Here is a 110,578-nt window from a genome sequence, read left to right as displayed (position 1 = left end):
TGGCGCCGAGGGGGTCGTCCGCGTAGCGGGTGGACCGCGAACGGTTTCCGGTCCGGTCCGGTCCGGTCCGGTCCAGTGCCGTGCCGGACCGACGGAGCGGGCGTCGGGGCGGCCGGGCTCCAGGCGCCCGCCCGCCGCCGCTCGCGACCCCGCCCGCCGGGGTCCCTCAGAAGTCCAGGTAGCGGTAGTGCCGCAGGCGCGATCCGGCGGCCTCCTCCGTCATCCCCAGCGCCTCGGCGACCCGCGTCATCCCGCCGCTCCCTTCGCCGCTCCCCGTGACGAGCCGGGCGGCCATGGGGCCGTACACGCCGACGATCGCCTCCAGCCGGTCGACGGCACGGAGCACCCTCAGGGGCTCGTCGTCGACGAGCTCGTCGAGGCGCTCGTACAGGCGTTTCAGCAGCCCGGCCACGTCCTCGGGCAGCGGCACCGCGCGGGCCGCGACGTCGTCCATGTGGGCCTCCCAGTCCTGGAGGGGCCCGGAGACGTCGTACGCGGTGAGGTCGCCCGGGTCGACCCGCTGCCAGTCGATCGGAAAGGCGCGCGGGGCCCGCCAGCCGCAGGCGCACCTGCCCCGCATCCACGTGGCCGTGGGTCGGCGTAACTCGCCCGTGTACACCCACCAGTCGGTCGACTCGTGGACGTACGTGCCGCTGCCGATGTCGAAGTAGACCGGCCCGGGTTCGCTGCCGTCGGCGAGCAGCACCCCGACCTCGCCCTCGTGCGACTCGAACCGTTCACGCCTCCAGCCCATCCGGCATCCCTCCTCACCCCACGCGTGCGCGGGCGGCCCGAGCGGGCCGCCCCGTCCACGACCACGATGAGGCAGCGGACGGCCGGAGCGCAGCCAAGAGGGCATATTCCATGGGCATTTGGTTGCGCGCGCCGGTTCCCGTGCGCCCCCTCGCGCCCTGCTCAGGACCGGGACGACGGGCGTCGGGGCGGCGGCACGGCCCGCAGGATCTCCCACAACGGCCTCGACCCGGCGGCCCATTCACCGAGGACGGTCCGGTCCACGATGTGCAGCCGCTGGTCGCGGGCGAACGCGACGGCGCGCCCGGTGAACCTGCCGTTGGTGACCAGCACGACCACGTCACCCTTGTGCACGGGACGACCGGTGCCGTTCAGTACGTGGAGGTCCGGGGTGCCCACGGGTGAGCCCTGGAGCCCCGCGCGGCGGTGCTTGCACTGGATGACCCAGAGGCGTCCGAACGGGTCCGTCGCCTTCACGTCGGCGCCGTTGTCCCCCGCGCCGCCGACCTGCACGGCGTCCGTACAGCCGTCGCGCCGCATGAGGTCCCGGACCGCGTGCTCGAACTGCCGGTGATGGAGGGCGTCCAGTTGCGTGAGCGCGTAACGCAGCCCCCGCGCCCGTACCTCCTCCCATCGCGCGGCCCGCTGCCGCCGCACCAGCCACCAGGCCAGGGCGCCGCCGGCCGCCGCCACGAGCAGGACCGGAAGCCACGGATGGGCCGCGAGGAAGCGGGCGACCGCCACGACCACCGCCCACGCGGCCAGCAGGCCCCCGCCCACCACCACGTACGGCAGCCCGGCCCCGGCACCCTTCCGCCCGCGCCGCCGGACCCTCAGGGCGCCCCGGCCCCGGCGCGGCGTCACGACCGGCCCCCTGCCCGTACGCCGCGTACCCGGTCCAACGGCACGGTCGCCCTCCCCAGATCACGACACGAGGTTTCCTCGCGGTGACCCAATGTAGCGGCGGGTGCTCATCCGCCGCTCGGGTTCGCCGCCTCCAAGTCGGCGACGGAGCCCGACATGACGGTGCGGAGGTGGCGGGTGAGGTGGTCGGTCGGCCAGTCCCACCAGGCGATCGCCAGGAGCCGGGCGATGTCGGCGGCGGGGTGGCGGGTGCGGATGAGCGTGGCGGGGTTGCCGCCGACGATGCCGTAGTCCGGGACGTCCTCGACGACGACCGAGCCCGAGGCGACGATGGCGCCGTGGCCGATGCGGACGCCGGGCATCACGGTCGCGCCGTTGCCGATCCAGACGTCGTTGCCGACCACCGTGTCCCCGCGCCCGGGGAGGCCGGTGATGAGGTCGACGTGCTCGGCCCAGTCGCCGCCCATGATGGGGAACGGGAAGGTGGAGGGCCCGTCCATGCGGTGGTTGGCGCCGTTCATCAGGAACCGCACGCCGGTGCCCAGCGCGCAGAACTTCCCGATGACGAGCCGCTCGGGGCCGTAGTGGTACAGCACGTTCCGCGTCTCGAACGACGTGGCGTCGTCCGGGTCGTCGTAGTACGAGTAGTCGCCGACCTCGATCAGCGGCGAGGTCACGAGCGGCTTCAGGAGGACCACGCGGGGCTGGCCCGGGATCGGGTGGAGAACGGACGGGTCCGGCGGGACGGGACTCACGGCAGGGGTGCTCCGGATCGTGGAAGCGGCGCGGACGGGGTGGTCGTGCGTGCTCCATGATCGCAGTGCGTGCGTCCCGTTCCCACGGGACCGGTCCGTCCTCCTGGGCGACCTGATGCCTGAGGGCCGGGACCTGGTGTCTGATGGCCCGGGTACCAGGGATCAGCAGTCAGGTCTCACGCCCGCACGGTCACGACCACAGGGTCCAGCGCTGGTTGACCGCGCCGTTGCACGGGTACTGGCGCACCTGCTCGCCCCAGGTGCCGTTCCAGGCGGCCTCCAGGCACTTGCCGCTGTGCACCGCCCGCAGCTGGTAGCCGCCGCCCGGCGCGGTCTCCAGGCGCCAGCGCTGGTTGCCGTCGCCGTTGCACGTCCACTGGATGAGGCCGGCCCCGTCGGCCTGGCTCGCGTCGTACACGTCCAGGCACTTGCCGCTGTGCCGGGCGACGATCGCGTACGAGCCGTCCGACGCGCGGGTGAAGTCGAAGCGCTGGTTGGGCAGGCTGTCGTCGCTGCCCCACTGGTTCACGTGGGCTCCGTTGGCGAAGGACGCGTCGTACACGTCCATCCACAGCATCCGGTACTCGCTGCGGATCTTCGTGCCGCCGGTCACCGACGGGCCGGGCGCGGCGGCCTGGGCCGTCGCGCTCGTCGCGCTCGTCGCGCCGGTCGCGGCCGCCGTGCCCGTCGCGGCCGTCGCGGCGATCAGCAGGCCGCCGGCCACGGTGGCGGCGGCCCTTTGGATGGTGACGCGGATGTCCATGGTGTCCCCCTCTGCTTCGGCCCCGCGCACCCGGACGGGCAGGCGGGGTGTACGCCGAAGAGACTCCTCGTTCCGGTGTCCCGGGCGCATGAGGTGGATGTCCCGATGCGCCGGGACCGCGCCGACGGCCCTCGCCCGCGTCCCGGACTCCGGCGCCGCGTCCCTCGACGGCGCCCGCCGTCAGCGGCCCAGACGGCGCTGTCTGTCGAAGCGCACCAGGACGCGGACCACGCGCCACACCCCCGCCGCCCCGCCGAGCACAGCGCCCGTCTTGAGGGTGAGCTCCCGTGCCCGGCCGGAGAGGTCGAAGGGCAGGGAGAGGGCCGCGACGGCGGCGAAGACCGCCGCCGCGAGCACGGCGGCGGTCACCAGCGCGAAGCCGATCTCCACCGTCATCGCGTCCTTCTCTCCGCGCGACTCATGTCCCATGTCCATCCCGCGAGTCTCCCACCTTCTGGCCGGGCGGCCCGGTGTCGGGCACCATGGGGCCCGTCGGGCGCGGGGGACGGCGGAGTGCGCGGAGCGGGGGAGTGCGCGTGGGCGGGTTCAGGCGGAGGCGGGCGGCGGTCGAGACGGACGGTCAACGGCGGGTTCGGCGGAGCCCGTTGCTGTTCACCGTGCCCATCATGCTGCTCATCGTCCTCACCGCCGTGCTCGGCTGGGAGGTCGTGCGCGAGAACATGTCACCCGAGACGCGCGCCGCATGGCCCTGGCGCCTGCGGCTCCTCGACATGGAGCCGCTCAGCAGCCTGCTCGCCGTCGCCGCCGGAGCCGTCCTGGCGCGGGCGCAGTACGCGCGTACCGTACGTCCGCTGCTCGGCTGGCGGGCCGACTGGACCACCGGGCACCTGCGGGGCGGCGCGCCCGAGTGGCGGGTCGGGCTGCTCAACGGCGGCTCGCACACGGCGGTCGTCGAGGAGTACGCGTGCCGGCTCGTCCTCCGGGACGCGGAGGGGCGGACCGTCGCCTCGCCGTGGACGGACGTCGGCGGTGTGGCGGCGGAGCTGTCCGGTGCCGGGTTCGTCGTCGGCGAGGACTTCCAGCTCGTCGCCGTCGGCCACTCGCCGGTCGTGGGCACCGCCTCGTACGAGACCACCATGCTCGGGGCCTTCTCCCAGCGCTTCGTCGACGAGGTCGAGGCGCTGCACCTCAGGGTCCGGGTGCTGGACGTCGTCGGGGACAGCCACGAGCGGATCATGGACGCGCTCAAGGGCGCCCGCTCGACCGCGTATCAGCGCCCTCGGCCCTGACCTCCGGCCAGCCAGCGCAGCACGTCCGGCAGCGCGTACTGGGCGGCGAAGTGGCCCGCATCAGGTACGAGCCGGAGCTCGGCGCCCGGGATCCGGCCGGCCAGCCAGCGGGTGTGCGACACCGGGGAGAAGGCGTCGTCCAGCCCGTGCCACAGCAGCACCGGCGCGGTGACGGACGCGACGTCGAAGCCCCAGGGGCGGACGAAGGCCAGGCAGTCGTCGAGCCAGCCGTCGTGCGAGACCCGCAGCGCCTCCCGGTAGGACCGCAGCAGCACGCTCCGGACCCGGGGATCGGTCACGATCGGCCGGTCGTGCGGCGACAGCTCGGCGTCCAGCCCGTCCAGCAGGCGCACCGGATCCCGCCGGATGCCGGCGGCGCGGGCGGCCAGGTCCCGCTCCAGCGCACCGGGGTCCCGCCCGTCCAGATGGGCGCGGGCCAGCCCGTACTCGCGCACGTTGAACGGGGTCATGTCCCCCTGCCAGTCCAGCCCCGGCGCGTCCGGCGGCGCCAGCCCGACCAGGACGCCCGCCGCCAGGACCCGCTCCGGCAGCAGCGCCGCGCAGGCCAGCGCGTGCGGGCCCCCGCCGGACCGGCCGACCACCGCGAACCGCTCGACGCCGAACGCGTCGGCGACCGAGGCGGCGTCCCCCGCCGCGTCCGCGACCAGGCGGCCCGCGGCCCGCTCGGAGTCCCCGTAGCCGGGACGGTCGTAGGCGAGGAAGCGATGGCCGGGATGCTCCTCGGCCAGCCCGGGGAGCAGGGTGCCCAGGCGGGTGCCGGGCGTGCCGTGGAAGAGGAGCACCGGGATCCCCTCGGGGTCCCCCCATTCCTCGGCGATGAGCAGGCGTCCACCGGCGGTGCGCACAGGGTGTCCCATGAGACGAGCGTAGGGGCTCCCGGGCCGTCCGAGCCCTTGTCGGCGGCTGCTGTTACGGTCAGGGGAGTTGAGGCAGGTGGGGGTATGGACCGGGGGGTCCCCGCGCGGTGCGCGTCCTCCGCCTCGGCTCACTTTCGTTCGGGGAGGAATTCTTCTTTTGCTGCGATTCAGGCAGACCAGACAGATATGTACACGTCGTTCCGGGCGCGCCGCGGCGGTCGCCGTCGCCCTGGCCGCGGCGCTCGCCACGGTGGCACCGCTCGGCGCGGGCACCGCGTCCGCGGCGCCGGCCGCGCCGCCCGCGGAGCTGGTGATCCCCGCCGAGCGCACCCCGGCGCCGGACGCCGGACGGATCCCGGCGACCGGGACCACCGGCTTCCTGCGGGGCGGCCCGGAGTCGGGCCTCCAGTGGGTCCCGTACGACGGCGGCGCGCCCGTCGCGTACGCCAACCCCGGGGAAAGGCGGCTCTTCGGCACCGGCGGCGATCTGATCGCCCGGTTCGACCCGGACCGGAACCAGGTCGACTTCACCGACACGCGCGGCACCACCGTGAGCAGCGTCCCCATCCCGGCGGGCCAGCGCTTCGCGGCCGTGATGGGCACCGAGGTCGTCACCCAGGAGTACGTGGACGGCGCCGTCGTCGCCGTACACGCCCTGTCGGTCAGCGGCGGGACGGCCAAGGACCGCACGGTCTGGGGCTTCCGGCCCGGCACCACCGACATCTCCGCGGAGGAGGGGGACAACCCCAAGGGCTTCTTCCTCTCCTACCGGCTCGACGGCCAGAAGCGGCGGGCCTGGGTCAACTCCGTCACCCTCGGCCTGCGCCCCGTCGAGAACGCGCGCGCCTTGCGCGCGGCCGGCGACTACGTCTTCGTCGTCACGATGGACCAGCGCCTGCAGATCTGGGACGCCGGGGTCCTCGGCGGTCCGGAGCCGCTGTACGAGCGGGAGTGGACCGACACGGACGCGCCGGTCGGCGTCGTCGGCAACCAGGCCATCTCCGGCACGGTGCCCGACCCCAACGCGGAGGACACCACGCTGTCGGCGTTCCCCGTGAGCGGCGGCCCGGGGCGCGAGGTCCTCGACCAGGTCCGGGGCGACCTGCGGATGACCCCGGACGGACGCCTGCTGGCCGTCCGCTTCGGCGGCGAGGGCGCCCGGACGGTGCACGCCCTTCGCGTCGACATCAACGGGGGCGCCTTCCGCGTCGACACGGTCCTGCGGATCCCGCTCGTCGCCCCCCTTCGCCACCGCGTGGCCGTCGCCCAGGGCGAGCTGACCAGCGTGGACCAGGTCCCGTGGAAGTCGCCGACCGTGCGAAGCACCCGGCTCTCCGTCACCGACACGGTCACGGCCGAGCCCGCCCGCGAGCGCGGCGGCGATCTCTTCTACGCCTGCCGGCGCGACGAGGGCTGCCCCGTGTTCACACCCACCGGTGACGGGCGGTTCGTCTATCAGGACGAGCGGGAGGCCCTGTTCGCGCTCGGCCGTGACGGGGAGATGCCCGGCGCGCCCGTCGCTGCCGAGGGTGTGGTCGGCGATGTCGAGGCGTCGGGGCGGTATGTGTCCTTCCGCTCCCTGAACGCCTTCCAGAAGGTCATCGACCTCGACACCCGTAAGACCGTCTACGAAGGGTCCCGCTTCACCGGACGCGCCACCTCGCTCGACGGCTCGACCTTCTGGTGGGACAGCGACACCCACGGCACCGTCGAGGCCGTCGACGTCCGCACCGGCGCCGCTCTGCCCCCGGTGCGGCTCGCCGACTGCAACCTGACGGATCTTCAGGTGCGGGGCGGCTCCGCATACTGGAAGTGCGACGGCACCTCCGGCGTCACCGACCTCACCACGAAGGGCACCGTCACCCTGCCCGCGCACGACACCGCGGTCCTCGGCGACGGCTACGTGGCCCACGCGCGGGACGGTGCCCTGTCGCTGACCCCGCTCCGCGGCCCGGACACCGCGACCCGCGCCATCGGCCGCCCGGCCGACGCCAGGCCCGGGAACGGCTGGGCCGTGGACCGCTTCGGCGGCCACCTGGTGTGGGTGGACGAGCAGCAGCGCACCCACGTGGTGCCGAGCGGCGTCTTCACACCGACCCTCTCCGCCGTCGACACCGCCCAGCCCACGACGGTGCTCGACCGCAAGGCCCCCGTGCCGCCGACCTGGTCCGGGAAGTGGTGGTTCTCCCAGCCGGTGAGCCGCTGGAGCGTCACCTTCGTGAGCGACTCGGGCGCGCACCAGCGCACGCTCCAGAGCTGGGACGACATCCGGGGCGCGCTGGCCGTGACGTGGGACGGCACGGACTCGGCCGGGCAGCCGATGCCCGACGGCGTCTACCGCTGGACACTGACCGCCGAGCCCGTGTCCGGCAAGGTCGCCCAGCCCCTGTACCTGTACGGGGAGGTGGCGCTCACCCGCTTCAGCTCGATGGCCTCCGGCCGCTACCAGCCGGTGCCGCCGGCCCGGGTCATGGACACGCGCGACGGCACCGGCGTCACGAAGCGCAAGGTCGGCCCGGGCGGCGAGGTCACCCTCCGGGTCACCGGCCGCGGCGGGGTCCCGGACTCCACCAGCATCTCGGCCGTGGTGCTGAACGTGACGGCGACGAACCCGACGGCGTCGACGTTCGTGTCGGTGTACCCGTACGGGACGGCGAGGTCGAGCGCGTCGAACCTGAACGTGGTGGCGGGTCAGACCGTGCCGAACCTGGTCGTGGTCCCCGTCCAGGACGGCAAGGTCACGTTCTACAACCGCAACGGGAGCGTCGACCTGCTCGCCGACGTCGCCGGGTACTTCACCAGCGGCACCTCCGGTTCCCTCTACGAGGCGGTGGCGCCGGCGCGCGTGATGGACACGCGCTCCGGCACCGGCGTGGCGAAGGCCAAGGTCGGCGCGGACGGGACGGTCACCCTGACGGTGGCGGGTCGTGCCGGTGTCCCGGCGACGGGCGTGACGGCCGTGGTGCTGAACGTGACGGCGACGAACCCGACGGCGTCGACGTTCGTGTCGGTGTACCCGTACGGGACGGCCCGGACCAGCGCGTCGAACCTGAACGTGGTGGCCGGTCAGACCGTGCCGAACCTGGTCGTGGTGCCGGTGAAGGACGGCAAGGTCACGTTCTACAACCGCAACGGGAGCGTCGACCTGCTCGCCGACGTGGCCGGGTACTTCGGACCCTGACGGGATGGCACGACACTCCGCTGTCAGGTAGGTGGAACGAACGAGTGGGAGGGCCGGGTGTGCGCCGAGGGGCGCGCGCCCGGCCCTCCCGCGCTGAGCGGGCCGGCCGCCGGGTACGTTGACGTCCATGACAGAGCCCGCAGAGGCCAGGATCGAGGACGCGAGCAACGTCCTCGTCGCGCCGCCACCGCTCCAGGACGCCGACACCGTACGCGACTTCTTCGGCTCCGTGCTCACTCCAGAGCAACTGGCCTCCGGCGCGCACGACATGACGGGGCGGACCGTCTACCTGTGCGGCGACCTCGCGGCGCTGGACGCCCGCCGACTGCGCGCGGCGGATCGGGTGTTCGTGGTCGGGGACCTCGCGCACGGTGAGCCGGTCAGCCCGGTCAGCCCGGTCAGCCCGGTCGGCCCGGTCGGTCCGGACGGCCCGGTCGGTCCGGACGGCGGGCCCCTCGGTCCCGCCTGGGTCCGCGTGGACCGAGGCAGGGTCCCGGTCCGCGCGCACGGCGTCGGCGTGTACTACCCCCGCTTCTTCCCCACCGACGCCGGGCACTTCGGCCGGATCCGCGCCGAGCACGCCTTCCAGGCGCTCACGGAGTCCACCAAGCCGGGCACCGCCCACCGCAGCGGCGTCTATCTCACGCCCGTCACGCGCGACGGCGACGCGCTGCGCTTCCGCCTGCTGCGCTGCTCCACGAACCTGTCGGGGCCGACCGAGGGCTTCGGCCCGACCGACACCGCCGTCGTGGCGGAGCTGAACCGCGAGGCGGCCGTCGTCTTCCGCGGCCACGCGCCCCTGAACCACGTGCTCGCGCAGCTTTACCGCAACACCGCCGCCACCTCCGAGCGCAAGCAGTCCAAGGCCAGGATCTCCTCCCACGCCGACAAGACGAAGGACATGCCCCGCAACGGCGTGATGGCCTTCTGCACCTTCTACGACGGGCTCGACGGGCTGCGCCCCCTGCCCGGCGACCCCTTCGACCTCGGCGTGAAGACCGCCAGCGGGCTGACCCGGCTCCGCTTCCGGCTGAAGGAGGAAGCCGCCGCGCAGGACGGGGCCTCGCTGCCGGCGGAGTTCACGCTCACCCTCCACCCCGGGTCCGTCTTCCTCATGCCGCTGTCCACCAACCGTCTCTACGCGCACGAGATCCGCCCCTCCACCCTCGACGCGGAGCTGCTGCCCACCCGGCTGGGATACGTGGTGCGCTGCTCGAAGACGGAGGCCGTGCACAAGGACGGGCGGACCTTCCTCACGACGGCCGGGGGCCCGGTCCCGCTCGAACCGCCCACACCGGCAGGCATGGACGAACTGCGCGGGCTGTACGCCGAGGAGAACCGGACCTCGTCACCCGTCGACTACGGAACCGGCTTCCGCTTCAGCATGAACACGGGGGACTACCTTGCCCCCCGCGTCTGAGGCCGCCAAGCCGGCCGAGACCGCGGGGTCCGTGGAGCCCGCCGGCCCCGCCCTCGCGGAGCGGATCCTCACGTTCGCGCTGCCGGAGGAACGGAACCTCTTCGCGGAGCTGGCCGCCGCCACCACCCTGGAGCCCCTGGGGAGGGGCCGCAGGGGCGCCGTGCTCACCAGGACCGACGGCACGCCGGACGGCGGTGTGCCGCTGGTACGCACGACCACCCGGTACGGCGGCCCGGCGCAGCGCTTCCGGCCCGTCCACGAGCGGCTCGCCCGCCGGATCCAGGACCGCGCCGGGATCCCGCTCGCCTTCGACAACGCCCTCGTCGAGACGTACACGAACGCCTACACCACGATGGGCGCCCACTCGGACCAGGCGCTCGACCTCGCCCCCGGCTCCTTCATCGCCGTCTTCTCCTGCTACCGCGCCCCGGAGGCCGACCCGCCCCGGACGCTCGTGTTCGCCTCGAAGGAGAGGCCGGGCGAGGGATTCGCGATCCCCCTGGAGCATCACGGCTGCGTCCTCTTCCCCCTCGACGCGAACCGGCTGCTCAAGCACCGGATCATCCTGGACGCGCCGGGCCGGCGGGCGGAGAACGAGTGGCTGGGGGTGACCTTCCGGACCTCCGGAACCCTCGTCCGGTACGCGGACGGGCACGCCCACCTCCCGGACGGCACCCGCCTCACGCTCGCCGACGAGGAACAGAGCCGCGCCTTCTACCGGCTGCGGCGCCGCGAGAACGAGGAGACGGACTTCACGTACCCTCCGGTGCCGTACACCGTCAGCGCGAGCGACCTCCTGCCACCCGTCTGACGTCAAAGCCCCTCCGCCGACCCGGACGAGGTCACCCGGCTCCTCGCCGCCCTGCGCCGGGACGGATGACGGAGGGCTCGTCCGGCGCACTGCCGGACCCCCGACGGTCCAGAGCCGTGCTCATCGGCACGGCCAGTACCGGTCCATGCCGGAGCTGCCCGCCGTCGCGAACAACCTCACCGCCCTCCGGCGAATCGTCACCTCGCCCGAACTGCAAGCCCTCGCGCCCGAGCACTGCACGACCATCCTCGACCCCGTCAGCCCCGGGCACGTCCTGGCACCGGTCCGGCGGGCGGCGGCACCGGCACCGCCGACCCCTCCGCCACCCTGGTCGGGCAGGCGGCCGTGGAGGGCGCGTACCTGATGTGCTCCGCCTCGCGGACGGCGCTCGCGCTGGCCGCGCCGGGCGAGACGTACACCGCGTTCACCGGGGAGCTCGTCGACGTGGGACTCGCGCTCGTGCGCAACCACCGGGCCGCGGGGGCCACCCGGCCGGGTGCCGGGAGCGGGGGAGGAGCGGAGTCGCGCCTGTTCGGCTCGCGGTACGAGGTGAGGTCGGACTTCGGTCCGCCGCACCCCGCCGGCTCACCGGCCATCGAGCGGTACCTGGACGGGGAGACGGGTCCTGGGGAGGGCGGGCCGGGCGGGGCTTCGGTTTGATGCGGTGGGCCGCGCCCGGCCGGGATGTGGCGGACCCTCGCCACGCGGCATTGAAGGCGGGACGCGGTGGATAGGAAGCGCTTACTCCTCGGATTCGGACGAGGAGCATCGCCGACACCTGGAGAAGACCTTGAAGCGCGTTCCCCTTCGCCGATCCGCAGGACTGATGCTCGCCGCCGTGGCCCTCGTCGCGGCCCCCGCCCTCTCCGCCCACGCCGCCGCCCCCGACACCACCGCCCTGCCCTACGCCGAACAGACCCGGGCCGCCGGCCTCACCGACGCGCAGGCTGGGCAGCTCCAGCGGCACGTCGAGGCCGTCCTGGCCGAGGAGCCGGGGGCCCGCCAGACCTCGGCGAACACGCTCGCCCTCCCCGGCGGCACCGCCACGCTGCCCGTCCCCGGACAGGCGAAGGCCCGCGACCTGGCCGCACCGGACGCGCCCCGCGCCGCCTGCAACGACGGGCACCTGTGCATCACCGACGGGCGCGGCGTGAACTACGACTACTACCGATGCGGCTACTACGACTTCAACGGCATCGGCGACGGCACCTTCAACAACAACCAGACCCCCGGCACCCGAGCCCGCTTCTACAACAGCGACGGCAGCGAGCGCTGGTCCCACGTGGCGAAGGGCTCGGGCACCGCGTCCTGGACCCCCGTGTACCACATCCGCCCCTGCTGATCCGGCTCTCCGCCGCCTGATCCGCGTCCCCCCATCCCCGCCCCCGCCCTCGCCTTCCTGGAGGGCGGGGGCGGGCCTATGACCCACATCACACGACTCTCGTCCCGGGTTTTCGTTATCCGCCCCCGTGCACCGGCTCTCCCTTGCGTACGGGGAACTCCACAAGGGATTCCACGAGGAGTTCCACGAGGAATTCCACCAGAGGCGCGACAGGCGAGGGAAGGCGGGCGGCGTGCAGCGGACCACGGGTTTCGAGCAGCTGACGGACGCGGAGTTGATACGGGCGGCCCAGTACGGCGACACCTGGGCCCGGGAGCGGCTCATCGGCGCCCAGCAGCCGCTCGTCCACGTTCTCGCCGCCCGTGCCCTCGACGGCCGCCCCGGCGCCGAGGCCGCCGTCCACGCGATCGTGCGGGACGCGCTGGGCCGGGCCGAGTTCGCGCTCGGCACGCTGCTGTCGCCGGAGATGTTCCGCCCCTGGCTCGTCGGGATCGGAGTGGCGAGCACCCTCGCCCACGCGGCCGGACTCCCGGTCCAGGCCGCCCCCATGGGCGTCACAGGACTCCCCGCCGGCCCCCTGCTCTGGCTCGACATCGAGGACGCCGTCCTGTGGTCCCTCTGGTCGCTGGAGCGGGAAGGGCACCTCAGCCGGTACGAGACGGCCGCCGCCCTGGGCTGGTCCCCGCAGGACACGGCCCACCGCATGGAAGCCGTACGGGTCCGACTGGACGCGGTCCAGTCGGTGACCAGGGCGCTCGCCCATGCTCCGCGCTGCGGCGCCCTCGCCGGCCGAACCGTCGGCTGGGACGGCCTGCCGGGCGCCTTCTGGCGCGACGAGCTGGCCCGGCACACGGCCCACTGCGGCTACTGCGCCACGGGGTACCGCGCGGAGGGGTGGGGGAGGACGGCGGCCGGGCCGTCGGCTTTCTCCGGGGCGCCGTCCGTGGCCGGGCCGTCGGCTGTCTCAGGGCCGTCGCCGTCGGCCGTCTCGAGGCCGTCGTCCGTGGCCGGGGCGTCGGCCGGAGCCGGGGCGGCCGACGTGGCCCTCGCCCCCACCGAGACCTTCGCGGTCGTCTCCGCGACCCCCGTGGCGGGGCGGCGTGCCAGCCGGGCGACGCGGCGGCGCCGCCGTCAGGCCGACGAGCGCAACCGGCGCCGCGCCGTCGTCGCGGCGGGACTGGCCGTCGTCGCCGTCACCGGCGGAGCCCTCACCCTGCACGCGGGGCGTGGCGACGACGACGTCATGGACGGCGGCCGGGCGGCCGCCGCTCCCGACCTCGACCCGAACCAGGCGAACGAGCCCGGCACCCTCTCCGCCCCGCCGTCGGCCTCCGCTTCCTCGTCCGCCTCCGCCTCCGCCTCCGCCTCCTCCTCCCCGTCCGCGACACAGACCTCCGCCGCCCCGAAGACGCCCGCCGCCACCCCGAGCAAGACGGCCGGGGCCACGACGAAAGCCCCCGCCCCTAAGCGCACCGCCACCACGCCCCCCGCGCCCCGCAAGACGGCCAAGCCTCCCGTCACGGACGGCGGCTCGGGCGGTGGCGGCCAGCAGGATCCCGGCCAGTCCTCGGCCGCCGACCAGGTCGTCGCGCTCGTCAACGCCGAGCGCGCGAAGGCCGGCTGCGGGCCGCTCACGTCCAACGCGACCCTCGCCAAGGCCGCCCAGGGCCACTCGGACGACATGGCCGCCCGCGGCTTCTTCGACCACACCAACCCCGACGGCGCGGGTCCCGGCGACCGCGTGACCGCCGCGGGCTACCCGTGGACCACGTACGGCGAGAACATCGCCATGGGCCAGAGCACCCCGGCGCAGGTCATGGAATCGTGGATGAACAGCCCCGGCCACCGCGCGAACATCCTGAACTGCGACTTCAAGGAGATCGGCGTCGGCGTCCACGACACGGGCGGCCCCTACTGGACCCAGGTCTTCGGCGCACGCTGACCCCTGCCCCGGCCGGTGCGGGCTGCGCAGCACGCCGCCCGCACCGGCCGGACCCCTCAGCCGCCGCCCCCGCCCCCGCGCACGTACACCGGCAGACGGGTGACGCCGCCGATCAGTGAGCCGCCCGGGAAAGGCAGCGCGGCGGGGGGTTCCGCCAAGCGCAGGCCGGGGGCGCGGTCGGCGAGGGCCGAGAGCGCGGTGCGGAGTTCGAGCAGGGCGAGACCGGCGCCCACGCAGCGGTGGGGACCGTGTCCGAAGGCGAGGTGGGGGCCGGGCGCACGGGTGATGTCGAAGACGCCGGGCCGGTCGAAGACGGCCGGATCGCGGCCCGCGTGCGCGTGGGACGGCACGACCGCCTCCCCGGCCCGCACCAGGGTCGCCCCGACGGTCAGATCGGCCACGGCCAGCCGAGGCAGCCCCACGTCCGCGATCGTGTCGAAGCGCAGGATCTCCTCGACGGCGGGCCCCAGGAGCCCCCGGTCCGCGCGGAGGGCCCGCCACTGCTCCCGGTGCACGAGCAGCGCCAGGACGCCGTTGGTCAGGGTCGCGGCCGTCGTGGCGTGCCCGGCGACGAACAGGTTGACCGCCGTGGCCAGCAGCTCGGGTCCGCTCAGCTCCCCGGCGCCGTGGGCGTCGCGCAGCCGGTGCAGCAGCCCGCCCGGCACCAGGCCCGCCGAGCCCTCGGGCGTCAGCAGCAGCCGTTCGAAGTGCGCGCGCAGGGCGTCGTGGCCGGCCCGCGCCCGTTCCGGCGGCAGCGAGGTCAGCGACAGCTTCCGCCGCGCCCACTCCACGAGGTGCGCCCGGTGCCCGGGGCGCACCCCCAGGACATCGCACAGGACGGCGTCGGCCAGCGGGAGGGCGAACGCGCGGTGCAGGTCGACCGGTTCCCGGTCCGCGCCCGAGAGCGCGTCCAGCAGCCGGTGTACGTGGCCGGTGACGGCGGGCGCCAGCCCGGCCACGCGGTCGCGGTGGAACGCCGGGGCGCAGAGCCGCCGGACCCGGGTGTGGTCGGGCGGGTCGAGGCCGAGCAGGCTCGGCTCGTCCCGGTCGGCGAGGGTCCAGCGCGGACCGCCGGGCGTCGTCAGCATGGCCCGGCGGCTCAGCCGGCGGTCCGTCAGGGCCTTGACGACGTCGGCGTGGCGGACCGCGAGGTGCGCCGGATCGCCGCTCGGCAGCGAGACGCGGGCGAGGCCCGGCACGTCGAGCAGTCCGGTGTGCGGCAGCGGCGCCAGGCAGTCGGCGCGGTCGAACGGATAGGGCAGCCGGTGGTGGTGCGCGGGAACCGCGCTCATGTCGTTTCCTCCAGGTCGGCGGCCCGCAGACCGCAGGCGGCACGGGGATGGACGTGCGGCGGGCGGGGGTTGTGCGCGAGGTGGGCCCGCCAGCGCCGCCGCAGCTCGCGGTCGGCGCCGAGCCCCAGCCAGCCCAGGACCCGGGCCGCCGTCGCCTCGGGCCCGGCCACCAGCTCGTCGAAGCGGACGGTCAGACAGCGGTCGGCGACGGTGGCGTCGGTGGTGAACGCGCGCATCCGCGCCAGGCCCGTGCGGGTGGCGGCGGTCATCGTCCGCCCGATCTCCGGCGCGTCGACCGTGTCACTGCGCCGTCGGCGTGCCGCGACGACCAGACCGCACACCGAGCCGAGCGCCTCCTCCGTATCGCGTTCGAGGACCACGTACCGCGCGCCGCCGTGCACGCGGTCCAGGTCGGGCAGGTGCCACAGGTGCGACGGGCTCTTCAGGAGCGGCCGCGCGCCGGCCGGGGCCGGGTGCCGGGCGAGGATGTGGGCGAGCTGCGCGCGGTGCAGCGTATAGGCGGGGGTCAGGTCCTGGTCGGCGAGCCAGGAGGCGTAGCCGGGGACGCGGTAGCTGATCAGGCCGAGGACGCTGTTGCGGAAGTCGGCGTTCATCAGGTGCTCGCACTCCTCCGGCTCGTGTGCCCCGGTGGGATGGATCCGGGCCAGCTCGGGCGCGGTGCGCGCCAGCTCGGCCACGTATCGCTCGGCATCGGCCACGGCGTCCGCCTCGGTGCCGGTGCCGGTGCCGGTCACGGTCCCGGTCACGGCTTCGGCGGTGCCCGGCGGCGGGACCGGCGCGAGGAGCTCCCACAGGCGTGGCGCCCGCAGGGCCGGGTGGTGGGCGAGGAGCCGGTGCAGGAGGGTGCTGCCGGTGCGGGGCAGGCCGACGAGGACGACGGGCGGCCCGTAGGGCAGGGGCGGTTCGGGCAGGGCGCGCAGCCGGAGCCGGGTCCGGAGCGCGCGCAGCAGCGTCTCCCGGGCCTCGGCCCGGCCGGCCGGGGTGAGCCGTGCCTCCGCCTCCAGCGCCGAAACGAGGAGGTCCAGGGCCGGCGCGTAGCCCGGTGCGCCGAAGTCCGAGAGGCCCGTGAGGCGTACCGCCTCGGCCCGCAGCAGGTCCGCGTCGAGCCGCTCGCCGCCGTCGGGGGCGGCGGTCGTCGTCACAGGCCCGCCCCGGGGCGGCTGCCGGGAGCGTCGGCGAGGGCGGTCCAGAGCTCGGCGATCCGGTCCACGACGGCGCGCGGGCCGCCGGGGCCGACGCGCGGATTGATCAGGCACAGCCGGAACACCCGCCGCCCGCCGACGCCGACCGGGACGACCATCGCCCGCCCCTCCGCGCGCAGCGCCGCGCAGACCTCGGCCACGAGCCGGTCCGTCTCCTCGGGGCGCCGAGGGGGAGCGGTGGCGGGCGGCGCCCCGACGAAGGTGACGACACCCAGCGAGGGCTCGGTCACCAGAGCGAGGCCGGGCCGGGAGCGGATGTACGCGGCGATGGCCTCGGCCGCGTCCAGGCCCCGCTCCACGGCGGCGCGGAACGCGTCCGCGCCGAACACCCTCAGCGACAGCCACAGGCGCAGCGCCCGGAACTCCCGAGTCTGCTCGATGCCCCACTGGAGGTAGTCCACCCCGTCCGCTCCGCCGGCCCCGTCCGCCCCGTCCGCGTCGGCACCATCCGCGCCCGCCTCCAGGTAGGAGGGGAGGGCGACGCCGAAGGCGCGGGTCAGGTGGGCGGGGTCGCGCAGCAGCACGCAGCCCGTTCCGGCGGGCTGGAACAGCCACTTGTGCGGGTCGACGCTCACCGAGTCCGCCGCGTCCAGCCCCGTGAGCAGCGCGCGTCCGCGCGCGGTCAGCGCGGCGGGCGCGCCGAAGGCCCCGTCCACGTGCAGCCACAGGCCCTCGGCCCGGCAGAACGCGGCCAGTTCGGGCAGCGGATCGACGGCGCCCGTGGCCGTGGTGCCCGCGTTGGCCACCACGAGGAAGGGCCGCCGTCCCGCGCGCCGGTCCTCCGCCACCCGCCGGGCGAGCTCGGGCAGTGGGAGGCGTCGCCGCGCGTCGCAGGGCAGGACCCGGACGCGGTCCCGGCCGATGCCCAGGATGTGCAGGGCCCGGGGGACGGAGAGGTGGGTCTGGTCGGAGAGGTACGCGGTGGCCCCGTGGGCCTCGGTGCCGACGAGGGCGTCGCGGGCGGCGGTCAGGGCGGTGAGGTTGGCGGTCGAACCGCCGGACACGAACAGCCCGGAGGCCCCGGGCGCCAGCCCCAGGAGCTCGGCCAGCCAGCGGACGGCGGCCGACTCGATCGCGCTGGAGACCGCGCCGCTGAACCGCCAGCCGGCCGGGACCGCGAAGCCGGTGGCCAGCGTCGCCGCCAGCACGCCGGTGACGGTCCCCGGCGAGGGCACGAAGGCGAGGAAGTCCGGGTGGTCGGGGTGCGCGTTGCCCTCGCCCAGCAGCCGCCCCACCTCGTCCACGACCGCGAGCGGGTCGTCCGCCGGGGCGGCGGGCAGCGGCTCCGCGCGCAGCCGGCCCGCGAGGGCCGCCGCGCCGGGCGCCGCGACCGGCAGCCCTCGCTGTCCGGCACGGCCACCGGCGTCGGCGTCGGGGTCGGCTTCTGGGCTGGGGCTGGGGCTGGGGCCGGGGGCGGCGTCGCGCCGCTCCGCGTCGAGATGTCCCGCGACGATCTCCCAGACCCGCTGACCGAGTGCCGCCACGGTCGCGGAGGGCAGCGTCAGGGCGGCTTCGGCCGGCTCGGCCTCCGCGAGGTCACCAATGGTGTTCACGGGATCACACTGTGATGCCCCTGGAGGGCATGTGACAAGTGCACGTTTCCGCAAAGCCGTTGACGAATGGTCAAGAAGTGTTGACCATTGGGGTCATGCCTACCGACGATCTTCCCGAGTCGATCCGCGTCACCACCGACGAGCAGCTACGCGCCGTCTCCAACCTCACCCGGCACCGCATCATGGCCGTGCTCCGCTTCGAGCCCGCGACGATCACGCAGATCGCCGAGCGCGTCGGCCTCGCCAAGGGCAGCTCCAGCTACCACGTACGCCTCCTGGAGCGCGCCGGCATCGTCAAGGTCGTACGGACCCGCAAGGTGCGCGGCGTCACCGAGCGGTACTACGCCATGGCCGCGCGCTCGATCGAGCTGCCCGACCCCGGCGAGGGCGGCCCGGACTTCCTCATGCGGCACGCCGTGGCCGACCTGGAGGCCGCTCCGGCGGACGGCGAGCGGCACGTCGGCATGGCCCACCTCCGGCTCACCGACGCGCAGTTCGCGGAGCTGGGCGCACGCCTGGAGGCGCTGGTCGGCGAGTACCGGCGGCTGTCCGACCCGGCCCTCCCGGACGCGTCCCTCGTGTTCGCGCTGTTCCACCCCAAGCAGGGCACCCCGACGGAGAGAGACACCAAGTGACCTCGGACATCAGCAGACTCCCGAACGGCTTCGGGCGCCTCTGGACCGCCCAGACCGTGTCCTCGCTCGGCGACGGGGTGATGCACGCCGCGCTGCCGCTGCTCGCCCTGACCCTGACCCGGGACCCGATGGCGCTCGCCGTCGTCACGGCCGCCGGAACGCTGCCCTGGCTGCTGTTCGGGATACTCGGCGGCGCGCTGGTCGACCGCTGGGACCGGCGCCGCACCATGTGGATCACCGACGCGGCGCGGGCCGTCCTGCTGGCCGTCCCCGCCGCGGCCGCCCCGCTGGACCTGCTCAGCATCCCGCTGCTCGCGGCCGTCGCCTTCCTCCTCGGCCTCGGCGGCCTCTTCTTCGACACGGCCGCCTCCGCCTACCTTCCGGACCTCCTCGGCCGCGAACCCGCCCGCCTGGAGCGGGCCAACTCCCGTCTGCGCGCCACCCAGACCGCCGCCTCCGGCTTCGCCGGGCCGCCCTCGGGCGCCGCCCTGCTCGCGCTCGGCCGGGCCGTTCCCCTGCTGGCCGACGCCGTCTCGTTCGCCGTCTCCGCCCTGCTCGTACGCTCGCTGCCCGCGACCCCCCGCCCCGTGCCGAGGGCCCGGGAGTCGCTGCTCCGCCAGGCGAAGGCCGGAGCCTCGTACGTGCTCCGCGACCGCGTCCTCCTCGGACTCGCGCTGCGCCCGGCCGTCGGGAACATGGCCTTCGTCGCCATGGAGACCGTGCTGGCCCTCTTCGCGCACACCCGCCTCGGCGTCGAGTCCCTCGGCTTCGGCCTGCTCCTGACGGCCGAGGCCGCCGGCGGCCTCCTCGGTGCGGGTATCGCCTCCGCGCTCGGCCGCCGGCTCGGCACCGGCGCCGCCCTGACCTGCACGGCCGCGCTGGAGGGCCTCGCCATCCTGGGCCTCGCCGCCGCTCCGAACGCGTACGCCGCCGGGCTCGCCCTCGCCGTCTGCGGCGCGGGCGTCGGCGCCACGATGGTGCTCGCGCCCTCGCTGCGGCAGGCGATCGTCCCGGCCGAGCTGATGGGCCGGGTCACCTCGACCTCCCGGATGCTCGGCATGTGCACGGCTCCGCTCGGCGCGTTCCTCGGCGGCTGGCTGGCCACCGCGTACGACGTGCGCACCCCGCTGTACACCGCCGCCGCCCTGCTGCTCCTCATGACGGCGGTCACCTCGACGCTGACCAGCAACCGCCGGGTCGAGGCCGCCCGCCGCGCCGCCGAGGCGAGGACCGCCGACGCGACGGACGCGGAGACGCCCGAGGCTGTCGAGACGCCCGAGGCTGTGGTGGCGTCCAAGGCCGTGGTGGCGTCCAAGGCCGCCGGGGAGCCCGCCCGGCCGGTCGAGGCCGGATGAACGCCCGCTAGCCTGCTGCGTCATGATGCGCACCTGGTTCCTGCCGATACTCCTCCTGCTCAGCGGCGCGGCCGTCGCCGCCGCGCGGTCCGCCACCGGACACCCCGTCGTGGCCGTCGTCCTCCTCCTCGCCTTCGTCGCGCTCGCCGGCGTCACCTCCCCGTGGTTCTTCCCGAGGTCGCTCGGCGCGCGGGAGGCGCTGCGGCGCGGCGCCGCCGACGGCCGGCCGGTCGTCTACTGGCGGCCCGGCTGCACCTACTGCGTCCGCCTGCGCGCCCGGCTCGGCCGCGACGCCCACCGGATGCACTGGGTGAACATCTGGCGTGACCCGGAGGGGGCCGCCGAGGTGCGGGCCGCCAACGACGGGAACGAGACCGTGCCCACCGTCGTCATCGCGGGCCGGGCGCACACCAACCCCGATCCCGCGTGGGTGCGGGCACAGCTCGCCCGGTGAGCCGGTCTCCCTTCAGGAGGCGTGCGCGGGCGGGCGGAGTCCGCGGAGCAGGAGCGCGTTGAAGGTGACGATGATCGTGGACGCGCTCATCAGGAGCGCCGCCCACTCCGGACGGAGCTGGATGCCGAGGCCCGGGTAGAGGACGCCCGCGGCGACCGGGATCGCGAGCAGGTTGTAGATCGCGGCCCAGAAGAGGTTCTGCTTGATCTTGCGGCGGGTGGCGCGCGCGACGGTGACGGCGTACGCCACGTCGGCGGGGTCGTCGTGGACGAGGACCACGTCGGCGGTCTCCACGGCCACGTCGGTGCCCGCCCCGATCGCGATGCCGACGTCGGCCTGGGCGAGGGCCGGCGCGTCGTTCACGCCGTCGCCGACCATCGCCACGCGTGTCCCGCCGTCCCGCAGGGCGGTGATGTTCGCCGCCTTGTCCTCGGGCAGCACCTCCGCGATGACGGTGTCGATGCCGGTGGCCGAGGCGACCGCGTCGGCGGTGCCGCGCTGGTCGCCGGTGAGCATGACGGTCCTGATCCCCTGCTCGCGGAGCCGGGTCACGGCCACCGGGGCCGTGGTCCGTACCGGGTCGGCGACCGCGATCAGCCCGAGGGCCTCGCCGTCGGCGGCCACGTACATCGCCGTCTTCCCGGACGCGGCGAGCTCGGTCGCCGTCCCGGTCAGCGCCGAGACGTCGACCCGCTCGCGCCGCATCAGGCGCAGGTTCCCGACGAGGACGGTGACGCCGTCGACCACCGCCGTGACACCGTGGCCGGGCACCGAGTCGAAACCGGTGGCCGGGAGCGGGGCCGGACCGCGCGCGGCGGCCTCGGCCACGATCGCCTCGGCCAGCGGGTGCTGGGACTGCCGGTCCACGGCGGCGGCGAACGCGAGGACCCGTTCGTCCGAAGCGCCCGGCACGGAGACGACGTCGGTCACGGCGGGCTTCCCCGCCGTGAGCGTGCCGGTCTTGTCGAACATGACGGCCGCGATCCCCGCGGTGTTCTCCAGCGCCGTCGCGTTCTTGAACAGCACGCCGCCGCGGGCGCCCTGCCCGATCCCCACCGTGATCGCCGTGGGCGTCGCCAGGGCCAGGGCGTCCGGGCAGGCGATGACGATCGCGGACACGGCGGCCGTCACCGCGAACCCGATGCCGTGGTCACGGCCGAAGACGCTCCACGCCGTGAACGTCAGCAGCCCCGCCCCGAGCGCGACGAAGACGAGGTAGCGCCCGGCCGTGTCGGCCAGCCGCTGGGCGGGGGCCTTGGACGCCTGCGCGTCGCGGACCATCCGTACGATCCGGGCCAGCGCGGTGTCCGCCCCGACGGCCGTCGCCGTGAACACGAACGCCCCGGTCGTGTTGAGGGAGCCGCCGACCACCCGGTCGCCCGCAGCCTTCGCCACGGGCACCGGCTCGCCGGTGATCATCGACTCGTCGACGTAGCTGGTGCCCTCGCCGACCGTGCCGTCGACCGGGACCTTCTCGCCCGGCCGCACGACGACCTCGTCGCCCACCACGACGCGGTCCAGCGGCACCTCGGACTCGGCGCCGCCACGGCGGACGCGCGCGGTCGGCGGCGCCAGCGTCAGCAGTGCCTCCACGGCACGGCCGGTCGCGAAGCGGGAGCGCATCTCCAGCCAGTGCCCGATCAGGCTCAGGGTCGTGAGCATGGCCGCGGCCTCGAAGTACACGTCCTCCTGCCCGGCGAGCGTCGCGAAGAGCGAGTACAGGTACGCGACGAGGACACCGACCGAGATCAGCGTCATCATCGTCACGTCGCCGTGGCGCAGCGACCGCGCGGCCGACGACAGGAACGGCCACCCGCCCCAGAACACCACCGGCGTGGCCAGGACCAGACCGAACCAGGCCATCGACAAGCCGAGCGGCCGGTCCACCTCCACGCCGAGGCTGTGCCCGATGGGCGAGAAGACGACGATGGGGATCGTGAGCAGCGCGCAGACGACGAACCTGCGGAGCATGTCGTCGACGGCGGCGGCGCCGTGGTGGGCGTGCTCGTCGCCGTGGTCGCCGTGGTCTGTGTGTTCCTCGTGCTGTGCGTGACCCGCGTGCTGCCCGTGCTGCCCGTGCTGCCCGTGCCCGTGCTCGTGCTCGTGCACGGGCGACGGCTCGCGCTCGTCCGCCGGGCCGACCGGCGGGTGCCCCGGCTGGCAGCAGGAGTCCGGGCAGGTGGCGCGGTCGCAGGCGTACCCGGCCTCGTCGAGCTCGCCGGCGAGGCGGTCCGCGCTCGTGACGGCGGGGTCGAAGGCGATGTGGGCGGTCGCGGTCGTCCGGTCGACGCTTACGGAACGCACCCCCGGCCATCCCGCGAGACGCCGCTCCAGCGCCGCCAGCTCGCCGCCGCACCAGCACGTCCGCAACGCGATCTCGGCGACCCGGGCGGTCGACCCCTGTCCGTCCACGCTCGGTCCCTCCTCCGCTCGGCTCCAGTCCACTCCTCCCGGACCCACCCGACCCGTTCGCGTCGGCCGAACGGGTGAGACCGTCCCGGGTCGCGCGTGCGGATCGATCAGGAATCGAGAAGCGCGCCCCAGGCGGTCGCGCCTAGCCTTTCGGTCATGGACATCACCATTCACACCACGGCTCTCCCGCACACCGATCCGGACGCGTCGCTCGCGTTCTACCGGGACGTCCTCGGCTTCGAGGTCCGCAGCGACGTCGGCCAGGGGAAGATGCGCTGGATCACGGTCGGGCCGGTGGGGCAGCCGGGGACGTCGATCCTGCTGGCGCCGCCCGCCGCCGACCCGGGCATCACCGAGGACGAGCGGCGCACGGTCACCGAGATGATGGCGAAGGGGACCTACGGCTGGATCCTGCTGGCCGCGCCGGACCTGGACGCCACGTTCGAGAAGGTGCGGGCGGGGGACGCCGAGGTCGTCCAGGAACCTACGGACCAGCCGTACGGCGTGCGGGACTGCGCGTTCCGCGACCCGGCGGGCAACCTGATCCGCGTCCAGGAACTGCGCTGATCCCGCGCGCACGCTCGCGTACGGACCGGAGGACCGGAGGGGAGACCTCGTATGTGCAGACCGGCATGGGGACGCGCGCGCATCCAGGCGCAGCGTCTGACCGAGCTCGCGCGGCTGCGCCGCGTGCGCGACCGGATCGACCGGGAGTACGCGCAGCCGCTCGACGTGGCGGCGCTGGCCCGGGAGGCGGACCTGCCCGTGGGGCAGCTGAGCCGCGACTTCCTGGCCGCCTATGGCGCGTCGCCGTACGCGTATCTGATGGCCCGGCGCGTCGGGCGGGCGGCGGCACTGCTGCGCCGGGGCGACCTGGGCGTCGCCCAGGTGCGCGCCGCGGTCGGCTGCGTGTCGGCGGGCGCGTTCACGGCACGCTTCACGGAACTCGTCGGTGTGCCGCCCGGAGCCTTCCGAGGCCGGGCGGAGGTCACGGTGGAGGCGATGCCGGCGCACATCGCGCGGCAGGTCGCGGGAACGGTCAGGATCCGAGAAGCCGGGTCCGGGACGAGGCCCGTAGCGTGAGGAACGAGCACACGAACACGAAGACCGACAAGCCCACGAACACGACCAGGACCACGAACACCCCCCACTGAGCAGGGAGCCCATCATGAAGGCGCACGTCAGCTCGATCCTCCTCGGAGTCCGGGACATGGAGCGGGCCAAGGAGTTCTACACCGAAGGACTCGGCTGGAAGATCGAGAACGACTACGGGATCTCCGTCTTCTTCGCCTCGGACGGCGCGTCGCCGGTCGGCTTCTACGACCGCGCGGGCCTGGCCGCGCAGGTGGGCACGGACCCGGAGGGCAGCGGCTTCAGCGGACTGGTCCTGACGTACGTCGTCCGCAGCGAGGCGCGGGTCGACGAGGTCATGGCGGAGGCCGAGCGCGCCGGCGCCACGGTCCTCAAGCCCGCCGGAGCCCTGCCGTGGGGCGGGTACGGGGGCGCCTTCGCCGACCCGGACGGCTACGTGTGGAGCCTCGGCTACAGCGCGCAGGGAGCCGACCAGCCGTACGCCGAGTAGCCGCGAGCCCGACGAGAACGGAACGGGAACGCGAACGGAAACGGAAACGGGAACGGGAACAGCGACGGACCAGGAGGAAGCCCATGAGGTTCCGCACGCGGGTGGAGCCGCCCGAGCCGATGCGCGGCCTGGAGGTGCCGCCCGAGGTGGTGGCGGCGCTGGGCGGGGGAGCCCGGCCGCCGGTGACGATCACGGTCAACGGGCACAGCTGGAAGAGCCGGGTGGCCATCATGCGCGGGCGTCACCTGCTCGGCCTCAGCCTCGCCAACCGGGCCGCCGCCGAGGTCGAGACCGGCGAGGAGGTCGAGGTGGACCTGGAGCTCGACACGGAGCCGCGCGTGGTCGTGGAGCCGGCGGACTTCGCCCGGGCCCTGGACGCCGACCCGGCCGTCCGTGCCGCGTACGACGCGCTGTCCTTCACCCGCAGGCGCGAGCAGGTGCGCGCGATCGAGAGCGCGAAGAAGCCCGAGACGCGGCAGCGCCGCATCGAGAAGGCGATCACGGCCCTACGGGGCTGACCACACCCCGGTTCCGCCGGACCTCCCGTCAGCGCAGCTCCTCGGCCAGGGCGACGATGACGCCCGACGGGCCCCGGAGATAGCAGAGGCGGTAGACGTCCTCGTACCGCGCGACCTCGCCGAGCAGTTCCGCGCCGTGGGCGCGCAGGCGGGCGAGCGTGTCGTCGATGTCGTCGACGGCGAACATGATCCGGTGCAGGCCCAGGGTGTTCGGCGGCGGGTTCGGGGAGCCGTCGACGCGCGCGGCGGGGGAGAGGTAGCGGGTGAGCTCCAGCCTCGCGTGGCCGTCGGGGGTCCGCAGCATCGCGATCTCGCTGCGCACGCCGTCGAGCCCGACGGTCCGATCCGCGAAGAGGCCCTCGATCCGCGCGGTGTCCTGGACCTCCAGGCCGAGTTCGGTGAAGAAGGCGACGGCGGCGTCGAGGTCCTCGACGACGATGGCGACGTTGTCCATGCGGAGGAGTGTCATGCCGGTCTCCGTGTGAGGGGGAGGGGAAGGTGAGTGCGAGGTGAGGGTGTGGCCTTCGGGGCCTGACGGGTGCGGGTCCCCCGCCCAGGTGTCAGGGGCCGGGCCAGGTGCCGAGGGCTCGGGCCAGGCGGGTGTGCTGTTCGCGGGTGACGCCGTGGGCCAGAAGGGTGCCGCAGCGGGGGCTGTGGGGGTCGTCGCAGCTCAGGATGCCGGGGAACGGCCCCTCGCCGCCCGAGAGCGGTGCCGCGCCGGGCAGAGTCCACTCGACCGGCTCCCAGAGCGGGTGGTCTTCCAACAGCGCGAGTTCTCGCCACGAGAGGCCCGGACCCGCGTGGTGCCCGTCCGTGGGCGAGTGCTCCTGTGGACCCGCTCGCGCTGTGCGCGTCGTGGCCTTGGTACGCCGCTCACCCTCTGCACCGAGGGGGCCCGCTGTCCGCGTGCCGTCGGCCGCCGGTGACCGAGCGCCGCGCGGAGGGGGGAGGGCGCGGGGCGGGGGCAGGGGCAGGGGAGGGCGCGGTGTGGGGGGAAAGCGGGGAAAGCGGGGGGAATGTGGGGGGAGGGGAGGCCGATGGCCTCAGTCCCGCTGTTTCTCGGCGCGCAGGTGGAGCGAGCGCAGGGCGGCTTCGAGGGCGAAGCGGTGCTCCGGGTCGTGGAGCCGTGCGCCGAAGTGGTGGTCCAGGTTCCGTAACCGGTAGCGGACCGTCTGGGCGTGTACGCCGAGCAGTTCGCCGACCTGGTCGGCCGGGGCGCGGGTGGAGACGTGGACCCGCAGGGTCTCGATCAGCCGGTCGCGCCGGGTGCCGGAGAGGGAGTCCAGCGGGGCGAGTTCACGGGTGGCGAGGTGGTCCACCAGGGCGGGGTCGGCGAGCAGCCATAACGTTGTCAGGTGCTCGTCGCAGTGGACTGTGGGGGCGTCCGGCACCACGCCCTCGTCGATGAGCTGGAGCAGCCGGCGCGCCCAGCGCAGCGAGTGGGCGGCCTGCGCGGTGGGCAGGGTCGGCCCGATGACGGCGTGCACGCCGCCCAGCGCGGACTCCAGCATGGCCAGCCGCTCGCCGGAGAGGGCCCCGGGGACGAGCAGGTGCGGCTGGGGCAGGGTGGGCTCGGTCAGGACGTCCCGGTCGAGCGCGGCCGGTCGCAGTTCGGCGGCCGGCGGGCGCAGGGCGACCACCGTGCACTCGGCGGGCATCGCCCATCCGGCCTCCTGGCACAGCGCGGCGATGGCGCCCTGGGGCAGCGGCGCCCCGGTGACCACCAGGTGCAGGAGCTGTCTTCGCAGCGCCGCCGTGTCGGACACGCCCCGGGCCTGGACGGCCAGATAGCCCTCGCGGGAGAGCGCCTCCAGATCCTCCACGTAGGCGAAGAGCGCGTCGGCGAAGGCCAGGATCAGGGTGGGGGAGAGGTTGTAGGTGCGGCCGATGTACTTGGCCCGGCGCAGCGCGATGCGGGCACCGAGGCGGTACGCGCCCTGGAGCGTGTCGAGGTCGCGGCCCTCGTAGGCCTCGACCCGGCCGAACTTGCGCAGCAGGTCGTCCCGGAGCGCCGACTTCACGGTGGGGTTGGCGACCCGTTCGACGAACGCGGTCAGCGCCTGTTCGATGCCCTGGCGGATCGCGTCGGTGTGGGGTCCGGCGAAGAGGTGGGCGTACACGGGGTAGGTCCGCTGGACCTCGACCCCGATCTCCTTGATGAGGCCCGGGATCTCCGGGCGCATCAGTTCGGCGAACTCGCGGGGGAGGGGGTCGAGTGGTTCGCCGAGGTTCGTGGGTGGTGCGATGGCGGTCATGAACCGATCCCTTGCTCTCTGGGTGACCGGTGAGGAATGAGCACGGCGCCCAACCTGGCGTGGTGGGCGCCGCCGAAACCGTCAGGTGTGTACCGACGGGGACTGCTGAAGTTAGATCAACTACTTCGTGCTGTACACAACTTGAGCAAGAGTCGTTGATTGGAGGGGGCACCGGTTCCGGGAGTAGGCCGGTTATCGCCCCCGGGTGGCCGTTACTTGACGGCGGAGTGCCAGTTCCGGGACAGGTTCTTGCCCGCGTCGGGGGCGGCGAGACCGGGCGCGAAGAGGCCGGCGAGGTGGGTCTGGGTGTTGTTGAGGACGAGCTTGTTCTTGCCGGCGGCGGAGGGCAGGCCCGTCTTGAGGTTGACGGCCGCGTCGATCACGCCGAACCAGCCCAGGCCGCAGCCGCTCGCGCCGGGGACGGCGAAGCTGTCGTCGTACTGGGTGGAGCCGAGCAGGTTGAGGCGGCTCATCTCGCCGTCCGGGTTGGGGGAGCCGTCGCCGTTGAACTGCTCGAAGCCGAACTCGGGGGCGTTGGCGTTCTTCGGCCGCAGCAGGATCGGGTTGGCCTTCGACCCGATGTAGCAGTTGTCGCCCAGGAAGGGGTTCTGGAGGCGGATGCGGACCGGGACGGTCACGATCGGCTGGTCGGTGACGACGCCCGCGATCTGGTCGAAGCTGCTGGGGGCGCCGGCCGACTCCATGGTGGCCGTGATCTTGTTGAGCTTGGCGTCCGAGAGCTGCCGGCAGATGTCGGTGATGAAGGGGATGTCGCTCGGGCACATCAGCCCCAGCAGCCCGCCGGGCACCGTGGCGGAGTCCGCGATCAGCGAGCTGCCCGAGGTCCCCAGGACCGTGGTGGTGCCGTCGATGTTCTGGACGGCGCCGAACTGGAGGTTGGTCTTCCCGGTGGTCACCGTCGTGTTGCCCAGCTTGATGGAACCGCTGAGGGAGTACGAGACCACGCACTGCGGGGTGGCGTCGATCCCGTCCGCGGCGAGCATCGCCGGGGCGTCCACCGGACAGCGGTCGAGCGGTGCCCAGCTGCCGTTCAGCTGTGCGCCGGCGGCGGTCGCCGAGCCCATGGCGGCGAAGGAGCCGAGGGCCGTGAGGGCGGAGACGGCGGCCAGCTTCGTGCGGGTGGAGACGAGGGGCATGGCGGAGCCTTCCTGGGAGACGGGTGAAGGGATGGTGAGGGAGATGAAGGGTGAAGAAGGGGGTGAAGAAGGGGGTGAAGAAGGGGGTGAAGAAGGGGGTGAAGAAGGGGGTGAAGGTCGGTGGCGCGGATGAGGCTCGGTCAGCGCGCGGGCTTGGGGACCTGGTACGGCTGGCCGTCGTCGGTGCACTCGGGGTCGATCGGCGGGATCGGATTGAGGATGTTGCAGGTCTGGCCCTGGATCTGCCGGACGTAGTTGCCCGGCCCGGAGATGGAGGCGGTCAGCAGTCGGTCGAGGTTCTCGCCGCCCGCGCCGCACCCCTTGAAGGCCGGGATGGTGACCTCGCCGACGAGCGGTCCGCCGCCGGTGAGGAGATAGCCCGCGGCGGGCTGGCCCCAGACCCACTTGCCCTTCCCCACCAGCACCATGTGGTCCCCGGGGTACGTCGCGGGGTCGGGCTCGTGGGAGGAGAGCGGTTTCTCCGTGCGGCAGGAGGAACCGACGTCCAGCCGCGTGCCGTTGACCCGGACGTCGAGGACGCGCAGCACCAGGGAGGCCCGGACGTACGTCGTGCTGGTGTTGTACAGCTCCTCCAGGAGCGTGTCCGAGTAGAGCGTCAGGGGGCCCGTCTGCTCCAGGACCAGGGTGGCGGTGGTCGGGGCGAACCCGAAGGTCAGGAAGGTGGCCTTGAAGGGCGGGGTCTGCTTGCGCCCCTGGGTGGAGAAGTGCCCCACCGCCTCGTTGATCAGATGGGGCTCCGGGTGGTCCTCGGTTCCCCGGTTGATGACCTCCGGCACGGCCTGTTCCATCAGGACGCAGGTCAGCGGGATGAGGTTGGCGCCCTCCAGTTTCCGGACGTTGGAGTATCCGGTGATGTAGGCCGACAGTGACATGGGGGTCGGTTCCTTGGTGATGCAGGGCGGCGCCGACGGCCGGGGTGCCGGGGTGCCGGGCGGCTCCTCGTCGGCCGCCGCCGCGCCCTTCCGCGCGTCCTGCCCCGCGCGCGGGTCCTTCGCGACCGGGCGTCGCGACTCCTGTCCGGCGCCCCGCCCCGGGGCACCCCCCGGGGCGGGACCCGAGGCCGACGGCCTGCCCGGGGTCGGCGTCGTCGTACCCGGCTCCCCGGTGGGGGTGCCCGCGCCGACCGGGACCTCGGCCAGCTTCGTACGGCCCTCCGGGTCCGGGGCGGGCACGCAGCTCACGGAGAGGGAGGCGGGATCGGCGGCCGTGCCCTCGGCGGTGGTGAGGGCGAGGTCCACGCCGAACGCGCCGGCCGTGAGCGAGAGTCCGCCCGCCGCGCCGGGCGTCAGGGACGGCACGTCCCCGGTGGTGGTGAGCGTGAGCGGTCCCTCGGCGGGGACGGCGGCGGGCTGCCCGGTGCCGCTCCACGTCGCCTCAGTCCGCTGCTCGCCCTGGGCCGCGCCGACCGTGAGCCGGGTCTCCGCCCGTACGGTGGCGGCCTTGAGCGCGGTCAGTTCGGCCACGGCGGTCGCGGGGAACTCCACCGTCGTGGTGACGTCGGAGGGCACGATCTCCTCGCCGGCCGCGACCCGCTCGGGGAAGGCGGCGGTGATCCGCACGGTCGCGGCCCGCTGTCCGGAGGGCAGGGCGCAGACGTAGGGCAGGGCGGCGTCGACCTTCAGCGTCCCGGCTGCGACGGCCGCGGCCGGAAGCAGGGGGGCGAGCGCCACGAACGCGGCGATCGCCGCACCGCGCGTGCGGGTGCGGGTCCGGGTGGGACGAGGGGTGGGCCGGGGGCCGTTCATCTGGTGCTCCGCTCGGGGTCGTTCGCGAACGCGGGGGTGGTGCCGGGCCGGTGGGCCGGGGGTCAGGGGCTGGTGCCGGCGATCGTCGGGTAGCCGCCGGTGCCGGCCGGCTTGAGCTGGTACGCGCCCTTGACGATCACGCTGGTGCCGAGCGGGATGACGCCGCCGTCGCTGGTCCGGGTGACCACCAGCCCGCCCGCGGTGCCGTCGACGACCAGCCGGCCCGTCGCGTTGGTGTACGTGGCGGGCGCCTTGCCCTGGGCCCGGAAGGAGAGGTAGCCGCCGGAGACCGTCAGGTCCATCGCGTCGACGTACCCCTTGGTGACGCCGGTCGCGGCGGTGTGGTCCTGCGCCACGAAGGTCCACGGGGTGGTGGCCGTGACGGGGACGGGGCCCAGTACGCCGGTGCAGGGCGTCGAGGCGGTGCCGAAGGTGACGCTGCCGAAGGTGCCGACCTGCGCGGGGTTGCCGGTCGCGCTGTGGAGGGTGGCGGTGAAGCCGGACTTGGCGCAGTTCACGACGTTGCCGCTGACGCTGACGGTGACGTTCGCGCTGTTCGTCCCGGTGACGACGGTGGGCGACGGGGTGACCGTCCACACGGTCGACGGTACCGCCGAGGCGGGGGCGGTGGTCAGGACGAGCGCGGCCACGGCGCCGAGGGCGGCGAGGGCGGGCCTTCTTCCGGTCGGCTGCTTCATGGCGTGGGGTCTCCAGGGGCGGGCGGTCGGGAACGCGGACAGGCCCGCGTCCGCCCGGCCGGGGTCACCGGCCGGGCGGACGCGGGGTCCTGAGCCCTTACGGGTTCGAGCCGACGATGGTCGGGATGCCGGTGCTCGTCTTGAAGAGGTACGTGCCCTTGAAGGTGGGCTTGGCGCCGACCGGGACGGCCGAGCCGCAGCCGGACGAGGAGACGACGGTGAGGTCGCCCGCGAGGCTGTTGACGGCGAGCGCGCCGGTGGAGTTGGTGTAGGTGCTGGTCGCCTTGCCCGTCACGCGGAAGTTGCAGGCGCCGACGGAGACGTTGGCGTCGACGTTGCCGACCCAGCCCTTGGTGACGCCGGTCGCGGCGGTGTAGTCCTGCGCCACGATCGTCCAGGGGGTGACCGGGACGGCGGTGACGGGGCCGAGGACGCTGGTGCAGGGCGCGCCGCTGGCACCGAAGGCCATGGAGGTGATGGTGCCGACGGTGGCCGGGTTGCCGGTGGTGCTCGCACCGCTGCCCGCGCCGTTCGACTTCGTACACGTCATGGCGATGCCGTTGACGGTGAGGACCACGTTGCCGCTGTTGGCGGCGGTGATGCTGGCCGGGTTGGGGCTGACGGTCCAGACCGTCGAGGGCACCGCCGAGGCCGGCGAGATCGCGAGGGCGAAGGCGGCGGAGGCGCCACCGGCGACCACGGCGAGGTTTCTGATGGACTTCTTCATGACTCTGGGACTCTCCTTGGAGACGGACCGGCAGAGGGTTGGCCGCGACGGGGACGAGCGGCCGGCGGCTCGACGATTCCCTGGCCGCGCCACCAGACGTTACTTGCGGGAAACTTGGCTGAACAATGGCGCCGACCATGATTCTTTGAAGAGGTCCATTGCCTGTCAAGCAGGTGAGTGGAAGCCGTAATCGGCTTGGTTCCTGGGTGCGCAATGTCGATGAATATGATCGATCATGAAGCGCTTGTGAGGGGAATTCGCACTTCCGCCCCGGCGGTGGTCGCGGGGGAAGTCGCCGCGCGCTCCCGGATGACAACGCCCAGGGCGAGATTGTGCCACCGGTGACAAGAATCCGGCCTTCCGCCCCCCATTGCAGAAAACTCCGCACTCGCGTATTGCTCCGGGAGGTTACTGGGTCGTAGCGTTCGCCGGGCGGTGCCCCGCCGCAGGTCGGCGCAGCTTCGCGAGCCACCCTGCGGCGAACCTGCCCACCCCGGTCTCGTGGCCGGTGCGGGCGCCTCCGCGGGCGGACACCCGCCCCTCCCGTCCTGTCGGCCGGGACGCCCGACTGTCTCCCCGGAGACAAGAACGCATCGCAGTCTTGTCTCCCCGATGACAAATAAAGAAGCGGATCAAGGATTTTGCGCCATGCCTATTGTCCGGGTGATCGTCACCGACTTACCGTGCGCCCGCGGTGCACACCCGACGCGGGCTTGCTGGAGGTGGAATGGGAATCGAAGTAGTCGTTGAGGGTCTGACCATGTCCTTCGGCAAGCAGAACATCTGGCAGGACGTCTCGTTGACCCTGCCGGCCGGAGAGGTCAGCGTCATGCTCGGGCCTTCCGGCACCGGCAAGACGGTCTTCCTGAAATCGCTCATCGGGCTGCTCAAGCCCCAGCGCGGCCGTGTCCTCATCAATGGCGTCGACATGGTCAGCAGCCCCGAGAGGGACATCTACGAGACCCGGAAGCTCTTCGGCCTCATGTTCCAGGACGGGGCGCTCTTCGGCTCCATGACCCTGTTCGACAACATCGCCTTCCCGCTGCGCGAGCACACCCGCAAGCGGGAGTCCGAGATCCGGCGCATCGTCATGGAACGCATCGACCTCGTCGGCCTCCTCGGCGCCGAGGGCAAGCTGCCGGGCGAGATCAGCGGCGGCATGCGCAAGCGCGCCGGTCTGGCCCGCGCCCTCGTCCTCGACCCGCAGATCGTCCTCTGCGACGAGCCCGACTCCGGCCTCGACCCGGTCCGCACTGCCTACCTCTCGCAGCTCCTCATCGACCTCAACGCGCGGATCGACGCGACGATGCTGATCGTCACCCACAACCTGGACATCGCCGCCACCGTCCCCGACAACATGGGGATGTTCTTCCGGCGCAACCTGGTCACCTTCGGTCCCCGCGAAGTCCTCCTGACCAGTGAGGAACCGGTCGTCACCCAGTTCCTCGCGGGCCGCCGCGAAGGACCCATCGGCATGTCCGAGGAGAAGGACGCCGCCACCCTCGCCGCCGAGGCCGACGCCGCCCCGCACCTGACGGCCGGCCCCCGCGTCATCGTGCCGCAGCTGGAACCCTCGCCCGGCCTCCCGCCGCGCGCCGCGGTGACGCGCCGCCGCGAACGGGTCCTCGGGCTGCTCGACCAGCTCCCGCCGGCCGCCCGCGCCGCCATCCAGGAGACCTACGCGCGCGGCGGCGCCCACGCCCCGACCGGGCCGGCCGCCGGGAGCGGCTCGTGATCGGCGGGGCGCTGCGGCAGACCGGACGCCTCTTCGCCCTCGCCGCCGAGGTGAGCCGGGCCGTCTTCCGGCGCCCCTTCCAATTCCGCGAGTTCGTCGAGCAGTTCTGGTTCGTCGCCAGCGTCACCATCCTGCCGGCCGCCCTCGTCTCCATCCCCTTCGGCGCCGTCATCGCCCTCCAGGTCGGCTCGCTCACCCAGCAGCTCGGCGCCCAGTCCTTCACCGGCGGCGCCAGCGTCCTCGCCGTCATCCAGCAGGCCAGCCCGCTCATCGTCGCCCTGCTGATCTCCGGCGCCGGCGGCTCCGCGATCTGCGCCGACCTCGGCTCCCGCAAGATCCGCGAGGAGCTGGACGCGATGGAGGTCATGGGCGTCTCGCCGGTCCAGCGGCTGGTCGTCCCCAGGGTCCTCGCCACCATGGGCGTCGCCGTGCTCCTCAACGGCATGGTCTCCGTCGTCGGCACCCTCGGCGGCTACTTCTTCAACATCGTCCTCCAGGGCGGCACCCCCGGCGCGTACCTCTCCAGCTTCTCCGCCCTCGCCCAGCTGCCCGACCTCTACATCAGCGAGGTCAAGGCGCTGATCTTCGGGTTCATCGCGGGCATCGTCGCCGCCTACCGCGGCCTCAACCCGCGCGGCGGCCCCAAGGGCGTCGGCGACGCCGTCAACCAGTCCGTCGTCATCACCTTCCTCCTGCTCTTCTTCGTCAACATGGTGCTGACGGGCATCTACCTCCAGATCGTCCCGCCGAAGGGAGGCTGAGGCACATGGCCTCCCCGTTCGCCTGGCTCGACCGGTCCGGTGACCAGCTCCTGTTCTACGTGCGCGCCCTGCTCTGGGTCCCCAGGACGCTGCGCCGCTACCTCAAGGAGGTGCAGCGGCTCCTCGCCGAGGTCGCCTTCGGCTCCGGAGGGCTCGGCGTCATCGGCGGCACCATCGGCGTCATGATCGCCATGACGCTGTTCACCGGCACCGTCGTGGGCCTCCAGGGCTACGCCGCCCTCGACCAGATCGGCACCGCCGCCTTCACCGGCTTCGTCTCCGCCTACTTCAACACCCGGGAGATCGCGCCGCTCGTCGCCGGGCTCGCCCTCTCCGCCACCGTCGGCGCGGGCTTCACCGCCCAGCTCGGCGCCATGCGCATCAACGAGGAGGTCGACGCCCTCGAAGGCATGGGCATCCGCTCCATGCCGTACCTGGTCACCACCCGGATCATCGCCGGCGTCGTCGCCATCGTCCCGCTCTACGCGATCGGACTGCTCTCCTCCTACCTGGCCTCCCGCTATGTGACCGTCCTCTTCAACGGCCAGTCCCAGGGCACCTACGACCACTACTTCAACCTCTTCCTGTCCCCGACGGACGTCCTCCTCTCGGTGCTCAAAGTGCTGATCTTCAGCGTGATGGTGATCGTCGCCCACTGCTACTACGGCTTCCGCGCCTCCGGTGGCCCCGCCGGCGTCGGCATCGCCGTCGGTCGCTCCGTGCGCAACGCCATCGTGCTGATCAGCGTCACCGACTTCTTCCTGTCGCTGGCCCTCTGGGGCGCGACCACGACCGTGAAGGTGGCGGGGTGAGATGAGCGACCCACGCGGCGGGACCACCCGCCTCCGGCTCGCCGGAATCGTCTTCCTGCTGGTGCCCGCCCTGCTGGCCTGGCTGGCGGTCGCCGTCTACCAGAAGCGCTTCACCGACTCCGACCCGGTCGTCGTGGAGACCGGCAGCGTCGGCAACGAGATGCACCTCGGCGCCGAGGTCAAGCTCCGGGGCGTCGTGATCGGCGAGGTCCGCGCCATCGACGCCGACGGCGAAGGCGCCCGCCTCACCCTCGCCATGAAGCCCGGCGCCCTGGACCACGTCCCCGCCGACGTCCGCGCCCAGATGCTGCCGACCACCCTCTTCGGCGCACGCTTCGTCGCCCTCGTCCCGCCCGAGACCTCCTCGGGCGGCAGGCTGGCCCCCGGCTCCGTCATCCCGCAGGACCGTTCCAGCAACGCCGTCGAACTCCAGCAGGTCCTCGACAACGTCCTGCCCATGCTCACCGCCGTCCAGCCGCAGAAGCTCTCCGCGACCCTCTCGGCCGTCTCCCAGGCCCTCGAAGGACGCGGCGAGAAGCTCGGCGAGACCCTCGCCACGCTCGACGCCCACCTGCGGAAGTTCAACCCCCAACTGCCCACCCTCAACCGCGACCTGAAAGAACTCGTGAAGGTCAGCCACCTCTACGCGGACGCCGCCCCGGACATCGTCACCGCGCTCACCGACTTCACCACCACCAGCGGCACCCTCGCCGAGGAGGAGAGCCGGCTCGCCGAGACCATCGGCGCCACCACCCGGACCTCCCAGGACCTCACCGCCTTCCTGCGGCAGAACAAGGACAACATCATCCGGCTCAGCGCCACCAGCCGGCCGACCCTGGAGCTCCTCGCCGAGTACTCCTCGTCCTTCCCCTGCACCCTGCGCACCCTGGCCCAGTTCGTCCCCGCCATGGACAAGGCGCTGGGCAAGGGCACCGACCGGCCCGGACTGCACGTCGAGGTCACCACCGTGCCCTCGCGCGGCGCGTACGTCCCCGGCCGCGACACCCCCTCCTACGGATCGGGCGGCGGCCCCCGCTGCTACCCCGTGCCCTACCTCGGCACCTCCGCCGCCCCCGCCGCGCGCTCCTCCGCCGCCGCCGCGCAGGACCTCGGCCCGGCCAACTCCCCGCAGGAGAACGACCTCGTCACCGAACTCCTCGCCCCCGGCGCCCGCACGGCCCCCGGCGCCCTGCCCGACTGGAGCAGCCTGCTGGCCGGCCCCGCCTTCCGAGGCGCGGAGGTGACCCTGCGATGACATCCCCGACCGATCACACCCGCCGCCGGGGCCTCACCGGCACGCTCGTCAAGTCCCTCGTCTTCGTGCTGGTCACGGCGCTCGCCACCGCCGTCCTCGGCCTCAGCATCGCCAACACCGGAGTCGGCTCCCAGACCCGCTCCTACAAGGCGCTCTTCACCGACGTCACCGGCCTCGTCGAGGGCGACTCCGTCCGCATCGCGGGCGTCAAGGTCGGCGAGGTCACCGACGTGCGCGTGGTCCAGCGCCGCACCGCCCAGGTCACCTTCACCGTCCGCGAGGACCGCACCCTGCCCGGCTCGGCCACCGCCGCCGTCAAGTACCTCAACATGGTCGGACAGCGGTACGTCTCCCTCGGCCGGGGCAGCGGCGAGATCGCCGGCACCCTCAAGGACGGCGACACCATCCCGCTCGACCGCACCACCCCCGCCCTCGACCTGACCCTCCTCTTCAACGGCTTCAAGCCGCTCTTCGAGGGACTCTCGCCCGCCGACGTCAACGACCTCGCCGACTCCCTGGTCCAGGTCCTCCAGGGCGAGAGCGGCACCGTCGACAGCCTGATGCGGCACATCGGCTCCCTCACCCGGACCGTCGCCGCCAAGGACCAGGTCATCGGCCAGGTCGTCACCAACCTCAACACCGTCCTCACCACCATCAACCACCGCGAGGCCGCCTTCGACGACCTCGTCGTCACCCTCCAGAAGCTCGTCACCGGCTTCAACACCGACCGCAAGCCGCTCGGCCAGGCCGTCCAGGCCGTCGGCGACCTCGCCACCACCACCGCCGGGCTCTTCCAGGAAGGCCGCGCCCCGCTCAAGCAGGACATCCGCGAGCTCGGCCGCCTCTCCGGCACCCTCGGCGCGCACACCCCCGACATCGAGGCCTTCCTCGCCCACACCCCCGGCAAGATGACCGCCCTCGCCCGCCTCTCCTCCTACGGGTCCTGGTTCAACCTCTACCTGTGCGAGGCACGCGTCACCGGCGTGGGCACCTCCGACGGCTCCAAGCCGCCGACCGGCATCGCCGTGACCGAATCGAGGTGCCGCGGATGAGCCCCCGCACCGGACTGAAGCCCGTGAAGGAGCGCAACCCGATCGCCGTCGCCGTCGTCGGTCTGGTCGTCCTCGCCCTCCTCGCCGCCGGCGCCTACAACGCCGACCGGCTCCCCTTCGCCCGCGGCGGCACCGCCTACAGCGCCGACTTCTCCGAGGCCGCCGGACTCGACACCGGCGACGAGGTCCGCATCGCCGGCGTCAAGGTCGGCGAGGTCACCGGCGTCGCCCTCGACGGCCCCAAGGTCAAGGTCACCTTCGAGGTCGGCGACGCCTGGGTCGGCGACCGCTCCACCGCCGCCATCGCCGTCAAGACCCTCCTCGGCGAGAAGTACCTGGCCCTGGACCCGCTCGGCTCCGCGCCCCAGGACCCCGGCACCCGCATCCCGCAGACCCGCACCACCTCCCCGTACGACGTCACCGAGGCCTTCCAGGACCTCAGCCGCACCACCGACGCCATCGACACCAAGAAGCTCGCCGAGAGCTTCGAGACGATCTCCGACACCTTCAAGGACTCCCCGCCGCACGTGCGCAGCGCCGCCGACGGCCTCTCCGCCCTGTCGCGCACCGTCTCCAAGCGCGATGCCGAACTCGCCCGCCTCCTGGAGAACAGCAACCGGTTCACCAAGACCCTCGCCGACAAGAAGTCCAGCTTCGAGATCCTGTTGCAGGACGGCGGCTCCCTCCTGGGCGAGCTCCGCAAGCGCCGCGAGGCCATCCGCTCCCTCCTCAAGGGCAGCCGCGCCCTCGGCACCGAGCTCAGCGGCCTCGTCGGCGACAACGAGCGCCAGCTCGGCCCCACCCTGAAGGCCCTCGGCCGGGTCACCGCGGTGCTGGAGAAGAACAGCGGCCAGCTCGACAAGACGCTCGCGCTCGTCGGCCCGTACTACCGGCTCGTCGGCAACACCCTGGGCAGCGGCCGCTGGTTCGACAGCTACCTGTGCGGCGTGGTGCCCCGCACCTACCTGCCCGAGGGCACCCAGCCCACGACCGGATGCATGCCGCCGAAGCAGAAAGCGGCCGCCAAGGGGAGCGGTGAGTGATGACCAGAGCCAGAAAGCCCCTCGTGGCCGGCGTCGCCCTCGTGGTGCTCGCGGCCGGCGGACTCACCGCCGGCGGCGTCATCGAATCCGGCGGCACCCGCGTCACCGCCTGGTTCGACCAGGCGGTCGGCGTCTACGCCGGCTCCGACCTGCGCGTCCTCGGCGTCCGCGTCGGCGAGGTCGAGTCGGTACGCCCCGAGGGCACCCGGGTCCGCGTCCGGCTCCGCCTCGACGAGGGCGTCCGCGTCCCCACCGACGTCCGCGCCGTCGTCGTCGCCCCCAGCATCGTCGCCGACCGCTACGTCCAGCTCACCCCCGCCTACAGCAGCGGCCCCGCCCTCGCCGACGGCGCCGAACTCCCCGCCTGGCGCAACCGGGTCCCCGTCGAGATCGACCAGCTCTACCGGTCCATCACCGAGCTCGGCGACGCCCTCGGACCCAACGGCGCCAACGCCGGGGGAGCCCTCTCCCGACTCCTGGACACCGGAGCGAAGAACCTCAAGGGCAACGGCGCCGCCATCGGCACCTCCATCGAGCAGTTCGGCAAGGCCGCCAAGACCCTCGACGGCAGCAGCGACGACCTCTTCGCCGCCCTCGGCCAGCTCCAGACCTTCACCACCATGCTCAAGGAGAAGGACGGCGACGTCCGCACCGCCCAGGAACGCCTCGACGAGGTCGTCGGCTACTTCGCCGAGAACAAGGACGACCTCTCCGGCGCGCTCAAGGAACTTGCCAAGGCCCTCGCTCGGGTCAAGACCTTCATCAAGGAGAACCGGGGCGAGCTCAAGAAGAACGTGGACCGGCTCGTGCCCCTCACCCAGACCCTCGTCGACCAGCGCGCCTCCCTCGCGGAGGCGCTGGACACCGCCCCGCTCGCCGCCGGCAACCTCGTCAACGCCTACGACCGGAACACCCGCACCATCACCGGCCGCGCCAACCTCAACGAGATCGGCCTGGGCGGCCCCCTGCTCCCGCTGCCGGTCACCGGCGGCGGCGCGACGAGCGGCGGGGGGCAGCGATGACGAAGCGCGCACTGCCCTCCCGCAGGGCCGCCGGAGCCGGCGCCGCCGGAGCGGTCGCCCTGGGCCTCGGCCTCGCCGCCGTCCTCGGCCTCCTGCCGGGCACCCCGTTCCGTTTCGACGGCATCGAGGACCTGCCCCTCCCCGGCGGCGCCGACCTCGGCTCCCACCCCTACACCGTCACCGCCGAACTCACCGACGTCCTCAGCCTCGTGCCGCAGGCGGCGGTGAAGGTCAACGACGTCGCCGTCGGCCGCGTCACCCGCATCGAGGTGGGCTCCGACGGCTGGAGCGCCCGGGTCACCCTCAGGATCAACGGCGACGTCCGGCTGCCGGCCGACGCCAACGCCCGCCTGGAGCAGTCCAGCCTCCTCGGCGAGAAGTACATCCAGCTCGTCGCCCCCCTCCGTACGGGCTCGGGCACGGGCACCGGTACGGGTGCGGGCACCCGCACCGGCACGGACGGCGTCCGGCAGACCTCGGCCGGCCGGGACGACGGCCCCCGCCTCGCCGACGGCGCGGTCATCCCGCTCGCCCGCACCAGCCGCAACACCGAGGTGGAAGAGGTCTTCGGCGCCCTGTCCCTGCTCCTCAACGGCGGCGGCGTCAACCAGCTCAAGACCATCACGCGCGAACTCAACAAGGCCCTCGGCGGGCGCGAACCCGAGGTCCGCTCCATGCTCAACCGGGTCGACACCCTGGTGAAGAACCTCGACGAGCACCGCGGGGACATCACCGGCGCCCTCGACGCCCTCAACCGCCTCTCCACCACCCTCGCGGGCCGCAAGAACGACGTCGACACCGTCCTCACCGGCCTCTCGCCCGGCCTGAAGACGCTGGAGAACCAGCGCGGCTCCCTCATCACCATGCTGCGTTCCCTGGACACCCTCTCCGGGGTCGCCGTCTCCACCGTCAACTCCAGCAAGAAGGACATGGTCGCCGACCTCAAGGCCCTCGCGCCGACCCTGAAGGCACTCGCCGACGCCGGTGCCGACCTGCCCGACTCGCTCCAGGTCCTCCTCACGTATCCCTTCACCGACGAGGTGATGCGGGGCATCAAGGGCGACTACCTCAACACCTACCTGCACCTCGCCGCCGCCCCCGGCACCGAGGTCACCCCGCCGCTGATCCCCCGGGACGAGACGCCGACCCTGCCCCCCGCGCCCACCGAGGAGCCGACGCCCACCGAGGAGCCGACGGCCCCCGAGGAGGGCACCCTCCGGCGGGGCGGCGGCGCCACCGGCCTCCCGCTGCCCCCGGTCAGCACCCCCGCGGACGGAGGCAACCGCCGATGATCACGCGTACCGTCTGGCTCAAGAACATCGCCTTCCTCGTCATCGCCGTCCTCGTCCTCGGCTACCTCGGCATCCGCTACGCCGACCTCGGCCGCCTCGCCGGGGTCGCCGACCACTACACCGTCCGGGTCCACCTGGCCCGCACCGGCGGCCTCTTCACCCACTCCGACGTCACCTACCGGGGCGTCTCCGTCGGCCGCGTCGGAGCCATCGACCTCACCGCCGACGGGGTCGTGGCCGAACTCCGCATCAAGCGGTCCGCCCCCCGCATCCCCGCCGACGCGAAGGCCGTCGTCGCCGGGCTCTCCGCCGTCGGCGAGCAGTACATCGACCTCCGCCCGGAGAGCGACGGCGGACCCTACCTCGCCGAGGGCGCCACCATCGACCAGATCGACACCCAGGTGCCCGCCCCCGTCACCGACGTCCTCGCCAGCATGAACGACCTCACCCGCTCCGTACCGCTGGACTCCCTGCGCACCGTCGTCGACGAACTCGGCACCGCCTTCGACGGCCACGGCGACGACCTCCAGGCCCTCCTCGACAACGGCAGCCGCTTCATCGAGGCCGCCGACCGCTCGCTGCCCGCCACCACCCGCCTGATCGACGACGGCGAAGTGGTGCTGCGCACCCAGGCCGACGAGAGCCGCGCCATCCGGGGCTTCGCCACCGGCGCCCGCGACCTCGCCGCCGCCCTCAAGGGCTCCGACGCCGACCTGCGCCGCGTCCTCGACACCGCCCCCGAGGCCACCGGCCAGGTGAGCGGCCTGCTGCGCGACGTCGACCCCAGCCTCGGAGTCGTCCTCGCCAACCTCCTCACCACCTCCGAGATCGCCGTCACCCGGCAGCGCGGCACCGAGGAACTCCTCGTCAAGCTCCCCGCGGCCGTCGCCGCCGGAGCCTCCGCCGTCCACGACGGGCGCCTCAACGTGGGCATGGCCGTCACCTTCTTCAAGCCGCTGCCCTGCACCTCGGGCTACGGTGCCACCCGTTACCGCAACGGCCTCGACCTCGGCACCGCGCCCGCCCTCAACACCGGGGCCTCCTGCACCGCCCCCCTCTCCTCCGGGAAGAACGTGCGCGGCTCGGCCCACGCCCCCGGCGGGGGCGCCATCCCCGAGCCCGCCCGGCCCGGCTCGCTCCCCTCCGGCACCGCGCCCGAGGCCCGGACCGCCCTGCCCGGCGCGCTCGCCCTGCCCGGCCAGGGCACCGGCCCGACGGACCTGGCCGGCCTCCTCGGCCTCGACGACCGGAGCGGCCGGTGAAGCGCGCCCGCGCCGCCGCCGTGGGCGCCCTCGTCCTCGCCCTCGGCTTCTGCGGCACCGGCGCCTGGACCTACACCCAGGCGCGCGCCGACGAGGAACTGGCCTTCGGCCGGGAGCGCGACACGGCGCTCGCCGAGGGCCGCGCCCGCCTCACCGTCCTGCACACCCTCGACGCCTCGACCCGCGCGAAGGCCGAGGCCGACATCCGGGCCTGGGGCGACGCCTCCACCGGCCCCCTCCACACCGAACTGGGCCGCGTCCGGCCCGCCGTGGGGGCCTCCGCCCGCGCGACGGTCACCGACGCCGCCGTCACCGCGCTCGACGCGCGGGCGGGCACGGCGAAGCTCATCGCGACCCTCCGCGTCGACGTCACCCCCCAGGGCTCCGCCGCCGCGACCACCGACCGCAAGCGGCTGGAGGCCGTCCTGACCCGTACGGGCGAGGACACCTGGAAGGTCTCGGCGCTGAGCGCGGTCCCCGTCACCCCCGCCGGGAAGGGAGAGGGCCGGTGACCCGACTGCTGAAGGACGCCAAGGAGACGTCGGTCAAGGAGACGTCGGTCAATGACACGTCGGCCAATGACACGTCGGCCAAGGACACGTCGGCCGACGACACCGAGACCGTCATCGACACTGACACCGAGGCCGTCATCGAGACTGACACCGAGGCCGTCATCGAGACTGACACCGAGGCCGTCACCGAGGCCGTCACCGCCGAGGAGGACGGGGCACCCGCGCCTGAGCGCCGCCGCCGCGTCTCCTGGCGCGGGGCCGCCGCCGTCGCGGCCGTCGTCGCCCTCCTCCTCGGCGGGGGCGCCTTCTTCTACGGGGCCCACCAGCTGCGCTCCACCCCGTCCGCGCAGAACCGGGCCCTCACCGACGCGGCGGCCACCGACCGCGTCGGCGGCGACGTCGCCGAGGGCCTCGCCCGGATCTTCTCCTACACCCCGGCCGGCACCGAGACCGCCGAGCGCTCCGCCCGCACCGTCCTCACCGGCCGTGCGGCCCGCCAGTACGCGACGCTGATCGCCCAGGTCCGCGCGAACCTGGTCGACCAGAAGGTCACCCTCACCACCCAGTCCGTCCGCACCGGAGTGATCGAGCTCGACGGGGACCGCGCCCGCCTCCTCGTCTTCCTCGACCAGACCTCCCGGCGGGACGGGGGCGCGGTCACCTCCGCCGCCGCCCAGCTCACCGTCACCGCGCAGTTCCAGGACGACCGGTGGCTGATCACCGACATCAAGGCCCGCTGAGCCGCGAGCGGAAGAAGGAAGAACCCATGAAACGCCTGGTACGCACCACGACGGGCAGCCGGCCCGCACTGACCGCGGCCCTCGTGCTCACCCTCGTCGCCGGCGGCTTCGCGGCCTGGCAGGGCCAGAGTTGGTACGCCGCCGCCCACGACGACTCCGCCGCCTACGCGGCGCAGCGGGACCGGGCGCTCGCGGCGGGCCAGCAGGCGGTCCAGAACCTCAACACGCTCGACCACCGGCGCGTCGACCAGGGCCTCGACCTCTGGGAGTCCTCCACCACGGGCGAGCTTCACCAGGAACTCGTCCAGGGCCGCAAGGAGTTCGCGGGTCAGGTCAAGGAGGCGCGGACGGTGACCAGCGCCCGGGTGCTCTCCGGCGCCGTCACCGAGCTCGACGACCGGGCGGGCCGCGCCCGGATGCTCGTCGCCCTGCGCGTCACCGTCACGACGCCCGACGCCAAGAGCACCGACAAGGACAGCCGCATGCTGGGGGAGCTGACCCGCGTCGACGGCCAGTGGAAGCTCAGCGGCCTGGGCCAGGCACCCGTGGGCGGTACGGCCTCCGGCGGCTGACCGGACCCGTCCCACGAGAGCCGCCCTCCGCGCCGAAAGGACACGCACCATGTCGACGACCCGCCACCACCTCAACCGTCAGCGCCGCCGCCAGGCCCTCGGCGACCCGGCGTCCCCGCCCCGCCCCGCCGGGGACCTCCTCACCGAACCCGCGCCCCCGGAGCCCGTATCCGAGCCCGTACGCGAACGCGGACGCGGTCGGAAGCCCGGGGAGGAACCCGTGGGGGAGTCCGGCGGACAGGGGACGCCCCCGGCCCGGAAGGCGGCGGGCGGGCCGCGCCCGCGCCGCGCCGCGCCGCTGGTGGTCCTCTGCGTCCTGACCCTGCTCCTCGGCGGCTTCGCCGGATGGGCGCACAGCAGGGCGGGCGAGCTCCTGGGCGACCCGGCGCGCGCCAACACCGCCCTCACCGACCTCGCCCGCACCAGCGAGATCAAGGGCGCGACCGCCGGGGCCGTCGCCGCGCTCTTCTCCTACGACCACGCCGCCCCGGACGCCTTCGACAAGGCCCAGAAGACCTTCCTCACCGGCAAGGCCGTGGCCCAGCACCGCACCCTCTTCGGCGGCGTCCTGGAGCAGGCCGCCCGGCAGAAGATGGTGATCACCACCACGGTCACCGACAGCGCGGTCGAGCGCATCGACGGCGACCGCGCCCGGGTCCTCGTCTACGCCGACCAGAGCAGCGTCGCCACGGCCGGCGCCAAGAAGGGCGCGAAGGCCCAGGACCAGGGTGTCTACGCGGGCGCCATGTTCGCGGTCGACGTCGTCCGGCGCGACGGCCGCTGGCTGGTCGAGAACATCGACACCTTCGGCCGCTAGGCGGGCTCTCGCGCGGGTCACGCATGAACGAGGCCGAGGGGGAGGACCCCCTCGGCCCCCTCGGCCCCCGGAAGTCCTAGGAGTCGCAGGATCCCTAGGAGTCCTAGCCGAACGGAGAAGCCCCCGGCCCGCTCGGCGCGTCTCGACCGATTTGCCGGATCCATACAGATATCTCTATGCCTCATGACCGCACTGGTCCTGGCCCACTTCCTCGTCGCCCTCTGCGCCGCCCCGCTGATCCGCCGCATGGGCCCGCGCGCCTTCCTCCTGCTCGCCCTCCCGCCCGCCGCGGCCCTCGCCTGGGCGCTGTCCCGGTGGGACGCTGTCGCGTCCGGCCGGGCGAGCGAGGAGGCGTGGACCTGGATCGGCACCTACGGCGTCGACGTCGCCTTCCGGCTCGACGCGCTCTCCCTCGTGATGGTGCTGCTCGCCGCCGGGATCGGCGCCCTGGTCCTGCTCTACTGCGTGGGCTACTTCGGCGGCGGGGCGCCCCGGCTGGGTCCCTTCGGCGGCAACCTCCTCGCCTTCGCCGGGGCGATGCTGGGACTCGTCCTCGCCGACGACCTGGTGATCCTCTACCTGTTCTGGGAGCTGACGACGGTCCTGTCGTTCCTGCTCATCGGATACGACAGCGAGAAGCGCGAAAGCCGCCGCTCGGCCCTCCAGGCGCTCACGGTCACCTCGGTCGGCGGACTCGCCATGTTCGTCGGGTTCCTGATGCTGGGACACCTTGCCGGCACGTACCGCCTCTCCCGGATCCTGGAGGCGCCCCCGGGACCGAGCGGCACCCTCACGGCCGCCGTGCTGCTCATCCTCTGCGGCGCCGTCGCCAAGTCCGCGGTGTGGCCACTGAGCCTGTGGCTGCCCAACGCGATGGCGGCCCCCACCCCCGTCAGCGCCTATCTGCACGCGGCGGCGATGGTGAAGGCGGGCGTCTACCTCGTGGCGCGGCTCGCCCCCGCCTTCGCCGAGGTCACCGCCTGGAAACCGGTGCTGCTGACCCTGGGCACGGCCACCATGCTCCTCGGCGGCTGGCGCGCGCTGCGCGAGAACGACCTCAAACTGGTCCTCGCCCACGGCACCGTCAGCCAGCTCGGCCTGCTCGTCGTCCTCGCCGGTGCCGGCTCGTACGACACGGCCCTCGCCGCCATCGCCATGATCCTGGCCCACGCCCTCTTCAAGGCACCGCTGTTCCTGGTCACCGGCATCGTCGACCACGCGGCCGGCACCCGCGACCTGCGCCGCCTCTCGGGACTCGGGCGCTCCCTCCCCGGCGTCCGCGCGGTCGCCGTCGTCGCGGGCGCGTCGATGGCGGCCCTGCCGCCGCTCCTCGGCTTCGTCGCGAAGGAGGCGGCGCTGGACGCGCTGCTGCACGGCAGCACCGCCGAACGGTGGGCGCTCGCCGCGATCGTCGCGGGCTCGGCCTGCACCACCGCGTACACGCTCCGCTTCCTGTGGGGCGCCTTCGCCCGCAAGCCCGGCCTGCCGCCGACGCCCGCGCACCGGGTCGCCCCCTCCTTCCTCGCCCCGCCCGCCCTGCTGGCCCTCGGCTGCCTGGTCCTCGGCCCCGGCATCGCCTGGCTCGCCCCGCTGTTCGAGCGGTACGCGGACGCCTACCCCGCCCCCGCCGACCCGTACCACCTGGCCCTCTGGCACGGTCTCGGAGTGCCGCTCGGCCTGTCGGCACTGGCCTGGCTGGGTGGCGCCCTCCTGTTCGTCGCGCGCGAGCCGGTGGTCCGGATCGGCCGCCGCCTCGCCTGGCCCACCGCCGACGCGGTCTTCGGCCGCTGCGTCCTCGGCCTGGAGCGCACCGCCCTCCAGGTCACCGGCACGGTCCAGAAGGGCTCGCTGCCCGCGTACGTCGCCACCGTCCTCCTCGTCGCGGTCGTCGGCCTCGCCGCCGTCCTCCTCACCGACCGGCCCTGGCACGGCACCCCCGCGCCCCGCCTCTGGGACTCCCCGTGGCAGGCCGCCGTCGGCGCCCTGACCTGCGGCTGCGCCCTGATGTGCCTGCTGGTCCAGCGCCGGATGAAGGCCGCCGTCCTCGCCGGCCTGACGGGATACGGCACGGGACTGCTGTACGTCGTCCAGGGCGCGCCCGACCTCGCGCTCACCCAGTTCGCGGTCGAGACCGTCTCCACCGTGGTCCTGGTGCTCGTGCTGCGCCGCCTCCCCGTGTTCTTCGGCGACAAGGGCAAGGTCCGCCGCAAGGTGACCGGGACCGTCCTCGCGCTCGGCAGCGGTGCCCTCGTGGCGTGCGCCCTGTGGCTCGCCGCGGGCGCCCGTACGGCCGTTCCGGCGGGTGCCGCCATGACGGAGGAGACGGCACACCACGGCCTCAAGGACGTGGTCTCGACGATCCTCGTCGACTTCCGGGCCTGGGACACCCTGGGGGAGTCCGCCGTCCTCGCCGTCGCCGTCCTCGGCGTCACCAGCCTCCTCTACGTCCACCGCCGCCAGGGCCCCGCCGCCCGCGAACCCGTCCGGCTGCCCGGCGGCGTCACCGCCTGGTCCCTGTCCTCCTCCCGGATCCAGGCCCCCCTCGCCCCGGGCCAGACCGCACCCGAGCGCAGCTGGCTGGTGGCGGCCGACACGCTCGCCCCGGAATACCGCTCGGTCGTCTTCGAGGTGATCGCCCGGCTCGTCTTCCACCCGATCCTGATGCTCTCCGCGTACCTGCTGCTGTGCGCCGAGAACCTGCCCGGCGGCGGCTTCGTCGGCGGCCTCGTCGCCGGGGTCGCCCTGACCATCCGCTACCTCGCCGGCGGGCGGTACGAACTGGACGCCGCCGCCCCGCTCCACCCCGGCTTCCTCACCGGCCTGGGCCTGACCCTGTCCACCGGCGTCGCCCTCGTCGGCCTCGCCGACGGCACCGTGCTGCACGCCTGGACCTGGCACGGCCACCTGCCCCTGATCGGCGACTGGCACGCGGGCACCGCCGTCCTCTTCGACCTCGGCGTCTACCTGCTCGTCCTCGGCGTCGTCCTCGACACCGTCCGCGCCCTCGGCTCGCGCGTCGACCAGCAGACCGAGTACGCGGCGCGGCTCGTCCTCGCCGGGGAGGAGCGCCGATGACCGTCAGCGTGACCCTGCTGGTCTGCGCTCTCGTCCTGGCCGGTGTCGGCGGGACGCTCATCCTCACCCGCAGCCTCACCCGCGTCCTCGTCGGCGTCATCCTCTGCGGCAACGGCGTCAACCTCTTCGTCCTCGCCGCCGCCGGTCCCGCCGGCGTCCCCGCGCTCCTCTACCCAGGCGTCTCGCGCACCCGGGTCACCGACCCGCTGCCGCAGGCCATCGTGCTGACGGCCGTCGTCATCACCCTCGCCACGACCGCGTTCGTCCTCGCCATGGCCTACCGCAGCAGCCAGCTCACCGGCTCCGACTTCGTCCCCGACGACCTCGCCGACCGCCGGGTCGTGCTGCGGGCCCAGATCGCCACCGAACGGGCCGAACTCCGCGCCCGCCACCGCGAGGAAGGCCTGCGGGCCTGGCGCGGCGAACGCCGCGAACAGCGGCAGCGGCTCCGCGCCGACCGGGCCGCCCAGGCCCGCGCCCAGGACCTCTCCGACGACGCCGACCTGTGGGACGACGTCCTCGGCACCGACCCGGAGGACGCCCACGGGACCGATCCCGATCCCGGCCCCGATCCCGGCCCCGGCCCCGACCCGGAGGACGCCCGGTGAACTCCCTCGTCCCGCTGCCCGTCGTGCTGCCCCTCGCGGTCTGCGGCCTCAGCCTCTTCCTCGGCGCCCGGCTGCGCTGGCTGCACCGGATCATCACCCTCGGCGTCCTCAGCGCCGTCGTCGCGATCGACCTCGTCCTGCTCGTCGCCGCCGACCGCACCGGCCCGCTCGTCGTCGACCTCGGCGACTTCGCCCCGCCGCTCGGCGTCACGCTCGTCGCCGACCGGCTCGCCGCCCTGATGCTCACCGTCTCCGGCGCCGTCACCCTCATCGTCCTCGTCTACGCCATGGGCCAGGGCATGGCCGACCGCGAGGAGGGCGCCCCCATCGCCGTCTTCCACCCCGCCTACCTGGTCCTGATCGCCGGAGTCTCGCTCACCTTCCTCGCCGGAGACCTCGTCAACCTCTACGTCGGCTTCGAGATCATGCTGATGGCGAGCTTCGTCCTCCTCACCCTCGGCGCCACCGAACCCCGGATGCGGGCCGGCTCCACCTACGTCGTCGTCTCCCTCGTCTCCTCCCTCGTCTTCCTCGCCGGCATCGCCGTCACCTACGCGGCGGCCGGCACCGTCAACTTCGCCCAGCTCGCCCTCCGCCTGGACCAGGTCCCCCTCGGCGTCCGCACCCTCGCCCAGGTCCTGCTCCTCACCGTCTTCGCCGTCAAGGCCGCCGCCTTCCCCGTCGCCGCCTGGCTGCCCGACTCCTACCCCACCGCGCCCGCACCGGTGACCGCCGTCTTCGCGGGCCTCCTCACCAAGGTCGGCGTCTACTCGATGATCCGCACCGAGACGCTCCTCTTCCCCGGCAACCGGCTCTCCACCGTGCTCATGGCGGTCGCCTTCGCGTCCATGCTGATCGGCATCCTCGGCGCCGTAGCCCAGACCGACCTCAAACGCCTGCTGTCCTTCACCCTCGTCAGCCACATCGGCTTCATGCTGTACGGGCTCGCGCTCGGCAGCGTCGCCGGGATCGGCGGCGCCATCGTCTACACGGCCCACCACATCACCGTGCAGACCACGCTGTTCCTGGCCGCCGGCCTCCTGGAGAAGCGCTACGGCACCACCGAACTGACCCGCCTCGGCGGTGCCGCCCGCTCCGCGCCCCTGCTCGCCGCCCTGTGGTTCGTCCCCGCCATGAACCTCGCCGGCATCCCGCCCCTGTCCGGCTTCCTCGGCAAGCTCGGCCTGATGCGGGCGGGCGCCGCCGACGGCGGCACCGCCGCGTACGTCCTGCTCGGCGCGGCGGCCGTCACCAGCCTCCTCACCCTCTACGCCATGGCCAAGGTCTGGAACCTGGCCTTCTGGCGCGCCGCGCCCCACCTGCCCGGCCCGCCCGAGGGCGACGTCCTGGAGGAGACGGACGTCACCGACGCCGACGACGCCCCGGCCCCCGCCGCCCGGCCGGGCACCACCACCGCCACCCCCGTCGTCCGCGTCCGCACCACCACCCGCGTGCCCCGCGTGATGACCGCCGCGACCGCGACCGCCGTCGTCCTCGGCCTCTCCTACACCGTGCTCGCCACCCCCCTCACCGGCCTCGCCGACCGCTCGGCCGCCGAGCTGCTCACCCGTACCCCCTACGTACAGGCGGTGCTCGAACCGTGAACTCCCCCTCGATCAGCGCACGCTGGAGACGCCTCGACCCCAAGCTGATCGCCTGGCTCACCGTCATCTGGATGCTGCTGTGGTCCGGGCTGACCTGGGGAAACCTCGTCAGCGGCCTGCTCGTCGCCCTCGTCCTGTGCCTCGTCTTCCCGCTGCCCGCCGTCGAACTCGACCTACGGCTGCGCCCGCTCGGCATCCTGCGGCTCGCCTGCTACCTGCTGTACGACATGGTGGCCTCCAGCGCCGTGGTCACCCGCCACGCCCTGAGCGGCCGCCGCCTGCCCGCCGCGGTGGTGCGCGTACCGCTGCGCTGCCGCACCGACCTCATGATCGCCGCGACCGCCGTCGCCGTCTCCAGCGTGCCCGGCGGCGCCCTCGTCGAGGTCAACGGCACCACCGCCACCCTCTACCTGCACGTGTACGACGCCGAGGCCCCCGGCGCCGTGGCCCGCGCCCGGCACGACGTCTGGCAGCTCGAAGCCCTCGTCGTCCGCGCCTTCGGCACCCGCGAGGAGATCGCCCGCGTGAGCGACGACCCACCCGCCCCCACCGACCCGCCCGGCCCGAGGGATTCGGGCGGCCCCGCCGGAACGGAGCCCGGACGACCGTGAAACTGGCCGACGACATCCTCCTCAACGGCGCCCTGGTGCTGATCGTCCTCGCGGGGGCACTGCTGCTCGTCCGCGTATGGCGCGGCCCCTCCATGCTCGACCGGGCCGTCGCCGTCGACGTGGCCGCCGTCCTCATCATCGCCGGGATCGGCGTGGACGCGGCGATCACCCACACCCGCTACTACCTCTCGATCATGCTCGTCCTCGCCTTCCTCGGCTTCACCAGCTCGGTCGGCATCGCCCGTTTCATCGCCGCACGCGACCGCGGCGCCTCCAAGGAGCGCCCGTGAACGCCTGGCAGCAGGCGGCCGAACTGGCCGGTGCCGTCCTCCTCTTCACCGGCGCCGCCGTCTGCCTGACGGGTGTCATCGGAATGCTCCGCCTCCCGGACGTCCTCACCCGCAGCGCCGCCTCGACCAACCCGCAGACCCTCGGGATCCTGGTGCTCCTGGCGGGCGTCGCCCTGCGGCTGCGCTCGGGCCCCGACCTCGGCACCCTCGCCCTGGTCGCCTTCTTCCAGCTGCTGACCAGCGCCGTCGCGGCCCACATGGTGGCCCGCGCCGCGTACCGCACCGGCCAGACCGGCGACTGCGCCCTGCTCTACGACGAGCTCCGCGACAGCCGCGGATGAAGGGCACGCGCGGAAAAACGCCATAGGCGCCGGGACGGAATCTGCGGCAGGCTCGGAGCCCTCTGGCCGAGAGAGAGGCGGAAGCTGTGGCGGGACGGACGGAGGACACGGCGGTGACCGAGGTGACTGCGGCGACAGATGCGACAGGTGCGACAGATACGACAGGTGCGACAGAGACGGCATCGGCGACTGGGGTGACGGTCCGGGCGAACGAGACCACCGTGCCGGTGCTGCCGTGCGTGTCGGTGGAGGAGACGCTGGAGTTCTACCAGGCCCTCGGATTCCGGGCGACGTACAAGCAGACGCGGCCCTACGTCTACCTGGTACTGGAGTGGTCCGGCTTCGCGCTGCACTTCGGGACGCCGCCGAAGAACATCGACCCGGGCCACGAGGACGTGGGCGGCTGCCTGGTCCTGGTGGACGCGGTCGCGCCGTACCACGCGGAGTTCACCCGCGCGATGCGCGCCGCGTACGGAAAGGTCCTGGCCAAGGGCCGGCCCCGGATCACCCGGTTCAGGCCGGGCGCGAGCCGCTTCACCCTGGTCGACCCGTCGGGGAACTCGGTCATCTTCATCCAGCGGGACGAGCCGGAGGAGCTGGAGTACGGGGGCTCGAAGAGCCTCACGGGCCTGGCGAAAGCGCTCGACAACGCCCGTGTCTTCAGCGAGTTCAAGAACGACGACCGGGCCGCCCTGCGGGTCCTGACCACGGCCCTGCGCCGGCACGGCGACGCCGCCCCGCCCGTGGACGTGGCCCGCGCCCTCGCGACCCTCGTCGAACTCGCGACCGCCCTGGAGGACCCGGCGGGCGTCGACGGCTGGCGCCGCCGCCTGACCGCCCTCCCCCTCACCGACCCGGAACGCGCGCAGGCCACCGCGCACCTCCGTGACGCCGAGGCGCTCGGCCTGTGGCAGCCGGCTCCGGGGGAGGAGCCTGGTGTCTGAGGCGCCCGGCCCGGATCAGGGGGCGGCGCGCAGCCCGGCCAGGAGCTCGGCCTGGCCCTGGAGGACGCCGGTGAGGATCCCCCGGGCCACGCTCAGGAGCTCGGCGAGGCCGTCGTCGGCGAGCCGGTAGTGGACGTTGGAGCCCTCGCGGCGGGTCGTGACGAGGTTGGCCTTGCGCAGCACGGCGAGCTGCTGCGACAGGGCCGCCGCCTCGACGCCGACCTCCGGCAGCAGCTCGGCGACCGCGTGCTCGCGCACGCTGAGCAGCTCCAGGACCCGGATGCGGACCGGGTGGCCGAGGGTCTTGAAGAACTCGGCCTTCAGCTGGTAGAGCGGCGGGTCCAGCGGGCCGTGGGCCTGGGCCGTCCTGTCTGCGCGCGTCCTAGGCACCCTGCTCCACCCATGATTCTCTCTCGGGGGCGGCCCGCACCGCTGCCGCCCGTTTCCGTGCACCGTTGACCTCCACAATTGCAGATTCGTGCAAGTCGTGACAGCCCGGCGGGGCGGCTCACAGGGGCAGGGTGGCCCACACGCCCTTCCCCAGGCCGTCCCTGTCGGGGCGTACGACGAGGGTGCCGCCGAGGTCCGACACCAGCTGGGCCACCAGCGCGAGCCCGCTGCCGGGTGCGGTGGCCAGGGCCCGGAACGGGGCGGGCTGGTAGGGGTGGCGGTCGTGGACGCCGAAGGCGAAGGTGCCCGGACCGTACGCGAAGAGCACCGTGAACGTCGGCGAGCGCTCGGCGGCGTGCCGGACCGCGTTGGCGGCCGGCTCCGAGCGCGCCGACCTCCACCATCCGGACCGCCGTCGCCAGCAGCACCCCGGCCAGCGCGGCCGCGAACGCCGCCACCGCGCGCCAGGAATCGGGGAGGACCCGTCCGCCGGCGGGGGCGGTCACCCCGAGCGCGTTCGGGAGCTGCTGGAGCCCGATCACGCACGCGATGCCGAGGGTGAAGCCCGCCACGACCGGCGCGGGCACGTAGGCCATGTACCGGCCGGTCCTCAGCAGCGCGAGCGCGATCAGCAGGACCCCGGTCCCGGGTGGCGGGTGCGGGCGGATATGAGTGGCTGAGCCGCCCGCCGATCAGTAGCCTCGGCGACCATGAAGCGGCGCCGCCAGAAGAAGCTCACCCCACGCCTGTTCGCGGCCGTCGTGTCGGGCGATGCCGCGTCCGCCAGGTCGCTGTTGCGCGACGGAGCCTCCCCGGAGGCGCGGGACGGTGACGGTACGACCCCCCTGTACCTGGCGTCGGTCCAGGGCGAGACCGAAGTGGCCCGTCTGCTCCTGGCCGCCGGGGCCGCTCCCGACGAGGAGAGCGAAGGTCCTGGAGCGGACGGCACGCCCTTGTGCGCCGCCGCTTGCTGGGGCCACACCGAGACCGTCCGCCACCTGCTGGCCTACGGGGCGGACCCCGGTCTGCGCGAGGAGCACGGCTCCGGACGCACCGCGCTGGAATGGGCGGTCGACGGCGGTCACGAGGCCACGGCGGCGCTCCTCCGGGCAGCCGGAGCCGGCCCCCTGCCGACCGACGGGCGCTGACCTCCGCGCGGCGGGTCCGCGGCTTCAGTCGGAGCGCACTCGCCTCGACGCGCCGCCAGGAACCGACCAAAAGGTCCGATTTAGAGCGAAATATACAGTTTCGCAATCCACCTCATGATCGTTAGAGCGGGCATGAAGCAGCTCGAATGGCATCGGTGGCTTTGGGCACCCATCACCTCGTGGCAGGCGAAGAGACTCTCCCGGACCACCGGCGTGGACCTCGACGTGGCCTGGACCAGGATCCGCCTCACTACCCACCCCGAGGAGTCGCACTTCGCCCTTGCCCGCGACCTACTGCAGCGGGTGCTCCCGCTGCGCCGGGGCGGCTGAGTGCCGGCCGGCTCGTCGTCGCGAAGTCGAACGACACCGGCCGCTGAATCCCGGGGGCCTCCCGAGAGGCGGTGGGGCACCGTCCGTGCGGCCCCCGGCGGGCACTCTGTGACGGAGGGGCGGGGACGGGGCCGGAGCCTGGGGCAGCCGGGCAGCCGGGCAGCCGAGCAAGGGCAAGACGATGTTCGCCTACCCGACCTCCGCCCCTTCTCGACCGGCCCCGTTCACCCCTCCGTACGGGCCGATGCCGTCATCTCAGGCCGCGGCCCCCTTCGGGTGGGGAACCACCTCCAGCACGGCGGCACCGTTGATGATCATCGAGGGGAGCCGGGCGGGTATGTGTCCGGGATCGGCGAGGGCGAGGTCCGGCAGTCGTTCGAAGAGGGTGGCCAGGGCCACCTCCGCCTCCAGCCGCGCGAGCGGCGCCCCGACGCAGAAATGCGGCCCGAAGCCGAAGGCGAGGTGCGACTTGTCAGCGCGCTTCGGATCGAAGACGTCGGGATCCGGATGGGCCTCCGGATCCCGCCCCGCCGCGGCGAAACCGATGATGATGGCCTCGCCCTTCCCGATCACCACGCCGTCGCCCAGGTCGATGTCCTCGATCGCGTACCGCAGAGGAACGTGCATCACCGGGCCCTCGTACCGCAGCGTCTCCTCCACCACCTCCTCCCAGCCAAGCGCGCCCGTGCGCACACGGTCGAGGTGCTCAGGGTGGGTCAAGAGGATCTGGACGGCGCTGGTGATCAGGTTGACGGCCGTCTCGTAGCCCGCGCTGATCATGGTGATCAGGGTGCCGGCCAGTGCGGAGTCCGACAGGGGCTCCTGGCCGGGCGCGTCGGACAACAGCAGGTCGGTGGTCAAGTCGGAGGCCGGGCGGGCCCGTTTGTACGCGATGCACTCCCTGATGCGGGTGTCGAGTTCGACGGCGGCGGCCAGCGCGCTCTCCTGGTCGAGCGTGGAGTCGAGCGCGGCGTCCATCGCGCCGCCCATCGCCCGGCGCAGATGGTCGGGCACGCCGAACAGGTCACAGATGACCGTCATGGTGAGCGGCAGCGAGAAGTCCTGGCGCACATCCACGCGTTCTCCCGGCGGCAGCGCGGCGAGCGCGTCCACCAGGCGGTCGGCCGTCGCCTGCACCTGGCCGCGCATCTGCTCGACCCGGCGCGGTGCGAACGTCGGCGCGACCCGTCCCCGCGACGCCCGGTGCTCCGCTCCGTACATGTTGAAGAAGCTGTCCTGGAACGCGATCGTGGCCAGCACCCACCCCTCGGGGGTCTCCGAGGCTCCGGGCCAGTGCCTGCGATAGTCCCGGGAGACGCGCGGGTCGGTGGTCAGTGCCTGGATGACGCTCCGTCGGGTGACCGACCAGGCGGACACGCCTCCCGGAAGGCCGACTCGCACGGCAGGGCCTCGCGCGCGCAGCGCCGCGGCCTCCGCGTGCAGCGCACTCCCGGTCGGATCGAGCATCGGGCAGCGCGGCCCGGGAACGGATGAAGACGGCACAGCGGTGCTCCCCTCACTGGAGAATTCCACGAAGGGCTTCCCGTCGAGGCGACGGGCCCCGTTTCACCAGGGAAGCCACGCACTGCTCCGAAGTGTGCGCTCCGGCGGCCCGTGTGGAAAGGGGTCGCGTCGGCCGCGATGTCCGGATGCGCCTGCGGGGGAGGGGCAGGGGGCACGCACGGGCCGCGACGGCCGGACGAACCCGCACTGCTTCGGGAGGCTGCCGGGAATCCGGTTCCCGCGCTTGTTGTCCACGCTCGCCATGCTCCAGTCGGTGCACCCTGAGGGCGGGCGGCCCTCGGCTATGGCCGTGCCGTGCTGTCCGAGCGCCACCCGGTGAGGCGCGGGTGCCCCGGCAGTCCGGCTCGGCCCGTGGCCCACAGCAGCGTGGGCCACGGGTCCGTGTCGGCCGGGGCATGCGGGAAGAGGCGGCCGAGCGTGCGGGCGCAGAGGCCGGACGGCGGGGTCCAGGCGAGGCCGAGGCCTTCCGCGAGGTCGTGCGTGTGGACCAGCGTCTCCTGCAAGGCCAGCGCCGCGAACCCCTCGGGGTCCGACACCCCGGCGGCGTGGTGGGCGCGGACCTCGGGCGGGGTGGTGCGGACCATCGCGACCAGGAGCGCGCCGCAGGACTCCAGGACCTGTAGCAGGCCGGCCGGACCCGCAGCGCGGTCCGCCTGGATGAAGACGGCGGGGCCGGCCTCCCTCGGCCGCCGCAACGCGATGGGGACGTGGGTGTCCAGCGGGGGAGCCTGCGGGCCCAGCTGCACCGCGTAGTAGAGGAGATCGTTGGCGAGGTGTTCGGCGGTCTCCCAGCAGTCCCACTCCAGCGCGCCGGCCTTGCCGTCCCAGGCTTCCTCGGGTGCTCCCCTCAGCGTCTCCACAGTGAGCCGTACGGCCAGGGCGACATCGTCCGCGGTGACGGGAGGCAGGGCGGGGCCGGTGGTGACTGATCGAGGCATGACAGCACCGTATCGCCCGGGAGGAGGGCTCCTCCGGCGGCCCGTCCGCGCCGGTCGTCTCGTGACCGGCGCGGACGCGTTCCTTCCGTTCCTCTCCTCTCGGAGCGCCGTCCCCTTACTGACGTCCCGTCCCCCCGAGGTGCGCCGCCCACGGGTAGTACACGAACGCGAAGGCCGCCGGGGCTCCGGTGACACGCTTTCCGAGCCAGACGTCGTTCGTCAGCTGGATGCCCGGGAACATGGGGTTCGTCTCCTCCCGCAGGTGCCGCTCCATCCGGACGACCAGCTTCGCGCGGGCCGCCTCGTCCTTCGTGGCCACCGCCTCCGTGTAGAGCGCGTCGATGCCGCTGTAGCCGGACTGGTTGAAGCTGCCCCCGGTCACCGCCGTGATGCCGAGCCAGTCGAGCGGGTTCGGGATGTTGGGCCAGAACTGGGTGTAGAGCAGGTCCGTGCCGCCGCGCGTCCCCGGGTCGTACAGATAGTTCGAGTATCCGGTCGCGGGGACGACGTCCAGCCTGAAGTTCAGTCCGATCTTGTCCGCCGCGTCCTTGACGCCGATGCCCAGCTGCTGCGTCTCCGCCTGCTGGGGCACGACCAGGCTGATCCGCTGGGACCTGACGGCGGCCGGGACCCTGGCCAGGAGCTTCTTCGCCTCCTCGATCCTCGGCCTGCCGTCGGTCCTGACCGTGTCGGCGTACGCGGTCAGGCCCGCCTTGGCGAAGCCGTACGCGGCCGGCACCGTCTGCAGGGCGGCCGGGGTGCCCTCACCGGCGTACACCTGGCTTCCGATGCCCTTCCAGTCGATGGCCATCTGGAGCGCCCGGCGCACGTCCGCGTTCCCCATCGCGCCCTTCGGGTTCGCGACGACGAGGGTGACGGCGAGCGGTGCGGGGCCCGAGTAGAGCCTGCCCGCCGTGGAGGCGCGCAGGAGCGGGAGTCCCGCGGTCGGCGGCTGGTACGTCCCGTCGATCTGGCCCGAGAGCAGGCCGGAGGTGATCGCGGAGTCGTCCGTGAGGAAGGTGAAGTCGATGTTCTTCACCTTCAGCGGCAGCTCCTTGTTCCAGTAGGTGTCGTAGCGGCTCGCGCTGATCGACTGCCCGCGCTTCCACCCGGCGAACTTGTACGGTCCCGTGCACATGACCCCGACGTCGGGCGTGCCGACCTTCTTCCCGTGCCGTTCGTAGAACTCCTTCTGGACGACGACGCCCGCGTAGCTCGCGAGCTCGTCGTTGAAGAGGTAGTCGGGTCGCTTGAGCTTGACCGTGACCTCGTCCTCACCCGTTCTCGTGACGGAGTCGACGTTTCGGTAGAGATAGCCGTAGAAGCCGGTGGCGTCCGTCAGGTGGTGGTTCATGCTCCACGCGACGTCGTCCGCGGTCATCGGCGAGCCGTCCCAGAAAGTCACGCCGGAGCGGATCCGGTACACCCAGGTCTTCGGGTCGGGGTTCGTGTACGAGGTCGCCAGGTTGGGCTTGATGGTGAAGTCGGGCGTCTGGACGAACAGGGTCTCGCACATGTTCGAGTTGATCATGTTCGGTGTGTAGTCGGCCGCGTGGAAGGGGTCCACGGTCTGCGGCTCGCCCTGGAAGACGTTCCAGGTGATCCTCTCCACCGTGCCCGAGCCCCGTGGTGTGTAGGTCGTCAGGGCCGCTGCGGAACCGGCACCTCCGGCGGCCCCTCCGCCGCTGCATCCGGTCAAGGTCAAGGCCAGGGGCACGGCCAGGGTCAACGTCGACTTCAGGGTGAGAGTTCTGCCCGTGGCGGCGACGGCGGGAGCCGCGAGGAAGCCCCGTCCGCGCGGGCGGTGTCGTGCGGTCATGGCGCTACTCCAGGCGAGGTGGTGGGGCCCGTGAGGGTCTCGGGGTTCCAGCCGGTGCGCGGGACGCTGTCGCGCAGCAGACGGGTGTACGGGTGGGAGGGGTGGTCCAGGACCTCGGCGGTGGGCCCCTGCTCGACGACGACGCCGTGCCGCATGACGATCGTGTCGTCCGTGACCTGCCGGATGACGGCGAGGTCATGGCTGATGAACAGGTAGCTCACGCCCCGCTCCCGCCGGATGTCCGCGAGCAGGTTGAGGATCTGCGCCTGGATCGAGACGTCGAGGGCGGACACCGCCTCGTCCAGGATCAGCACCTCCGGATCCGCCGCGAGCGCGCGGGCGATCGCGACGCGTTGCCGCTGCCCGCCCGACAGGGACCGGGGCAGCGCCGCGAGCTGACGGTCGTCCAGCCCCACGAGCCCGGCGAGTTCGGCGACCCGCGCCCTCGTCCCCGTACGCCCGAGGCGGGAGTGCACGCCGACGACCTCGGCGAGGCAGTCGCCGACGCGCTGGCGCCGGTCGAGCGAGGTGTACGGATCCTGGAACACGATCTGGACGTCCCTGCCGCGCTCGCGGCGGGCACGGGCCGAGCGCGCGGGCCGGGTGCGGTCCTCGCCCCGCACCGTGATCCGGCCCCCGGACGGCCGCTCCAGGCCGATGATCATGCGGGCCGTCGTCGTCTTGCCCGAGCCTGACTCGCCGACGATGCCCAGGGACCCGCCCGCGGCCAGGGTGAAGCTCACGTCGGCCACGGCGGTCGCGCGGGCGGGCCCGTGACCGAAGGTCTTGGTCAGGTGCTCGACCACGAGCAGGGGTTCGGTCATCGCTGTACCTCCTCGTCCGAAGCGGTGGCGGAGGCCGTGGTGGCCGTGCTCGGGGGAGCGGCCGGGGTGGCCGTGGTGGCGGCCGTGGCCGTGGCCGTCGTCGCGTCCTGCGCCGACGGCAGCAGCCGGCCCCGCAGGCCGGGCATCCGGACGCAGCCGGTCAGCCCCTCGCCGACCCGCAGCAGGGGCGGCGCCCCCGTCGCGCACCGGTCCTCGGCGAAACCGCAGCGCGGGGCGAACGCGCAGCCGTCCGGCGCCTCGTACGCGGTGGTCGGATGCCCCGCGATCGCGGGCAGCCGCTCGACGCGCCGGCCGATCTCGGGGCGGGCCCGCACCAGCGCCGCGGTGTACGGGTGGAGCGGGTCCTCGTGCAGCCGCGTCGCGGGCTGCCGCTCCATCACCCGGCCCGCGTACAGGACGATCGTCTCGTCGCAGACGGCGCCGGCGAGTTCCAGGTCGTGCGTGATGAAGAGCATCGCCATTCCGTACTCGCGCTGCATCCGGCGCAGCAGCGCCATCACCTCCGCCTGCGTGGTGACGTCGAGCGCGGTCGTCGGCTCGTCCGCCAGCACCAGGCGCGGCCGGGCGGCGACCGCGGCGGCGATCATCACCCGCTGGAGGAGCCCGCCGGACAGCTCGTGCGGGTACTGCCGCAGCCGGCGGTCCGGGTCGGAGATCCCGACCTCGGCCAGCAGCTCCCGCGCGCGCCCGCGCGCGGTGGCCTTCGGCATCCGGTCGTTGAGGCGCATCGCCTCGGTGAGGAAGTCGCCGATGGTGCGCACGGGATTGGTGTGGGCCCGCGCGTCCTGGAAGACCATGGCCACGTCCTTCGCCCGGTACGCGCGCAGGGCCTCGGCGCGCAGATCGAAGACGTCGGCGCCGTCGAAGCGCACCCGGCCGGTCACCTCGGCGCCGTCCGGGAGGAGCCGCGCCACCGTCCGCACCGTCATCGACTTCCCGGAGCCGGACTCGCCGACCAGACCGAGCGTCCTGCCCTCGGCCAGCGAGAACGAGACGTCGCGCAGCACCGTACGGGGCTCGCCCGCGACCGGCAGCCGGACCGTCAGGTCCTCCACTTCGAGCAGTGCGTTCACGAGCGTGCCTCCCAGCGCTCCGTGAGCCGGTCGCCGAGGGTGTTGACGGCACCGACCGTGATGACGATGAGCGCGCAGGCGAACAGCGCCTCCTGCGGGTGGCCCTGGAGCACGCCGGCCATGCCGGTGCCGACCATGGCCCCCCAGTCCGACGTCGGCGGCTGCACCCCCAGGCCGATGAACGAGAGTCCGGCGAGGTCCATCAGCGCGAAGCCGAAGGCGAGGGTGGCGTTGGCGACGATCAGCCCGCTCACGTTGGGCAGGATGTGCCCCAGCGCGATCCGCAGCCCGTGCACGCCCTGCACCTGGAGCGCCGCCACGTACGGCAGGTTGCGCTCGCGCAGCGCCGCGCTCCGTACGATCCGGGCGATGTACGGGACGTAGGCGACCGACAGCGCCACGATCGCCGCCGGGAGTCCGGAGCCGAACAGCGCGGTGGCCAGGATCGCGAGCAGCAGCCCGGGGAACGCGAACACGGCGTCGACGACCCGGACCACCAGCTGGTCGAACCAGCCGCCGAACCACACGGCCGCGAGCGCGAGCGCCGTCCCGAGCAGGGTCGAGACCGCCACGACGAGGAACGGGCCGGTCAGCGCCGTACGGGAGCCGGTGACCAGCCGCGAGAGCAGATCCCGGCCGGTCGCGTCGGTGCCCAGCAGGTGCGCGCCGCCCGGGCCCTGGTACGCGCCGGAGAAGTCGATCGCGTTCGGGGGCTGGGGCGCCAGGACCGGGGCGAGGAGCGCGCAGAGGACCACACAGCCGAGGAGGACCAGGGCCGTCCAGCCGGACGCGCCGATCCCTCGGGCCGAGCGGGGGCGCCGGGCGAGCCGGGCGCGCCACGCCCGCCGCACGGCGCGGGGTCCGGCGCCGGGCCCGGAACGCGGCCCACCGGGGTGGCCGGGGTGTGCCGCCGCTGTCGCGCTCATGAGTCCTTCTTCCCGATCGACACCCGCGGGTCGAGCAGTGTGTAGGCGATGTCGATGAGGGTGTTCAGCACGATGAAGGCGGCGACGTACACCAGGCAGATCGCCTGGACGACCGGGAAGTCCTTCTGCTGCACCGAGTTGACGAGGGACTGCCCGAGCCCGCCGAGCTGGAAGACCTGCTCCACCACGACGCTTCCGGCGATCAGTCCCGCGATCGTGAGACCGGCGACGGTCAGCACGGGCATCGCCGCGTTGCGCATGACGTGCCGGCGCACGACGGCCCGGCGGGGCAGCCCGCGGCTGATCGCCGTCTGCACGTGGTCGGCGGCCAGCTCCGCCCGTACGGCGGTCTGGGCGAGCCGCGCGACGAACGCGACGGAGGCGAGGGCGAGTGCCAGCGCCGGGAGGGCCAGGTGGTAGAGCTGGTCGAGGGCACCGCTGCCCGCGCCGAACACCGGGAACCAGCCGAGGTTCACGGCGAACACGATGATCAGGACCACCGCGCCGACGAAGGTCGGCACCGCCATCAGGCCGGTCGCGCCCGCCATCGCCGACCGGGACACCCAGCCGGGGCTGAGCCCGGCGAGCGTGCCGATGGCCAGACCGCACAGCAGGACGATCGCCGCGGCCGTCAAGACGAGCAGCGTGGTCACCGCGGCACGACCGCCGACCAGCGTGGACACCGGCTGGTTGTAGACGATCGAGGTGCCGAAGTCGCCGTGCAGCACGCCGCCGAGCCACCGCAGGTACTGCTCCCAGACGGAGTCGTCGAGATGGTATTCGGCCTTGATCGACGCGATCGCCTCGGGGGTCATCGTGCGCCCGTGGGTGAGGTACGTGAGCGGGCTGCCGGGCGCGGCGAACAGCGCCCCGAAGACCACCAGGCTCGCGATCAGCAGGGTCACCGCCAGACCCGCGAGGCGGACGGCGACGAAGCGCGCGATCGCCGCGACGGGGCGCTTGCGGGCGTGCGGCGCGGGTGGCGGCGTCGCCGTCGCCCCCTTCGTAGCGTGGTCGGTCCCGTTCATCTCTCCTCCTCCGGACGCGCCTGGTGGACGGCGCGCCCGCCGACGACGGTGCGCAGCACGCGCGTGTCGAGGAGCTCGTCGAGGGGGCGGGAGAAGATGTCCCGGTCGAGCACGACGAAGTCGGCGTAGAGCCCCTCGGCGAGGCAGCCGTGCAGGTGCTCGGAGCGGCTCGCCCAGGCGGCGTCGCGGGTGGCGTGCACGATCGCGTCGGCAAGCGGCAGCGCGTAACGGGCGATGTTGGCGGGCAGCGAGGGGTCCAGCGCCGAACGCCGGGTCGCCGCGATGAACATGTTGGGCAGCGGGGCGTGCGGCGAGGTGGGGGAGTCGGTGCCGAGCACGAGCGTGGCGCCCGCCTCGGTCATCTCCGGCCACGGGAAACCCCGGTCCGCGCGCTCGTCGCCGAGGACGCGACGCCAGTTCTCCTGTATGGCCGGATCCGCGTGGACGGGCTGCATGCTGGCCGTGATGCCGAGCGCGGCCAGCCGCTGGATGTCCTCGGGGCCGACGACCTCCAGGTGCTCGATGCGGTGGCGGCGTTCCTTGGGGCCGTTGAGCGCGACGGCGTGCTCGACGGCGCCGATCGCCACGCGCGTCGCCTCGTCGCCGATGGCGTGCATGGCGACCTGGAGACCGGCCGCGTCGGCGGCGGCCACGACGGGGGCGAGCTCGGCGAGGCTCCAGATCGGGTCGGCGTTCGTGCCGTCCACGTAGGGCTTGCCGAGGGAGGCGGTGCAGCCGTCGACGGTGCCGTCGACCATGACCTTGATACCGGTGACCCGCAGGAACGGCGTGGCGTCGCGGGCGGCGAGCTCGGCGACCCGCGCGACCTGGGCGAGGTTGTCGGCCTCGTCGCCGGTGGGCTGGACGCGCCAGAACGCGCTGATACGGGTGGTGAGGGCGCCGGCCGCGTCGGCGCGGCGCATGGCCGCGTAGTCGTCCTCGTTGAGTGCCATCTCGGTCGAGCCGACGATCCCGGACTCGGCGTACGCGGCGAGGGCGACGGCCAGGGCCTCGTCCCGGTCGGCCTCGGTGACGAAGCCGTCGAGCACCGGCCAGACGAGACGGTGCATCGCGGTCTCGTCCACCAGGCCGGTGGCGGCGCCGGCCGCGTCGCGGTGGACCGCGCCGCCGGGCGGGGAGACGGTGGCGTCGTCGATGCCGGTCTCCTCCAGGGCCGCCGAGTTCAGCCAGATCGAGTGGAAGTCGTACGCCTGCGCGTAGACGGGCCGGTCGGCCACGACCGCGTCGAGCATCCCCCGGTCGGGGACGCCGCCGGGGATGTCGCCGTGCTTCCAGCCGGTGGCCAGCACGCGGGGCGCGTCCGGGTGCTCCCGGGCCCAGCGGTCGATCCGGCGCTGGATCTCGGCCACCGAGTCGGCGCCCCAGAGGTTCACCTGGGCCGCCGCCTCACCGGTGCCGACCACGTGGGCGTGGCCGTCGACGAAGCCGGGCAGCACGGTGGCGCCGCCGAGGTCGTGGACCAGGGCGTCGGGCCCGGCCACGCGGGCGGCGGTGGCCTCGTCGCCGACGTACGCGATCCGCTCGCCCACCACGACGAGGGCCTCGGCGCGGGCGCGGCGGGCGGAGGTGAAGACGCGGGCGTCGCGGAAGAGCTGGGCGGGCGGGGTCGTGTCCAGCGGGGTGAGATTGTCGTCCATGGGGTTCCTCGGAGCAGGTGGGGAGGGCGGGAAGGGCGGGAGGTGAGATCAGGAAGGGCAGCAAGGGCAGGAAGGCAGGAAGGGCACGGCGGGGGACGGCAGGAGACGGCCGGGTCAGAACAGGTCGAGGCCCTCGCGGGCCGCCGTGTCGGGGGTGCCCGCCCGGTAGGCCAGGGCGAAGCCGGGAAGGTCGAGAGAGGCGGTGAGCAAGGTGCCCCACTGCTCGTGGCGCGGCTCGGACGGATCGGCGCGCACGCACACGACCGCGTCGGCTCCATCGGCGCCGCAGAAGGCCGCCGCGCGCTCGGCGGCGGCGTGGCCGGTCATGCCGCCCCGTACGGCGAGGGCGTGCGCGTACCGCTCGACCGACACCGACTCGGGCACGGTGATGCCGCCGTCGGCGAGCCCGGCGTCCAGGAAGTGGTTGGTGTGGAGCAGCCAGCCGTCGGCGCCGGGTCCCAGGACGGCGGTCCCGGACGGGGACATCTCGATGGAGGAGGCCTCGGTGCGGCCGTCCCGGCAGGAGACGACGGTCAGCACGGTGGAGGCGCTCACCTCGGCGGAGGCGATGACGGCGCGGGCCTCCGCCACCGTCGTCGCCTCCTCCAGGACGCGGCGGGCGACCGCGTGGACGGGCACGCCGCCGGAGGCGCTGTCGGAGCGGTGCCGCAGGATGTTGAAGTGCAGGCCGAGTCCGGCGTCGTTGAGCCCGATCTTGGCGGCGGTGCCGAACTCGGTGAAGAGCTTCACCCGGCGCCCGGCCCCGGTCACCAGGGACAGCAGCAGACCGTCCGGCGTCAGCGACTCGTGCCAGTCCCAGGTCTGGATCGTCTCGGGCGGGCCGCCGGCGGGCGGCGTGTAGACGGCGGTCGTGCACTCGCCCTTCGAGGGCGCCGGCGCGGCGGCGAGGATCTCGGTACGGGCGCCGACCGCGGCCACCCGCCACGGCTCGACGCCCGCCGCCCCGGCGATCGCGTCGGACTCCTCGGCGAGCGCCGGGCACCAGGCGCGCAGGGCGTGGTGGCTGCGGGCCGTGATCTCGCGGACAGTGGCGTCGGGGATGCCCAGCAGCGCGAAGTGCGCCAGGTAGCGGGCGCCGACGTCACGCACCCGCTCCCCGCACAGCGTGCCGATCTCGTGGCCGCGCTCGCCGGGGTCGATGGCGGTCGAGCGCAGGATGTGCAGCTTCATGGAGTTCGCAGACCTTTGCCTTGTGAGGCCCATCACAGGGGGGAACGGCCGCCACGCTAGGGAGGTAAAACGTTTAATACAACGGCCGGACCCAATCCGCCGGCTTCCCCCGCGTCACTCACCGCACGCTCCGCGTTCACCGTGTCCCCAGGAGGTCCCCGTGGCCCGCTCGAAGGGCGTGACCATCCGCGACGTCGCCCACCGCGCCGGCGTCTCCGTCGCCGCGGTCTCCATGGCGCTCAACGGCACCGGGACGCTGAGCGAGGCGACGCGGCTGCGCGTCCGCGCGGTGGCCGAGGAGATGGACTACCAGGCCGACGCCCTCGCACGCGGGCTGCGCCGGGCGTCGGTCGGCGCGATCGGGCTGGTCATGCGGTCACTCGACTCGCTGGGCGAGTACGCGCCGCGCGGCGTCGACGTGTTCACCCGCTACATCGGCGCCGTCTCGGCACAGGCGATGGACCGAGGCCTCAGCGTGATGCTCGTACCCGACCCGACCAGGCGCCCGACACCGCCGCTCGCGCTCTCGCTCGACGGCTACATCGTGACGATGCCGCACCTGGACGACCCGGTCGTCGCCCTCCTGGAACGCCGGGGCATCCCGTACGTCACGCTCGGGCGCGACCCCGGCCGGCCGGACTTCACCGACTGGGCCACCGAGGACGAGTCCGTGAGCTTCCGGCGCGTCTACGAGCACTTCGCGGCCAACGGCGCCCGCTCGGTCGCGCTCGTACGCGGCACCGACCCGAACGCCTGGAACATCGACAGCGAGGCGACGTACCGCGCCTGGTGCGAGGGCGCGGGGATCCCGCCGCGCGTGTACGAGTCGGCCGAGCGCGACGGCGAGCGGGGCGGCGAGCGGGTGGCGCACGCCGTCGTCGACGACGGCGTGCCGGACGCGGTCCTGTGCCATACGGGCCGCCAGGCGGCCGGAGTGCTGGCGGGCCTCACGGCCCGCGGCGTGCCCGTGCCCGACCGCACGATGCTGGCGGCGGCCTCGGACTCCGAACACACCCGGCACAGCCGCCCCGCGATCTCGGCGGTCGAACTCCACGTCACCGAAACGACGTTGGCGCTCCTCGACCTCCTCCAGGCCCGCATCGCCGGTGAACCGGGCAACGGCCCGATCCTGACCACCTCCCGCCTGCGCGTCCGGGCGTCGACGCGGCGCGCCCAGCCGGGCGCGGGCTGCTGAGCGGCCACGCGCCCCTGGACACCTCACCCGCCGCGAGCCATGATCACGCCATGACACCCCCCCCGCCGGAAGGCCCGTGCCGGGGGAGACGGACCCGCGTCCGGGGGACTGTCGGCTGTACGCCGCGTCGAGCCCCCTCCGAGGGCGGGCCGACGGCCCACCGGGGCGGTCGTGGCACCCGGTGCCGCCCGCCTGCGTCAAGGGTGCGGACCGCCGAGGGCCGCGTCCGGTCCCTGAGGCCCGCCGTCGGCACCGGCCCCGGGACCGGCCGCGTCGTGCTCGCGTACGGCGATGCGGGCGAGCTTGGTCAGCATCATGCCGTTGCGGATGGAGACGACGTAGTCGACGGGCAGTCCGTGCATCCGGGTGCCGGGCCCCCGCAAGGGGTGCCAGTCGAGCACGAAGAGGGTGTTGCCGCCCCAGGGGATCAGGCGCATGGCGATACGGGCGGCGCCGAACGAACCCGCCTTGGCCTCCAGCTCCAGCCGCCGCTCCGGCTCGCAGACGCGCACGACGCAGGTGTCGTCGAGGACCACGGGGCCGAGCCCGACGCGCACCCGCAGCCGGGCACCCACGTCCGGCCAGTGGGGGTCGGCGGAGATGACCTGCTGTGTGCCGGTGACCCACTCCCCGTAGCGGTGACCGGCGGACAGGAGCCCCCAGACCTCGGAGGGCGAGCTGAGGATCAGCCGACGGTTCCGGGACACACCGACCACGCTCCTTCGGACGGCTGCTCGGACGGCGCCCCTCGACAGTAGCCCCGCCACCGCCCCTCGGCACCCGCAGGACCGGGCGGTGGCCCTAGGGCCCGTCGTCACAGTCCACCAGGGGCAGCGCCCCGCCGCCTGTCCCGGACCACCCCCCACACCGCGTCCCCCTACGCGCCTGAGCGCTCCATCGCCCCACCGAGAGATCGCGTGCGAAGCACCGTCTCTCTGCGACGAGTCGACGGACCGATTGTGCCGGAACTCGATGACCGTCTCCTCGGCACCGACCACGCGCACGGTCCGTAGCGCCAAGTCCTTCAGGCACGGCCTGCTGCGGAAGTCGTAGTGGCCCGTGTCCGTGGCGAAGCCCCTGGCGCCGGGCGGCAAGGCGGCGGCGGGGATCGTGGGCAGACGGTCCAGGTAGGGGGCCGGTCTGGGAAAACGGCTCGCCGTGCCGCCGGGCAGGCTGACAGGGTGCGGCGCATGACGTCCCCGTACCAGATCCGTGCCGACTACGACGCGCGCACGATCGTCGTCTACCAGGCGTACGCGCCCGCCATCGCCGACGCGGCCCTGCGGGCGGGCCGGTTCGTGGCGCCGTTCTCGTTCCAGCGGATGACCTGGATCAAGCCCTCGTTCATGTGGCTCATGCACCGCAGCAACTGGGCCCGCAAGTCCGGACAGGAGCGGATCCTCGCGGTACGGATCACGCGCGAGGGGTGGGAGGAGGCCCTGTCCCAGGCGGTGCTGACGACGAGTGACCCGGACGCGGTGGCGCGGGCGGCGGTGCACGTCCAGTGGGACCCCGAGCGCTCGGCGCGCGGCGCGGCCCTGAACCACTACAGCATCCAGGTCGGGGTGGGCCGCCACCTCATCCGCACGTTCACGGACGACTGGATCGTCGGCCTCACCGACCTCACGCCCCAGGTCCGCAAGGCGGCGACCCTCGTCCAGTCCGGCCGGGCCGCCAAGGCCCAGCGCCTGTTCCCCGCCGAGCGGGCGTATCCGCTGCCCACGGCGCTGGAGGACGCCGTCACACCGGGGCGATGACGGCCCGCCCGGCACGGAGTGGGCGCGCAGGGCACGGCCCGCACGGCACGGAGCGGGTGCGCCGGGGCCGGGTCCGTGAACGGAGGACCGACCCCGGCGCGCCGGCGACGCCCGAGCCGCAGCCGGGCTCACGACGCGGCCTCCGTCACCCCCGCTCCGTACCCGCCCCCGCGCCCGCCCGCCTCCACGCCCCCTCCGTGAGGAGCCGCAGGCCGTTCAGGCCGACGAGGACGGTGGAGCCCTCGTGGCCGGCGACGCCGAGGGGGAGGGGCAGGGTGCCGACCAGGTCCCAGGTGACGAGGACCGTGATGAAGGCGCCCGCGATGACGAGGTTCTGGACGACGAGGCGGCGGGCGCGGCGGGACAGGGCGACGACCGTGGGGATGGCGGCGAGCTCGTCGCGTACGACCACGGCGTCGGCGGTCTCCAGCGCGAGGTCCGAGCCCGCGCGCCCCATCGCGATCCCGGTGTGCGCCGCCGCCAGCGCGGGCGCGTCGTTGACGCCGTCGCCCACGACCATGACCGTGGCCCCGCCGTGCTGGAGCGCGTGCACCGCGGCGACCTTGTCCTGCGGCAGCAGACCGGCGCGGACGTCCGCGATGCCGGTCTCGGCGGCGACCCGGGCGGCGGCGCGCGGGTTGTCACCGGTGAGCAGCACCGGCGCGCGGCCCGTGAGTTCGCGCAGGGCCCGGACGCCGGCGGCGGCCTCGGGCCGGAGCGCGTCGGAGAGCCCGAGGACGCCCACGGCGTGCCCGTCGACGGCGACCACGGCGGCCGTCCGCCCGTCCTCCTCCAGGGCGTCCGCCAGCCGGGCCGCCGCGCCGTCGTGCTCGGCGAGGAGGTGACGGGGGCTCCCGACCGCCACGCGCCGCCCGTCGACCGTGGCGGTCACCCCGGCGCCCGGAGCGGAGGCGAAGTCCGTCGCCGAGGGCAGGTCGAGGCCGCGCCCGAGGGCGGCGGTGACCACCGCGCGCGCCAGCGGATGCTCGCTCGGGCGCTCGGCCGCCGCCGCCACGCGCAGCAGCCCCTCGGCGTCGAACCCGGAACCGTCCAGCGGGCGCAGCTCGGTCAGGCGCGGCACGCCCTCGGTGAGGGTGCCGGTCTTGTCGAACGCGACCGCGTCCACCTGCCCCAGCCGTTCCATGACGACCGCGGACTTGACCAGCACGCCGTGGCGCCCGGCGTTGGCCATCGCGGACAGCAGCGGCGGCATCGTCGCGAGGACGACCGCGCACGGCGAGGCGACGATCATGAAGGTCATCGCGCGCAGCAGAGCGGGCTGGAGGTCCGATCCCATGAGCAACGGGACGGCGAAGACCAGCAGGGTGGCGGCGACCACGCCGAGGCTGTAGCGCCGCTCGACCTTCTCGACGAAAAGCTGCGTGGGAGCCTTCGTCTCGGCGGCCTCCTCGACCATCGTCACGATCCGGGCGATCACCGACTCCGACGGGTCGCGCCCGACCCGTACGCGCAGGGCACCGGAGCCGTTGAGGGTGCCGGCGAACACCTCGTCGCCGGGGCCCTTGGCGGCGGGCAGCGGCTCGCCGGTGATGGTGGCCTGGTCGACGTCGCTCGTGCCGTCGAGCACGACGCCGTCGGCCCCGACCCGTTCTCCGGGCCGTACGAGGACGAGGTCGCCCACCACGAGCGCGGCGGCCGGGACGGTCTCCTCGCTCCCGTCGGCGGTGATCCGCGACGCGGTCTCCGGCGCGAGGTCGAGCAGGCCCCGTACGGAATCGGCGGTGCGGGCGGTCGCCACGGCCTCCAGCGCGCCCGAGGTGGCGAAGATGACGATCAGCAGCGCGCCGTCCAGGACCTCCCCGATGGCCGCCGCGCCGAGCGCGGCCACGACCATCAGCAGGTCCACGTCGAGCGTCTTGTCCCTGAGCGCCCTCAGGCCCGCCCACCCCGGCTTCCAGCCGCCCGAGGCGTACGTGGCGGCGAACAGCGGGCCCCACAGCCACACCGGCCCGCCGAGGAGCTGGAGCGGGAGCGCGACCAGGAACAGCACGAGGGCCGCCAGCGCCCAGCGGACCTCCGGCAGGGCCAGCATCCGGGTGCGGCGCACGGGCGTACGGGACGGGGGTCCGGCGGCGGGCGCGGAGGCCCGTTCCAGGACTGAAGACATGACAAAGCAACCCTTCAGGGGCGGATGGGGCGACACGGCCACGATAGCGGAATATTTGAATAGGTCTTCATGTGTCGTCCGTATCATGGTCGCATGGGCCACGGAACGCACTCCGACATCAGTACGCGCGAACGACTCGACGCCGTCGGCGCGGCCGACGTCGCCGCCACCCTCCAGGCCCTCGCGACGCCGTCGCGCCTCTACATCCTGGCCCGCCTCAGGGAAGGGCCCTCGTCGGTCGGCGACCTCGCCGCGGCCGTCGACATGGAGGCCTCCGCCTGCTCCCACCAGCTCCGCCTGCTGCGCAACCTCGGCCTGGTGACGGGCGAACGGCACGGCCGCTCGATCGTCTACGCCCTGCACGACAACCACGTCGCCGAGCTCCTCGACCAGGCCCTCTACCACGTCGAACACCTCCGCCGGGGCCTCCGCGACCTGCTCCCCGAGCCGGTCGAGGCGGGGCGGGGCGAGGCGGGGCGGGGCGAGTAGCACGGGGGAGCGCGGGGAAAGCCCCCCAGCTCACCGAAGAACCTAGACGGCGAACGGGCGGCCGGAAGCCCGGGGCGGCGCCTTTGAAGCCGCTCTGACGGAGCCCTGACGGCGGGGGAACGCGGGTCGCCAAGGCCCCGTCAGACCTCCGTCAAAGCCCCGTCAGAGACCCGTCAGAGATGCGTCAGCCTTTCGCCGGAACGGCTCTCCCCGGTCTCGCCGGAGAGATGCTTCCGATAGGGGGCCGGGCTTCCGACGACGTCTCCGGAGGTGGACGATGAGCGCACACTCGCGTGACGTGGCCGCCGTGACGGCGGCGATCGTCGCACCGTTCCTCGCCGCGTCGGCGCTGGTCCCGCTGAGGACGGGCGTGACGCACACCAACCTCGCGCTGCTGCTCGTCGTCGTGGTCGTGGCGGTCTCCGCGCTCGGCAGCCGGCTCGCGGGGGCGCTGGCGGCGGTGTCCGCGGCGGCGTGGTTCGACTTCTTCCACACGGTCCCGTACCAGAGCTTCCACATGCACGACCGGGCGGACGCCGTGACCGCGGTGCTCCTCCTGGTCGTCGGCCTGGCCGTCTCCCAGCTCGCCGCCCGGGCCCGCCGCCTGGGCGCCGCCGCGTTCGCGGACGCGGTCCACCTCGAACGCCTCCACGCGGCGACCCGGCTCGCCGGCGCCGCGCGCACGCCGGACGAGGTCGTACGGTACGTCGGCGCCGAGCTGACGGCGCTGCTGGAGCTGTCCGGCTGCCGCTTCGAGTACGGGACGCTCACGGGACGCCCGCCGCGTCTCCAGCCGGACGGCTCGGTGTGGGTCGACGGCTGGGACTGGGACCTGGACCGGCAGGGCTGGCCCGACGGCGAGATCGAACTGCGCGCCGTCGCCGCGGGCCACTACCAGGGCCGCTACATGATGACCCCGGCACCCGGCAGCACCCCGCCGGCCCTGGAGTCCCGCCTGGTCGCCGCCGACCTCGCGGGCCGCGCCGCCGCGGCACTCGACCGCGCGCGGCAGACGGCGGGGAACGCCTGAGGGGACGAGCCTCGCACGGGCGGCGATCCCGGCACCCACACCGACCCGCTCACGCTCCGGCGGTGCGCGGATCCCCGGGCTCGGGATCTGCCTTCCTCGGAGAGGGCACCCCGGAGTCCGCGGACTGCGCGGAGGCGGCGGCCGTGGTGGCGTGCGCGGCCGATGCGGCGGAGCCCTGGGGTGCCCCGTCCGCGTCCAAGGCGCGTGCCGCCCGGTCGAAGTAGCGCAGCAGCTCCACGGGGAACGGCATCACGAGGGTCGAGTTCTTCTCGGCGGCGACCTCGACGACCGTCTGCAGCAGACGCAGCTGCATGGCCTCGGGGGTGTCGGACATGATCCGGGAGGCGTTGGCCAGTTGCTGCGCCGCCTGGAACTCGCCGTCGGCCGTGATGACCCGGGCGCGCCGCTCGCGCTCCGCCTCGGCCTGCCGGGACATGGAACGCTTCAGGGACTCCGGCAGCTGTACGTCCTTGATCTCGACGCGGTCGATGTGGACGCCCCAGCCCGCCGCCGGGCTGTCGATCATCAACGCCAGCCCCTCGTGCAGGCGTTCGCGGTCCGAGAGCAGGTCGTCGAGGTCGCTCTTGCCGATGATCGACCGCAACGAGGACTGGGCGACCTGGCCGACGGCGAAGACGTAGTCCTGGACCTCGATGGTGGCCTGGGCCGGGTCGACGACGCGGAAGTAGACGACGGCGTCGACCTTCACCGAGACGTTGTCGCGGGTGATGCCCTCCTGGGTGGGGATGGGCAGGGTGACCACCTGGACGTTCACCTTGCGGAGCCGGTCGACGACGGGCACGAGGAAGGTGATTCCCGGCTGCCGGTGACCGGGCAGCGCCCTGCCCAGCCGGAAGACGACGCCCCGCTCGACCTGGTTGACCACACGGACGGAGCCGCGCAGCACCAGGAACAGGAGGATCACGACGACGGCGAGGAACCCTGTCACGGAACCGTCCACGACGACCGCCCTTCACGAGCTTCACGAGCTCCGTGGCTTCGTGAGCTTTTTACGAGGAGTGATTCGGACACTGAACGATGGCACCGCCGCGAGCGCGCGGAGTCCCTCGGGAGAGTCAAGAATCCGTAGAACTGATCCCGCCGGCGTCAAAGACGTGTCAGGGGACCCGCTCCGGGCCCCGGCCCCCCTCTGTAATGGGTGCTGCGCGTCAGTGAACGGAAAGGGAAGGAAGGGGAGGGCGTCGTGCCGAAGGTAGTGGTCGGTGTGAGCGGAAGCCTCGGTTGTCTGGCGGCCCTGCACCGGGCCGCCGCCGAGGCCCGGTTGCGCCGGGCGGAGCTGTGGGCGGTCCTGGCCTGGCAGACACCGGGCGGCTCGTTGGGCGGCCGGCACGCCGCGTACGACCCGGCCCTGAAACTGTGCCGCGAGGCGGCCCGAGAGCGGCTGCGCGAGGCGCTCGACGCCGCGTTCGGCCCGGAGCGGCCGAAATCCGCCCTCCAGGGCCTCACCGTGCGCGCCACCCCGGGCGCCGCGCTCGTCGACACGGCCCGGGACCCCGACGACCTCCTCGTCGTGGGGACCGGTGCCCGCGGCCCCGTGCGCCGCCTCGTCCGCCCCTCCGTCGCCCGCTACTGCCAGGCGCACGCGGCCTGTCCGGTGCTGGCGGTTCCGCCGTCCCCGCTCCTCGCCGCGTACGGCACGGCCCACCGCCGCAACCTGTGGCACCTGCCGCTCGACCCGCGCGAGGCCGTGTGAGCAGCGGGACGCCGATGCTGGTGGACGGCCGAACAGGCGGGAGATCGTGGCTTGTCGTGGCCGCCCGCGCCTAGACTCGCCGGTCCCGAAGGAGCACACGCAGTCGAACGGAGCGCACCATGTCCAAGGTCACCGCGATAGCCCTGCTCAAGGCCGCACCCGGCGCCGAGGACAAGGTCCGCGAGCAGGCCCTGTCCCTGGTCGAGCCGTCGCGCGCCGAGCCGGGCAACATCAGCTACCAGGCGTACGTCCACCCCCAGGACCCGAGCGCGTGGCTGGTCTTCGAGGAGTGGGAGGACCGCGCGGCCTTCGAGGCGCACCTGGCGAGCCCGCACCTGACCGAGGCGCTCGCGGCGGGCCCGGGTTTGCTGCTGTCCCCGCCGACCGAGCACGTGTTCACCGCCGAGTCCTGAGGGGAGCGGCGTACGCGCTCGCCGTCCACCCGGTCCTGACCAGGGCTGGGGGCAAGGCGCTGAGCAGCGCCGAAGCCCGTGGAGGGACTCGCGTCGAGCCCCTCCACGGGCCGGTCGCTACGCCCCGAGCCGAGGCGTGCGCGGCGGCGAGGTGCGCCGGTCGCCGGTGCGCTCGAAGGCCGCCGCCAGGGACAGCAGGCTGTTGTCGTCGTAGGCGCGGCCCGCGAAGGTCAGACCGACGGGCATGCCGATGTCCGCCATGGTGCCCATGGGCACGGTCACGGTCGGGATGCCGAGGTGGCGGGGGACCAGGTTGCCGTTGGCGACCCAGACGCCGTTGCGCCAGCCGAGGTCGGCGGACGCCTCGTCGACGTCCATGTCCGCCGGGCCCACGTCGGCGACCGCGGGGAAGACGACGGCGTCCAGGCCGAGCCCGTCCATCCACAGCTCCAGGTCCACCCGGCGCGTCTCCTCCAGCCCGCGCAGCCCCTCCTCGAGGAGCGGCATGTCGGCGAGGGAGGCGTACGGGCGCTCGCGCACGAACCGAGGGTACGCGCCGATCGTGTCGTCGAAGCCCTCGTACCGATCGGGCAGTTCACCCTGCTGCTTCGGCCAGATGCTGTCGCCGTCGACGTCGGCCAGGGTGGAGAGCGCCGGGTCGCCGTTGGCGCGCAGGAAGTCGTCCCAGGCCCACGCGGAGAGGTCCTCGATCTCGAACGTGATGTATGCGCGGCTCACCAGCCCGCGCGTGAGCAGCGAGGGCGCTCCGGGGCGGTCGGCCTCGTAGTTGGTGACCACGGGGAAGTCGACCTCGACCACCTCCGCTCCGGCGGCCTCCAGGTCGCGGCGGGCGGCCTCCCACAGGGCGAGGACCGAGGGGCGGGTGTCGACGCGCTGGCCGGTCTGGCCGCCGATGCCCCCCTCGGGGTTCGACCCGGCCTCGGGGTCGGCGTTGATGTACATCCGGGGCACGCCGACGCGCTTGCCGGCGAGCGCGGCGGTCGCGGCCTCGGCGTCGGCGGGGGCGAGCGCCGGGTAGGAGGCGGGACGCACCTGCGACGCGGCGGGCAGCTCCAGCCACGGCTGGGCCCGCCACAGGTCGCCGCGGGTCTGCGTGTCGTCGGCGACGATGACGTCGAGCAGTTCGAGCAGGTCGGCCATGGTGCGGGTGTGCGGGACCACGACGTCCATGGTCGGTACGAGCGGCCAGTTGCCGCGCACCGAGATGACGCCGCGGCTGGGGGTGTAGGCGCACAGCGCGTTGTTCGAGGCGGGCGCGCGGCCCGAGGACCAGGTCTCCTCGCCGAGGCCGAAGGCGCCGAAGGAGGCGGCCGTCGCCGTACCGGAGCCGTTGGACGAGCCGGAGCCGTACGCGCTGGTGAGCCAGTCGGCGCTGTACGGGCTCTCCGCGCGGCCGTACACCCCCCGCTGCATTCCGCCGTTGGCCATGGGCGGCATGTTGGTCAGGCCGATGAGCACGGCGCCGGCCGCGCGCAGCCGCTCGATGGCGAAGGCGTCGCGCTGGGCGACGAGGTGCTCGAACGCGGGGGAGCCGGACGCGGCCGTGAGCCCCTCGGCGAGGTAGCTGTCCTTGGCCGTGTACGGGATGCCGTCGAGCGGGCCCAGGGTCTCGCCGCGGGCGCGACGCGCGTCGGAGGCCTCCGCCTCGGCCCTGGCGCCCGGGTTCATCACGACCATCGCGTTCAGCGCGGTGGCCGTGCCCGGGCGGTCGTACGCGTCGATGCGCGCGAGGTAGGCGTCGAGCAGGGCGACCGAGGTGGTCTCGCCCTTCTCCAGCGCCGCGCGTAGGTCGGCGATACAGGTCTCCACGACATCGAAGCCGCGCGTCATAGGGATCTCCCGGGGGGTGGGTCGTGCAGGCGGACGGGACGGGTCGCCGGAGGGGCGGGGCGGCGGCCTCGCGCAGCCCGGCATCGCACCCCATCGCTTTAACTAGATTTTCAGTCTAGAGCAGCGATCTAATATTGGGAATACGGGAAACGCTGTGAACACTGGGAACCCAGAACCGAGCCCTGGATGTCCGGACCGAAGGTGAGCCGATGCCGACCGCAGAGACCGGGCCCGCGCTGCCCGACCGCGACCCCTCCCTCCCGCCGTCCGGTGAGGACGAGGGCGGGGACGGGGCCGGGTCGGTGATCGGCGGAGTCGGCGGGGACGGGGATCGCCCCGCGCCACGGCTCCCGGCCGACAGGAAGCGCCAGCCCAGCGGTGACGACGCGCGCGGCCGGGCGATGCGGGCGGCGATCAGTGCCATCGCGGAGAAGGGGACCGCGGGGCTGCGGATGTCGGACATCGCCGAGCGGGCCGGCATGAGCACCGGGCACATCCTCTACCACTTCGGGAAGAAGGACCGGCTCCTGCTCGAAGTCCTCGCCTGGAGCCAGGCGGACCTCTGGGCCGAGTTCCAGCGGGAGGCCGACCGGGCCGGGTCCCCCGCCGGCAGACTGGACGTCTTCGTCCGCTTCTACCTGCCCACCGGTCAGGGTGACGAGCGGTACGCGCTGTGGACCCAGGTCCTGGCCCAGCGTCACGACGAGGCCGGCCGCCGGATCCTCACCGGCCTGCTCGACGGCTGGGACGAGCGCCTGGAGGTCATCCTCCGCGAGGGCCGGGACCTGGGGCAGTTCGCGGAGGTCGACATTCCCGAGTTCACCGTCCGGGCCGTCGCGATGCTGAGCGGGATCTCCGAGGACGTGATGTTCGGGCGGGCGCGCTGGCGGCGGGCGTCGGCGCACGCGTTCGCCCTGGCCGCCCTCCGGCGCGAACTGCTCCCCGGGGTCGACGGCTGAGGGTGGGACCGGGCGCGAGCGCCCCTGTCGCGCGCCGGAAACGCCCCGGTGCGCTACCGAGGGCCGTCCTCGAACGGGAATGACCCCGCCGCGCCCTCTTGGGGAGGCGGCACGCGCTCCCTACTGTCACTCACGACCCGGACTCCCGGCAGCTGAACGGGATGGTCGCCGTCGGGTTCGGCTGCGACCACGCCGAGGGGTACCCGCTCTGCAGCCGGGCCGTGGGCTGGATCGACGTGTACGACGTCTTCGACCGGTTCTCCCTCACCCTGGCCCCCTGACGGCAGGGGCGGGTGGCCGGAGTGCGCGCCCGCCCGCGCCTCCCCGGCCCTCCCGCTCCCCGTCACCCCGTCATCGCCTCCCTGAAGCGGGCGGCGTCCGCGCTGGGGGGCACGCCGAACTGGCGGCGGTATTCGCGGCTGAACTGCGAGGGGCTGTCGTAGCCGACGCGGTGGCCCACGGCGGTGACGTCGCGGGGGTGGGTGGCGAGCAGGAGGCGGGCCTGCTGGAGGCGGATCTGTTTCTGGAAGCGGATGGGGCTCATCGCCGTCACGGTCTGGAAGTTGCGGTAGAAGGCGGACGGGCTCATGCCCGCCAGCCGGGCCGGCTCCTCGACCTTGAAGGGTTCCGCGTAGTGCTCGCGGATCCAGCGGACCGCCCGTGAGACATGGGCGAGGCTGCTGTCGGCCAGGCCCAGCTGGCACACGGCGCGGCCCTGCTCGCCGCTGATCAGGCGCCAGAGGATCTCCTGCTTGACCAGCGGAGCGAGTACGTCCCGGTCGCGCGGTTCGTCCAGCAGCCTGAGCAGCCGGACGACGGCGTCGAGCAGGGCGTCCGGGGCGCGGCTGACCGCGATGCCGGGCGGCGCACCACCGGCGGCGCGCGGGGGCGTGGTCGTGCCCGCGCGCAGCAGGAGCTCGGCGATGGCGGAGGGGTCCAGGGTCAGTCCGAAGCCGAGGGCCGGGTGCGCGCGCGTGGCCCCGACGAACTGGCCGGTGACGGGGAGGTCGACGGAGGCGACCAGGTACTCGCCGGGACCGTACGTGAAGACCCGGTCGCCCAGCATGAGCCGTTTGGCGCCCTGGGCGATGACGGCGAGGACCGTGCCGGAGGTGGCCGGGGCGGGCGGGTCGGACCGGTCCACGCGGGAGACGAGGACCCCGTCGACGGCGGTGGTCGCGTCGGGCCGGGCATGCCGGTCGAGCAGGGCGCGGAGCTCGTCGAGGGACATGCCGCCATTCCAGCACGAGATCTGCCCGAATCTCCTCGACACGAGAGGATCGTGCAAGCAGAGGCGAGGATCATTCTACTGTCTACGCAGGTCAGAGCCTTGAATGGAGAGGACAGCGCAACCGGCGACGAGTCACGGATGGGATGAGAGTCATGAAGGTAGCGGTCATCACGGGTGCCAGCTCCGGGATCGGGTGGAGCACGGCGATCGAGGTCGCCCGGCGCGGCACGGGCGTCGTCCTCACCTACGGCGGCAACGCGGACGGCGGACACGGGACCGTGGCCGCCATCGAGAAGGAGGGCGGGACGGCCGTCGCCCTGCCGCTGGACCTCGGTGACACGGCCGGCTTCCCCGCCTTCCGCGAGGCGGTGGCCGCCGCGCTGCGCGAGCGGTGGAACCGCGACAGCTTCGACCACCTCGTGAACAACGCGGGCTGTGCCCACATGGCCCTGTTCGAGGACACGGCGGAGGAGGACTTCGACCGGCTGACCCGGGTGCTGCTCAAGGGCCCGTACTTCCTGACCCAGACCCTGCTTCCGCTGCTCGCGGACGGCGGAGCCGTCGTCCACACCAGCAGCAGCTCCGCGACGGCGGCGGCCCCCGAGCCCGGCTACTCGGCCTACGCGTCGTTGAAGGGAGGTCTCAACGTGCTGAGCCGCTACCTGGCCAAGGAGCTCAGCGCCCGGGGCATCCGGGTCAACACGGTCTCGCCCGGTCCCACCCGTACGCGCCTGGGCGGCGACGCCTTCGACCGCTTCCCCGAGCTCGTGCCGCCCCTCGTCGAGAAGACGGCCCTCGGCCGCCTCGGGGCACCCGAGGACATCGCCGCCGCCGTCGCGGCCCTGCTGTCGGAGGACGGCCGCTGGATCACCGCCCAGAACATCGAGGTGTCCGGCGGCTACTGCCTCTGAAGGAGGTCCGGGGCGAAGCTCGGCGGGCGGAGGGCCGTGACGAGGGCGAGGCCGCCTGAGCACCGGGTCCGGACCGCGGCGGCCGGTGCCGTGCGGCCGGACCCCGTCCGGGAATGCTTGAATGGACCGTCGTCTCAGGTCTTGCAAGGAGAAACGCTGTGCCCCTGGTGTCTGTCGTGATGCCCGTGTACAACTCGGCGGCAACGCTCGGCGCGGCGGTGCGGTCGGTGCTCACACAGACCCACACCGACCTGGAGCTGCTGATCACCGACGACCAGTCCACCGACGACTCGATGGAACTGCTCCGCGAGTTCGCCGCGCGGGACGAGCGCGTGCGCCCGGAGACGGCCCCCGAACAGGGCGGCGCGGGCCGGGCCCGCAACCTCGCGATCCAGCGGGCCCGCGGCGACTACATCGCCTTCCTCGACAGCGACGACATGTGGCTGCCGGAGAAGACCGAGAAGCAGCTCGCCTTCGCCGCCGAGGGCACCGCCCCCCTGACGTTCACCTCGTACTTCAAGATGGACGCCGACTACGCCGGTGAGAGCACCGACTGGGTGCCCAACGGCCGGGTGATCCAGGCCCGCGAGCACGTGGACTACCGCGCGATGCTGGTCAGGGACTACATCGGCGCCCTCACCGCGATGTACGACCGCAACGCCCTGGGCACCCGGCTCATGCCGGAGATGCGCAAGCGACAGGACTACGCCCTGTGGCTGTCGATCATGCGGGACGGCGCCGACGCCCGCGGCCTCGCGGAACCCCTCGCCGTCTACCGCGCCCACCAGGCGGGCTCCCTGTCCTCCAACAAGATGGCCCTCGTGTCGTACAACTGGGCCCTGTACCGCGAGCACGAGCACCTGTCGGTGCCCCGCTCGACGCGCGCCCTGGCCGGCGCGGTGTGGCAGTCGCTGCGCAACGGGCGCATCTAGGGCCTGTCGGCACACTCCCGCCGCCCGGCCGCCGGCCGGCCCTCGCGCCGCAGATCGCGCTGGACGGGCAGGGCGGACCCTGTTACCGAATCAGGACGGAACGCGGTGAACTGGACCGTTCCAGACGCCCTCTCCTGTGGTGCAGTGAAACAGCCGACCCGGTCGGTACCCCTGCGGGAGCGGGGGCCTGACCGGGTCGGCCCTCTCGTCTCACCGCGCCCGACCTGACCTGTCCGGACCTGACCAACGGGGAGCTCCGTCATGAACACCACCGCGACCACGCCCACGAACCCCGCCCGCCGTTCCCTCCGTACCGTAGCCCTGGCCGGTGTCACCGCCGCGCTGGCGCTGGGTCTCAGCGCCTGTGGCGGCGGCGGTGCCGAGGCCGTCGGCGCCTCCGGGCAGACGGCCCGCCCGGCGACCGGCGTGAAGGCGGCGCACGCCGTGAACGCGCTGCCCGGCTCCGGGGGCGGGACCACGGCGACGGCGGCGGGAGCCCGCCCGTGCCGAGGGGACGAGATGCTGGTCACGGCCGTGCACCGGTTCGCCGGCGAGCAGGGCGACCACCTGCTGGTCACCGCGTCGAACCAGGGGAGCACCGCGTGCTGGGTCACCTCGTACCCCGGCGTGAAGCTCGGCGGCGACGTCGACGGCCCCACCCTGCCGCACTCGAAGAAGGACGCCCCGGGCGGCGACAAGCGCATCACGATCCGGCCCGGAGGCAAGGTCTACAGCGCGGTGAACCTCTTCGACTACGGCACGAAGGACCACCACACGGCACGGTCCTTCGCGCTCGCCCTGCGCGGGGCGGACGGCCGCACCGGCCCCTACTACTCGGTCGACACCACCGGCGCGAAGGCGGCGTTCAGCTGGAACGAGGCCGACGTGCTGAACTGGAACACCAGGAAGCCGTACGACTTCTGACACCGGCGCCCCCGCCCGACCGGCCCCCGCCCGAGCCGCCCGCTCTGCCACACTCGCCCCATGGGTGAGCACGACGCGGAACACGGCTACCTCCTGGACAACCGGCAGTCCGAGGCGGGGATCCGCTTCGACGCGCTGAGCCGCCTGTTCGACCCGGTGACGTTCCGGCACGTGGACCGGCTCGGGATCGGGCCCGGGATGAGCTGCTGGGAGGTGGGTGCGGGCGGCCCGTCCGTGCCCGCCGGCCTCGCCGAGCGCGTCGGCCCGACCGGCAGGGTCGTCGCCACCGACATCGACGTGTCGTGGACGCGCGGCCTCGGCGGCGTCGTCGAGGTGCTGCGGCACGACGTGGCGGCCGACCCGCCGCCGCCCGGAGGCTTCGACCTGGTGCACGCCCGGCTGGTCCTCGTCCACGTCGCGGACCGCGCCGAGGCGCTGCGCCGCATGGTCCGGTCCCTGCGGCCCGGCGGGTGTCTGCTCCTGGAGGACGCCGATCCCGGACTCCAGCCGCTGCTGTGCCCCGACGAGTCGGGCCCGGAGCAGCGCCTCGCCAACCGCCTGCGGTCCGGGTTCCGCAGCCTGATGGCCGCGCGCGGCGCCGACCTGGCGTACGGGCGCACCCTGCCCCGGCTCCTGCGCGAGGCGGGCCTGGCGGCCGTCGAGGCGGACGCGTACTTCCCGGTCACCTCGCCGGCGTGCGCCGTGCTCGAAGCCGCGACCGTGCGCCATATCCGGGGCCTCCTGGTGGCGGAGGGCCTCGCCACGGACCAGGAGATCGACCGGCACCTGGCCAACGTCGCGACGGGCTCCCTCGACCTGGCCACGGCCCCGATGATCTCGGCGTGGGGGCGCCGGACGGCGACGGACGACCTGCCCGCTTAGGCAGGATTTTCGAGGATCAGACATCCGTTTGCATCTCTCGTCGTGAATCGGTCACTTCTGAGCTCTTTCGGTCGTTCGCGGAAGATCGGTGGTTCTTCGCCCGTTTCGCGGGATAGGGCTCGGGCCGCGGGGACCGCGCCCGTGGGGAGCGCCCGCGCAGTGGACGAGGGGGAAGTGGCGATGGCCAACCTGCACTACGAGATACTCACCGATCCCACCCAGCTCCAGGTGTCCGGCACCGGGAAGGACGAGGAGTCGCCGGGCGCGGTCCACCTCGTCGTCTCGAATCCGAACGCCTGGTCCGTGACCCTCTACGAACTCGACATCACGGTCCCTCACGGCAGCGGCAAGGCGCACCTGACCGCCCACCCCGACCGGATCCAGGCCCGGCTCACCGGCAGCACCCTCACCTCCTCGGTCGGCCTCACCGAAAGCTGGGACGGGCTCGCCGGGATCTACCGCCTGGAGGCCCTCTCCGGCGTGCGCCTGCGCAAGGGCGAGGTCCTGGTCGTCGAGCTGTCCGGCTTTCCCGTCTCGTCCGAGGAGGGGCTGGTCCTGCTGTCCCTAGCCGAGGACTCCCACGGACCCGGCCCCAGGAACGACCACCTGATCACCCTGGGCCTGCTCAAGCGCGCCTCCAGGATCCCCCGCAACTTCCGCGCGGACAGCACCCTGCTGGGCGCGCGGGAGCAGGTCACCCTGCGCTGGGACGGCCCGGACACCCTCGACTACGCGATCCAGGGCCCGGTCGGCGCCCCCCGCCCCGTACCGCTGACGTCAGGTCCCTGGCACTGGTCGCCGCCGCCGGGCGAGGAGCCGAAGCGGGACGCCACGTACACCCTGATCGCCACGCCCAAGAGCCCCCACCAGCCCGCCTACCACCTCACCACCACGGTCCATCTGCGCAGCCCCGAGTTCGAGGGCGTCACGGCGACGGCCGGGATCTCCACGCCCTCGGTGAAGGGGATCGCGCACGGTGGACGCGTCGAGTTCACGGACCTCGGCGTGACGGTGCAGGACGCCCAGGGGGCGCCGGGCACGGTCGACGCGAAGGCGGTCACCGCGCAGACCGTGACCGCGACCACGGCCGACATCTCCGACACCGTCCTCGCGGGCACGGTACGGGGCCGGGACGGCGGCGCCGGCTGGATCCGCTTCCCCGCCGACGGGATCACGGTCGGCCACGGCGGCGGCGGCGACCTGGGGGCCGTCACGGCGGAACGCGTCCGGGTGAACGGCGTGAACACCACCTGGGTGGGAGACGTCGACGGAGGCAAGGGCTGGATCGAGTTCCCGCAGTCCGGGGTGAACGTCCGCAAGGACGGCGCCGGCGCATGGGGCACGGTCGCCGCCGACAAGGCGGACCTGACCGGAGTCAACACCTCCTGGGTGCAGGGCCGGACGGGCGGTGACGGCTGGATCGAGTTCCCCGCCGGCGGCCTGAACGTCTTCCAGGGAACCGGCGACCGGCAGTGGGGCACGGTCTCGGCCGGCACCGCCGACCTCGACGACCTGGTCACCCACCGCGCCCGGGTGAAGGAACGCCTCGCCCTGGAGGGCGGCCTGACCGTCGACCAGGTCCTGGAGACGCAGGACGGCCCGCCGAGGCTGCTCGTCCACGGCCGCCTGGACGCCGAGGGCGACCTGCTCGCGAGCCAGAACGTCGTCGTCGCCGGAGACCTCGGTACGAAGGGGATGCTGCGCGTGGCCGGGGAGTCCAGGTTCAAGGGCAAGGTGAACGCCAACGCGCACCTGTCCGTCCGCAACGGGCAGTCCTGGATCATGCACACCAACGACGGCCAGATCTCCATCCAGGGAGACCTGCGCGTCCACGGGGCCTTCCGCTCCGACAGCTGACGTCCCACGGGCCCCGGGGTCAGCCCCTGGGGGGAGGCTCCGGGGTCACCAGGACGCAGCGGGTGCCGCTGTAGATGGTCGGTACGCAGCGGTTGCAGTGGACGCACAGGGACGTGCTGCTCGTCCCGGCGCGGTAGCGGTCGACCAGGTCGGGTTCGCGGAGCAGCGCGCGGCCCATGGCCACGAAGTCGAAGCCCTCGGCCATGGCACGCCGCGCGGTCGCGAGGTCCGCGATCCCGCCGAGCAGGATCAGCGGCAGGTCCAGCTCGGCGCGGAACCGGCGGGCCGATTCCAGCAGATACGCCTCCTCGTACGGGTAGTCGATCAGGAACCGTCCGCCCAGCGCCCGTACGACCGGGCGGAGCGGCCGGGGGAAGGTGGCCGCGAAGTCGCGTACGGGGGCGTCGCCCCGGAAGAGGTACATGGGGTTCAGGAGCGAGCTGCCCGCGGTGAGTTCCAGGGCGTCGACGGTGCCGTCCTCCTGGAGCCAGCGGGCGAGCTGGAGGCTCGCGTCGAGCCGGGTGCCGCCGCGTACGCCGTCGTCCATGTTCAGCTTCGCGGTGACGGCGACGCGGTCGCCGACGGCGTCGCGCACGGCGCGGGCGGTCTCGCGCGCCACGGAGGCCCGGTTGGCGAGGCTCCCGCCGTACCGGTCCTCGCGCCGGTTCAGCCTCGGGCTGAGGAAGGCGCTGGTGAAGTAGTTGTGGCCCATGTGGACCTCGACGGCGTCGAACCCGGCGTCGAGCGCGAGCCGGGCCGCCTCCCCGTGGGCCCGTACGATCCGCTCGATGTCGGACGCGGTGGCCGCCCGGGTGGTGCGCATCCCGAGCGGGCTGAACCGGCGGGTCGGGGCGAGCGCCGGGAGCCGGTTGGACGCGGCGTTCGCGACCGGCCCCGCGTGGCCGATCTGCGCGGAGACGGCGGCCCCTTCGGCGTGCACGGCGTCCGTCAGCCGGCGCAGCCCCGGCACGGCCTCGGGCCGCATCCAGATCTGCCGCCGCTCGGTGCGCCCCTCGGGTGCCACCGCCAGGTAGGCGACGGTGGTCATGCCGACCCCGCCGGCGGCGGGAGCGCGGTGGTAGTCGATCAGCCGGTCGGTGACCAGCCCGTCGGGGGTGGCCCCTTCGAACGTGGCCGCCTTGACGATCCGGTTGCGCAGCGTCAGGGGACCGAGCCGGGCGGGCGCGAGGACGTCGGGGACGGCGGCGGCAGGGGGCACTCGGGGGGCCATCGGCGGGCATCCTTCCGGAGCGTGGAGGGGTGGCGGCGGGGCATGGCGGCGGGGCGAGGTGACGGCGGGCCGGTTCCGGCCCTGTCGAGCCCGGCTTTGCCGAGTCCGGTCCGGTCGGGGCCTGTCCGGTCCGGTCCGGTCCACAGAAGAGCACAGACGCCTCGCACTTTCCATCACGAGTGCCGGGTGGAACGAGTACGGCTAGGCGCCGACTCGGTGCGATTCGCCACGCCCGACACCTCCCGCCCGGACTGCCGGGGTCGGTAACGTGGGCCGGATGACGGAGATCTTCGACGCGGCGGTCAGCGCCCGCCTCACCGCCCCCAACATCTGGTACGTCGGCACGGTGTGCCCCGACGGGGCTCCCCAGGTCAGCCCGATGTGGGTGGACCGGGAGGGCCCGGGAGAGCTGACGTTCAACACGTCCGTGGGCCGGGTGAAGGAAGAGAACCTCCGCCACGACCCCCGCGTCTACCTCTCGCACGCGGATGCCGCCGACCCGTACGACAGGGTGCAGATCAGCGGTGTCGTGGCCCGCTTCATCGAGGGCGAGGAGGCCCTGGAACGGATGGACCGGCTGGCCCGCAAGTACCTGGGGGCCGAGCGCTACCCGTGGATCATGCCGGGGGAGCGGCGGGTCGCCGTGATCGTACGACCGCTGAAGGTACGCCACATCGTGGGAGTGGAGCGCTTCCGGCCCGGCGGCCCCGTGCCCGCCCCCTGAGCGGAGGGAGCCACCGCCGTCCGGGGCCGACGGACCCGCTCCTGATCCGCTACTTGATCAGGGCGTTGGCGACGGCGATCGCCAGCCCGATCGTCGCGTCGGCGAGGCCCACGAGCATGGCGGAGCGGCGCCGGTAGCCGGACTTGAGGGCGGCGAAGGTGCCCCAGGCGCCGAGCAGGAGGGTGTTGAGGAGAAGCCCTGCCGAGGTGACGTGATCCGCGCTCCAGTCCGTCGCTCCGGCGATCAGGAGGAGGATCACGGTGGGCAGCACGGCGATCACCAGCGGCCACTCCTCGCCCAGCGTCGTCAGCAGCCGCCGCCACCGCACGGACGCACTGCCGGTGTGATGGGTGGCCATATGGTGCGCGTACCCGTGCGCGAGCCCCGCGGCGACCGCCGTGACCAGGATCCACAACGCGTCATAGACCGGCGTGAAGCGCTGCCCCTCGCCCTGTAGCGCCGCGAGCAGCGCGCTGGCCAGGACGGTGCCGTAAATGCCGCCAAACATCCAATTTCGCATAATTCGTTACGGTACGGGAAAGGTGGCAGCCACCCGAAACGGCCGTTACTCCCGCCTTACGCATCGAGCTTCCCCCCGTACCGGCGAGGCCGGTACGGGGGGAAGGGGTACGGGGGTTGCGGACCGCGTCCGTCGGGTCAGGTGCGGCGGCGGCGTACGGTCGTGAAGGTCAGGGCCCCCGCCGACGCCAGCGTGAGCGCCGTCAGGGCGGTCCACCAGGGCGTCGAGGACGTGCCGGTCTCCGCGAGGTTGCCCGGCGGCGTCGGGTGGCCGGTGGACGGTGTCGGGGGCTGTGAGGTGGGCGGCGGGGTCGTGGGCGGCGCGCTCGTCGGCGGGGGGCTGGTGGGCGGCGGGCTCGTGGGCGGGGTGCTGGTGAACGTGTTGGTGACGGTCACCTGTGCGGTCTCCCCCGCCTTGACGGGGAAGGGGCGGCCGAGGGCGACCGTGGTCGGGTCGCCGCCGTCGACGCTGAGTTCGGCGCTCGTGTCCACGGTGACGTCCGCGTCCGCGTCGGCACCGGTGCGGGGCTCGGTGAGCGTGCAGGTGGTGTCGGCCGCGAACGACTGTCGCGGCAGCGAGCCCGCCGTGTCGCCGGATGCCACGTCCAGGGTGCCCGTCGTGCCGTCCGCGCAGGTCAGGACGAGCTGGGCGGCCCCGGGCCGCAGGCTCGTGTCGCCGGTCGTCCGCTTCGTGACGTCGAGGGTGCCGACCGCCAGGAAGCGGTTGGTGAAGCGACAGGTCGGCCGGGGGCCGGCGGCGGTGAGGGCGACCTCGACGGTGCCGCGGGCGGTGTCGACGTCCGATCCGTTCGCCCCGCAGTCCGCGGAGACCAGCTCCCAGTGCCCGTCGGCGGTCGGCGGCGGCAGGAACTCCTGCACCGTGTACCGCACATCGGGGTCCACGGTCAGCCCGTCGGCCGCCGGGCCCGTCGTCTGGCCCTCGGGGTGCGCGGTGGCCGGAGTGCCCTCGGCGACGGTGGTCGCGCTGGCCCGGTCGGTGCGCGCGGAGACGCGAGCGGGGCGCCCGCGCGGGTGCTCGGTCACGGCGTACGTGAAGGTGCCCGTGCCGCCCTCGGTGACCTTCTCGATCCCGATGGCGCCACCGGGCGTGAACCTGTTGGTCAGCAGGCACCGGGTGGTGTCCACGGCGGTCACGTCGTACGAGACCTGCCAGGTGCCGTTCGGCGCGCTCTGCGTCGGCGCGCCCTTGGTGACGGGCAGTTCGGTGCCGTTGCAGTTGGCGCCGACGAGCTCCCAGCTCCCGGTGCCGTCGGCGGCGGGGACCGCCTCGGTGATGCGGTACGTGCCCGCGGTGGCGCCGTTCGGGGCCTGGGCGACCGTCACGGGCACGCCGTCCCGGGCCGTGGTGACCGGGGGGACGGCGAGCGGCGGCACCGCGGCCGGGGGAGTGAGGTCGATGTCGAAGGTGCCGGTACCGCCGACGGACTCCTTCTCCAGGAGGGCCTTCCCGCTGGTGCGCCGGTTGGTGTACGTGCAGGTGACGGTGTCGGCGGCGGCGAGGCGTACGGACACCGCGCCGGTCGAGTCGCGGGTGACCGCGCTCTTCCCGGCGCCGCCGCCGGAGGCCGCCGCCGTGCAGTCCGGCACGCTCGCCGGGCTCCAGCCGCTGCCCGGCGGCACGACCTCCTTGAACGTCCACGGCTCGTCTCCGGCCGCCCGGACGAAGGACATCGAGTCCCGCTTCTGGGCCGAGGCGTTGAGGACGAAGTCGTTGACCCCGTCGCCGTTGCTGTCGCCGTAGGAGACGTTCCCGTCGAAGCGGAACGCACCCTGGCCCGCGGTGTCCGGGGTGACCTTCTTGACCACGGTGATGGTGCCCGAGTCGGGCGGCGGCGTGACCGCGTAGTAGTAGCAGAAGACGTGCCGGGCGCCCGAGGGGAACGACACGTACTCGACGTTGTCGCCGTTGATGGCGTCCTGCGCGCAGCGCAGCGCGGCGAAGCCGTACTGCTCCTGCTTGCCGTTGAGGGTCTGCGCCTTGGTGCCGCCCTGCACGACGAGGTACGAACCGGCCTGGATCTCCCGGCTGTTGAGCCGTACGGTGACCGCGCCCGCCAGCTGCCGGCCGGTCGGCAGGCCCGCCGAGTCGAGCTCGGGAGTGGTCGCCTGGGTGGTGATGTCCTGCCGGAACGGGGTGGAGACGGTGCTGAGGTTGAGCGTGGCGGGTGTCTTGTCGGTGATGCCGTCGCCCGTGGAGAACGTCCACCCGGGCAGCGGATCGCACGGCGGCAGCGGTGTGCCCGCGGCCTCCTTGGCGGCGGAGACCGTCTCGTCGCGCGTGTAGGTGGAGTCGGGTCCCAGGTCGCGCAGCGACTCCTGGTAGTTGTTGCGGGCCTTGTTGGCCATGACGTCGGCGTACGTGGGACAGGCGCGCGCCACGAACGTCACCGACAGCGGATTCGTCGGCGCCGCCGCCGCGGCGCGGCCGTCCGCGCCGCCGAGGAGGCCCACGAGTACACCGGCGACGCTCAGCGCCGCGAGCACCCCGCCGGCCCGGCCTCTCGCCCCGGACAGGACCATTCCAGGCATCCCTACCCCTCCACCCGTTCATACGCTTGCGCGCCTATGTGATCAACATGTGAAAGCAAGATCCCGGTGAGGCAATCACGCAGGCCAACGCCCTCTTGCGACGCCTCCGCAGACACGCCGTCACTTCACTCGTCCGGGGGAGGGGACGGGATGGGCCGGGGGCAGGCGCGTGCCGGTGCCGCCGCCCGATGTGGTGGTTGGTCCCGCTCTGCCGATTCCGGCGCGGATCGGCGCACGCTCGAACGTCTGGACCGCTCGGCGCGGAAGGGCGACGTCCGCCCGTCTGTCGAGTCCGCAAGGGCTTCGGGCCCGACCGCACCCGCTGCTCCTGGTCAACTCGCGCCGCATCTCGGTCGAGAGGCGCGTATCAAAAGACTAAATCGATCATCTGAAGAAAATTCCGGTCGTGCAGGGGATAACTCGGGGCCGGGATCGTCGGGTGGGGCGAAGGCGCGTGATGCGCCCCCAGGCACAGCCCCAGTCACACCCCAGTTACTCAAGCAAGATGGAGACCAAGTCCATGACGTCGTGCTTGGCTTTGCCCGAGCTCGCCGCGGTCGCGGCGGCAGCGGTGCAGACCGTGGCCGCCGTGGTCCAGATGTGGTGGGACCGCCGGTCGTACCGGGCCGGGACCACCCCGGAGCCCGGGCCCGCCGAGGCCGAACCCGAACCTGTCCCCGCGCGCGCACCCGTACCCGTACCCCGTTCCGTATCCGGCCCCGCTCACGTCGCGGGCCAGGGGCCGGTCGGCGTGCACATCACCGTCCAGCCCGGCGCACGGGTGGAGATCGCGGTCTCCCTGCCCGCCTCCGCCGCCGCTGGGCCGCTGGCCTCGGTCAAGGAGAACAGCCCGTGGTAGGAGGCGGTTTGACCGTGCGGCCTTCGCTGAGCGAGGTGGAGCAGCGCCTGCTGGACTGCTACACGGTGTACATGGCCACCGAGCCACAGATCCTGTTCAAGATGTTCGGACCGCTGCTCTCGCGGGCGTCGTGCGAGGACATCGCGCAGGAGGCGTACGACAAGGTGGCGGACAAGGCGGCCGCGGGCGAGCTGCAGTCCGTGCAGACGTTGCCCGGATACCTCAGGACCGCCTCGCGGAATCTGGCCAAAGACGCCTTGCGGGCGCTGCGGCGGGATCCGGTCCGCTACGACAGCGAGTACGTCGCCCAGGCCCCGCCGCCGCCCCGGGTGTCGTCCGACGACGCCGAGCTCCTGGAGCGGGTCGTCATCCCGGTCATCGACGCGTTGCCCCGCACCCGGCGCCGCAAGATCGCCCAGTTGCAGAGCCAGGGCCTGGAGGACGCCGACATCGCCGCCGCGCTCGGCATAGACAGGCACCGGCTGCACAAGGACCGCTCACGCGTCGTCGGTGAGCTGCGCGGCAAGCTGGGCAAGCACATCCGAGACGGCCATCGCAAGCAGACACGACGCGTAGAGAAGAAGGACGGGTGACGGCGGTGCGCCGCTTCAGCGAGGACAACGGCGCCGGCAGCAGCCCCGCGCCCGAATCTGCTGGCGGGCTGCTGGCCCTCCGCAGGCAGTTGCAGGGGCCGCCGGACTTCTGGGACCGGCCCGACGGGGACTTCGGCCCCCTGGACCGCATCTCCCCCTACACGGTCGAGGCCCGCCGGAAGGCGAACACCTTCTACCGCCTCGGCTCGAAGGCGCTGCTACGGGACGACCTCGCCCCGGCGGTCGACTGGCTGAGCGTCGCCGCGGCCGCCGGCCACCCCGGCGCCCTGTTCCGCCTCGCGGTGATCACCCTGCGCCAGGGCGAGGACTGGACGCCGGACGCGCGGCTCCTCCTCGCCGAGGCGGCCCAGCACGGGCACGAGGACGCGCGCCGCCTCCTGCGGGCACCGGACACCGCGAGCCCGGCGGGGGAGGGGGCGAGGCCGCAGGACGAGACCTTCTTCGAGGAGGTCCGCGACTTCCTCTCCGAGCCCGCCACCGCCGCCGCCGTCACGTCTGCCTCCGCCTCGGCATTCGCCGCCGCGCCCGCGCAGGGCGGTTCGCCCCCCGAGCCTCCACAGGTCGCCGACGAACATGACGAGTTGCTCGTACGGGAGAAGGTGACGGCGACGGCGACGGCGGATGTGGATGTGGATGCGGATGCGGATGCGGATGCGGCGACGAAGCCGGCCACGGTCACGGAGCCGGCCACGGTCACGGAGCCGGGGACGGGCGTATCCGACCTGGTCCTGGTGTCCGCGCCCGTGCTGCCGACCATCCCGAGCCCGCCCCCGCGCCCCACCGACGACCCCGCCGTCCGCAGGGCAGAGCTGCACTCCGTACCCGCCGGCCTGTCGTTGGCCCTTCCCGACCTGAGGGAGGAGCCCGCCCGCCCGCACGGCCTGATCCTGCCGAGCGGGTCGCCCTGGTGGTCGGCCAACGCCCTGCGCCCCGCCACGCTCAACCAGCTCGCCAGGCCCGCGTCCCCACCCGCCGCCGTGCCGGAGCGGTGGCAGATCACCCGGCGGGCGCGCGATCTGCTCCAGCTGATCGGACCGGACGGCATCGACACGCGCACCCTCGCCCGGCGCACCGGGGCGGCGCTGAGCTTCGTCGTCCAGATGCTCCACTGGCTGCGCGAACAGCGGTTCCTGGAGTCCCGCGACGGCATCCACTACCCCGGCGAGCTCATGACGAGCCTCACCCGGGGCTCCCTGCTGACCGAGACCCTCGCCGAGCTGCGCGACGAGCTCGGGGCCGCCGTCTACATCAGCTCCTACACCGACGGCGAGATCGTCATCCAGGAGGCCTCCTCCAGCGACACGGCACCCGCCGTCAACGAACAGACGCCGTTCGGCCTGAGCGCCCACGCGAACGCCGTCGGCAAGAGCCTGCTGGCCCAGCAGAACTTCGCCTCGCGCATGGACCACCTCAGCCGGTACCCCTTCATCCAGCTCACCGACCGGACCATCACCGACGAACGCACGCTCTTCCAGCACCTCGATACGGACGGCCCCCACGCTGCCCAGTTCGACCTCCTGGAGTACGCCGACACGGACCTCTGCGTCGCCTACTCCCTCGGCCTGCCCAACCGCGCCTCCAGCCTCGCCCTGTCCATGCCCGCCACCCAGCACTCCCGCCTCATCACGGCCGCCCGCATCCTGAGCAGGCGCGCGACCGGCATCCTCCTGGCCCACCTCCTGGCCGACGACGTCCACCAGCCCACCGTCCACCACACCGGACGCCGGGAGAGCGGACCGGCCGAGGCGCGCCACGCACTGCGGTGAACCGTCGGGCCCGGCACACGTGTGCCGGGCCCGACGGCGAGACCGCGTGCGGGTATGGCTCCGGTCCCACTCGCGGAGTCCGCGTCTGGGTCCCTCTCCCTCAAGGCCAGGTGCGGGCCGTCCGGCGGCCAGGGGCCCCCTCGGCGGACGGCATGGTGACCGCGTAGTCGATGAGGGAGCCGAGCGTCGCCAGCTCGCCGTGGTGGATCGCGCCGCGCGGGTCGTCGGAGAGGAGGCGGGGGACGCCCCGGACGCAGGCCGCGATCGCGAGGAGCGCGGTCTGTTCACGGCGGGACAGAACAGGAGTGGCGGTTCCTGCCAGGTACCGGACCAGACCGTCGAGGGCCTCCCGCGTACCACCCTGCTCGGTGTCGGCCCGGCCGAGGCCGCCCATGGTCTCCTCGACGGCGGAGGCGAGCACCTCGCGCACCCAGTCGCCCGGCGGCAGGGGCAGCCCCCGCATCCACGCCGCGGCGCGCCGCCCGACGGCTGCGGCCTCGGCGAGGACCAGCCGCTCGTACTCGGCCTCTTCGGCGAGAACGGCGGCCTCTTCCGGATCGGACGGCGGCGCGGGCACAGGATCGCTGTGCCGTTCGGCCGACATCCGCGCGGAGGGGACGGGCTCGTGGCCCCCGCCGTCGGCTGATGGCGGCGGCGTGTCCCCTCGGGACGGTTCGGGCAGTTGATCGGTGGTCATGGAGGGTGAACGAGCGACCGAGGGCCTGGTGGCGGGAGGGGGCGCCGTCTCAGCCGCGCGGTCGCCCGACGGCCGGCGTCCCGTCCTCGACGTGCCCCGGGCGGGCGGCCCGGATCCCGAAGGAGACCCGGGGGACGAGCGTCAGGACGAGCACGTAGACCCGCTGGTTGCCGCGACGGGCCGCGAGGCTGGGCAGCACGAACGAGGCGGGCACACCGATCACCGTCACGTACGCCGGCAGCAGACCGGACGTTCCGGCCGGAACACCGGCGTCCTGGCACTGGGAGGGAACCCGCCGCCCACGGCGGCTGATCGCCACGAGCCCCAGACCAGGACGGCCACGGCCACGGGGCGGCCCAGACCGTGTCACCGGCGCGCCGGTGACACGACCGCCACTCCCGGCATGCGGGGCCCGCGCACGGCTCCTACGTTGGGGATCATGACAGTCCAGGTCACAGACCAGCCCGCCGCGCACCGCTACGAAGCCCGCCTCGACGGCGCCGAGGAGATCGCGGGGATCGCCGAGTACCTGCGTACTCCCGAGCTGATCGCGTTCACCCACACCGAGGTCGACTCCGCGTACGAGGGGAAGGGCGTGGGGTCCGCGCTGGCCCGCTCCTCGCTGGACGAGGCGCGCGCCGCGGGGCTGAGAGTGCTCGCGGTCTGCCCGTTCTACGCCGGCTGGATCGCCCGGCATCCGGAGTACAAGGAACTCCTGTACCAGAGCCGCAGCAAGGTCACCGACTGAATCACCTGGCCGGCGCGGGGGAGGCCGGCCAGGACGCCGCCGCCTTCGAGCGCGGCGTTCCAGGTCACGCCGAACTCCTTGCGGGAGATCGTCACCGAGCCTTCGAGGCCCACCCGCAGGTTGCCATGGGGGTCGACGGCGTTGCCGGTGTACTCGAAGTCGATCTGCCCCGTCCAGGTAAGCGGTCCCCTCGAACTGCTGGAAGGAGCCGCGGACCTTGGTCACCATCGCGTGGCGGGCGACGAAGCCGATCCGGGTGTGAGGCCGCAGGTGAGGCGCTCCCCGGGCAGGCGGCGGCGCGGGGGTCGGCCACGGGGCGATTCGTCAGGACGTATCGGGCGGGCATGTAGTAGCCCGGCACGCCCCCGTCACGTGCCGCTATCGTGCGAGTACCTGGCCGGAAGGGGCGCGCCCGTGCAGCCGTTGACGTTCATCGTGGGAACAGGCCGCAGCGGCTCGACCGCCTTGTCACGTGTGCTGAACCTCCACCCCGACGTGCTGAGCGTGAACGAGCTGCTCGCCTCCGTCGGCGTCGGAGGCGTTCCGGAGGGGCGGTTGTCGGGGCGGGAGTTCTGGCAGTCGCTCGCCGCGCCGAACCCGGTCTTCGAGAAGATGACCGCCTCGGGGCTTCCGCTCCCGGAGTTCCTCTACACGCGCCGGCCCGGGAGGTACGCCGCCGCTGACGGCTCGGGGATCCCGGCCCTCCTGCTCATGGTGCTGCCCCACCTGTCGGATCGGCCGGACGACTTGTTCGACGACCTGGGGCGAACGGTCGGCGCTTGGCCCGAACGCTGCGCGGCCGACCACTACCGCGCCCTGTTCGGGCTGCTGCGCGACCGGTTCGGGCGGACAGCGGTGGTGGAGCGGTCGGGCTACTCCACGGAGTGGATCCCCCGCCTGCGCGGGCTCTTTCCCGAGGCGCGCTTCGTCCACCTGGTCCGTTCCGGCCCCGACTGCGCCCTGTCGATGAGCCGGCATCCCGGCTACCGGACGATCCTGATCCTGCGGGAGATCCTCGAACGCTGCGGTGCGGAAAGCCTCTTCGAGCTCACCGAGCACCAGGTGCGCGCCCTTCCCCCGGACCTGGCCCCGCTGCTCGCCGACCGCTTCGATCCGGCACTGGTGTGGGACCGCGACATCCCCTACGCGGCCTTCGGCGAGCTGTGGTCCCGCCTGGTCACGGAGGGCGTCGCCCACCTGGAGGAGCTTCCCCCGGAGCGGCGGACGACCCTGGTGTACGAGGAGTTGCTGGACCACCCCGGCAGAGAGCTGTCGCGCTTGGCGGAGTTCATCGGGGTGGAGCCGGTCACCGGCTGGCTGACCATGGCCCGGACCATGCTGGACGGCGGTCGCCGAGGTGCGTCGAGCCGCCTGGCACCCGCCGATCGGGCGGCACTTGAGCGCAGTTGCGTGCCAGGGGAGCGGGCCCTGGGACGGAACGACGGCGGCTGAGCCGACCATGTCCCCGCCACACCGTCGGCCCGCGGTCCGCCCCGCCTCCGGGCTGGACTTGGTGCCGATCTCGGGCTCGTCCGCAACTCTTCGGGCCGCAGTGAGCGGCACACCCTCCGGTGGATCGTGGTCGACATGGCGACGCGCCACCTCCACGGTTTTCGGCCGAAGCTCGTCCATACGCCACGCGCCCTGGAGCGGCTGCGCGAGGCAGGACGCAGACGGGGACTCGGGGCGGACCACGCGGCGGCGGACGTCTCCGCGACCCTGGAGCGGTACGCGCGCCAGTACCGCGCGGAGAGGGCGCCGTACAGCCCGCACCCTGACCGCTGCCTCTGCCACGCCTGCCTCACCCGTGAGTCCGAGTGACGGCGAGCGCCTCGGTCCGGAGTGCGATCGCCGTCAGAGCCCGGCCTGGAGCCGTAGGCCCGCCAGGGTGAGGTCCAGGGCGGAGCGGAACTGGTCGGCGTCGTCGTGGCCGTCGAACTCGTCGACGATCTCGTGGACGAACGGGAAGTCCTCCGGGGGGAGCTCCCGCCACGTGCGGGCGAAGCGGCCGAGGAAGGCGTCGCGGTCGACCGCGCCGTCGAGGACCTCCTGGGGCGGCTCCTGGCCCATGTCGACGGCCGAGCCGACGACGACCCCGACGACCGCCGAGACGGCGTGGAAGCGCTGGCGGGAGGTGAGGTCCAGGCGCAGGGTCTGGCGGCCGAGCAGGTCGTAGATCCGCAGCGAGTTGCTCTGCACGTCGGTGTTGCGCATGAAGTACGCGCCGAGCCAGGGGCGGCGGACCACCGCGTCGAAGAGGGTGACCGCCATCGCGCGCAGGTCGTCGATGGGGTCCTCGCCGAGCGGGAGCTTCTCGATGTCGCCGAGGACCCCGGCCATGACGTGGTCCGTGGCGAGGTCCAGCAGCTCGTCCTTGTTCGCCACGTACCAGTAGATGCTGGCGACGCCGCCGCCCAGCCGCTGGGCCAGGGCCCGGAAGGTCAGGGCCGGGGCTCCCGCCTCGTCCAGGAGGGCGACCGCCTCGTTGAGGACGGACTCCATCGAGTGGGAAGCGCGGCGGCGCCCCGCGCCCGGGCGGGCCTGCTGGCGTGTCATGGCGCGCACTCCTCACCTTTACAGCGGATCGAACGTTGTTCTATCGTAACGGATGGAACAGCGTTCGATACTCGAACCATGTTCGATGTTCCGCGTTCGATCGAAAGGAGTGCGCCATGACCACCGCCACGCTCACCAGCCCGCCCCGCACCTACACGTCCCTGCGCGCGGCGTGGATCCCCCTGGCCGCCCTCTGCCTGGCCTTCTTCGTCGAGATGGTCGACAACACCCTGCTGTCCATCGCGCTGCCCACCATCGGCCGCGATCTCGGCGCGGGCACGACCGCGCTCCAGTGGGTCACGGGGGCCTACTCGCTCACCTTCGGTGGCCTGCTGCTCACCGCCGGCTCCATCGCGGACCGGTTCGGGCGCCGCCGTGTGCTCCTGATCGGGCTCGCCGTCTTCGGCGCGCTCAGTCTCGGCGTACTCCTCGTCCATTCCGCCGGCGGGCTCATCGCCTTGCGCGCCGGACTCGGTGTGGCCGCCGCCGCGATGGCGCCGATCACGAACTCCCTCGTCTTCCGGCTCTTCGACGACAAGGCGCTCCGCATGCGCGCCATGACCGTGATGATCGTCGTCGGCATGTCCGGATTCGTCCTCGGCCCGCTGCTCGGCGGCACGGCGCTGGCGCACGTGTCGTGGGAGTGGCTGCTGCTCGTGAACGCCCCCATCGCGGTGATCGCCTGCGTCGGCGTGCGGCTCGGCGTCCCGGCCGACCGCCCCGACGGCCTGACCAAGGACGCCCTCGACGTACCGGGCGCCGTCCTGAGCGTCGCCGCCATCGGCCTCGCCTGCTACTCCCTGACCAGCGGCGTCGAGCACGGCTGGCTCTCCACCCTCACCCTCGCGTCGGTCGTCGGAGCCCTCGCCGCGGGGGTCTGGTTCTTCCGCCACGAGCGCCGGACGGCCGCGCCCATGCTCGACCTGCGCCTCTTCTCGCGCGGTACGGTCCGAGGCGCCGCCCTCGCTCAGACCGGCACGTCCATCGCCATGGCGAGCGTGATGTTCGGCCTGATCCTGCACTTCCAGTACGCGTACGGCTGGAGCCCCGTCCGCGCCGGGCTCGCCAACCTGCCGATCATCGTGACCATGCTCCTGGCGACCCCGCTGTCCGAGTGGCTCGCCCGCCGTTTCGGGCACCGCGTCGCCTGCCTGGTGGGCGCCGGGTTCCTCGCGGGCTCGCTGGCCGGACTCGCCTGGGGCGTCGAGCACGGGTACGCCGTCATCGCGGTGTGCATGGTCCTCATGACCATCGGCCTGCGCACCGTGATGACGATCTGCGCCGTCGCCCTCGTGGAGGCGATGCCGAGCAACCGCACCTCCATGGGCACCGCCCTCAACGACACCGCCCAGGAGGTCGGCTCCAGCATCGGTACGGCCGTCATCGGCACCCTCATCGCCGTCCTGGTCACCACGCGACTCCCCGCGGGCACCTGGAGCGCCGACCTGATCGCGTCCTTCTTCCACGGCGAGCGCGTCACGTACGCCCTCCTCGCCGTCGTCGTCGGCCTCGTCGCCGCCGGCGGCGCACTGGGCCTCACGGACTCCCGCTCGGTGGAAGAGCACGGGACGGAGGACGGCGAGGCGAAGGGCGGCGAGGTGGAGGCGGCCGCCTGAGCGTCCGGGTGCTGCCGGTCGCGGGGGCTGCCGGATAATCCGGCCGTGGACACATCCGATGAGGGGCAGCCCCTCGATCCCGTCTGGCTCGACGCCGAGAACAACGTGTGCGGTGTGGTGAGGGGAGTCTCGAACGCGTCGAGGCTGGCCGAGCGGTTCGTCGCCGCCGGCTGGAACTCCAGATCGTCGTCGTGGGAGTCGTACGAGATCGAGACCGGCTGGTGCCGAGTCGAGATCGACCCGACCGGCGGGGACACGCTCCTCAACGGAGTCGTCGACCCTCGGCGCTTCGAGGACCTGGCCACGCTGCTGACGCGGTTCGGTCTGCGGTTCGGTCTCGAACTGTACGACGGTGACGGCGAACTGCTGCGGGAGATCGAAGCCGACGCTCCGACAGCACCCCGGCCCGTGACTCCTCGGCCGTTCGTTCGGCCCTTCGGCGGGCTGCTCGCTCGGCTCGGGCGCCTTCGGCCGGGGCGTGGCGGGGAGGAGGGAGCTACCCGGGGCCATGGACGGCAGTCGGAGCAGTGTGACATGCCCTCGGGCGAGTGACCTGCGCGTCGTTATCGAACGCGATCGCTACATATGTGCGGGTGACCCTTTCACGTGGGCGGATCGTGTCCGCCACCTCCCTGTTCGTGCTGTCCGCCGTCCTGTGCCCCGCCGCCGTCCCCGCGGCGGCGGCCGAACCCGCGGCGACCGCCGCCCCGGTCGCCGCGACCGGCCCCCTCGCCGCGCGCGTCCTGCCCGAACCGCCCGGCCCCGATCAGGTCCGCGCCGAACTCGACCATCTCACCGTCGAGGCCCCGCACTCGATGAGCGGCTACTCCCGGGACCGGTTCCCCCACTGGATCAAGCAGTTCGGGGAGTGCGACACCCGCGAGGTCGTCCTCTCCCGCGACGGCCAGGGCGTCACCCAGGACTCGGCCTGCCGCGCGATCGAGGGCACCTGGACCAGCGTGTACGACGACAAGGTCGTCGACACCGCGACGAAGATCGACATCGACCACATCGTCCCCCTCGCCAACGCCTGGCGCTCCGGCGCCGACACCTGGACCACCGACAAGCGCAAACGATTCGCCAACGACCTCGACAACCCCCAGCTGATCGCGGTCTCCGCCGCCTCCAACCGCTCCAAGGGCGACCAGTCGCCGGACCAGTGGGCCCCGCCCAGCGTCGACTACTGGTGCACGTACTCCCGTGCCTGGACCCACATCAAGTCCCTCTACGGACTGTCCGTCACCCAGCCCGAGAAGGACAAGATCATCAGGATGCTCGACAACTGCGCCTGAGCCGCCCGCCGCCGCCCCACGGGCCCGCGCGGTCACGCACCGCGGGGCCCGGCCGGCTGCCCCGTGAACGGCGGACCTAGGCTTCTGCCCATGAACATCGTGCGGGCTCGGGTATGGCGTTTCACGGTCGAGGAAGGGAAGACGGGAGCGGAGGCCGTCCAGTGCGTCGAGATCGGGCAGGGTCCGCTGCCGGTCTCCCTGGCCGCCGTGATCAACATCAACGCGCTCGCCTGTGACCTGCGCAAGACCGTCGACCAGCGCGTGCGCGATCACGAGATCCGACTGCTCCTCAGCTACATCTCCGCCGGGCAGGGCCACGGGCCGCTCGGCGTCGAGCACCTGAGCCTGGACGCGAGCGCCGGCCACATCAAGCGTTTCGTCAGCGAGTGCACCGGGCTCGGTGTCATGACCGCCGCCAGCCAGACGCTGTTCGACTGGTCGCCCAAGACCGACGGGATCGGCAGTTTCGACAACTTCGACACCCTCCCGGGAAAGGCCGTCGGGTACACGAAGACAGGTGTGCGGCCGGATCTCCTGTACGACTTGGCGGCGGGCCCGGTCGCCGGCGAGGCGCGGGGGCGGCGCCGGGACGCCCCTCAGATGCTCCCGCCCGGCAAGGGGACGCCGGAGCAGCGGCGGCGTCTGGAGGCGCTGGCCCGCTGGTCCGTCGCCCACAAGGATCACGCGTACTTCATGAGCTGGGTGTGGCTCGGCCAGGGCGGCGTGTACGTCGACATCTTCCTGCCCGACGGCTCCCCGGGGCTGAAGGGGCTCAGGACGGACTGGATCGAGACCCCCGGTGACGGGGAGCCCTGGCGCTTCCGTGTGCCACGGCTGGAGCGGCGGCGGCCGCCCGTTCTCGACCTGGCCCCCGACTCGGACTCGGGCCCGGACTCGGAACACTTCGCGATGAGGGTGGTCGACTCCTTGCGGGTCGGAGACGAGAGCGCCGCCGGCCGGTCCATGGCCGATCAGGTGGCGCCCGTGGTCGATGCCGCGATGGACCGTGCTTTCGGCCGTGAGGCGGACACCCTCGGTTCGTTCGCCGGGGTTCCGGTCCGAGGGCGTTGGATCAGCGGTGACGCCTTGGGCGCGGCGCGGCACGAGGTGCTGCTCGGCGTACTGGGGGAACGGGTGGACGTGGACCGCCGTGGGCGGCGCGAGCGGCTTGCCGGGCTGTCGGACGACCGGCTCGACGTGTTCCTCGACGGACGTCTGCTCACCGTCGTACGGCCCGTGGACGCCCCTCGGCCGAGCTGGGAGCGCATCAACGCCGATCTGCTGGGCCTGTCCTGACCGGCCCGCTTCCTCCGGGTCGTCCGGCCGGCCGGACGACCCGGAGGCCCGGCCCCCACGGCCCGGTCACCGTGCGGTTGTCCCAAACCCCGGCGCTGTCCGCCCCGGTCGGAAATCCACCGGCCGAGGACCCTCAGGTGGATGAGCAGCGGCATGGTGTCCGCGTTGACCGGCGGTCCGGAAGCTGATCGGCGGCGTGCACGTCGCCCCAGCATCCTCCCGAGCCGCGCCCTCGCCGGGTACATGCACGGGCGTTGAGCCGCGGACCGTGCTGGCTCATGCCGACTGTGGCTCAAGACGATGAAGTCTGGCCCATCTGCCCGTCTTCTGGGGCCTCGTGTGATGTCCGCGCACCAGTGAGCCGGACTCGCGCGCCCCTGGTCACTCGGGCGTGAGGATGCGCCCCGGACGTGCTCCCGTACGCTCCTGTGGCAGGCCCGCGCGCCGGTCGGCCAGCGTCTCGTCATAGCGGAGCGTGACCAGGCGGGCCAGCGCGTCGTGCGGGCCCAGCGGGGCCGAGGTGACGCACGCGCCCGCTCGCGCGGCCCGCCGCGCGAAGAAGCCAGGGCCGAGCAGGTATTCCGCGACAGCGACCCGCCGGTGCCCACGCGCCCGCAGCGCGGTCACGGCCTCGGCGGGCGTGGGCCCGGCCGCGCACAGGTACGCCGGCACGACGACGGGGGCGTAGGCCCGCGTCTCTCGCAGGTGCTCCCGGAGCAGCCCGGCCATGGTGACGGTGTCGACGTTGGCGTCGGGATCGGTCGAGCCCGCCGCCGCGAGCACCAGTGCGTCGCCGAGCCCCGGCCTGGCCCCGGGCTCCAGCGCTGTGTCGGGCGCGGTCCAGCCGGCCTCGTCGAGCCGCTCTGCGAGGGCCTGCGCCAGCAGCGGGTCCGGGCCGAGGGCGGGGGCCACCGTGGCCCGCAGGTGGGGCGCCTCGGTGAGCGCGGCCGGGATGTCGACCCGGACGTGGTACCCGGTGCCGAGCAGCAGCGGTACAAGTACCACCTCGCCGCGCAGCCGGGCCAGCGCCTCGGGGAGCGAGGGGGAGACCAGGTCCAGGAAGCAGCGCTCAACCCGGAGTTCCGGCCGCAGCGCGCGGACCCGCGCTACCAGGGCCTCCGTGGCGGCGACCCCGGCCGCCTCCCGGGTGCCGTGGGCGACGGCGAGGAGTGCAGGGCGAAGGGACGGCGCGTCCGTCATCCGGACGCCAGCCGGTAGCCGCGCTTCGGGACGGTGCGGACGAGGTCGCTGTGCCGGCCGAGCGACTGCCGCAGTCGGGCGACGGCCGCCTCGACGGCGTGTTCGTCGGCGTCGGAGTCGGCCCACGCGCGGCGCAGCAGTTCGGCGCGGCTCAGCACCCAGCCCGGGTTCTCGGCGAGGGCGCGCAGCAGGGTGGCGCCCTTGGGGGAGAGCCAGTGGCTCTCCCCGTCGACGAGCAGCGCGCTGCCCTGGAGCACCAGCTCGCGTCCCCCCGCCTGGAGAGTCCGGCGGCTGCGGGCGGGGAGGACCTCGGTGAGTGTGCGGACCAGGGAGCCGAGGCGGCCGCGTTCGGGCCAGACGACGGGGATGCCGGCCTCGACGAGCGGGCGCGCGCAGACCGGGCCGACGCAGACGCAGAGGATCTCGCCGCGCAGCGCCTCCAGGACCGGGCCGTCGAGGCGGTCGGCCGCGGCGGTGGCGAGGAAGGCGGTGATCGCGGGCGCGCTGGTGAAGGTCAGGGCGTGGAGCTCGCGGCGTGCGGTCTGCTCGACCAGGCGTCTGACGGGTGCCGGGTCCTCGGGTGGGGCCCAACGGTAGACGGGGACGGAGATCACCTCGGCGCCGCGTTCGCGCAGCGCGGTGCCGAACTCGGTGAGCGGGATGCCGTGTTCCTGGACGGCGATCCGGGTGCCCGGGAGCGGGCGGGCGAGAAGCCAGGTGAGCAGCTCGTCAGTGGCCTCGCTGCGGGGGGACCAGGTCTCGTCCAAGCCGCTCGCCCGTACCGCGCCGGTGGCCTTGGGGCCGCGGGTGAGGACGACGGCGTCGCGGCAGGCGGCTGCGAGCTCGGCGCCGCGGCCCCAGCCGTCGGCAGCGCTCATCCAGCCGCGCCAGCCGACGCCGGTGGTGGCCACCACGTAGTCCAGCGGCGCCCGCAGGCACAGCTCGGTGGCGCGCCGCAGGGCGAGGTCGTCCTCCAGCGGGAGGATGCGCAGTGTCGGCGCCTCGACCACCCGCGCCCCGCGCCGGTTCAGCAGCGCGACGAGCTCGTCGCGGCGCCGCGCGGCGGTGACGCCGACGGTGAACCCGGTCAGCGGGAGGAGCACGCTCCCGGGGGCGCCGGACTCGTGTGAGCCGGACCCGGGGGCGTCGGAGGTCTCTGCGGTGCCCATGGACGCAGGTTCACGGCCCCCGGTTACCGGGAGGTTGCCCGGGGATCACACGCGCGTCAACGAAACGCCCGTTCGTGTTACGGCGCATGTCCGCGGACCCACCCCGTCCCGACGGGGGCGTGAGGGAGGCGTACCGCCTGTGAAACACACGGGACAAGGCCGCGTAACGCCCGGCGGTCAGGGTCGAGGGCATGACGACGACCACCCTTGCGCAGCCCGACGGGATCGCCGGGACGGCGACCGCGACGCATTGCCCGTACTGCTCACTGCAGTGCGGCATGCGGCTCGCGCCGTCCGCCGCCGGCGGACCGGTGCCGGTGGAGGTGCACGGACGGGAGGACTTCCCCGTCAACCGGGGCGCGCTCTGTGGCAAGGGCCAGAACGCGGCGGCGCTCCTCGCGCCCGGCGCCCGGCTCACCACGCCGCTGGTGCGCGACACCCGCGCGGACGGCTCGCGCGGCGAACTGCGGGCGGCGAGCTGGGCGGAGGCGCTGGACCGGGCCGCCGGGGGCTTCGCGTCGACGCGGGCGGCGTACGGGCCGGACGCGGTCGGCGTATTCGGCGGGGGAGGGCTGACCAATGAGAAGGCCTACCAGCTGGGCAAGTTCGCGCGGGTCGCGCTGCGCACGGCGACGATCGACTACAACGGCCGTTTCTGCATGTCCTCGGCGGCGGCCGCGAGCCGGATCGCCTTCGGGATCGACCGCGGGCTGCCGTTCCCGCTCGCGGACATCCCCAGGACCGACTGCCTGATCCTGGTCGGCGCCAACCCGGCCGAGACGATGCCGCCGGCGCTGCGCTACTTCCGCGAACTGCGGGAGAACGGCGGCACGCTGATCGTGGTCGACCCGCGCCGCACCCGTACCGCTGAGCTGGCCGACCTGCACCTTCAGCCGGTGCCGGGCACGGACCTGGCGTTGGCGCTCGGGCTGCTGCACCTGCTCGTCGCGGACGGCATGGTCGACGCCGACTTCGTCGCCGAACGCACTACCGGCTTCGAGCAGGCGCGGGGCGCGGCGATGGCGCACTGGCCGGAGCGGGTCGAGCGGATCACCGGCGTCCCGGTGGCCCGACTGCGGGCGGCGGCACACCATTTCGGCCGGGCCCGGACCGGCATGGTGCTGACCGCGCGCGGGCCGGAGCAGCAGAGCAAGGGCACCGACACCGTCGGCGCCTGGATCAACCTCTGTCTGGCCTCCGGCAAGGCGGGTCGGCTGCACTCCGGTTACGGCTGCCTCACGGGACAGGGCAACGGGCAGGGGGGACGGGAGCACGGCCAGAAGGCGGACCAGCTCCCCGGCTACCGTTCGATCGAGGACCCGGACGCCCGCGCCCACATCGCCGCCGTCTGGGGCGTCGCCCCGGAGACGCTGCCGCGCAGCGGCCGTTCCGCCTACGAACTCTTGGACAGCCTGGGTCAGGAGACCCCGGACGGTGTGCGGGCGCTGCTGCTGATGGGCTCCAACCCGGTCGTCTCCGCACCCCGCGCGGGGCGGATCACCGAACGGCTGCGGGCGCTGGACCTGCTGGTCGTCTCCGACCTGGTCCTCTCCGAGACCGCGCAGCTCGCCGACGTGGTGCTGCCGAGCACGCAGTGGGCGGAGGAGACCGGCACCATGACGAACCTGGAGGGCAGGGTCCTGCTGCGCCGCCGGGCCGCCGAGCCGCCGGAGGGCGTGCGCAGCGACCTGTGGGTGCTGAAGGAGCTCGCCGAGCGGCTCGGAGCGACCGGCCAAGGCGGCGCGGGCGGCTTCGACGCCGACCCGGAGACGGTCTTCGCCGAGCTGCGCCGGGCCTCGGCGGGCGGGCAGGCGGACTACGCCGGGATCAGCTACGAGCGGATCGTGGCCGAGGACGGCGTCTTCTGGCCCTGCCCGGACGAGGCGCACCCCGGTACGGCCCGGCTGTTCCTGGACTCCTTCGCCACCCCCGACGGCCGCGCCCGGTTCTCCGCGGTGAGTCACCGGCCCGCGGCCGAGGAGCCGGACGCCGAGTACCCGCTGTACCTCACCACCGGCCGGGTGCTCGCGCAGTACCAGAGCGGCGCGCAGACGCGCCGGGTGGCGGAGCTGAACACGGCCGCGCCCGGGCCCTTCGTGGAGCTGCACCCGCGCCTCGCGGCCCGGCTCGGCGTCGCGGACGGCGAGCGGCTCGCGGTCGTCTCGCGGCGCGGCCGGGTGGTCGCGCCGGCCCGGGTCACCGACACGATCCGGCCGGACACGGTCTTCATGCCCTTCCACTGGGCCGGCCCCGGCCGGGCGAACACGCTGACCAACCCGGCCCTGGACCCGAGCTCGAAGATGCCCGAGTTCAAGGTCTGCGCGGTGCGGTTGGAAGCAGTGCCGCGTCCGGAACCGACGGGGGAGCCGAAGTGAGCAAGCGTCATGTCGTCGTCGTCGGCTCAGGCATGGCCGCGGCGCGGTTCGCCGAGCGGTACTCCGCTCTCGGTGGGACGGGCCGGGTCACCCTCTACGGCGCCGAGGCCCGCGCGCCCTACAACCGGGTCCTGCTCGCGGACGTGCTGACCGGCCGCTACGACGCCGAGGCGATCGCCCTGCCCGCCGGGGACGCGGAGCTGCGGCCCGGCACCGAGGTCGTCGCGCTCGACCTGGGCGCCCGGCTGCTGACCCTGGCCGACGGCCGCACCGAGGCCTACGACGAGCTGGTGCTGGCCACCGGCGCCAATCCGGTGCTGCCGCCGATCCGCGGCCTGCGCCGCGCCGACGGCGGGGGGCTGCGCGACGGCGTGCACGCGCTGCGCACCCTCGCCGACTGCGCACGGCTCGCGGAGGAGGCGATGGAGGCCAGGCGCGCCGTGGTCGTCGGCGGCGGGGTGCTGGGCGTCAGCACCGCGCGGGCGCTGGCCGCGCTCGGGCCGCGGGTCGAGATCGTGCACCAGGGTCCGCACCTGATCGAGCGCCAGCTGGACGCGGACGCCGCGACCGCACTGCGCGGCGCGCTGCGCTCACTCGGCGTCGAGGTCTACCTGGGCAACCGCGCCCGGGCGCTGACCGAGGCGGGCGAGGTCGAGCTGGCCAACGGCTACCGGCTCTCCACCGACCTGGTCGTCCTGGCCTGCGGCGTCCGCCCGCGGACCGCGCTCGCGCACGCGGCGGGGCTGGAGGTCGGCAAGGGCGTCCTGGTCGACGACACCCTGGCGGCGTCCGCCCCGCACGTGTACGCGATCGGGGACTGCGCCGAGCATGCCGGGGCCGTCCACGGCCTGGCCGGTCCCGCCTGGGAGCAGGCCGACGTGCTCGCCGCCCGGCTCTCCGGCGCCGACACCGAGGCCCGCTACCGCGGTTCGCGCCCGCTCGCCCGGCTGAGCACCGGACCGATCGAGTACGCCGCCTTCGGCGAGGTCCACCTCGACCCGGCCGGGCCGGACGGGGACGGCATCGACGAGCTGCGGCTCACCGACGCCACCCGCGGCAGCTACAAGAAGCTCGTGATGCGCGGCGACCGGCTGGTTGGCGCCATCCTCCTCGGCGACCTCGCCACCGTCGGCGACCTGGCCCGCGCGCTGGAGCGCGACGACGCCCACACCGACTCACCGCTGCACCTGCTCACCACCACCCACGGAGCCCACTGATGACGACCCATCTGAGAGACCTCGTCCTGGTCGGCCACGGCATGGTCGGCCAGCGCTTCCTGGAGGCCTTCGTCGAGCAGCCGGCCGCCGCCGAGTGGCGGGTCACCGTGCTGGCCGAGGAGCCCCGCGCCGCCTACGACCGGGTGCACCTGACCTCGTGGTTCTCCGGCACCAGCGCGGAGGAGCTGTCGCTCACCCCGGCCGGCTTCCTCGCCGAGCACGGTATCGACCTGCGCCTCGCCGACCCGGTGACGGGGATCGACCGGGCCGCGCACACCGTCACCTGCGCCTCGGGCACGGTGCTCCGCTACGACGCGCTGGTGCTGGCCACCGGCTCCTACCCGTTCGTGCCGCCGGTCCCCGGCCACGACGCGGCGGGCTGCCACGTCTACCGGACGATCGAGGACCTGGAGAAGATCCGCGACGAGGCCGAGGCCCCCGACGAGTCGGCTGCCGGAACCCGTATCGGCGTGGTCGTCGGTGGCGGCCTGCTCGGGCTGGAGGCCGCCGGCGCGCTGACCGCGCTCGGCCTGGAGACCCACGTCGTCGAGTTCGCGCCGCGCCTGATGGCCATCCAGGTCGACGAGGGCGGCGGCAAGCTGCTCAAGCGCAAGATCGAGGACCTCGGCGTCAACGTCCACACGGGCGCCGGCACGCAGTCGGTGCTGACCCACCGGGACGGGCGCGTCCGGGCGATGCGGCTCTCCGACGGCCGCGAACTGCCCGCCGACCTGGTGGTCTTCTCCGCCGGTGTGCGGCCTCGCGACCAGCTGGCCCGCGCGTGCGGCCTGCCGACCGGCGAGCGCGGCGGCATCGTCGTCGACGAGCGCTGCCGCACCCGCGACCCGCACGTCTACGCGATCGGCGAGTGCGCCCTGGCCGCGGACGGCCGCGTCTACGGCCTGGTCGCCCCGGGCTACGCGATGGCCGAGACGGCGGCCCGGTCCCTCGCCGCCGAGCGCGACGGGAGCCTGCGCGAGGAGCACCACTTCACCGGCGCCGACACCTCCACCAAGCTCAAGCTGCTCGGCGTCGACGTGGCCAGTTTCGGTGACGCGCACGGCGCCACCGAGGGCGCGGTCGACGTGCTCTACAGCGACAGCCGCGCCGGGATCTACAAGAAGCTGGTCATCGGCCGCGACGGGCAGCTGCTCGGCGGCGTCCTGGTCGGCGACACCGAGGCCTACGGCCTGCTCCGTCCGCTCGCGATGGGCGGCAAGCCGCTGACGACCGCGCCCGAGCAGCTGGTGCTCCCGGCCGGTCTGGCCCCGGCGACCGGGCCGATCGCGCTGCCGGACGAGGCGGTCATCTGCTCCTGCCACAACGTCAGCAAGGGCACGATCCGGGCCGCCGTCCACGAGCGGGGCCGCACCACCGTCCCCGAGGTCAAGAAGTGCACCAAGGCCGGTACGGGCTGCGGCTCGTGCGTGAAGCTGCTCGGCACGATCGTCACCGAGGAGCTGGAGGCGGGCGGCGTCACCGTCGACAAGAGCCTGTGCGAGCACTTCGGGCACACCCGAGCCGAGCTCTACGAGATCGTGCGCGTCGCGGGGATCACGAGCTTCTCCGAGCTGCTGGTTCGGCACGGACGTGGCGGCGAGGGCTGCGACGTCTGCAAGCCGGTCATCGCCTCGATCCTGGCGAGTCTCGACCATGGGCACATCCTCGACGGCGAGCAGGGCGCGCTCCAGGACACCAACGACCACTTCCTGGCCAACCTCCAGCGCAACGGCTCCTACTCGGTCGTCCCGCGCATCCCCGGCGGCGAGATCACCCCGGAGGGGCTGATCACCATCGGCGAGATCGCCCGCGACCACGGCCTCTACACCAAGATCACCGGCGGCCAGCGGATCGACCTCTTCGGCGCCTCCGTCGACCAGCTGCCGCAGATCTGGCGGCGCCTGGTGGGCGCCGGCTTCGAGTCCGGCCACGCCTACGGCAAGTCGCTGCGCACGGTGAAGTCCTGCGTGGGGGAGACCTGGTGCCGCTACGGCGTCCAGGAGTCCGTCGGCCTCGCCATCGAACTGGAGCTGCGCTACCGGGGCCTGCGCTCCCCGCACAAGCTCAAGGCCGCCGTCTCCGGCTGTGCCCGCGAGTGCGCGGAGGCCCAGGGCAAGGACTTCGGCGTCATCGCCACCTCGGCCGGCTGGAACCTCTACGTCGGAGGCAACGGCGGCATGACCCCACGTCATGCCGACCTGCTCGCGGCGGACCTGGACAAGGAGACACTGCTCAGGTCCATCGACCGGTTCCTGATGTTCTACATCCGCACCGCCGACCGGCTGGAGCGCACCGCGGTCTGGCTGGACCGGATCGACGGTGGCCTGGACCACGTGCGCGAGGTGGTCATGGACGACTCCCTGGGCATCTGCGCCGAGCTCGACGCGCTGATGGCCCGCCACGTCGACGCCTACGAGGACGAATGGGCCGCCGTCCTCGCCGACCCCGACCGCCTGCGGCGCTTCACCTCCTTCGTGAACGCCCCCGGCACGCCCGACCCGGCCGTGACCTTCGTGACCGAGCGCGGCCAGATCCGTCCCGCCCGCCCCGAGGAGGACGGGCGGATCCTCACCCCGGTGCTGGTCGCCGGCCCCCGACTGGAGGTGCACAGCGCATGACAGAGAAGCTGGCGCGGGCCGTTGAACGGCAGGACGCGACGGGCGGAACGACGCTGACAGGCACGGTGGAGATCCTGGACGGGCGGGTCTGGACCCGCGTCTGCGCCTACGAGGAGCTGACCCCAGGACGCGGCGTGGCGGCCCTGAGCGCGAACGGCCGGCAGGTCGCGGTCTTCCGGGACCGGTCCGGCGCGCTCCACGCGGTGGACAACCGCGACCCGTTCAGCGGCGCCTGCGTGCTCTCCCGCGGCATCCTGGGCACCCGCGACGGCGTCCCGACGGTGGCCTCGCCGATGTACAAGCACGTCTTCGACCTGCGCGACGGACGCTGCCTGGACGAGGAGAAGGCCCCGGACGGCCACCCGGCTGTGCTGCGGGTCTGGGCCGTACGCGTGTCTGAGGAGGGCACCCGATGAGCACCGTGGTCGGAGACGAGACCGGGGCGGCGACGAAGGCCCCCGCCAGAACCCGCGCGATCAGCGACTGGCGCCCCGAGGACGAGGCGTTCTGGGCCGAGGCCGGTGCCAAGGTCGCCAAGCGCAACCTTGTCTACTCGGTCCTGTCCGAACACATCGGCTTCTCCGTGTGGAGCCTGTGGTCGGTGCTGGTGCTCTTCCTCGGCCCGGCCTACCACATCGACCCTGCGGGCAAGTTCACGCTGACCGCGCTGCCGACCGCGCTCGGCGCGGTGCTGCGGCTGCCGTACACCTACGCGGTGGCGCGCTTCGGCGGCCGCAACTGGACCGTCTTCAGCGCGCTGCTCCTGCTGGTGCCGACGGTGCTGACCGGGATCGTGCTGCAGCCGGGCGTCTCCTACGGGACGCTGCTCGCGGTGGCCTGCGTCGCCGGCGTGGGCGGCGGCAACTTCGCCTCCTCGATGGCGAACATCAACGCCTTCTACCCGCAGCGGCTCAAGGGCTGGGCGCTGGGGATCAACGCGGGCGGCGGCAACCTCGGGGTCCCGGTGGTGCAGCTGGTCGGCCTCGTCGTACTGGCCACGGCGGGGGCCGCGCACCCGCGGCTGGTGCCGCTGGTGTACCTGCCGCTGATCGTCCTCGCGGCGGTCGGCGCGGCGCTGAGGATGGACAACCTGACCTCGCTGAAGAACGACCGCCGCGCTCTGCGCGAGGTCGCCCGCGAGCCGCACAGCTGGGTGATGTCGCTGCTCTACATCGGCACCTTCGGCAGCTTCATCGGCTTCGGCTTCGCATTCGGGCAGGTCCTGCAGGTGCAGTTCCACCAGCAGTTCGACACCCCGGTGAAGGCCGCCTACCTGACCTTCCTCGGCCCGCTGCTGGGCTCGCTGGTGCGGCCCATCGGCGGCAGACTGGCGGACCGCTTCGGCGGGGCCAGGATCACCCTGACCACCTTCCTGCTGATGGCGGCCGGCACGGCCACCGTGCTGGCGGCCTCCCAGGCCAAGTCGCTGCCGCTGTTCCTGACCGGCTTCATCGCGCTCTTCGTGCTGAGCGGCCTCGGCAACGGCTCCACCTACAAGATGATCCCGGCGATCTTCCTGAGGAAGGACGGCACCGAGGAGGACGCGCGGCGCCACGCCTCGGCGCTGATCGGGCTCGCGGGCGCGATCGGGGCCTTCGGCGGAGTGCTGGTCAACATGGCGTTCCGCCAGTCGTTCCTGACGACGAGGAACGGCGACGCGGCCTACTGGGCCTTCCTCGCCGTCTACGCGGTCTGCTCGATCGTCACCTGGGCGGTCTACCTGCGCCCGGGCGCCGGACGGCTCAAGGGGATCTAGCGCCAACGCCGTTCAGTCAGGTGCGGGGCCTGTATGTCAAGGCCGGGAGGCGAAGCAGCGGAGCTGCCGTAGAACGTGATCACTGATCCGGCGGTGTCGCCGATGGTCCTCCTGGTCGTCCACGTCATGCGCAATCCGGGAAGGCGCGACGGCCACGCCCGGGCGGCACCTCACAGGGGAGGGCGCGGGCCCGCGCGGCCGGCGTGAGCCGAGGGGGCGCGCGAATCCTCCAGGAGGACACGCAACCGGGTGAGGCGCTCGGCCAGTTCGGGTGCCTCCCGCCGGAGCTCCCGCAGGTCGGTGCGGACGTCGAGAGCCTGGGACCACAGCACCCCGCGGCCCAGTTCGAGCAGTTCCAGCGCGTGCTCCGCGTCGTGCAGGTCCAGTTGGTCCGCCGCCGCGCCGGAGGCCAGGTCGAAGTCGGCCGCCTGGAGCACCTGCTCCTGGCTGAGGCGGTCCAGTCCGCGCCACGCGGCGAGCGGCAGCAGCCGTACGGCCAGCGAGCTCGCCTCCGCCGCCTCCAGAGGCCGTACGGCCTGGCTCCTCCAGAAGGAGGCCGCGTGGAGCCTGCGCCAGGCGGGCGCGGTCTCCCTCCCGGCCGCCCGCCGCCACGCGTCGGAGGACCTGCGCCAGAGCTCGGCGGCCTCGTCGGGGTGACCCGCCTCGGCGTGCAGGGCCCACTGCCGCCAGGTGGCCGC

106 protein-coding genes and 2 pseudogenes (1 of these 108 only partly in view) are annotated in these 110,578 nt (G+C 73.5%); 64 read left to right on the top strand and 44 right to left on the bottom strand.

Annotation, left to right across the window (positions count from 1 at the left end; all coding sequences use genetic code 11):
- Positions 1-166: 166 nt before the first annotated feature.
- The 5 genes from ACZ6J5_RS29805 to ACZ6J5_RS29785 form a co-directional block, all read right to left on the bottom strand.
- Positions 167-754 (bottom strand): hypothetical protein, encoded by a 588-nt coding sequence (locus ACZ6J5_RS29805; RefSeq protein ID WP_469396629.1) that lies wholly within the window; start codon positions 752-754, stop codon positions 167-169.
- 161 nt (positions 755-915) lie between these two features.
- Positions 916-1,617: a restriction endonuclease gene (locus ACZ6J5_RS29800; protein ID WP_469396627.1), complete on the bottom strand. Its 702-nt coding sequence runs from the start codon at positions 1,615-1,617 to the stop codon at positions 916-918.
- Positions 1,618-1,724: 107 nt separating this feature from the next.
- Positions 1,725-2,372 (bottom strand): CatB-related O-acetyltransferase, encoded by a 648-nt coding sequence (locus tag ACZ6J5_RS29795; protein WP_469396625.1) that lies wholly within the window; start codon positions 2,370-2,372, stop codon positions 1,725-1,727.
- A gap of 190 nt (positions 2,373-2,562) precedes the next feature.
- Positions 2,563-3,135: an RICIN domain-containing protein gene (locus ACZ6J5_RS29790; protein ID WP_469396623.1), complete on the bottom strand. Its 573-nt coding sequence runs from the start codon at positions 3,133-3,135 to the stop codon at positions 2,563-2,565.
- 180 nt (positions 3,136-3,315) lie between these two features.
- Positions 3,316-3,570 (bottom strand): DUF6332 family protein, encoded by a 255-nt coding sequence (locus ACZ6J5_RS29785; RefSeq protein ID WP_469396621.1) that lies wholly within the window; start codon positions 3,568-3,570, stop codon positions 3,316-3,318.
- A 191-nt stretch (positions 3,571-3,761) separates the two neighbouring features.
- On the opposite strand from ACZ6J5_RS29785, the gene ACZ6J5_RS29780 reads away from it, so the two are divergent.
- On the top strand, positions 3,762-4,385 hold the full coding sequence (locus ACZ6J5_RS29780; protein WP_469396619.1) for a hypothetical protein: 624 nt from the start codon (positions 3,762-3,764) through the stop codon (positions 4,383-4,385).
- Here the strand turns inward: ACZ6J5_RS29780 and ACZ6J5_RS29775 are convergent.
- Positions 4,367-5,263, bottom strand: coding sequence for an alpha/beta fold hydrolase (locus ACZ6J5_RS29775; protein ID WP_469396617.1), 897 nt, complete (start codon positions 5,261-5,263; stop codon positions 4,367-4,369). The genes ACZ6J5_RS29780 and ACZ6J5_RS29775 overlap by 19 nt on opposite strands.
- 157 nt (positions 5,264-5,420) lie before the next feature.
- Here ACZ6J5_RS29775 and ACZ6J5_RS29770 point away from each other — a divergent pair, with 157 nt between their 5' ends.
- The 6 genes from ACZ6J5_RS29770 (at position 5,421) to ACZ6J5_RS29745 (ending at position 13,959) form a co-directional block, all read left to right on the top strand.
- Complete coding sequence (locus tag ACZ6J5_RS29770; protein ID WP_469396616.1) at positions 5,421-8,444, top strand: flagellar hook assembly protein FlgD; 3,024 nt, start codon at positions 5,421-5,423, stop codon at positions 8,442-8,444.
- A gap of 127 nt (positions 8,445-8,571) precedes the next feature.
- Positions 8,572-9,864, top strand: a complete 1,293-nt coding sequence (locus tag ACZ6J5_RS29765; protein ID WP_469396614.1) for a hypothetical protein — start codon at positions 8,572-8,574, stop codon at positions 9,862-9,864.
- Between the two features lie 64 nt (positions 9,865-9,928).
- Positions 9,929-10,675: an alpha-ketoglutarate-dependent dioxygenase AlkB gene (locus ACZ6J5_RS29760; protein WP_469396689.1), complete on the top strand. Its 747-nt coding sequence runs from the start codon at positions 9,929-9,931 to the stop codon at positions 10,673-10,675.
- Positions 10,676-11,020: 345 nt separating this feature from the next.
- Complete coding sequence (locus ACZ6J5_RS29755) at positions 11,021-11,335, top strand: hypothetical protein (protein ID WP_469396613.1); 315 nt, start codon at positions 11,021-11,023, stop codon at positions 11,333-11,335.
- Between the two features lie 166 nt (positions 11,336-11,501).
- Entirely contained in the window at positions 11,502-12,017 is a 516-nt protein-coding gene (locus ACZ6J5_RS29750; RefSeq protein WP_469396611.1) for a hypothetical protein, read from the top strand.
- Between the two features lie 232 nt (positions 12,018-12,249).
- Positions 12,250-13,959, top strand: coding sequence for a CAP domain-containing protein (locus tag ACZ6J5_RS29745; RefSeq protein WP_469396610.1), 1,710 nt, complete (start codon positions 12,250-12,252; stop codon positions 13,957-13,959).
- Positions 13,960-14,015: 56 nt separating this feature from the next.
- On the opposite strand, the gene ACZ6J5_RS29740 is transcribed toward ACZ6J5_RS29745, so the two are convergent.
- The 3 genes from ACZ6J5_RS29740 to ACZ6J5_RS29730 are packed head-to-tail and all read right to left on the bottom strand — an operon-like array spanning position 14,016 to position 18,027.
- Positions 14,016-15,251 carry a cytochrome P450 gene (locus ACZ6J5_RS29740; RefSeq protein ID WP_469396608.1) on the bottom strand — a complete coding sequence of 412 codons (1,236 nt, stop codon included), beginning with the start codon at positions 15,249-15,251 and terminating at the stop codon, positions 14,016-14,018.
- Positions 15,248-16,414 (bottom strand): sulfotransferase family protein, encoded by a 1,167-nt coding sequence (locus tag ACZ6J5_RS29735; protein ID WP_469396606.1) that lies wholly within the window; start codon positions 16,412-16,414, stop codon positions 15,248-15,250. Before ACZ6J5_RS29735 ends, ACZ6J5_RS29740 begins: the two co-directional genes overlap by 4 nt.
- Positions 16,411-18,027 (bottom strand): pyridoxal phosphate-dependent decarboxylase family protein, encoded by a 1,617-nt coding sequence (locus ACZ6J5_RS29730; RefSeq protein WP_469396604.1) that lies wholly within the window; start codon positions 18,025-18,027, stop codon positions 16,411-16,413. The genes ACZ6J5_RS29735 and ACZ6J5_RS29730 overlap by 4 nt, the downstream gene beginning before the upstream one ends.
- Positions 18,028-18,122: 95 nt before the next feature.
- Between ACZ6J5_RS29730 and ACZ6J5_RS29725 the strand changes: the two genes are divergently transcribed.
- From ACZ6J5_RS29725 to ACZ6J5_RS29715, 3 genes are read left to right on the top strand one after another with little or no spacing between them, the layout of a single operon-like run.
- A complete protein-coding gene (locus ACZ6J5_RS29725) occupies positions 18,123-18,662 on the top strand; it encodes an ArsR/SmtB family transcription factor (RefSeq protein ID WP_469396602.1) in 540 nt (179 codons plus the stop codon).
- Positions 18,659-20,017 carry an MFS transporter gene (locus ACZ6J5_RS29720; protein WP_469396600.1) on the top strand — a complete coding sequence of 453 codons (1,359 nt, stop codon included), beginning with the start codon at positions 18,659-18,661 and terminating at the stop codon, positions 20,015-20,017. Before ACZ6J5_RS29725 ends, ACZ6J5_RS29720 begins: the two co-directional genes overlap by 4 nt.
- 22 nt (positions 20,018-20,039) lie before the next feature.
- Entirely contained in the window at positions 20,040-20,471 is a 432-nt protein-coding gene (locus ACZ6J5_RS29715) for a glutaredoxin domain-containing protein (protein ID WP_469396598.1), read from the top strand.
- A 12-nt stretch (positions 20,472-20,483) separates the two neighbouring features.
- Here ACZ6J5_RS29715 and ACZ6J5_RS29710 read toward each other — a convergent pair whose 3' ends face one another.
- Entirely contained in the window at positions 20,484-22,883 is a 2,400-nt protein-coding gene (locus ACZ6J5_RS29710) for a heavy metal translocating P-type ATPase (protein WP_469396596.1), read from the bottom strand.
- Between the two features lie 156 nt (positions 22,884-23,039).
- Here ACZ6J5_RS29710 and ACZ6J5_RS29705 point away from each other — a divergent pair, with 156 nt between their 5' ends.
- From ACZ6J5_RS29705 to ACZ6J5_RS29690, 4 genes are all read left to right on the top strand, one after another.
- Positions 23,040-23,450 carry a VOC family protein gene (locus ACZ6J5_RS29705; protein WP_469396594.1) on the top strand — a complete coding sequence of 137 codons (411 nt, stop codon included), beginning with the start codon at positions 23,040-23,042 and terminating at the stop codon, positions 23,448-23,450.
- Positions 23,451-23,501: 51 nt separating this feature from the next.
- Positions 23,502-23,966: a helix-turn-helix transcriptional regulator gene (locus ACZ6J5_RS29700; protein WP_469396592.1), complete on the top strand. Its 465-nt coding sequence runs from the start codon at positions 23,502-23,504 to the stop codon at positions 23,964-23,966.
- Positions 23,967-24,051: 85 nt separating this feature from the next.
- Entirely contained in the window at positions 24,052-24,465 is a 414-nt protein-coding gene (locus tag ACZ6J5_RS29695) for a VOC family protein (protein WP_469396590.1), read from the top strand.
- 83 nt (positions 24,466-24,548) lie between these two features.
- Positions 24,549-24,983 carry a YdeI/OmpD-associated family protein gene (locus ACZ6J5_RS29690; RefSeq protein WP_469396588.1) on the top strand — a complete coding sequence of 145 codons (435 nt, stop codon included), beginning with the start codon at positions 24,549-24,551 and terminating at the stop codon, positions 24,981-24,983.
- Between the two features lie 28 nt (positions 24,984-25,011).
- On the opposite strand, the gene ACZ6J5_RS29685 is transcribed toward ACZ6J5_RS29690, so the two are convergent.
- The 7 genes from ACZ6J5_RS29685 to ACZ6J5_RS29655 form a co-directional block, all read right to left on the bottom strand.
- Positions 25,012-25,452: a VOC family protein gene (locus ACZ6J5_RS29685; RefSeq protein ID WP_469396586.1), complete on the bottom strand. Its 441-nt coding sequence runs from the start codon at positions 25,450-25,452 to the stop codon at positions 25,012-25,014.
- 91 nt (positions 25,453-25,543) lie between these two features.
- Positions 25,544-25,747: a hypothetical protein gene (locus ACZ6J5_RS29680; protein ID WP_469396584.1), complete on the bottom strand. Its 204-nt coding sequence runs from the start codon at positions 25,745-25,747 to the stop codon at positions 25,544-25,546.
- Positions 25,748-26,026: 279 nt separating this feature from the next.
- A complete protein-coding gene (locus ACZ6J5_RS29675) occupies positions 26,027-27,238 on the bottom strand; it encodes a PucR-like N-terminal domain-containing protein (protein WP_469396583.1) in 1,212 nt (403 codons plus the stop codon).
- A 212-nt stretch (positions 27,239-27,450) separates the two neighbouring features.
- Positions 27,451-28,395 (bottom strand): hypothetical protein, encoded by a 945-nt coding sequence (locus ACZ6J5_RS29670; RefSeq protein WP_469396581.1) that lies wholly within the window; start codon positions 28,393-28,395, stop codon positions 27,451-27,453.
- Positions 28,396-28,535: 140 nt separating this feature from the next.
- A complete protein-coding gene (locus tag ACZ6J5_RS29665) occupies positions 28,536-30,161 on the bottom strand; it encodes a DUF6801 domain-containing protein (RefSeq protein WP_469396579.1) in 1,626 nt (541 codons plus the stop codon).
- Between the two features lie 62 nt (positions 30,162-30,223).
- Positions 30,224-30,859 (bottom strand): hypothetical protein, encoded by a 636-nt coding sequence (locus ACZ6J5_RS29660; protein ID WP_469396577.1) that lies wholly within the window; start codon positions 30,857-30,859, stop codon positions 30,224-30,226.
- 97 nt (positions 30,860-30,956) lie between these two features.
- Entirely contained in the window at positions 30,957-31,586 is a 630-nt protein-coding gene (locus tag ACZ6J5_RS29655) for a hypothetical protein (protein ID WP_469396576.1), read from the bottom strand.
- Between the two features lie 727 nt (positions 31,587-32,313).
- Between ACZ6J5_RS29655 and ACZ6J5_RS29650 the strand changes: the two genes are divergently transcribed.
- The 20 genes from ACZ6J5_RS29650 to ACZ6J5_RS29555 all read left to right on the top strand — a co-directional run bounded on the left by ACZ6J5_RS29650 (position 32,314) and on the right by ACZ6J5_RS29555 (position 51,934).
- Positions 32,314-33,321 (top strand): ABC transporter ATP-binding protein, encoded by a 1,008-nt coding sequence (locus tag ACZ6J5_RS29650; RefSeq protein WP_469396575.1) that lies wholly within the window; start codon positions 32,314-32,316, stop codon positions 33,319-33,321.
- Positions 33,318-34,082 (top strand): MlaE family ABC transporter permease, encoded by a 765-nt coding sequence (locus ACZ6J5_RS29645; RefSeq protein ID WP_469396573.1) that lies wholly within the window; start codon positions 33,318-33,320, stop codon positions 34,080-34,082. Before ACZ6J5_RS29650 ends, ACZ6J5_RS29645 begins: the two co-directional genes overlap by 4 nt.
- Positions 34,083-34,087: 5 nt before the next feature.
- Positions 34,088-34,894, top strand: a complete 807-nt coding sequence (locus ACZ6J5_RS29640; RefSeq protein ID WP_469396572.1) for an MlaE family ABC transporter permease — start codon at positions 34,088-34,090, stop codon at positions 34,892-34,894.
- A 1-nt stretch (position 34,895) separates the two neighbouring features.
- Positions 34,896-36,149, top strand: a complete 1,254-nt coding sequence (locus ACZ6J5_RS29635) for an MCE family protein (RefSeq protein WP_469396571.1) — start codon at positions 34,896-34,898, stop codon at positions 36,147-36,149.
- On the top strand, positions 36,146-37,201 hold the full coding sequence (locus ACZ6J5_RS29630) for an MCE family protein (RefSeq protein ID WP_469396569.1): 1,056 nt from the start codon (positions 36,146-36,148) through the stop codon (positions 37,199-37,201). The genes ACZ6J5_RS29635 and ACZ6J5_RS29630 overlap by 4 nt, the downstream gene beginning before the upstream one ends.
- The gene (locus ACZ6J5_RS29625) at positions 37,198-38,244 is read left to right on the top strand and encodes an MCE family protein (protein WP_469396567.1); all 1,047 of its coding nucleotides are present in this window, start codon (positions 37,198-37,200) and stop codon (positions 38,242-38,244) included. Before ACZ6J5_RS29630 ends, ACZ6J5_RS29625 begins: the two co-directional genes overlap by 4 nt.
- Positions 38,244-39,266 carry an MCE family protein gene (locus tag ACZ6J5_RS29620; protein WP_469396566.1) on the top strand — a complete coding sequence of 341 codons (1,023 nt, stop codon included), beginning with the start codon at positions 38,244-38,246 and terminating at the stop codon, positions 39,264-39,266. Before ACZ6J5_RS29625 ends, ACZ6J5_RS29620 begins: the two co-directional genes overlap by 1 nt.
- Positions 39,263-40,558, top strand: coding sequence for an MlaD family protein (locus tag ACZ6J5_RS29615; RefSeq protein ID WP_469396565.1), 1,296 nt, complete (start codon positions 39,263-39,265; stop codon positions 40,556-40,558). The genes ACZ6J5_RS29620 and ACZ6J5_RS29615 overlap by 4 nt, the downstream gene beginning before the upstream one ends.
- A complete protein-coding gene (locus ACZ6J5_RS29610; protein WP_469396563.1) occupies positions 40,555-41,820 on the top strand; it encodes an MCE family protein in 1,266 nt (421 codons plus the stop codon). The genes ACZ6J5_RS29615 and ACZ6J5_RS29610 overlap by 4 nt, the downstream gene beginning before the upstream one ends.
- On the top strand, positions 41,817-42,332 hold the full coding sequence (locus tag ACZ6J5_RS29605; protein WP_469396561.1) for a hypothetical protein: 516 nt from the start codon (positions 41,817-41,819) through the stop codon (positions 42,330-42,332). The genes ACZ6J5_RS29610 and ACZ6J5_RS29605 overlap by 4 nt, the downstream gene beginning before the upstream one ends.
- 113 nt (positions 42,333-42,445) lie before the next feature.
- Entirely contained in the window at positions 42,446-43,072 is a 627-nt protein-coding gene (locus ACZ6J5_RS29600; protein WP_469396687.1) for a hypothetical protein, read from the top strand.
- Positions 43,073-43,098: 26 nt separating this feature from the next.
- Positions 43,099-43,644, top strand: a complete 546-nt coding sequence (locus ACZ6J5_RS29595; protein ID WP_469396559.1) for a hypothetical protein — start codon at positions 43,099-43,101, stop codon at positions 43,642-43,644.
- 49 nt (positions 43,645-43,693) lie between these two features.
- Positions 43,694-44,461, top strand: coding sequence for a hypothetical protein (locus ACZ6J5_RS29590; protein WP_469396558.1), 768 nt, complete (start codon positions 43,694-43,696; stop codon positions 44,459-44,461).
- Positions 44,462-44,644: 183 nt separating this feature from the next.
- Positions 44,645-47,536, top strand: coding sequence for a Na+/H+ antiporter subunit A (locus ACZ6J5_RS29585; RefSeq protein ID WP_469396556.1), 2,892 nt, complete (start codon positions 44,645-44,647; stop codon positions 47,534-47,536).
- Positions 47,533-48,144 (top strand): Na(+)/H(+) antiporter subunit C, encoded by a 612-nt coding sequence (locus ACZ6J5_RS29580; RefSeq protein WP_469396554.1) that lies wholly within the window; start codon positions 47,533-47,535, stop codon positions 48,142-48,144. The genes ACZ6J5_RS29585 and ACZ6J5_RS29580 overlap by 4 nt, the downstream gene beginning before the upstream one ends.
- The gene (locus ACZ6J5_RS29575) at positions 48,141-49,748 is read left to right on the top strand and encodes a Na+/H+ antiporter subunit D (protein ID WP_469396552.1); all 1,608 of its coding nucleotides are present in this window, start codon (positions 48,141-48,143) and stop codon (positions 49,746-49,748) included. The genes ACZ6J5_RS29580 and ACZ6J5_RS29575 overlap by 4 nt, the downstream gene beginning before the upstream one ends.
- Entirely contained in the window at positions 49,745-50,359 is a 615-nt protein-coding gene (locus ACZ6J5_RS29570; protein ID WP_469396550.1) for a Na+/H+ antiporter subunit E, read from the top strand. The genes ACZ6J5_RS29575 and ACZ6J5_RS29570 overlap by 4 nt, the downstream gene beginning before the upstream one ends.
- The gene (locus tag ACZ6J5_RS29565) at positions 50,356-50,649 is read left to right on the top strand and encodes an MrpF/PhaF family protein (RefSeq protein ID WP_469396549.1); all 294 of its coding nucleotides are present in this window, start codon (positions 50,356-50,358) and stop codon (positions 50,647-50,649) included. Before ACZ6J5_RS29570 ends, ACZ6J5_RS29565 begins: the two co-directional genes overlap by 4 nt.
- Positions 50,646-50,990 carry a monovalent cation/H(+) antiporter subunit G gene (gene mnhG / locus ACZ6J5_RS29560; protein WP_469396547.1) on the top strand — a complete coding sequence of 115 codons (345 nt, stop codon included), beginning with the start codon at positions 50,646-50,648 and terminating at the stop codon, positions 50,988-50,990. The genes ACZ6J5_RS29565 and mnhG overlap by 4 nt, the downstream gene beginning before the upstream one ends.
- 194 nt (positions 50,991-51,184) lie before the next feature.
- Positions 51,185-51,934, top strand: coding sequence for a VOC family protein (locus ACZ6J5_RS29555; protein ID WP_469396546.1), 750 nt, complete (start codon positions 51,185-51,187; stop codon positions 51,932-51,934).
- Between the two features lie 15 nt (positions 51,935-51,949).
- On the opposite strand, the gene ACZ6J5_RS29550 is transcribed toward ACZ6J5_RS29555, so the two are convergent.
- From ACZ6J5_RS29550 to ACZ6J5_RS29540, 3 genes and pseudogenes are all read right to left on the bottom strand, one after another.
- Positions 51,950-52,279, bottom strand: coding sequence for an ArsR/SmtB family transcription factor (locus tag ACZ6J5_RS29550; RefSeq protein ID WP_469396686.1), 330 nt, complete (start codon positions 52,277-52,279; stop codon positions 51,950-51,952).
- Between the two features lie 163 nt (positions 52,280-52,442).
- Positions 52,443-52,652 carry an ATP-binding protein gene (locus tag ACZ6J5_RS29545; protein ID WP_469396544.1) on the bottom strand — a complete coding sequence of 70 codons (210 nt, stop codon included), beginning with the start codon at positions 52,650-52,652 and terminating at the stop codon, positions 52,443-52,445.
- A 175-nt stretch (positions 52,653-52,827) separates the two neighbouring features.
- Positions 52,828-52,956, bottom strand: a pseudogene (locus tag ACZ6J5_RS29540) (SulP family inorganic anion transporter); the annotation flags it as partial.
- A gap of 78 nt (positions 52,957-53,034) precedes the next feature.
- On the opposite strand from ACZ6J5_RS29540, the gene ACZ6J5_RS29535 reads away from it, so the two are divergent.
- Both ACZ6J5_RS29535 and ACZ6J5_RS29530 read left to right on the top strand, forming a co-directional pair.
- On the top strand, positions 53,035-53,472 hold the full coding sequence (locus tag ACZ6J5_RS29535) for an ankyrin repeat domain-containing protein (RefSeq protein WP_469396541.1): 438 nt from the start codon (positions 53,035-53,037) through the stop codon (positions 53,470-53,472).
- 114 nt (positions 53,473-53,586) lie between these two features.
- Positions 53,587-53,802 (top strand): hypothetical protein, encoded by a 216-nt coding sequence (locus ACZ6J5_RS29530; RefSeq protein ID WP_469396539.1) that lies wholly within the window; start codon positions 53,587-53,589, stop codon positions 53,800-53,802.
- Positions 53,803-54,057: 255 nt separating this feature from the next.
- Here the strand turns inward: ACZ6J5_RS29530 and ACZ6J5_RS29525 are convergent, their stop codons facing one another.
- From ACZ6J5_RS29525 to ACZ6J5_RS29485, 9 genes are all read right to left on the bottom strand, one after another.
- The gene (locus ACZ6J5_RS29525) at positions 54,058-55,062 is read right to left on the bottom strand and encodes a cytochrome P450 (RefSeq protein WP_469396538.1); all 1,005 of its coding nucleotides are present in this window, start codon (positions 55,060-55,062) and stop codon (positions 54,058-54,060) included.
- Between the two features lie 545 nt (positions 55,063-55,607).
- Positions 55,608-56,264, bottom strand: a complete 657-nt coding sequence (locus tag ACZ6J5_RS29520; RefSeq protein WP_469396536.1) for a hypothetical protein — start codon at positions 56,262-56,264, stop codon at positions 55,608-55,610.
- A 115-nt stretch (positions 56,265-56,379) separates the two neighbouring features.
- A complete protein-coding gene (locus tag ACZ6J5_RS29515) occupies positions 56,380-57,876 on the bottom strand; it encodes an ABC transporter substrate-binding protein (RefSeq protein WP_469396535.1) in 1,497 nt (498 codons plus the stop codon).
- Positions 57,877-58,079: 203 nt separating this feature from the next.
- On the bottom strand, positions 58,080-58,907 hold the full coding sequence (locus tag ACZ6J5_RS29510; RefSeq protein ID WP_469396534.1) for an ABC transporter ATP-binding protein: 828 nt from the start codon (positions 58,905-58,907) through the stop codon (positions 58,080-58,082).
- Positions 58,904-60,001, bottom strand: coding sequence for an ABC transporter ATP-binding protein (locus tag ACZ6J5_RS29505; protein WP_469396532.1), 1,098 nt, complete (start codon positions 59,999-60,001; stop codon positions 58,904-58,906). The genes ACZ6J5_RS29510 and ACZ6J5_RS29505 overlap by 4 nt, the downstream gene beginning before the upstream one ends.
- Entirely contained in the window at positions 59,998-60,927 is a 930-nt protein-coding gene (locus tag ACZ6J5_RS29500) for an ABC transporter permease (protein WP_469396530.1), read from the bottom strand. Before ACZ6J5_RS29500 ends, ACZ6J5_RS29505 begins: the two co-directional genes overlap by 4 nt.
- Positions 60,924-61,955 (bottom strand): ABC transporter permease, encoded by a 1,032-nt coding sequence (locus tag ACZ6J5_RS29495; RefSeq protein ID WP_469396528.1) that lies wholly within the window; start codon positions 61,953-61,955, stop codon positions 60,924-60,926. Before ACZ6J5_RS29495 ends, ACZ6J5_RS29500 begins: the two co-directional genes overlap by 4 nt.
- Positions 61,952-63,613, bottom strand: coding sequence for an amidohydrolase (locus ACZ6J5_RS29490; RefSeq protein ID WP_469396527.1), 1,662 nt, complete (start codon positions 63,611-63,613; stop codon positions 61,952-61,954). Before ACZ6J5_RS29490 ends, ACZ6J5_RS29495 begins: the two co-directional genes overlap by 4 nt.
- Before the next feature lie 114 nt (positions 63,614-63,727).
- Positions 63,728-64,804 (bottom strand): C45 family autoproteolytic acyltransferase/hydolase, encoded by a 1,077-nt coding sequence (locus tag ACZ6J5_RS29485; protein WP_469396526.1) that lies wholly within the window; start codon positions 64,802-64,804, stop codon positions 63,728-63,730.
- A 160-nt stretch (positions 64,805-64,964) separates the two neighbouring features.
- On the opposite strand from ACZ6J5_RS29485, the gene ACZ6J5_RS29480 reads away from it, so the two are divergent.
- Positions 64,965-65,999 carry a LacI family DNA-binding transcriptional regulator gene (locus ACZ6J5_RS29480; RefSeq protein WP_469396523.1) on the top strand — a complete coding sequence of 345 codons (1,035 nt, stop codon included), beginning with the start codon at positions 64,965-64,967 and terminating at the stop codon, positions 65,997-65,999.
- A gap of 197 nt (positions 66,000-66,196) precedes the next feature.
- Here the strand turns inward: ACZ6J5_RS29480 and ACZ6J5_RS29475 are convergent, their stop codons facing one another.
- Positions 66,197-66,706 (bottom strand): SRPBCC family protein, encoded by a 510-nt coding sequence (locus ACZ6J5_RS29475; protein WP_469396521.1) that lies wholly within the window; start codon positions 66,704-66,706, stop codon positions 66,197-66,199.
- A gap of 483 nt (positions 66,707-67,189) precedes the next feature.
- On the opposite strand from ACZ6J5_RS29475, the gene ACZ6J5_RS29470 reads away from it, so the two are divergent.
- Positions 67,190-67,756, top strand: a complete 567-nt coding sequence (locus ACZ6J5_RS29470) for a DUF4291 domain-containing protein (RefSeq protein WP_469396520.1) — start codon at positions 67,190-67,192, stop codon at positions 67,754-67,756.
- A 145-nt stretch (positions 67,757-67,901) separates the two neighbouring features.
- Here ACZ6J5_RS29470 and ACZ6J5_RS29465 read toward each other — a convergent pair whose 3' ends face one another.
- The gene (locus tag ACZ6J5_RS29465; protein ID WP_469396519.1) at positions 67,902-69,884 is read right to left on the bottom strand and encodes a heavy metal translocating P-type ATPase; all 1,983 of its coding nucleotides are present in this window, start codon (positions 69,882-69,884) and stop codon (positions 67,902-67,904) included.
- 93 nt (positions 69,885-69,977) lie between these two features.
- Between ACZ6J5_RS29465 and ACZ6J5_RS29460 the strand changes: the two genes are divergently transcribed.
- Together ACZ6J5_RS29460 and ACZ6J5_RS29455 are read left to right on the top strand one after the other, a co-directional pair.
- Positions 69,978-70,373: an ArsR/SmtB family transcription factor gene (locus ACZ6J5_RS29460; RefSeq protein ID WP_469396517.1), complete on the top strand. Its 396-nt coding sequence runs from the start codon at positions 69,978-69,980 to the stop codon at positions 70,371-70,373.
- Between the two features lie 277 nt (positions 70,374-70,650).
- Positions 70,651-71,403 (top strand): DUF4118 domain-containing protein, encoded by a 753-nt coding sequence (locus ACZ6J5_RS29455; RefSeq protein WP_469396515.1) that lies wholly within the window; start codon positions 70,651-70,653, stop codon positions 71,401-71,403.
- Positions 71,404-71,452: 49 nt separating this feature from the next.
- On the opposite strand, the gene ACZ6J5_RS29450 is transcribed toward ACZ6J5_RS29455, so the two are convergent.
- On the bottom strand, positions 71,453-72,364 hold the full coding sequence (locus ACZ6J5_RS29450; protein WP_469396514.1) for a slipin family protein: 912 nt from the start codon (positions 72,362-72,364) through the stop codon (positions 71,453-71,455).
- 198 nt (positions 72,365-72,562) lie between these two features.
- On the opposite strand from ACZ6J5_RS29450, the gene ACZ6J5_RS29445 reads away from it, so the two are divergent.
- Together ACZ6J5_RS29445 and ACZ6J5_RS29440 are read left to right on the top strand one after the other, a co-directional pair.
- Entirely contained in the window at positions 72,563-73,117 is a 555-nt protein-coding gene (locus ACZ6J5_RS29445) for a universal stress protein (RefSeq protein WP_469396513.1), read from the top strand.
- Between the two features lie 119 nt (positions 73,118-73,236).
- Positions 73,237-73,530, top strand: coding sequence for a putative quinol monooxygenase (locus ACZ6J5_RS29440; protein WP_469396511.1), 294 nt, complete (start codon positions 73,237-73,239; stop codon positions 73,528-73,530).
- Positions 73,531-73,647: 117 nt separating this feature from the next.
- On the opposite strand, the gene ACZ6J5_RS29435 is transcribed toward ACZ6J5_RS29440, so the two are convergent.
- Entirely contained in the window at positions 73,648-75,381 is a 1,734-nt protein-coding gene (locus ACZ6J5_RS29435) for an amidase (protein WP_469396509.1), read from the bottom strand.
- Positions 75,382-75,590: 209 nt separating this feature from the next.
- On the opposite strand from ACZ6J5_RS29435, the gene ACZ6J5_RS29430 reads away from it, so the two are divergent.
- Positions 75,591-76,340 carry a TetR/AcrR family transcriptional regulator gene (locus ACZ6J5_RS29430; RefSeq protein WP_469396507.1) on the top strand — a complete coding sequence of 250 codons (750 nt, stop codon included), beginning with the start codon at positions 75,591-75,593 and terminating at the stop codon, positions 76,338-76,340.
- Positions 76,341-76,683: 343 nt separating this feature from the next.
- Here ACZ6J5_RS29430 and ACZ6J5_RS29425 read toward each other — a convergent pair whose 3' ends face one another.
- On the bottom strand, positions 76,684-77,571 hold the full coding sequence (locus tag ACZ6J5_RS29425; RefSeq protein WP_469396506.1) for an AraC family transcriptional regulator: 888 nt from the start codon (positions 77,569-77,571) through the stop codon (positions 76,684-76,686).
- Between the two features lie 152 nt (positions 77,572-77,723).
- On the opposite strand from ACZ6J5_RS29425, the gene ACZ6J5_RS29420 reads away from it, so the two are divergent.
- The 5 genes from ACZ6J5_RS29420 (at position 77,724) to ACZ6J5_RS29400 (ending at position 83,077) form a co-directional block, all read left to right on the top strand.
- On the top strand, positions 77,724-78,482 hold the full coding sequence (locus tag ACZ6J5_RS29420; RefSeq protein ID WP_469396504.1) for an SDR family NAD(P)-dependent oxidoreductase: 759 nt from the start codon (positions 77,724-77,726) through the stop codon (positions 78,480-78,482).
- 158 nt (positions 78,483-78,640) lie between these two features.
- Positions 78,641-79,414, top strand: coding sequence for a glycosyltransferase family 2 protein (locus ACZ6J5_RS29415; protein ID WP_469396502.1), 774 nt, complete (start codon positions 78,641-78,643; stop codon positions 79,412-79,414).
- Between the two features lie 261 nt (positions 79,415-79,675).
- The gene (locus ACZ6J5_RS29410) at positions 79,676-80,338 is read left to right on the top strand and encodes a DUF4232 domain-containing protein (RefSeq protein ID WP_469396501.1); all 663 of its coding nucleotides are present in this window, start codon (positions 79,676-79,678) and stop codon (positions 80,336-80,338) included.
- A 60-nt stretch (positions 80,339-80,398) separates the two neighbouring features.
- A complete protein-coding gene (locus tag ACZ6J5_RS29405) occupies positions 80,399-81,220 on the top strand; it encodes a class I SAM-dependent methyltransferase (protein WP_469396499.1) in 822 nt (273 codons plus the stop codon).
- Between the two features lie 159 nt (positions 81,221-81,379).
- Positions 81,380-83,077, top strand: coding sequence for a hypothetical protein (locus ACZ6J5_RS29400; protein ID WP_469396497.1), 1,698 nt, complete (start codon positions 81,380-81,382; stop codon positions 83,075-83,077).
- Positions 83,078-83,096: 19 nt separating this feature from the next.
- Here ACZ6J5_RS29400 and ACZ6J5_RS29395 read toward each other — a convergent pair whose 3' ends face one another.
- Positions 83,097-84,308: an NADH:flavin oxidoreductase gene (locus tag ACZ6J5_RS29395; protein WP_469396495.1), complete on the bottom strand. Its 1,212-nt coding sequence runs from the start codon at positions 84,306-84,308 to the stop codon at positions 83,097-83,099.
- Positions 84,309-84,585: 277 nt separating this feature from the next.
- Here ACZ6J5_RS29395 and ACZ6J5_RS29390 point away from each other — a divergent pair, with 277 nt between their 5' ends.
- Complete coding sequence (locus ACZ6J5_RS29390) at positions 84,586-85,032, top strand: TIGR03618 family F420-dependent PPOX class oxidoreductase (RefSeq protein ID WP_469396493.1); 447 nt, start codon at positions 84,586-84,588, stop codon at positions 85,030-85,032.
- Positions 85,033-85,081: 49 nt separating this feature from the next.
- Here the strand turns inward: ACZ6J5_RS29390 and ACZ6J5_RS29385 are convergent, their stop codons facing one another.
- Together ACZ6J5_RS29385 and ACZ6J5_RS29380 are read right to left on the bottom strand one after the other, a co-directional pair.
- Complete coding sequence (locus ACZ6J5_RS29385) at positions 85,082-85,540, bottom strand: hypothetical protein (protein ID WP_469396492.1); 459 nt, start codon at positions 85,538-85,540, stop codon at positions 85,082-85,084.
- 149 nt (positions 85,541-85,689) lie between these two features.
- Positions 85,690-88,101 (bottom strand): prealbumin-like fold domain-containing protein, encoded by a 2,412-nt coding sequence (locus ACZ6J5_RS29380; RefSeq protein ID WP_469396490.1) that lies wholly within the window; start codon positions 88,099-88,101, stop codon positions 85,690-85,692.
- 520 nt (positions 88,102-88,621) lie between these two features.
- Here ACZ6J5_RS29380 and ACZ6J5_RS29375 point away from each other — a divergent pair.
- Genes ACZ6J5_RS29375 through ACZ6J5_RS29365 form a run of 3 tightly spaced genes read left to right on the top strand, consistent with a single transcriptional unit; the run spans position 88,622 to position 91,340 of the window.
- Positions 88,622-88,960, top strand: coding sequence for a hypothetical protein (locus ACZ6J5_RS29375; RefSeq protein WP_469396488.1), 339 nt, complete (start codon positions 88,622-88,624; stop codon positions 88,958-88,960).
- An 8-nt stretch (positions 88,961-88,968) separates the two neighbouring features.
- A complete protein-coding gene (locus ACZ6J5_RS29370) occupies positions 88,969-89,553 on the top strand; it encodes an RNA polymerase sigma factor (protein ID WP_469396486.1) in 585 nt (194 codons plus the stop codon).
- Positions 89,550-91,340 (top strand): IclR family transcriptional regulator domain-containing protein, encoded by a 1,791-nt coding sequence (locus ACZ6J5_RS29365; RefSeq protein ID WP_469396485.1) that lies wholly within the window; start codon positions 89,550-89,552, stop codon positions 91,338-91,340. Before ACZ6J5_RS29370 ends, ACZ6J5_RS29365 begins: the two co-directional genes overlap by 4 nt.
- Before the next feature lie 100 nt (positions 91,341-91,440).
- Here the strand turns inward: ACZ6J5_RS29365 and ACZ6J5_RS29360 are convergent, their stop codons facing one another.
- Positions 91,441-92,037: a hypothetical protein gene (locus ACZ6J5_RS29360; protein WP_469396483.1), complete on the bottom strand. Its 597-nt coding sequence runs from the start codon at positions 92,035-92,037 to the stop codon at positions 91,441-91,443.
- Positions 92,038-92,086: 49 nt separating this feature from the next.
- Entirely contained in the window at positions 92,087-92,251 is a 165-nt protein-coding gene (locus ACZ6J5_RS29355; RefSeq protein WP_469396481.1) for a hypothetical protein, read from the bottom strand.
- 225 nt (positions 92,252-92,476) lie between these two features.
- Between ACZ6J5_RS29355 and ACZ6J5_RS29350 the strand changes: the two genes are divergently transcribed.
- A complete protein-coding gene (locus ACZ6J5_RS29350; RefSeq protein WP_469396479.1) occupies positions 92,477-92,785 on the top strand; it encodes a GNAT family N-acetyltransferase in 309 nt (102 codons plus the stop codon).
- Here ACZ6J5_RS29350 and ACZ6J5_RS29345 read toward each other — a convergent pair.
- Positions 92,710-93,106: pseudogene (locus ACZ6J5_RS29345) on the bottom strand (hypothetical protein). The gene ACZ6J5_RS29350 and the pseudogene ACZ6J5_RS29345 overlap by 76 nt on opposite strands.
- 93 nt (positions 93,107-93,199) lie before the next feature.
- On the opposite strand from ACZ6J5_RS29345, the gene ACZ6J5_RS29340 reads away from it, so the two are divergent.
- Positions 93,200-94,237 (top strand): sulfotransferase, encoded by a 1,038-nt coding sequence (locus ACZ6J5_RS29340; RefSeq protein WP_469396478.1) that lies wholly within the window; start codon positions 93,200-93,202, stop codon positions 94,235-94,237.
- 135 nt (positions 94,238-94,372) lie between these two features.
- The gene (locus tag ACZ6J5_RS29335) at positions 94,373-94,606 is read left to right on the top strand and encodes a hypothetical protein (RefSeq protein WP_469396476.1); all 234 of its coding nucleotides are present in this window, start codon (positions 94,373-94,375) and stop codon (positions 94,604-94,606) included.
- Between the two features lie 33 nt (positions 94,607-94,639).
- Here the strand turns inward: ACZ6J5_RS29335 and ACZ6J5_RS29330 are convergent, their stop codons facing one another.
- On the bottom strand, positions 94,640-95,287 hold the full coding sequence (locus ACZ6J5_RS29330) for a TetR/AcrR family transcriptional regulator (RefSeq protein WP_469396685.1): 648 nt from the start codon (positions 95,285-95,287) through the stop codon (positions 94,640-94,642).
- Between the two features lie 170 nt (positions 95,288-95,457).
- Here ACZ6J5_RS29330 and ACZ6J5_RS29325 point away from each other — a divergent pair, with 170 nt between their 5' ends.
- From ACZ6J5_RS29325 to ACZ6J5_RS29310, 4 genes are all read left to right on the top strand, one after another.
- Positions 95,458-96,957, top strand: coding sequence for an MFS transporter (locus ACZ6J5_RS29325; RefSeq protein ID WP_469396474.1), 1,500 nt, complete (start codon positions 95,458-95,460; stop codon positions 96,955-96,957).
- A 45-nt stretch (positions 96,958-97,002) separates the two neighbouring features.
- Entirely contained in the window at positions 97,003-97,509 is a 507-nt protein-coding gene (locus ACZ6J5_RS29320; RefSeq protein WP_469396473.1) for a hypothetical protein, read from the top strand.
- A gap of 41 nt (positions 97,510-97,550) precedes the next feature.
- A complete protein-coding gene (locus ACZ6J5_RS29315; RefSeq protein ID WP_469396471.1) occupies positions 97,551-98,249 on the top strand; it encodes an HNH endonuclease family protein in 699 nt (232 codons plus the stop codon).
- Between the two features lie 90 nt (positions 98,250-98,339).
- The gene (locus ACZ6J5_RS29310) at positions 98,340-99,545 is read left to right on the top strand and encodes a hypothetical protein (RefSeq protein ID WP_469396469.1); all 1,206 of its coding nucleotides are present in this window, start codon (positions 98,340-98,342) and stop codon (positions 99,543-99,545) included.
- A 381-nt stretch (positions 99,546-99,926) separates the two neighbouring features.
- Here the strand turns inward: ACZ6J5_RS29310 and ACZ6J5_RS29305 are convergent, their stop codons facing one another.
- Both ACZ6J5_RS29305 and ACZ6J5_RS29300 read right to left on the bottom strand, forming a co-directional pair.
- A complete protein-coding gene (locus tag ACZ6J5_RS29305; RefSeq protein WP_469396467.1) occupies positions 99,927-100,745 on the bottom strand; it encodes a sirohydrochlorin chelatase in 819 nt (272 codons plus the stop codon).
- Positions 100,742-101,914, bottom strand: a complete 1,173-nt coding sequence (locus tag ACZ6J5_RS29300; protein WP_469396465.1) for a uroporphyrinogen-III synthase — start codon at positions 101,912-101,914, stop codon at positions 100,742-100,744. The genes ACZ6J5_RS29305 and ACZ6J5_RS29300 overlap by 4 nt, the downstream gene beginning before the upstream one ends.
- A 191-nt stretch (positions 101,915-102,105) precedes the next feature.
- On the opposite strand from ACZ6J5_RS29300, the gene ACZ6J5_RS29295 reads away from it, so the two are divergent.
- From ACZ6J5_RS29295 to ACZ6J5_RS29275, 5 genes are read left to right on the top strand one after another with little or no spacing between them, the layout of a single operon-like run.
- Entirely contained in the window at positions 102,106-104,289 is a 2,184-nt protein-coding gene (locus ACZ6J5_RS29295) for a molybdopterin oxidoreductase family protein (protein WP_469396463.1), read from the top strand.
- Positions 104,286-105,506 (top strand): NAD(P)/FAD-dependent oxidoreductase, encoded by a 1,221-nt coding sequence (locus ACZ6J5_RS29290; RefSeq protein ID WP_469396462.1) that lies wholly within the window; start codon positions 104,286-104,288, stop codon positions 105,504-105,506. Before ACZ6J5_RS29295 ends, ACZ6J5_RS29290 begins: the two co-directional genes overlap by 4 nt.
- Complete coding sequence (gene nirB, locus ACZ6J5_RS29285) at positions 105,506-108,124, top strand: nitrite reductase large subunit NirB (RefSeq protein ID WP_469396460.1); 2,619 nt, start codon at positions 105,506-105,508, stop codon at positions 108,122-108,124. The genes ACZ6J5_RS29290 and nirB overlap by 1 nt, the downstream gene beginning before the upstream one ends.
- Positions 108,121-108,540: a nitrite reductase small subunit NirD gene (gene nirD, locus ACZ6J5_RS29280; RefSeq protein WP_469396459.1), complete on the top strand. Its 420-nt coding sequence runs from the start codon at positions 108,121-108,123 to the stop codon at positions 108,538-108,540. Before nirB ends, nirD begins: the two co-directional genes overlap by 4 nt.
- Positions 108,537-109,880 (top strand): nitrate/nitrite transporter, encoded by a 1,344-nt coding sequence (locus ACZ6J5_RS29275; protein WP_469396457.1) that lies wholly within the window; start codon positions 108,537-108,539, stop codon positions 109,878-109,880. The genes nirD and ACZ6J5_RS29275 overlap by 4 nt, the downstream gene beginning before the upstream one ends.
- Before the next feature lie 170 nt (positions 109,881-110,050).
- Here the strand turns inward: ACZ6J5_RS29275 and ACZ6J5_RS29270 are convergent, their stop codons facing one another.
- Positions 110,051-110,578 carry the 3' end of an ATP-binding protein gene (locus ACZ6J5_RS29270; RefSeq protein WP_469396456.1) on the bottom strand. It continues 1,116 nt past the right edge of the window, so 528 of the gene's 1,644 nt are visible here — the last part of the coding sequence; its start codon lies beyond the right edge, outside the window; the stop codon is at positions 110,051-110,053.

It is taken from the genome of Streptomyces sp. NPDC042100 (assembly GCF_055582325.1).
The sequence above is the reverse complement of the archived record's forward strand: the minus strand, read 5'-3'. Positions and strand labels throughout refer to the sequence as shown.

What these genes read in the sequence shown, in the direction of transcription:
- ACZ6J5_RS29630 (WP_469396569.1), top strand. Translation starts at nt 36,146, where the DNA reads ATGACATCCCCGACCGATCACACCCGCCGCCGGGGCCTCACCGGCACG.
- ACZ6J5_RS29780 (WP_469396619.1), top strand. Translation starts at nt 3,762, where the DNA reads ATGCTGCTCATCGTCCTCACCGCCGTGCTCGGCTGGGAGGTCGTGCGC.
- ACZ6J5_RS29665 (WP_469396579.1), bottom strand. Translation starts at nt 30,161, where the DNA reads ATGAACGGCCCCCGGCCCACCCCTCGTCCCACCCGGACCCGCACCCGC.
- ACZ6J5_RS29530 (WP_469396539.1), top strand. Translation starts at nt 53,587, where the DNA reads ATGATCGTTAGAGCGGGCATGAAGCAGCTCGAATGGCATCGGTGGCTT.
- ACZ6J5_RS29595 (WP_469396559.1), top strand. Translation starts at nt 43,099, where the DNA reads ATGAAACGCCTGGTACGCACCACGACGGGCAGCCGGCCCGCACTGACC.
- ACZ6J5_RS29500 (WP_469396530.1), bottom strand. Translation starts at nt 60,927, where the DNA reads ATGAGCGCGACAGCGGCGGCACACCCCGGCCACCCCGGTGGGCCGCGT.
- ACZ6J5_RS29585 (WP_469396556.1), top strand. Translation starts at nt 44,645, where the DNA reads ATGACCGCACTGGTCCTGGCCCACTTCCTCGTCGCCCTCTGCGCCGCC.
- ACZ6J5_RS29510 (WP_469396534.1), bottom strand. Translation starts at nt 58,907, where the DNA reads ATGACCGAACCCCTGCTCGTGGTCGAGCACCTGACCAAGACCTTCGGT.
- ACZ6J5_RS29380 (WP_469396490.1), bottom strand. Translation starts at nt 88,101, where the DNA reads ATGCCTGGAATGGTCCTGTCCGGGGCGAGAGGCCGGGCCGGCGGGGTG.
- ACZ6J5_RS29325 (WP_469396474.1), top strand. Translation starts at nt 95,458, where the DNA reads ATGACCACCGCCACGCTCACCAGCCCGCCCCGCACCTACACGTCCCTG.
- ACZ6J5_RS29785 (WP_469396621.1), bottom strand. Translation starts at nt 3,570, where the DNA reads ATGGACATGGGACATGAGTCGCGCGGAGAGAAGGACGCGATGACGGTG.
- ACZ6J5_RS29535 (WP_469396541.1), top strand. Translation starts at nt 53,035, where the DNA reads ATGAAGCGGCGCCGCCAGAAGAAGCTCACCCCACGCCTGTTCGCGGCC.
- ACZ6J5_RS29330 (WP_469396685.1), bottom strand. Translation starts at nt 95,287, where the DNA reads ATGGAGTCCGTCCTCAACGAGGCGGTCGCCCTCCTGGACGAGGCGGGA.
- ACZ6J5_RS29590 (WP_469396558.1), top strand. Translation starts at nt 43,694, where the DNA reads ATGTCGACGACCCGCCACCACCTCAACCGTCAGCGCCGCCGCCAGGCC.
- ACZ6J5_RS29275 (WP_469396457.1), top strand. Translation starts at nt 108,537, where the DNA reads ATGAGCACCGTGGTCGGAGACGAGACCGGGGCGGCGACGAAGGCCCCC.
- ACZ6J5_RS29635 (WP_469396571.1), top strand. Translation starts at nt 34,896, where the DNA reads ATGAGCGACCCACGCGGCGGGACCACCCGCCTCCGGCTCGCCGGAATC.
- ACZ6J5_RS29700 (WP_469396592.1), top strand. Translation starts at nt 23,502, where the DNA reads ATGTGCAGACCGGCATGGGGACGCGCGCGCATCCAGGCGCAGCGTCTG.
- ACZ6J5_RS29640 (WP_469396572.1), top strand. Translation starts at nt 34,088, where the DNA reads ATGGCCTCCCCGTTCGCCTGGCTCGACCGGTCCGGTGACCAGCTCCTG.
- ACZ6J5_RS29740 (WP_469396608.1), bottom strand. Translation starts at nt 15,251, where the DNA reads ATGAGCGCGGTTCCCGCGCACCACCACCGGCTGCCCTATCCGTTCGAC.
- ACZ6J5_RS29615 (WP_469396565.1), top strand. Translation starts at nt 39,263, where the DNA reads ATGACGAAGCGCGCACTGCCCTCCCGCAGGGCCGCCGGAGCCGGCGCC.
- ACZ6J5_RS29350 (WP_469396479.1), top strand. Translation starts at nt 92,477, where the DNA reads ATGACAGTCCAGGTCACAGACCAGCCCGCCGCGCACCGCTACGAAGCC.
- ACZ6J5_RS29620 (WP_469396566.1), top strand. Translation starts at nt 38,244, where the DNA reads ATGACCAGAGCCAGAAAGCCCCTCGTGGCCGGCGTCGCCCTCGTGGTG.
- ACZ6J5_RS29675 (WP_469396583.1), bottom strand. Translation starts at nt 27,238, where the DNA reads ATGACCGCCATCGCACCACCCACGAACCTCGGCGAACCACTCGACCCC.
- ACZ6J5_RS29305 (WP_469396467.1), bottom strand. Translation starts at nt 100,745, where the DNA reads ATGACGGACGCGCCGTCCCTTCGCCCTGCACTCCTCGCCGTCGCCCAC.
- ACZ6J5_RS29775 (WP_469396617.1), bottom strand. Translation starts at nt 5,263, where the DNA reads ATGGGACACCCTGTGCGCACCGCCGGTGGACGCCTGCTCATCGCCGAG.
- ACZ6J5_RS29455 (WP_469396515.1), top strand. Translation starts at nt 70,651, where the DNA reads ATGAGCGCACACTCGCGTGACGTGGCCGCCGTGACGGCGGCGATCGTC.
- ACZ6J5_RS29805 (WP_469396629.1), bottom strand. Translation starts at nt 754, where the DNA reads ATGGGCTGGAGGCGTGAACGGTTCGAGTCGCACGAGGGCGAGGTCGGG.
- ACZ6J5_RS29705 (WP_469396594.1), top strand. Translation starts at nt 23,040, where the DNA reads ATGGACATCACCATTCACACCACGGCTCTCCCGCACACCGATCCGGAC.
- ACZ6J5_RS29300 (WP_469396465.1), bottom strand. Translation starts at nt 101,914, where the DNA reads ATGGGCACCGCAGAGACCTCCGACGCCCCCGGGTCCGGCTCACACGAG.
- ACZ6J5_RS29440 (WP_469396511.1), top strand. Translation starts at nt 73,237, where the DNA reads ATGTCCAAGGTCACCGCGATAGCCCTGCTCAAGGCCGCACCCGGCGCC.
- ACZ6J5_RS29410 (WP_469396501.1), top strand. Translation starts at nt 79,676, where the DNA reads ATGAACACCACCGCGACCACGCCCACGAACCCCGCCCGCCGTTCCCTC.
- ACZ6J5_RS29660 (WP_469396577.1), bottom strand. Translation starts at nt 30,859, where the DNA reads ATGAAGCAGCCGACCGGAAGAAGGCCCGCCCTCGCCGCCCTCGGCGCC.
- ACZ6J5_RS29360 (WP_469396483.1), bottom strand. Translation starts at nt 92,037, where the DNA reads ATGACCACCGATCAACTGCCCGAACCGTCCCGAGGGGACACGCCGCCG.
- ACZ6J5_RS29390 (WP_469396493.1), top strand. Translation starts at nt 84,586, where the DNA reads ATGACGGAGATCTTCGACGCGGCGGTCAGCGCCCGCCTCACCGCCCCC.
- ACZ6J5_RS29655 (WP_469396576.1), bottom strand. Translation starts at nt 31,586, where the DNA reads ATGAAGAAGTCCATCAGAAACCTCGCCGTGGTCGCCGGTGGCGCCTCC.
- ACZ6J5_RS29430 (WP_469396507.1), top strand. Translation starts at nt 75,591, where the DNA reads ATGCCGACCGCAGAGACCGGGCCCGCGCTGCCCGACCGCGACCCCTCC.
- ACZ6J5_RS29335 (WP_469396476.1), top strand. Translation starts at nt 94,373, where the DNA reads ATGGCGACGCGCCACCTCCACGGTTTTCGGCCGAAGCTCGTCCATACG.
- ACZ6J5_RS29395 (WP_469396495.1), bottom strand. Translation starts at nt 84,308, where the DNA reads ATGGCCCCCCGAGTGCCCCCTGCCGCCGCCGTCCCCGACGTCCTCGCG.
- ACZ6J5_RS29435 (WP_469396509.1), bottom strand. Translation starts at nt 75,381, where the DNA reads ATGACGCGCGGCTTCGATGTCGTGGAGACCTGTATCGCCGACCTACGC.
- ACZ6J5_RS29610 (WP_469396563.1), top strand. Translation starts at nt 40,555, where the DNA reads ATGATCACGCGTACCGTCTGGCTCAAGAACATCGCCTTCCTCGTCATC.
- ACZ6J5_RS29485 (WP_469396526.1), bottom strand. Translation starts at nt 64,804, where the DNA reads ATGAAGCTGCACATCCTGCGCTCGACCGCCATCGACCCCGGCGAGCGC.
- ACZ6J5_RS29790 (WP_469396623.1), bottom strand. Translation starts at nt 3,135, where the DNA reads ATGGACATCCGCGTCACCATCCAAAGGGCCGCCGCCACCGTGGCCGGC.
- ACZ6J5_RS29460 (WP_469396517.1), top strand. Translation starts at nt 69,978, where the DNA reads ATGGGCCACGGAACGCACTCCGACATCAGTACGCGCGAACGACTCGAC.
- ACZ6J5_RS29375 (WP_469396488.1), top strand. Translation starts at nt 88,622, where the DNA reads ATGACGTCGTGCTTGGCTTTGCCCGAGCTCGCCGCGGTCGCGGCGGCA.
- ACZ6J5_RS29310 (WP_469396469.1), top strand. Translation starts at nt 98,340, where the DNA reads ATGAACATCGTGCGGGCTCGGGTATGGCGTTTCACGGTCGAGGAAGGG.
- nirD (WP_469396459.1), top strand. Translation starts at nt 108,121, where the DNA reads ATGACAGAGAAGCTGGCGCGGGCCGTTGAACGGCAGGACGCGACGGGC.
- ACZ6J5_RS29725 (WP_469396602.1), top strand. Translation starts at nt 18,123, where the DNA reads ATGCCTACCGACGATCTTCCCGAGTCGATCCGCGTCACCACCGACGAG.
- ACZ6J5_RS29715 (WP_469396598.1), top strand. Translation starts at nt 20,040, where the DNA reads ATGATGCGCACCTGGTTCCTGCCGATACTCCTCCTGCTCAGCGGCGCG.
- ACZ6J5_RS29520 (WP_469396536.1), bottom strand. Translation starts at nt 56,264, where the DNA reads ATGCCTCGATCAGTCACCACCGGCCCCGCCCTGCCTCCCGTCACCGCG.
- ACZ6J5_RS29465 (WP_469396519.1), bottom strand. Translation starts at nt 69,884, where the DNA reads ATGTCTTCAGTCCTGGAACGGGCCTCCGCGCCCGCCGCCGGACCCCCG.
- ACZ6J5_RS29580 (WP_469396554.1), top strand. Translation starts at nt 47,533, where the DNA reads ATGACCGTCAGCGTGACCCTGCTGGTCTGCGCTCTCGTCCTGGCCGGT.
- ACZ6J5_RS29750 (WP_469396611.1), top strand. Translation starts at nt 11,502, where the DNA reads ATGCTCGCCGCCGTGGCCCTCGTCGCGGCCCCCGCCCTCTCCGCCCAC.
- ACZ6J5_RS29490 (WP_469396527.1), bottom strand. Translation starts at nt 63,613, where the DNA reads ATGGACGACAATCTCACCCCGCTGGACACGACCCCGCCCGCCCAGCTC.
- ACZ6J5_RS29670 (WP_469396581.1), bottom strand. Translation starts at nt 28,395, where the DNA reads ATGCCCCTCGTCTCCACCCGCACGAAGCTGGCCGCCGTCTCCGCCCTC.
- ACZ6J5_RS29685 (WP_469396586.1), bottom strand. Translation starts at nt 25,452, where the DNA reads ATGACACTCCTCCGCATGGACAACGTCGCCATCGTCGTCGAGGACCTC.
- ACZ6J5_RS29425 (WP_469396506.1), bottom strand. Translation starts at nt 77,571, where the DNA reads ATGTCCCTCGACGAGCTCCGCGCCCTGCTCGACCGGCATGCCCGGCCC.
- ACZ6J5_RS29385 (WP_469396492.1), bottom strand. Translation starts at nt 85,540, where the DNA reads ATGTTTGGCGGCATTTACGGCACCGTCCTGGCCAGCGCGCTGCTCGCG.
- nirB (WP_469396460.1), top strand. Translation starts at nt 105,506, where the DNA reads ATGACGACCCATCTGAGAGACCTCGTCCTGGTCGGCCACGGCATGGTC.
- ACZ6J5_RS29495 (WP_469396528.1), bottom strand. Translation starts at nt 61,955, where the DNA reads ATGAACGGGACCGACCACGCTACGAAGGGGGCGACGGCGACGCCGCCA.
- ACZ6J5_RS29420 (WP_469396504.1), top strand. Translation starts at nt 77,724, where the DNA reads ATGAAGGTAGCGGTCATCACGGGTGCCAGCTCCGGGATCGGGTGGAGC.
- ACZ6J5_RS29695 (WP_469396590.1), top strand. Translation starts at nt 24,052, where the DNA reads ATGAAGGCGCACGTCAGCTCGATCCTCCTCGGAGTCCGGGACATGGAG.
- ACZ6J5_RS29625 (WP_469396567.1), top strand. Translation starts at nt 37,198, where the DNA reads ATGAGCCCCCGCACCGGACTGAAGCCCGTGAAGGAGCGCAACCCGATC.
- ACZ6J5_RS29650 (WP_469396575.1), top strand. Translation starts at nt 32,314, where the DNA reads ATGGGAATCGAAGTAGTCGTTGAGGGTCTGACCATGTCCTTCGGCAAG.
- ACZ6J5_RS29470 (WP_469396520.1), top strand. Translation starts at nt 67,190, where the DNA reads ATGACGTCCCCGTACCAGATCCGTGCCGACTACGACGCGCGCACGATC.
- ACZ6J5_RS29405 (WP_469396499.1), top strand. Translation starts at nt 80,399, where the DNA reads ATGGGTGAGCACGACGCGGAACACGGCTACCTCCTGGACAACCGGCAG.
- ACZ6J5_RS29765 (WP_469396614.1), top strand. Translation starts at nt 8,572, where the DNA reads ATGACAGAGCCCGCAGAGGCCAGGATCGAGGACGCGAGCAACGTCCTC.
- ACZ6J5_RS29295 (WP_469396463.1), top strand. Translation starts at nt 102,106, where the DNA reads ATGACGACGACCACCCTTGCGCAGCCCGACGGGATCGCCGGGACGGCG.
- ACZ6J5_RS29690 (WP_469396588.1), top strand. Translation starts at nt 24,549, where the DNA reads ATGAGGTTCCGCACGCGGGTGGAGCCGCCCGAGCCGATGCGCGGCCTG.